The sequence below is a fragment of the Rahnella sp. RcJ3 genome (assembly GCF_009498575.1).
GTDB lineage: Bacteria > Pseudomonadota > Gammaproteobacteria > Enterobacterales > Enterobacteriaceae > Rahnella > Rahnella aceris.
Genome location: NZ_QSNX01000002.1, coordinates 113,256 through 228,598 on the forward strand (window position 1 = coordinate 113,256; position 115,343 = coordinate 228,598).

The window sequence follows — 115,343 nt, forward strand, 5'->3', positions numbered from 1 at the left end:
ATTGTTTCAATATCGACATTATCAATGACAAAAATAAACCCTGGCCAACGCCGGGGTTTATTATATATAAGCTTCTGAATTTATTTCCGGGAGCCATAACAGAAAAGCCAGTTGGATTATTTCACCCGTTGTTTTTTCTGTTATGAAATGGCCGTGCTCAGGCCGCGCAATGTCGGAGTGTTCGATGGACGCTTGCGCCATAATATGACGGCCGGGAAAGCACCGGCAAATTCCCTTTATCCTTTGGACTGGCTCTGCGTTGGCCGCCATCACTCACCCCAGTTACATACTGATGTATGCTCCCGGGGACGCGTTCTGTTGCCGCCTTCCTGCAACTCGAATTATTCGTGAATAAGCTTTGTGTTCAATCCCGATCCCAATCCAACCTCAATTGCTGCCTTTGCCGAAAAACAGGCAAAAAAAAGCCCGCACGCGGCGGGCAAAATAACAGGGTTCTACAGGGGTATTACACAGGGACATCACACAACATTTGATGGATTTAAGATATCAAACCTTGTGTATGGTTTTGTCATCGCCCGGTAAGGTTAATCCAGCAGATGTAAGCCTTATTTGTCCGCATAATGCGTAATCACCTGATCAATTTTGCTGTCCGCCAGCGCAATGCCCTTCTGTATCAGAGACTCAGAACCGATGCTTGCCAGCACGATAACCACGGCAACAATCATTAATCCTTTGTATGTCATGATGAATCCTTCCGCATAGCTTAATGAATGGCAGCATTATGCGACGATACGGCAAGTATCGCCACAGGAAGAGAAAGCAGAGGGAAAGGCGTTATGCGCCTAAATGGCCGACAGTGAAATACGTGACCAAACCAACGATCACCAGCAGCGCAATCGCAGAGGCAGTATAAAGAATGATGCGTTTAGGGCTGTAAAATGCCATGAAATGTCCTTATTTATCCGTCGTCGTTAACGCTGTTTACTCACAGAAGTTCCATCATCAGGGCCATCACATAACCGATCCCGACAGAGCCTCCTGCCATCATTAACCAAAAAGCAGTGGCCTTCATTTCACACTCCTTGTGCGGGACGAATTGTCCCAATCATTTGTTTCATGATGCAATTATAACAAACATATAATCCATATGGATAAATATGTGCTTTTATTTTAAGCAATGTGTCTGAGAAATCCCTTTCTGAACTGTGAAGCATCTCGCTAATCTGCCCAAAAGCAATGACGAAGCAGGGGAGATGATTGTGCTTATGCACATCGTTTAATGCATTGATAATATGCAGTAATAAGGCCAGTGAGTCCTTGCGGGTGATCAAAGCTTGGGCGACTGCACAATGGTAAATCCCGGTGTACACATCTTACTTAGTGTTGCAGTTGTTCATAATTTCAACGCTAAGGGAACACCATGAACGGTCATGAAAACAAAGCGGTACGCAGTGCAAACCGCAAATTCTTTGCCCGCACCATTCCGATGCTCATCCTGATGTTGATCATTAACCAAATCGACCGCACCAATGTCGGATTCATCAAGCATAGCCTGGAAACCGACGTAGGCATCAGCACGGCAGCGTTCGGTTTCGGTGCCGGGCTGTTCTTCGTCGGTTACGCGCTGTTTGAAATTCCCAGCAACATGCTGATGGACAAGTATGGCGCGCGTGTCTGGCTGACGCGCATCATGATCACCTGGGGTGCGGTGGTCTTTGCCATGGGCTTCGTCACCACACCGATGCAATTCTACGTGCTGCGGTTTCTGCTCGGTGTCGCTGAAGCCGGTTTCTTCCCGGGGATCCTGTTCTATTTCCGCAAATGGGTGCCGAATGTTTACCGCGGCCGTGCCACGGCTTTGATCCTCACCGGTTCAGCAGCCGCGTACTTGCTCTCCGGCCCGGTTACCGGTGGCCTGCTGGAATTGCATGACTTTATGGGATTGCCGGGCTGGCAGTGGGTGCTGTTTATCGAAGGTGCGCTGTCGGTGCTGGTAGGGATCGTGGCGGCATTCTTCCTGGTGTCGAAACCTGAAGAGGCAAAATGGCTGACTGCTGAAGAGAAACTTGCGCTGAGTAATGCGCTGAGCACGGAATCCAGTTCGCGTGATTTACATACGCAGGGGCAGTCGCGCTGGAAGCTGATCACTGACGGCAAAATGGCGTACCTGTGTTTCCTGTTCTTTGTGATGTGCATGACCGGTTACACGCTGGTGTTCTGGCAGCCGGAGATCATCGGCCGCATTCAGGGGCTTTCCCCCTTCCAGATCGGCATGCTGAATTCCGTTCCGTGGATTTGCGCCATTATCGCCATCAATATTCTTGGCCGCGTCAGCGACCGTTTCCGCGGCAGTCGCGAAACCATTCTGGCGCTGGCGTTGATTGTGGCTGCGATCGGCACCTGCCTGTGTACGGTCGGCAGTCCGTGGTTTGGTTTATTTGCGCTATGCGTGGTGTGTATCGGGACGAAATCCAGCGCGGTATTGTTCTGGCCGATCCCGCAAAGTCAGCTACCGTCATCCATCGTGGCGCCGGGGATTGCGCTGATCAATTCACTGGGCAATCTCGGCGGTTTCTTCGCACCGGCGGTGTTTGGTTATCTGCAACAAACCACCGGCAGCACCACTGCGGGTTTGTATATCCTCAGCGGAATTTCGGTTTTCGCCGCTATCACGCTGTTCTTCACCAAAACTCACCGCACGCCAACGCAACCTGAATATCACGCCCCGCAGGGAATGGAGCCAAAACGTCATGTCTGATACGCCTAAAATTGTCGAAATGCAGGTCATTCCGGTCGCCGGTTACGACAGCATGCTGCTGAACATTGCCGGTGCACATAACTGTTATTTCACCCGTATTTTGCTGGTGCTCAAAGACAGTGCCGGACATACCGGCGTGGGCGAAGCGCCCGCCACCGGCGTGGTGCTGAAGATCCTCAATGATGCCATCCCGCATATCGTCGGGCAGAAAATTGGCATCATGAATCAGCTGGTGAGCGATTTGCACAAACGGGATCTGGAGGAAAACCGTCAGCCGAAACCGGTGCTGCCGGGCTTCCGGCCGTGGGATCTCGAACGTCATCACAATGCCGTCGCGGTTCTGGAAACCGCACTGCTGGATCTGATGGGGCAGTTTCTCAATCAGCCGGTGGCGCAACTGCTCGGCCCCGGTAAACAGCGCGATGAAGTGCCGGTGCTCGGTTATCTGTTTTATATTGCCGACCGGCAGAAAACCGATCTGGATTATCAGCCAGGAAAGGCGCTGGCGGGGCAGCATCTGTGGTATCACCTGCGTCATCAGGAGGCCATGAGCCACGAAAAAGTGGTGCAACTGGCGGAAGCGGCACAGGATAAATACGGTTTTAAAGATTTCAAACTTAAAGGCGGCGTGCAGGCGGGTGAAGTCGAAATAGAAACGGTCAGGGCACTGAAAAAACGCTTCCCGCAGGCGCGTATTACTGTGGACCCGAATGCGTCCTGGTCGCTGGATCAGGCGATTTCTCTGTGCAAAAACATGCACGGGATTTTGTCTTACGTTGAAGATCCGTGCGGCGCGGAGCAGGGGTTTTCCGGACGTGAAACGCTGGCGGAATTTAAGCGCGCCACCGGATTACCGGTCGCGACCAATATGATTGCCAACGACTGGCGGCAGATGAGCCATGCGCTGCAACTGAATGCGATCGATATCCCGCTGGCTGATCCCCATTACTGGTCGATGCGCGGGGCGAATACCATCGGCACATTATGTAATGCGTGGGGGCTGACGCTTGGCTGTCATTCGAACAATCACTTTGATGTGTCGCTGGCGATGCTGGCGCATCTCGGGGCGGCCGCGCCCGGCGAGATCACGCCATTTGATACACACTGGATCTGGCAGGAGGGACAGCATCTGACCAAAAACCCGTTGCAGATTAAAGACGGTAAACTGGCGCTGAATGAACTGCCGGGGCTGGGCGTTGAACTGGATATGGATGCCGTCGGCATCGCCCATCAGCGTTACAACAACCTGCGGCACAAAGATCGCGATGATGCGATCGCCATGCAGTATCTGATCCGCGGCTGGGCGTTTGACGGCAAGCGCGCCACTTTGGTTCGCTGACGTCGGGCTGACTGGCGTGTGGTGACTTAAGCGAGTTTTATTTCAAATAATCGGTGCGGGCGTTCAGTTTGTTATGCGCGCTGGCATCGATAGTTGTGGAAGGTCTGGTGCTGCTTTCGCTGGCTTTACGGTTCAGTTCAGAAGCCACTTCCTGAGCGCTGGAAGGGTAAGCCTGAGCGAAACTGTTGAACGTGGTCATTGAGATCATCAGGCCAAAAAGAGCGAGGGTAATGCGTTTCATTTTGCAGGTGTCCGGTCTGTTCACATTTTGTCATAAGGGTACGTGATTCAGCGACCGATTTTATATGCTTTCTTCATAAGAAACGGGAGCTAATTGTGCTCCCGTTCATCATTTATGCTGCGCTCAGCTGCTGTGTTACACGTGCTGGAGCGTATTATGCGCTTCTTCTGACTTATTCGGTAAGCGAATTGTGGCAGAAAGAACCAATGACACAATCAATAATACAGTGATGATGCTGAAGGTCACTGCGAAGCCACCGAACAGGGAAGCCACCAGTGAGGCAAAGATGCTGCCGATACCGAAGCCCAGATACAGCAGGCCGTAGTTTTTGGTCATGTTGTTCAGGCCGAAGAAGTCGCTGACCAGTGAAGGGTAAACGGTGATGGTTCCACCGAAGCTGAAAGCGACGCAGGCCACGGAGAGGAAGAACATCATTTCGTTCATCTGGGTGAACAGCATCATGCTCATACCGGCCAGCGACACAATCTGCGCGATAGAGATAACGCGGATACGCTGCATTTTGTCAGACAACACACCCAACACCAGGCGGCCGCTCAGGTTAGCAATCGCAATCACGGTTACGGCGTTGGCGGCGGTCAGCGCATCCAGTTTAACCAGGCTTTGACCGATATCTTTCGCCACACCAATCACATACAAACCACTCATGCAGGCGGTCAGGAACATCAGCGCCAGCATCCAGTATTGCGGTGCACGAATGGCTTCGGCCAGGGTGAAATCACGGCTGTCGTTGCTGTTATCGTTCAGGGTGTTTTCCTCACGGGTGACGGCTGATGTTTCCTGTTTCGGCGCATCTTTCATCATCAGTGCGCCGGCAATCACCATCACCATCGCCACACCACCCCAGATCATGAAGGTGTTTTGCAAACCTTCCGTCGCCAGCAGATGACCGCAGACGAATTTGAATAACAGACTGCCCAGCCCGTAAGCACCGATTGAACAGGCTGAAATCATGCCTTTACGCTCAGGGAACCATTTCACGCAGTTGGTGAGGGTCAGCAGGTAACCGGCACCGTCCGCCAGACCGACCAGCACGCCGGCGCTGATGTACAGCATGATCACGTTATCGGAATGGGCGGTCAGCGCGAAACCGGCGGCCATCAGTAAACCGGCGGCGATGGTGACGGCACGCACACCAAACCGTTCCTGAAGTTTACCCGCAACGGAAGAGGCGAGAGCCAGACACAGACTCAGGATACCGAACGTCAGCGCAACGCGGCTGATCGGTTCGCCGAGTTTTTCGGACAACTGACCGTTAAAGAGACTCCAGGTATAAACGGAACCCAGTGCAAGCTGAGTAAGAATGGTACCGGCCAGTGTCAGCCAGCGGGTACGGTTGTCGTTCTGCATGCCAGATTTGTCACTCATAGTGGGTTCTCCCGAGCGAAGTAGATTCAATTAACTGTGGCTATGATAAGTCCGCGGAATGGATGCGGATGATTTGTGGAGTGAGATGCATGAGTTGCGGAATGAAATGCATCCATGACGGCATGAGTCGCCATTTTCTGGCTAAAATCAGCTCAAAATTGGACTTAAAACACCGCTGCAGGCCTTGCGGGGCGCGGGTTTTAGTTGATCTGGATCACTAATCTGTTATTTAGTTTTTTCAGGCAGGGCTACAAAGGTTTCGTTGTGTCATTGGCTGCATCAGAAAGATTCTGACCGGGGGAGTTTTAAACGATTAATTATTAATAAGGTGAAAAAAACGAGCCGTTTGAGCTCGTTTTTGTTTCTGCGTTCCGGCCTACAAGGCCCCGGTATTCAGCGCGGCATTAATCGCGGCCGCGACGCCGGTCGGGTTTTCCCACATCATCGAGTGACCGGCTTGCGGCACAATGGCGGTCTGAACGCCATGTTGCGGCAAAACGGCGACATCCGGTTCAGGCAGTGAAAACTCACCAAACAACACCGTCGCAGGCATTTCAAGCTGATAAAGCTGTTCGCGCCATGATACCGTTTCCCCCTTTACCAGCCCGACCGCCTGACGGTGGATGGCCAGCGGCGAGGCGATGCTCATACATCCTGCCCAGATGTGATTATTCCCGCGTACGGCGACATCAATCAGATGTGCATGGCCCTCGCGCAGATATGCTTCTTCTGAATACTGAGTCACCGCGCGGCTGAAGGTGCCGCCGCCGGCATCCAGATTTGGCTCGGCGACAATCAGGCGCTGGATCAGATCAGGGCGTTGCGCTGCCACCATAATGGCAATGCTGCCGCCCATGCTGTGACCGATTAAATTGACCTGTGGCACACCCAGGCTTTCCAGCCAGGCAATCACACAATCAGTATGCGCCCGGAGGCTGTAGCTGAAATCATCGGGTTTATCGCTGTAACCTGAACCGGCGAAATCCAGCAGCAGCGAGCGACGCGGGCGCAGGGAAGCATCTGTCGCCACCCGTGGAAAATCGCAGGAAGCTGCACAACCCAAGCCGTGTAAAAAGACCAGCGGCACACCCAGCCCTGGTAACTCGTGGAAACGTAACTGCATTTCCATACCGGGTACTTTGAACGATTTCATCTCAATCCTTTGTTAATCACTTAAGTGCAATCTGCGGATTATAGGCAGGATTTTTCTTAGCGGCAGTATAAAAAAGGGGTGAACACGCATCCGGGACTGGCGGCATCATCAATGATGGTGGATTCCCGTTAAGTCATTCAGCATGTGAATATTTTTTTTCCGGACTCTTTCTATCAGCCAGACAAGTGATAGCATGGAACCCTTGCTCACTTTATGGATTTATCTGATGGTCAGGTTAGGCAGTTTTGTGGCGGTTACCCTGGTGCTGGCGTCGTTTTCAGCATCTGCTGTCACTCAGTATCAATGTGTATTAACGCACCACACGCAGTCTGATGATGGCAACGATGTTTCTGAAGTCGTCAATAAAAACGCACAGGTCTATGATGCGGGTAATACGTTCAGCTTTTCTCCGGATGGCAGCAAAATGGTCACCAGCCCGGAACTGACGGACATCATCGGCAAAGACAATCAGCCCATGAAAGCCGGTGCACAAGATAACCTGATGTATATTCACGTAAAAGACAGTTTTGTTGTCGCCACGCAAACCGAAGGTTATGTTTACGGAGATTGCAAAGTGAATACCGCGAAGTAAAAATCCTGGCCACAGCATTTTCTGAATCCGGGCGTTACGTCTGTCCGCAACGCCCTGCAATAAATAGAAACACTCCTGCCAGTTCATTAGCACACTTCTTATAGTCGCCTGTTGCACGACGGGCTATCCTTGCGCACTTTTCCGGTCCCCACTTTTTTTCATTTTCGCCCGCTTCAAGAAGCAGACAAAAAAGGTATTTGCCCGCTTATGGCCTTACTTAACGACGAAATCCGCGACCATACTGCCGAGTCCGTCCTTTTCGTTCGTCGTGCCGTGATCGCATTTATGGTGGTGATCCTCCTGTCGTCTGCGCTGGTGTTTAACCTGTATCACCTGCAGGTGGGCATGCATGATTTTTATCAGACCCGCTCGAATCAGAATGACATCAAAATGCTGCCGATCGCGCCCAGTCGCGGGTTGATCATGGATCGCAACGGTGTCGTGCTGGCGCAAAATATCACCCTGTACCAGATTGAAGTCATCCCGGGAAAAGTGCCTGATCTCAACGCCACGCTGAATGCGCTGAAACCCATTGTCGATCTGACACAGGACGATCTGGACAGTTTTCACGATGCGATGATCCACGGACGTCGCTTTGCGCAGATCCCTCTGAAGCTGGCGCTGACGGATGTTGAAGTGGCGCGTTTTTCCGTCAATCAGTTTGATTTCCCCGGCGTCTCTATCAGCACCTATCAGCAGCGCCGTTATCCGTACGGTGCGGAACTGGCGCATGTTGTGGGTTATGTTTCGAAGATAAACGACAGAGATGCCAAACGCCTCGAGGCGGAGGGTATCGCTGAGAATTACGCGGCTGACCACGATATCGGTAAGCAGGGCGTTGAAAAATACTATGAAAACATTTTGCATGGCCGCACCGGATATCAGGAAGTCGAGGTCGATAACCACGGTCATGTGGTGCGTTTACTGAAAGAGGTTCCGCCGCAGGCCGGGCAAAATATCTATCTGACGCTTGATCTGGATTTGCAGCAGTACATCGAAAAAGTGCTGAAAGGGCAGCGTGCGGCAGTGGTGGTGATGGATCCGCGTGACGGCGGGATCAAAGCGATGGTCTCCAGCCCGAGCTATGATCCGAACCCGTTTGTGAACGGCATTTCCAGTAAGCAATACAGCGCGTTACTGAAGAACCCGGATCTGCCGCTGATCAACCGTGTGACCCAGGGGCTGTATCCGCCGGCCTCGACGGTGAAACCGTTTATGGCAACATCGGCGCTGTTTGAAGGGGTGATCACGCCACAAACCACGTTCTTTGGTGCGCCGACCTGGACGCTGCCGGGTACAGAACGGCATTACCGCGACTGGCTGAAAACCGGTCACGGCCTGCTGAATGTCACCAAAGCTATCGAAGAGTCCGCTGATACTTTCTTCTACCAGGTGGCCTATGAAATGGGCATCGATCGTATCCATACCTGGCTGAGTAAATTTGGTTACGGGCAATCGACCGGTATTGATCTGGATGAGCAATATAACGGTGTGCTGCCGAGTCGTGAATGGAAACTGAAGGTACATAAAAAGGGCTGGTATCAGGGCGATACGGTGTCTGTCGGTATCGGTCAGGGCTACTGGGTGGCGACGCCGATCCAGATGGTGCGGGCGCTGAGCGCACTGGTGAACAACGGTAAACTGGAAACGCCTCACCTGTTATATTCCGCCAAAAGCGGCAAAGTGATCACGCCGTATAAAATGCCGCCGACGCAGCAAATCGCTGACCCGAAATCGCCCATCTGGGGCATCGTGAAAAACGGGATGTTCGGGATGGCTAATCTCCCGAATGGTACCGGTTATAAACTTTTCCACACCGCGCCTTATCAGATTGCGGCAAAATCCGGAACATCACAGGTATTCAGTCTGCGCGAAAATCAGGTGTATAACGCCAAAATGACGCCGGTACGTTTGCGCGACCATATTTTCTATACTGCGTTTGCGCCTTATAAACACCCGACGGTGGTGATGGCGCTGATCATGGAAAATGGCGGCGGTGATGGTGTGGTGGCCGGGCCGACCGCGCGGGCGATCCTCGACCATATTTTCCTGCCGCCGCAGGCGGTGATGTGTGATCCGGCCAAAGCGGATAATCCGGCAGACTGCGAACAACCGGTGCCGGCGCCAAATTCACTCGGTTTCAGTGAGCATTGATCCGGGCGTGTGATCAGAGCATTTCAAAGGGCACGTTGTTGAGCCGGGCAACGTGTTTTCCAATCTCTTCCGTGGTCTTCATGTGACCAGCAGGGACTTTACTGTAGTCAGGAGACTGCCTCTTATCGGCGCCTAACACTCTCGTCACCCGGATGCTTTGAGTTGCGGGGAGCCCGTCATAGAGATTCAGACCCTGGCGGCCGATAATCAGTATTTCATTGTGGGTAAATTGATTACGGATCACTTTATCTTGCGTCATGAGAGCCGCGGGGGTCAAAAGTTGCTGATAGCCACCCTCGCATCTGAAGTCACCTACCCCTCTTCCGCTCTGAATGCACTCCACAAGTCCATAGGGCTGGAGCACCCGCCCTTGGGGGTTACATCCTTCCCGTCCGGCATGGTTCATAAACCACACGTCACGCGGGAATGTCCCGAGGATATTTTGTCGGGGGACGTCAAGAACCAGCGCGATGTTGTGATACATCCCTGTGTAACGAAAAGACTCTGTCGTGAATTTTTTAATATCGTTTAAATCAACCAATGATGTGCTGAAGACATCCCAACTATTAAACAGGGAGGCTGCGTCCTGACGGCAGAACGGGCTTTCTTGCAGTTCAAAGGTATGGACCAAAACATGGCGCTCAGGCAGTACGGCCCAGCTTTGCAGTATGGCTGCTTTTTGCAGATTCCGCGCTTTTATTCTATCGCCCCGCTTTTCCCGCTCAGCTAAATACATTGCATGCGGCGATAATGTCGGGGTTTTCTTTTTGAAAAATGGCATGATATCAATCCTGAAATAGTCAATATTTTATTAAGTCTGCTTTCATCGTTATGGTGTTACATCAGGCGGGATCCTGTACTTATCGAAATTCCTTCAAACTATTTCGTATTCTAATTCGTTGATTTCCGCCACTTTAGCGGCGACTGTTTCTGGTGAGCCTGCATAATAGTCATACATGCTGTTACTCTCTGTCGGTTCGGCAACGACTATTTTGCGCACCCGGATCCTTTGTGTTGCCGGCAGACCTGCATATAACTTAACTCCCGGGCGACCAATAATGAGTACCTCATTATGTGATTCGATAGAGCGTGTTTTTTTATCTTCTGACAGAAGCGACTGAGGTGTCAGCAGTCGTTGATATCCACCTTCACAATGGTAATCTTCTTTGCCTTCTCCCCGGAATATCGCCCGACTCAGGGCTGAAGCATCGATAATTCTTCCCGCTGCATAGTCATTTTCACGCCCGATATGATTAGGAAACCAGACGTCAGTCGGATGCGTCCCAAGAATATTTTGCACCGGGACATCCAGAATTAAGGCTGTGGTGCAATACATCCCGGTATAGCGTTTAATTTTGGTTAAGGGTTTAATATCTTTTAAGTCAACCAACGAGGTGCTGATAATATCCCAACTGCTTAAAATAGACTCTGCGCGGTGCTGGCAAAAAGGACTTTCTTCACCCTCAAAGGCATGAACCAGCAAATAGTTTTTCGGCAGGGAACGCCAACTGTTGAGTATTTTTTCCTTATCTCCAGATGAATATTTAATATCCTGCTTTTTAATAAAATGAATTCCTGATTTTTTATGTGAAAACATAATAATCTCGCGGGTAAATTTTAGGGGAATATGGTGAGGAATATAACATATGAGTTTTTTTTAATGACTTAATCACTTCTTAAGAATAATGATATTGCAGCTTCTCTTTAACGGGAGGTATAAGCGGCCGTGAAACCGGCAGATTTTTTCATTGCGTATATTTTCTGCGACGGAACGCCGTCATCCCCCTGCGAAACAGCGTGTGTCATAAAATGGCGACAATCACGTTATGTGCTGTCGTCATTTGGAGACATTTAAGATATTGATAATTAATCGTTTTAATTACTTCATCGAATACTGTTGGGTTTCGGCGACACTCCGGGTGTTTTTTAAACGGGTTATTGCGCGTCTTGCAGATGCCTGAAAACACATTTAAAATAAAAAACCTTTAAATTCATCTGCTTGATAATTAAACTTTAAAGTTGGCACGCATCCTGCTAGAATCGGGCAGTTGCTCATTCACCTGATTATGATTGGCTCACGCGAAAGCGTTGATATGCTCATAATGTCCGAATGACGCCAAAGAAACGGTGCCTATCGTTCACCCGACCGATAATCGTTGCGCAAGCACGTTATCAAACATCGAACGACACGTTGAGTGAGGCACCACCTCTTCCGGTTTGCAGAACATCCTCAGGATGTTCTGCAACACCAACCCCTCTGAAGTCTGCCTTTTTGTTTCCCAATCCTTTTACATATCCTCTCTGACACTGGCTGTTCAAACCGTTGTCCGCTAGCATGACGTTATCTGTGGTCAATGAGATGAATGCGTTGAAAAGAGGACGTTTATTCCCCGGCTCGTTACGTCAGCTGGTCTTAATGGCTTTCCTGCTGGTGATGCTGCCGTTGCTGGTGCTGGCCTATCAGGCCTATGACAGCCTGGATCAGCTCAGCCGGCAGGCGGCGCGTATCAACCGCACCACGCTGAGTGATGCGCGTCGCAGTGAATCGATGTCCGGCATCGCGCTGGAGATGGAGCGCAGCTACCGCCAGTATTGTGTCCTTGACGATCCGACCCTTTCCCGCCTTTATCAGAATCAGCACAAGCAATATGCCCAGTTGCTGGATGCCCATGCGTCTGTGCTGCCGGATTTACGCTATTACCAGACGTTGCGCACCTTACTGACTCAACTGACACAACCGGCCTGCCTGAATAACTCGCCGGATAAAGATTCCTCTGCACGGCTGGAAAATTTCTCGCGCACCAATGCTGAGATGGTTCAGGCGACACGGGAAGTGGTGTTTTCGCGCGGACAGCAACTCCAGCGCGCGATTGCCGAACGTGGTCAGTTCTTTGGCTGGCAGGCGCTGGTACTTTTTCTGCTCAGTGGCGCGCTGGTGGTGCTGTTCACCCGCATGATTATCGGGCCGGTGAAAGGTGTTGAACGAATGATCAACCGGCTGGGTGAAGGACGTAATCTGGGCGATGTGACCCGTTTTAAAGGGCCGCGGGAGATCCGCTCGCTGGTGCAGCGCATCGTCTGGCTGAGTGAACGTCTTGCCTGGCTGGAATCACAGCGCCACGAATTCCTGCGCCATATTTCTCATGAACTTAAAACCCCGCTCGCCAGTATGCGTGAAGGCACCGAACTGCTGGCAGATGAAGTGGCCGGGCCGCTGACGCCGGATCAAAAAGAGGTGGTGGCTATCCTCAATAGCAGCAGCCGTCACCTGCAAACGCTGATTGAACAACTGCTCGATTACAACCGCAAGCTGGCTGATGCGCCGACGCTGAGTGTGTTTGTCGATCTTAAAGCGCTGGTGGATGACGTCGTAACGGCTAACAGCCTGCCCGCCCGCGCCAAGAAAATCCGCAGTGAAGTGATGATCGGCGCACCCCGGTGTCTGGCGGAACCGACCTTACTGAGGCGGGTGCTGGATAATCTCTATTCCAATGCGGTGCACTACGGGGCTGAATCCGGTACTATTTGGGTCCGTAGCCGGCAGGAAAACGGACGGGTGATAATCGAGGTGGCGAACACCGGAATACCGATCCCGCAGGCCGAGCGCACGATGATTTTTGAACCTTTTTACCAGGGTAGCCAGCAGAGGAAAGGGGCTGTAAAAGGCAGCGGTCTGGGGTTGAGTATTGCTCAGGACTGTATTCGCCGCATGCATGGAGAGCTGCAACTGGTTGCCGTTGAGGATGCGGACGTCTGTTTTCGTATCGAATTGCCCCTGACGGCTGAGAAGAATGAATAATGATGAAATTTTCAGGCTGGCTGCATGTGCTGTTACGCTGCCGGGTAATCTTATTGAGCATACCGCTGGTGCTTGCAGGCTGCACGCCGCATTCCGCCAGTAACCCCTATTATCAGCAAGTTTCCGATCAGGTCGTGCCTGACAGCAAAGTGATCGACTTTCGCATTGCGCCCTGTGAAACCCTCTGGGCGCTGGATGACAGCGACGCGCTGACCAATTCGCTGTACTGGTTACGGGCGATGGACTGCGCTGACCGGATGAGTGATGCGCAGGCGCGTTACCAGGCGCAGCAGATCCCGGCCACAAGTTGGGAACAGGTGTTTAAACAAAGCATCCTGCTTGCCGGCGCGGATCCCGATCAGCAACAGCGTCGCGCATTGCTGGCGAAAGTGAGCGAGTACCGTGGCCAGATGCCGGGTTCGATTCGCCCGCTGGTGCAGTTATGGCGTGAACGTCAGAATTTGCAGGTGGTGCTGGGGGATGAAAAAGCCCGCAACGCCCGTCAGCAGGTGATGAATGAAGAAAAACTTCAGACGATGATCGCCGGACAGCAGGTGCTGGAAAACAATCTTGCGGATACGCGGCGTAAACTGGAAAACCTGACCGACATTGAGCGTCAGCTTTCCTCGCGTAAACAAATTCAGGGAGATTTGCCGGATAACGACGCCAGCGTACCTGCGAAAGCGACATCCGGTAAGCCGGTCAAACCTGCCGAAACCTATGCGCCGCCCGCTAAGGATCAGAACGCCAAATGACGATACGTAAAGCTGCCAGCTTATTGCTGGTTGATGACGATCCCAGCCTGTTAAAACTGTTGGGCATGCGCCTGACCAGCGAAGGTTTTCGCGTCACCACGGCGGAAAGCGGCGCTGAAGCGTTGCGTTTGCTGCATCGCGAACGTATTGATCTGGTGCTGAGCGATTTGCGCATGGATGAAATGGACGGCATGGCGCTTTTCGCCGAAATCCAGAAATTCCAGCCCGGCATGCCGGTGATCATTCTGACGGCACACGGTTCTATTCCCGATGCGGTCGCCGCCACCCAGCAGGGCGTATTTGGATTTCTCACCAAGCCGGTTGACCGCGATGCGCTGTATAAAGCTATCGATGAAGCGCTGGCGCAGTCCAGCCCGTCAGTCGATGAAAGCTGGCGCGAATCGATTGTCACCCGCAGCCCGATTATGTTGCGTCTGCTTGAACAGGCCAATATGGTCGCACAGTCTGATGTCAGCGTGCTGATTAACGGCCAAAGCGGCACCGGTAAAGAAGTGCTGGCGCAGGCCATTCACGGTGCCAGCCCGCGCGGCAAGAAAGCCTTTATTGCCATTAACTGTGGCGCATTGCCGGAACAGTTGCTGGAATCCGAATTATTCGGTCATGCCAAAGGGGCGTTTACTGGCGCGGTGAGCAGCCGTGAAGGTCTTTTCCAGGCAGCGACCGGCGGCACGTTATTCCTTGATGAAATCGGCGATATGCCCTTGTCGCTGCAGGTGAAATTGCTGCGCGTGTTGCAGGAACGCAAGGTGCGCCCGCTGGGCAGCAATCAGGATGTCGATGTGGATGTGCGCATTATTTCTGCGACGCACCGTGATTTGCCAAAAGCGATGGAGAAGGGTGAGTTTCGCGAAGACCTGTTTTATCGCCTCAATGTCGTCAGCCTGAAGCTGCCGACGTTGAGTGAAAGATCAGAAGACATTCCGCTGCTGGCCAATCATCTGCTGCGTGTTGCGGCGCAGCGACATAAACCTTTTGTGCGCAGTTTTTCGACGGATGCGCTGAAACGGCTGATGGCTGCCAGCTGGCCGGGCAATGTGCGCCAGTTAGTGAACGTCATCGAGCAATGTGTGGCGCTGACGTCTGCACCGGTGATCAGCGAAGCGCTGGTGCAACAGGCGCTGGAAGGTGAAAATACCGCGCTGCCAACGTTTGCCGATGCACGTAATCAGTTCGAGCTGAATTATCTGCGCAAGTTGCTGCAAATTACCAAAGGCAACGTGACGCAGGCAGCACGTATTGCCGGGCGTAACCGCACCGAGTTTTACAAGTTGCTGTCCCGTCATGAATTAGAAGCGACCGATTTTAAAGAGTAACGGGAATTTACTTTCAGAGGCTTGAGGTACATTCCTGCCGCTGAACTATGATACCTTTAGCGCCTTCGCATGCCTCCGGCATCCGAAACCAGATTGTGAACCATGCTGCCGCTCAGGAAGGCGGAGAGCAAACGAATGATTATAAGGGTCCGCCATGAAAAAGATTGATGCGATTATCAAGCCATTCAAACTCGACGATGTCCGTGAAGCACTGGCTGAAGTCGGGATTACCGGGATGACCGTGACCGAAGTGAAAGGCTTTGGCCGTCAGAAAGGTCACACAGAACTGTACCGTGGTGCGGAATACATGGTCGATTTCCTGCCAAAAGTGAAAATCGAAATTGTCGTGGCGGATGACATCGTGGATACCTGCGTGGAAACTATTATGACCACCGCGCAGACCGGTAAAATCGGCGACGGTAAAATCTTCGTGTTTGATGTGGCGCGGGTGGTGCGTATCCGTACCGGCGAGCAGGACGAAGAAGCGATTTAATGTTTCATCAGGGCGGGTAATACGATGTTACCGGCCCTGAGTTTTTCCTCTGTTATTCCCCGTTTCCTCCTTCCTGTCTTGTTATACCAATCTTTTTTTAACCACATCACTTCTCAACTCTTTGTTTATCCAGTTCTTAGCGGTTAATTCTGTTCATCAGCCCCCAAAGTTCCTCTCCGCCAATAACCACAAAAAATGCTATTTGTTAGTTTTGTGTGAAATTTGTGGGGTTTTTATTGTGACTTCATTGAAAAAGTGAGAGTAAAATCACGTTTGTTGTTATACCAGTTCAGATAACCTGTCAGATACGTTGTAATCACCCACTAAAACAATTCAGGGTGAAAGTATCAGGCGGCCGGAACTGGTGTGGATTGATCTCCGTTGATCGTGGTTTTCACACCCATTCAGAAGGCTTTGCAATGTCACAACCAGAAAAACCCATACGCATTTCCCGGCGCGTATTTTTAGGGGGCGCACTGGCGGCGCTTTCCGTTCCGTTGATGAATAAGCTGCTGCTCAGCCCGGTCTATGCCGCGCCGGTTGCCGGTTTGTCACAGGCAAAACAGGATTTCACCCAACTCTCGCTGTATCTGACCGGTCACGACCGGCTGGACCTGGCCCTTTCTGAACGTTATTACCAGACGATGTTAGCGCTGTATCCGGACTTCACCGCGCAGGTTCAGGCGTTGCAGGCGTTTATTACGGCGAATCACATTGATGCCGCTGAACTGCAAAAAGCGCTCGATGCACAGCAGCCCGCGCTGGCGAAATTGCCGCGCAGCATTCTTCAGGCGTGGTATCTCGGTGTGGTCGGCGATGGCAAACAGGCGGTTTGTCTGGCGTATGAAAATGCGCTGATGAATGTTGCGGTTCGCGATCACCTCAATCCGCCGAGTTATGCCTACGGCGCTTACGGCACCTGGGCAAAACAGCCTGTCTGAAAATAACGTTCAAAAAGGGTTAAACAATGAGTGAACAACTTTCCGCTGACGTCGTCGTCATCGGCTCGGGGATCTGCGGCTCGCTGGTCGCACAGCGTCTGGCAAAACAGGGCATCTCCGTCATTATTCTCGAATCCGGCCCGCGTATTGATCGCGGTACGCTGACTGAAAACTTCCGTAATTCGCCGCGCAAAAAAGACTTTATGTCGCCATATCCGTACTCGGACTGGTCACCGCATCCGGTATATAAACCGGAAGATAATGATTATCTGCAACAGCAGGGGCCGTATCCTTTCCCGGCGGAATACATCCGCATTATGGGCGGCACGACCTGGCACTGGGCGGCGCAGGCATGGCGTGTTCTGCCTAATGATATGAAGATTAAAACACTGTACGGCGTCGGGCGTGACTGGCCGTTGTCGTACGAAGAGCTGGAACCGTTTTATTACGAAGCCGAAGTGAAAATGGGCGTGTCCGGTGCGCCGAATAACGGTTCACCGCGCAGCCAGCCCTTCCCGATGGAACCGGTCGCTGAATCCTGGCTGCAACAGCGTTTCCGCGAGCGTCTGGCACCGGGCGGTTATGAGGTGATCGTTAACACCACCGCCCGTAACAGCCGTAACTATGACGGCCGTCCTGCCTGCTGTGGTAACAACAACTGCATGCCGATTTGCCCGATTGACGCGCAATATCACGGCGGCATCGCCGCGCAGGCGGCTGAAGCGGCGGGTGCAAAACTGATCACCAGCGCGGTGGTTTACCGTCTGGAGCATGATGAGAAAGGCCGTATTGTTGCCGCGCATTATTACGACCCGGATAAAGGCGAACATAAAGTTACGGCGAAAAACTTTGTGCTGGCGGCGAACGGCATCGAAAGTCCGAAACTGCTGCTGATCTCCGCCAGCGATAAATATCCTGACGGGCTGGCAAACAGTTCCGGCACCGTCGGGCGTCATCTGATGGATCACCCGAGTAACTCACTGACCTTCGAAACCGAAGAACCGTTGTGGGCGGGGCGCGGGCCAATGAGTCCGGCGTCTATCAACAGCCTGCGCGACGGCGATTTCCGTAAAGATTACGCCTCGTTCCGTATCGATATCGCCAACTCATCTCAGGTGCAGTCGGTAACGCAAGATCTGCTGGCGGAAGGCGTTTACGGCATCAGCCTGGATAACGAAATTCGTCGCCGTGCCTCGCACCAGACCAGCCTGAAAAACGTGATGGAGCAGTTGCCGAATTACGATAACCGCATCATTCTCAGCGACAAAAAAGACAAACTGGGTATCCCGAAACCGGCAGCGATTTACCACATGGACGATTATGTGCATCGCGGTATGGCGCGCGCAGTGAAGGAATATACCGAGATCGCCAGACTGATGGGCGGCACCAATTTGCGCTTCAGCAAGCCGGGCGTTTATGGCAACAACCAGCATATTACCGGCACGATGAGCATGGGGCATGACCCGAAAGATTCCGTGGTGGATGCGTTCGGACGTACTCATGACCATGAAAATCTGTTCATCACCAGTACCGGTGTCATGCCGACCTCGGCCACGGTCAATTCGACGCTGACCGCTGTCGCACTGGCGTTACGCACTGCTGATCATCTTGCCAAAACTGCGCTATAGGCTGACTGACATGACTCTGAATCGTTTAACTCAAAAACGTCTGACGGGCGCGTTGCTGGCCTTTGGCCTGAGCCTGACGGCGGGCACAGCTTATGCCGCGTTATCGCCGGAACAGGATGCGCTGATCAGGAAAGGCGAATATGTCGCGGTCGCCGGGGACTGCGTGGCCTGTCACTCCACCGAAGGCGGCAAACCGTTCGCCGGTGGCCTCGGACTGGCAACGCCATTGGGCACTATTTACTCGAGCAACATTACACCGTCTAAAAAAGACGGTATCGGCAATTACACGCTGGAGCAATTTGAACACGCGGTGCGTGATGGCGTGCGCGGTGATGGTGCGAATCTGTATCCGGCGATGCCGTACACCTCGTATGCCAAAATCAGCGATGACGACATGAAAGCGCTGTACGCCTACTTTATGCAGGGCGTGGAGCCGGTGGATGTGCCGTCAACGCCGACGGCGCTGCCGTTCCCGTTCAACGTGCGTTTGTCGATGGCAGGCTGGAATTTACTGTTCCTCGAAAAAGGCGCGTTTAAAGCCGATCCGTCGAAAAGCGATCAGGTCAACCGTGGCGCGTATCTCGGCGAGGCACTGGCGCACTGCAGCACCTGCCATACGCCGCGTAATGCGCTGATGGCCGAGCAGGGCGATAAAGCGCTGGGCGGCAGCAGTCTGGGCACCTGGTTCGCGCCGAACATTACGTCGGATGCGGTCAGCGGGATTGGCAACTGGAGCACCGGTGAGATCGCCGGTTACCTGAAAACCGGTCACGCGCCGGGTAAAGCGCAGGCGGCAGGGCCGATGGCGGAAGCGATCGACCATAGCCTCAGCCATCTGAGTGACAGCGATTTGCAGGCAATTGCCGTCTGGCTGAAACAGACCACGCCGGTCAGTCAGCAAGGGCAGGCGAGAGTCGCAGACCAGTTCGGATCACCGGCAAATTATGCCGATACTTTGCGTGGTGTTCCGCGTCCGGCTGATGCCGATAAAATGAGTGGCTGGCAGGTTTATGATGGCTATTGTGGCAGTTGCCATCAGCCCGACGGCCGTGGCAGCAAGGACGGTGGCCTGCCGTCGCTGATCAATAATACAGCGCTCGGGCACCTGAACAGCGACAACCTGGTGATGGCGATTCTGCATGGCGTGCAGCGCGGGCCGGAAAGCAAAGATGTCGCGATGCCAGCGTTTGAGCATTTACTGTCGGATACGCAGGTCGCTACGCTGAGCAATCAGTTGTTGCGGCAGTTTGGTAACGATCAGGCGAAAGTGACATCTGACCGCGTGAAAGAATTGCGTGCAGGTGGCAAACCTTCGCCGTTGCTTGAACTGGCGCACTGGGGCATGGGCATTGCGGGACTTGTGGTTATCCTGCTGATTGCGCTGTTCTTTGTACGTCGCCGACGTCGTCATTAATCTGTACTGAACAGCAATAAAAAAGGCTGACATTCTGTGTCAGCCTTTTCTTTTCGTGCAGGGATTAAAGGACTTTGTGCGGACCGAAACATTCGTAATGAATGTTGGCTTCGCTGATGTTCATCGCCAGCAGTTGTTTCGCTGCAAACTGCATAAAGCCGACCGGACCGCACAGGTAGAAATGCATCGCCGGATCGCTCAGCTGTGCGCTGACTTTGCTCAGATCCATCAGCCCTTCATACTGAAAATCTTCACCGGGTAAATCATTCGCCTGTGGCCGGTTATACCAGACATGGCTTTCCAGTTGCGGCAGGTTTTTCTGCGCGCTTGTCACTTCACCGGCAAATGCGTGCACGGCACCGTTTTCAGCCGCGTGCAGCCATTGTACCGGCGCATGATGTCCGCGTTCTGCCAGCGTATTGAGCATACCCAACATCGGCGTCTGACCAACACCTGCAGAAATCAGCGCCACCGGCGTGGTATCGCTGATATCCATAAAGAAATCACCGTGCGGGGCAGCAAGATGAATGATGTCGCCCGGCTGCGCAAAATTATGCAGGAAGTTGGATACGGCACCTTGCCCTTCGCGTTTTACCGCGATGCGGTAGGTTTTGCCGTTCGGTGCCTGGGTCAGGGAATACTGGCGGATTTCCTGATTTTCCAGTGAGGCATCGCGGATATATACCGCCAGATATTGCCCCGGCTGGAAGTCGGCCACCGGTTTACCGTCGACAGGTTCCAGCAGGAAAGAGGTAATCAGCTCACTCTGCGGTTGTTTTTCGGCGATGCGGAATTCACGCGTGCCGCGCCAGCCACCCGTTTTTTCTGCGCTGTCCTGATAAATCTCGGTTTCACGGTTAATAAACACATTCGCCAGCACGCCATAGGCTTTGCCCCATGCATCCAGCACTTCCTGACCCGGACTGAACATTTCATCCAGCGTTGCCAGCAGGTGAGCGCCGACAATATTGTATTGTTCAGGCTGGATGGTGAAGCTGGTGTGTTTTTGCGCGATGCGTTCCACTGCAGGCAGCAGCGCCGCCAGATTTTCAATATTAGCGGCATAAGCGCAGATGGCATCAAACAGCGCCTGACGCTGATCGCCGTTGCGCTGGTTGCTCATATTGAAGATGTCTTTCAGTTCGGGATTATGCGCAAACATACGGTCATAAAAGTGTGCGGTCAGTTTCGGACCGGTCGCAGCGAGCAAAGGAATAGTGGATTTAACGGTGGCGATAGTGGCTGAATCAAGCATGGTGAACACCTTGTCTGTGATGATTTTATTTAAACATGTATTTTAAATGCATCTTATATAAACCCACTATTTCTGTAAACACCCCCTAAAGGGGTAAGGGCTTTTCCCGACAGGGGCTGAGTCACAAAGCTGAAATTTGTACATGTTCAGGTGAATATTTATCCCTTGATTATGGACAGATGTTCGCAGATCAAAGCCTTGCTGTATCTGGAGCCAATCGTTTGCCTAAAAACCTCAAACTGACCCTATCCGAAGGCCGCTTAAACATTTACACTGTGGCGCAGAACCCGGAAGGGGCGTTTATTTTTAGTTTGTTGAGTCAGGAGATGCGGATGTTAAAGCGTGAAATGAACATTGCCGATTATGATGCTGAGCTGTGGGCAGCAATGGAAAAAGAAGTTGTTCGTCAGGAAGAACATATCGAGCTGATTGCGTCAGAAAACTATACCAGCCCGCGTGTCATGCAGGCTCAGGGTTCGCAACTGACCAACAAATATGCAGAAGGCTACCCGGGCAAACGTTATTACGGTGGCTGTGAGTACGTCGACATCGTTGAACAACTGGCTATCGACCGTGCAAAAGAATTGTTCGGTGCAGATTTTGCCAACGTTCAGCCGCACTCCGGCTCACAGGCAAACTTCGCGGTGTATACCGCACTGCTGCAACCGGGCGACACCATTCTGGGGATGAACCTTGGCCATGGCGGTCACCTGACGCACGGTTCACCGGTTAACCTTTCCGGTAAACTGTATAACGTGGTGCCTTATGGTATCGACGAAAGCGGCGACATCGATTACGAAGACGTGAAACGTCAGGCCGAACTGCACAAACCAAAAATGATCATCGGCGGCTTCTCTGCATTCTCCGGTATCGTTGACTGGGCAAAAATGCGTGAAATCGCCGACAGCGTTGGCGCTTACTTCTTCGTTGACATGGCACACGTTGCCGGTCTGATTGCTGCGGGCGTTTACCCGAACCCGGTTCCACACGCACACATCGTGACCACCACCACGCACAAAACGCTGGCTGGCCCACGCGGCGGTCTGATTCTGGCGAAAGGCGGCGACGAAGAGTTCTACAAAAAACTGAACTCTGCTGTCTTCCCGGGTGGTCAGGGCGGCCCGCTGATGCACGTGATTGCCGGTAAAGCGGTAGCACTGAAAGAAGCGATGGAACCTGAGTTCAAAGCTTACCAACAGCAGGTGGCTAAAAACGCACAGGCAATGGTGGCTGTAGTTCTGGAACGCGGCTACAAAGTGGTTTCCGGCGGTACGCACAACCACCTGTTCCTGATGGATCTGGTCGATAAGAATCTGACCGGTAAAGAAGCCGATGCCGCTCTGGGTCGCGCTAACATCACTGTGAACAAAAACAGCGTACCTAACGATCCGAAGAGCCCGTTTGTGACCTCTGGTGTGCGTATCGGTACCCCGGCTGTGACCCGTCGTGGTTTCAAAGAAGCTGAAGTGCGCGAACTGGCTGGCTGGATCTGTGACGTGCTGGACAACGTGAACGACGAAGCAACGATCGAACGCGTTAAACAGAAAGTTCTCGACATCTGTGCACGCTTCCCGGTTTACGCGTAATATTTGCGAAGCCGTTAAGCTGCTAAAACCCGCTACGGCGGGTTTTTTTATGGGCATGTATCAGAATTTGTGAGCTGGCAGACATTACGGGAGTATGAAAGCGTCTGCGGATTGCTAGCGATTGTGAGCTTTGTCAAAGTATTGGCCTCACACCGGAGGATTTATGGAATTGCGTTCCACGCGCTGGCTTGCACTCAGTTATTTCACCTATTTTTTCAGTTACGGTATTTTTCTTCCTTTCTGGGGCCTGTGGCTTAAAGGTGAGGGGATCTCCTCCGAAAGCATCGGCTTGTTGCTGGGTGCGGGTCTGGTCGCCCGTTTTCTTGGCACGTTAATCATTTCTCCGTCCATCAAAGACCCGTCTTACCTCATCACCGGTTTGCGTATTCTGGCGCTGCTTACGCTGGCGTTTGCCGTCGGGTTCTGGTTTGGCAACGGCTGGGCGTGGCTGATGATCAACATTGCCGGTTTCAGTCTGTTTTTCGGTCCGCTGGTGCCGCTGACCGATGCGCTGGCAGGCACGTTGCAACGCCAGATCAATATGGATTACGGCAAGGTGCGTGTCTGGGGCTCCATTGCCTTCGTGATTGGATCGGCGGTGACCGGCAAGCTGGTTGAGGTCTACGGTCATAAGGCGATTTTGTACACACTGACCGCAGGCGTGGCCGCGATGTTGCTCGGTATGTTGCTGCGCCCGAGCGTGAAGCCGGTGGGAGAGCCGCGTACCAGCGGTGCGCCGGGTATTTCGTGGAAAGCGTTGCTTGGCGAAAAACCAGTCTGGCGTTTCCTGTTATGTGTGACGCTGTTGCAGGGCGCCCATGCGGCGTATTACGGTTTCAGTGCAATTTACTGGCAGGACGTGGGCTATTCTTCCACGACCATCGGCTATTTGTGGTCGCTGGGCGTCGTGGCGGAAGTGCTGGTCTTTACCTTTAGCAAACAGCTTTTCAGCCGCTGGTCAGCGCGGGATCTGCTGCTGCTTTCGGCCGTGTGCGGTGTGGTGCGCTGGGGAATGATGGGTGCGTTTACCGCGTTGCCGTGGCTGATTGTGATGCAGATTCTGCACTGTGGCACGTTTACGGTTTGCCATCTGGCGGGCATGCGATTTATCGCTGCACGACCACGTGATCAGGTGATCCGCCTGCAATCGGTGTATTCCGCACTGGCGATGGGGGGCGGCGTGGCCGTGATGACCATGGTATCCGGTTTCCTGTTCGAACATCTGCATGCCGGATTGTTCTGGGTGATGGCGCTGCTGGCGGTGCCGGCGATTTTCCTGCGTCCGGTGGTTACGCCGTCAGCGCCGGTGACGTCAGCCCGTTAGGGGGCTTCGAGCAGCGAGCGGATACGTTTACGCTGCTCTTTGGCCAGCGGTAGTTGCGTGTGGATCACCAGCGGGTCGGCGTCGGTGCTGCGGGTGGCGTAAGGGGTGACAATCAGCGCTACGCCACTCGGCGCACCAAATTTATAGAAATCCGCCAGCGTCTGATATTTAATGTTCAGCGGCAGCAGCGTCGCTTCGCGAATTTGCTGCTCGACCGCTTCTTCCAGCTGCGGATTGTCGTGCGTCAGCAGCAAAATTTGTTTTTCCTGCAAGGCATTACCCTGCATCAGCCACGCGCCGAAAGTGATCGCCACCAGCCCGATTTCATCCTCAGAAAGCGTAATCAGATATTCGTGTTCGAAACCCTGCAACGCCTCGCGGGTGGTTCGCACCAGACGCGGATACATGCGGTTCACTTCTTCCTGCATCAGATTGTCGATGCCGATGCCAAAATGACAGCGTTCGATCGCCGGGCCCAGATGGGCGAAAAGCTGGCCGACCAGCCCTTCGTAACTGCTGAATTTCATCCCGGCGATATCCTGAAAACGCGCCACCATATTTTCAATTTCTAATAACAGCCGCTGATCTTCCGTCGAACCGGAACTCTGATAACTGTGGATTTTCAGCATACGTAACATCAGGGTGAAAAACTCACATTCGCACTCATCCAGCCGGCCGTTGCTGAGTTCCTGTAACTGAATAAACAGTTCGCGGGCGGCAGGATATTCGGGCTTTTCGCGCAGCCAGCGACGCTGTTGTTCGGTGAAGCGTAAGCCGGTCGGGCCATTGTTTTGCCACAGACAGTATTGCAGGCAGATGAGCATCAGCTGGCGGTCGTGTCCGCTCAGGGGTTTGGGTAATAACGCGCCGCAGTCTTCCAGCATCATGCCAAGAATGTCGGTGCGCAGAGCAGCCTTCGGGCAGGCCTGGCCTTCGAAGGCAATATGCAGCCAGGGAATAAAATGGCGGGAAACGAAGTCCGGTGAAATGCGCAATGTACGGCGCAAGCCCTGAAATAAACACAGCCTTTGAGCGAGCGTATCGCCCTGAATGCGGCATTCTTTTTCGCTGTACTGCAGCACATCAAGCTGGTGGATCCGCTGAATTTCGCAGGTCACTTCCGCCAGATCTTCCCACGTCATATCTAGCCCGACGCCGTTAATTTCGCTGATGATCTCCAGCTGAACCGCCGTCAGCGGCGCGTACAGCATCAGCAACACGTGGCAACGGCGTTGCGTAGCGGAAAGCGCAGGGGAGGGCTGTTTTTCTGGATTCATATCACCTGCCGAAAAGGTATCGCCTGAAATTATTAGTCAAGCATAGCAAAGCGAATGCCCGCAATAAGGCGCGGGGATTGGCTTTTACTCCGGCTTACAACTCAGATCACAGATATTTTTGACGACCGGTTAAATGCACAGCAAAATACTGTTACTTAGTAACAATATAATGGCGCCTGATATGGAAATGACGTTACACCAGGCCCGGAACCGGCCTTTCTCCCGTTACGCCAAATGGCTGGGCGTTGCGCTGTTCTGTCTGCCCGCAACGGTGCTGGCGCACCCGCACAGTTTTATTGATATGCAGACCACGCTGGTGGCGAATGAAACCTCGCTGACCGGGCTGAAAATGGTCTGGACGATGGATGAAATCACCTCGGCAGATTTGCTGTACGACGCACAGAACGCCAAACCGGGGTCTGATATCTGGAAGAAACTGGCGGCCGAAGTCATGGCGCGGGTGCTGAGCCAGCATTACTTCACGGATTTCTATCGCGACGGAAAACCGGTGAAATATCTGGATCTGCCCAGTGAATATCAGCTTTCCCGTAAGGGCGATCAGGCAGTGCTGGAATTCGTCCTGCCGCTGGCCAAACCGCAAGGGCTGGAAGGCAAACCGATGGAATTCTCCACTTTTGATCCTTCGTATTTTGTCGATATGACCTATAAAGACAAAACCGCGTTGCATCTGCCACCGGCGCTGGAAAAACGCTGTACGCTGGCGCTGTTTACGCCGAAACCGGATGCTTCGCTGCAAAATTATGCCCTGTCACTCGATAAGGCTGATGCCCCGCCGGAAGACATGGATCTTGGTCAGCAATTTGCTCAGAAGGTCACGCTGGAATGTCATTAATCTCCACGCCATCGAAAACCCTGTCCTGGCGCGATCTCTGGCCGCTGGCAGTATTTCTGTTGCTGCTGGCGGGCGGCGCTTCCCTGTTAATCCATTACTGGCCGCGTATTTTGCTCAGCAGCATTATCTGGCAGCGGGAGTTACATCAGGAACTGGCGGGTCTGCTGCGGCAGGTGAAAGAAAATCCGATGCAGGCGGGTATGACGCTGGCCGGTTTTAGCCTGATTTATGGCGTGATCCACGCCATCGGGCCGGGGCACGGCAAAATCGTTATCACCACCTATCTGGCGACGCATCCTTCGCGACTGAAAAACAGCCTGAAGCTGACCTTCGCGTCGGCGATTGTGCAGGGGCTGGTGGCAATATTATTGGTCAGTGTGGTGCTCGGCGTGCTGCAACTGTCTTCGCGTCAGCTGCATCAGAGCAGTTTCTGGATGGAGCGGGGCAGTTTCATTCTGGTGATGTTGCTGGGGTTGCTGTTGTGCTGGCGGGCGCTTAAACGGATGTGGCAAACCATCAACAGTTTGCGTCCGGTTCACGCCATGAAAATCCACAGCCTGTCGCCGATGGGCAATGAAACGCATGTCCACGACGAACATTGCGGTTGCGGCCATCAGCATGTGCCAAACGATCAGCAGCTTCAGGCGGGCGGAGATTTGCGCACGCAGGTGGCGATTGTGCTGGCGATGGGATTACGCCCGTGTTCCGGCGCGATCATGGTATTGCTGTTTTCCAAGGTGATTGGCGTCTACAACTGGGGCGTGATTTCAGCCATTACGATGGCTATCGGCACCTCGCTGACCGTCTCGCTGATTGGTGTGCTGGTGTTTTATAGCCGTGCGCTGGCAGTGAAACTAAGCGCAACCCGCACGCCTGCGGCGTGGCAGCGGATCACCTGGTCACTGCTGGCGCTGACCGGCGGAATTGTGCTGCTGGTGGCGGGCATTTTGCTCTTCAGCACCGGCGGCGGTGATGTTTCACCGATAACCGGCGGGCCATTCAGGGGATAACCTCCTGTACATAAACAACAGACATAAAAAAACGGACGCCCGAAAGGACGTCCGTTTTTTTTAACTGATACTCAGCGGAATTAACGCTTCAGCGCTTCGCTCAGTTCATCACGCATGGTCATCAGAATACCTTTAACGACGCGTGGGTTGCCGGCAACGATGTTGCCTGACGAGAAGTGGTTGTGGCCGCCAACAAAGTCAGTCACCACGCCGCCGGATTCACGAACCAGCAGTTCACCGCCAGCGAAATCCCAGGGCTTGAGGGCGATTTCGAAGAAACCGTCAACGCGGCCAGCGGCCACGTAGGCCAGATCCAGCGCAGCAGAACCGGTGCGGCGGAAGTCTGCACATTCGGTGAACAGTTTGCCAACCACATTCATGTAGCTGGTTGCGTGTTGTTTTGCTTTGAACGGGAAACCGGTCGCCAGAATGGTGCCGTCGAGATCTTTCGCGTTAGTACCGCGCAGACGGTAACCGTTCAACTGTGCGCCCTGACCACGGCTCGCGGTGAACAGTTCGTTACGCATTGGATCGTAAACTACCGCGACTTCAGTGCGGCCTTTGATGCGCACGGCGATAGAAACAGCGAAATGTGGGAAGCGTTTAACGAAGTTGGTGGTGCCATCCAGCGGGTCGATAATCCATTGTACGTCTTTGTCTTCGCCTTCCAGCTCGCCACACTCTTCACTGATGATGGTGTGTTTTGGATAGGATTTGCGAATAACATCGATAATCATGTGTTCTGCATCGCGGTCTACGTTGGTAACAAAATCGTTGGTACCTTTTTGTGTAGATTCTACAGAGTCTGGCGTTTCGTAATGTTTGGCAATCAGGTTACCGGCCTTGCGCGCAGCGCGCACGGCGATGGTGAGCATCGGATGCATGGATATCTTCCAACTAGGATGTTAAAGAACGGGAATACGGGAAACGGCGCGCAGTATAGCAGGGGTTCTGAAAATTAACTACCGTTGTGTTAGGCTGTTGTGATTTTCCGTCTGGCTAAGAGTTCCTATGCTGCCCAATATCCGCATTGTATTAGTAGAAACGTCCCACACTGGCAATATGGGCTCTACCGCCCGAGCTATGAAAACCATGGGTTTATCAAGCCTTTATCTGGTGAATCCGCTGGTAAAACCTGACTTTCAGGCAATCTCTTTGTCTGCCGGAGCCAGTGATGTCATCGGTAACGCGACAATTGTTGATACGCTTGATGAAGCGCTGGCTGGCTGTAGTCTGGTGATCGGCACCAGCGCACGTTCCCGCACACTGCCGTGGCCGATGCTTGAACCGCGCGAGTGCGGTGAGCACAGTGCGAAAGCCGCACAAACCGCGCCGGTGGCGCTGGTGTTTGGCCGTGAACGCGTCGGGCTGACCAACGAAGAACTGCAAAAATGTAACTATCACGTGTGTATTCCGGCAAACCCTGAATACAGCTCGCTGAATCTGGCGATGGCTGTGCAGATTATTGCCTATGAAGTACGCGTCGCACATCTGGCTTTACTGGAAGCAGCAAAACCGCAAATCGAATACGAAGAAACGCCGTATCCGCTGGTCGACGATCTCGAACGTTTTTATCAGCATCTGGAAAAAACCTTGCTGGAAACCGGCTTTATTCGGCAGGCACATCCGGGGCAGGTGATGAGCAAATTACGCCGTCTGTTTACCCGTGCACGACCTGAATCTCAGGAATTAAACATCCTGCGCGGTATCCTGACGTCGATTGAAAAGACTCATAGCAGCAAAGAATAAGTATCGGAATTTGATTATAAAACACCGGTTTGTGGCTTTTTATCAAAGGGTTGTCGATTATCAGTAAATGACAGAAATCGTGCGGTTCTGCCCGATCTGTAATACTTGAGTAAATTACTAGGTTAAATAGTTGACTGTTTTACTCGGGAATGGCAGACTCGTTTGCATGTTCCGCACTATTGAATTTCTAAGTCATTTAAACAGGTAACCATGCTATGAGACTGACATCCAAAGGCCGTTATGCCGTGACCGCTATGCTCGATGTTGCACTGCATTCCCAGGAAGGACCAGTACCACTGGCTGACATTTCTGAGCGTCAGGGTATTTCCCTTTCTTACCTGGAGCAGCTTTTCTCGCGCTTACGCAAAAATGGTCTGGTTGCCAGTGTTCGTGGTCCGGGCGGTGGTTATCTGTTAGGTAAAGATTCTGGTGATATCGCCGTTGGTGCCGTGATTACTGCCGTTGACGAATCTGTCGATGCGACCCGTTGCCAGGGTAAAGAAGGCTGCCAGAATGGCGAACGTTGCCTGACTCACACCTTATGGCGTGATCTGAGCGAACGCATCAGCGGCTTCCTGAACAATATTACGCTGGCAGAGCTGGTCAATAATCAGGAAATCCTGGAAGTGGCCGACCGTCAGAACGGTGAAATCCGTCGTCAGCCTGCTAATGGCCGACAAATCGAAACGATTAATGTGAACTTACGAGCGTAATTGCTTAGTCAGCATTGATAACTGATTTAAAAAGCCCGCGGAAATGCAGATTTCCGCGGGCTTTTGCTTTTATGACGTCAATTCTTACCGATTAGTGCCCGCAAAGCGTCATTTCCCTTTTAAGAATCTGTGAACCCGTTTTAAACTGGATGTCGTTTTTAATTCTATCGTTCGACGCCGAACGCGCAGTCCGGAGCTTACCTGCCATGAAATTACCTATTTATCTCGATTACTCTGCCACCACGCCGGTTGATCCGCGTGTTGCACAGAAAATGATGCAGTGTTTAACACTGGACGGTACTTTCGGTAATCCGGCTTCCCGTTCGCACCGTTTCGGCTGGCAGGCGGAAGAAGCAGTGGATGTGGCGCGTAACCAGATTGCTGAGCTGATCAATGCCGATCCGCGCGAAATCGTCTTCACGTCGGGCGCGACGGAATCGGACAATCTGGCGATTAAAGGCGCAGCCCATGCGCATCGCACGAAAGGTAATCACATTATTACCAGCCAGACGGAACACAAAGCGGTGTTGGACACCTGTGCGCAACTGGAAGCGGAAGGCTTCGAGGTGACGTATCTGGCTCCGCAGCCTGACGGTTATATTCCTCCGGCGGCGATTGAAGCGGCGCTGCGCCCGGATACCCTTCTGGTGTCCATCATGCAGGTAAATAATGAAATCGGTGTGGTGCAGGATATTGCGACTATCGGCGAACTGTGCCGCAGTCGTGGCATTCTTTTCCATGTCGATGCCACGCAAAGTGTGGGGAAAATCGCCATTGACCTGAGCGAACTGCCGGTTGATCTGATGTCATTTTCCGCGCACAAAATCTACGGCCCGAAAGGGATCGGGGCGCTGTACGTGAGCCGTAAACCGAAAGTGCGGATTGACGCGCAGATCCACGGCGGTGGCCATGAACGCGGCATGCGTTCCGGTACCTTGCCGGTGCACCAGATCGTCGGAATGGGCGAGGCGTATCGCATCGCCAAAGAGGAAATGATCGTTGAAGTCGCGCGACTGACCGAACTGCGCGATCGTTTATGGAAAGGCATTCAGCAACTCGATCAGGTGTTTCTCAACGGCGCACCAAAACATGCCGCGCCAAATATTCTCAACGTCAGTTTTGCCGGTGTTGAAGGGGAATCCCTGATCATGGCACTGAAAGATCTGGCGGTGTCATCAGGGTCGGCGTGTACGTCGGCCAGCCTTGAACCTTCTTACGTTCTCCGTGCGTTGGGATTAAGCGAAGAACTGGCGCACAGTTCCCTGCGTTTCTCTCTCGGACGCTGGACGACAGAAGAAGAAATTGATTATGCGATTGCGCTGGTGGTGAAATCTGTCCGCCGCCTGCGTGAGTTGCCACCTGTTTATACGAAATGAAGTGCCACCCGATGAAAGGGTGATTTGCCTGTCATTGAAAATGAATATTCATTGAAGATAAAAAACATCAGGAGTGCTGTTATGAGTTCCGAAGTCACGACCAATGAAGCAATGTCCGTATTCCTTTCTTCCCAGCCTGCTGATGCGCGCTGGGGCGAAAAAGCCACATTGAGCACCGATTCCGCCGGTATGACCATTCATTTGAATGGCGGCGATGTGCTGACGGTCATTGCCCGTGCCGCGCGTCGTATCGACGGTCAGGGTGTTAAAAATGTTAAACTGGCGGGTGAAGGCTGGGATCTCGAAAATAGCTGGGCATTCTGGCAAGGCTTCCGTGGCCCGAAAGGCACACGCAACGTTGAATGGGCAGAATTGTCCGAAGATGACGCGAACACGCTTAAAAAACGGCTGAAAATCATCGACTGGGTACGTAATACCATTAATACCCCGGCAGAGGATTTGTCCCCTGAACAACTGGCGACCCGCGCGGTTGATCTGATGTGTGAATTCGGTAATGAAAAAGTCAGCTACCGCATCACCAAAGGCGACGACCTGCGTCAGCAAAGTTATATGGGTATCCACACCGTAGGTCGCGGTTCTGACCGTCCGCCGGTATTACTGGCGCTGGATTACAACCCGGGTGGCGACGCAGATGCACCGGTTTACGCCTGTCTGGTCGGCAAAGGTATCACTTTTGATACCGGCGGCTACAGCCTGAAGCCAAGCGCGTCAATGGATTCCATGAAAGCGGATATGGGCGGCGCGGCCACGCTGACCGGCGCACTGGCGCTGGCAGCGGCGAACGGTCTGAATAAACGTGTGAAACTGTATCTGTGCTGCGCGGATAACATGGTCAGCGGCAATGCACTGAAACTGGGCGACATTATCCGCTACCGCAACGGTAAAACCGTTGAAGTGATGAACACCGACGCCGAAGGCCGTCTGGTGCTGGCTGATGGCCTGATCGACGCTTCTGCGCAAAAGCCTGAACTGATCATTGATGCGGCCACGCTGACCGGTGCGGCGAAAACTGCGCTGGGTAACGATTATCACGCACTGTTCAGCTTTGACGATGCACTGGCAGGCGAACTGCTGGAAAGCGCGAAAGCCGAACACGAACCGTTCTGGCGTCTGCCACTGGAAGAATTCCACCGTTCACATCTGCCGTCTAACTTTGCCGAGTTGAACAACATTGCCGGTCCTGCACACACTGCGGGCGCGAGCACTGCCGCTGCGTTCTTGTCTCATTTCGTCACTGACTATAAGAAAGGCTGGCTGCACATCGACTGTTCCGCAACATACCGCAAAAGCGCGGCGGATCAGTGGTCTGCCGGTGCGACGGGTCTGGGTGTGCGTACCGTCGCCAACCTGCTGTTAGCCAAGGCGAAGTAAGTTTTAGAAAGCAATGCATGCATGAAGCACAACGGGGCGCTTAACGGCGCCCCGTTTTATACCACTAGCGGAGTTAAGAACCATGAGTGTCCCACACGATCATCTCCCTGCCGGCGCGGCGGCGACCGACGGTGAAAACGAGCTGGAGCGCCTGCTCCGCCTGTCTGTCACCGCGCCTGCCTGGCGTCCGGCGTTTTATCAAACTTTGCTGGAGTCCACCGTGTTTGTGCTCGGTGATGCAGGGCAGGATGACGCTGAAAAGCAGGGCAGTGTGGCGATTACCGCAGGCAGTGAACTGAATGTTTTGCACTGGGAAAAACAGGACGGCAGCTCGATCATTCCTTTCTTTTCCTCTGTGGAGGTTCTGGAAAAAGCCAGTGCCGGCGAAAGCCCGGATGAGCAGGCGTTTGTCGCGCTGCCTGCCCGCGTGTTGTTTGAAATGACACAAGGGGAGGCGTTGTTTCTGAATCCGAAGTCGGAGTACGGCAAGGAATTCACCCCGAACGAGGTCACGCTGTTGCTGAGCAATGGCGGGTTAAATGCGCCGTCTGAGCTGGTGCTGGATAAAGAAAGTCAGCTGCTGATCGGCCAGCCGGAGGAGTATCCTTCCGCCATGATCGACGCGCTCACCACGCTTTTCACTCAGAAGAAACCGGTGCGCCGTGCATTTATGGCGCTGATCCACGATAAAGCCGTGGATGAACAGCCAAACCTGCTGATTGGCGTCGAAGCGGACGGTGATGAGCAGGAGATTGACGCGCTGATCCGCGAGGCAGGGAATGTGGCGAGTGAAACCTCTCCCGACGAGCGTCCGGTGGATTTCTGTATCGTTTCTGAAAAAGAGCGTGGCATCAGCCATTATCTGATCAGCCACACCCAGCCGTTCTATCAGCGCAAGTGGGGAAGCTGGTTGCGCAATATTATTCCTTCGTCAGGACAGGCATAAAAGTGAGAGGACACCAGGGGAAAGCACCGTTTTGCCCCTGTTTTGTTTGCGGGAAATAGGTGGTTTAGGTTCGATAGTGAATTAATCACACATTTTTTTAATTAAATGTTGTGATTCGGGTAGGCAATCGTAACTTCGCTCCCTATAATCACCGCCATTTTACGGCAGGTATAACATTAAATTAACCGGCCCTACCTATAAAAGTCAGACAGAGGTTTTTTCATGACTATCGAACGCACTTTTTCCATCATCAAGCCAAACTCCGTAGCTAACAACGACATCGGTGCTATCTACGCACGTTTCGAACGCGCTGGCTTCACCATCATCGCGTCTAAAATGCTGAAACTGACGAAAGAACAAGCTGAAGGCTTCTACGCAGAACACAAAGGCCGTCCGTTCTTCGACGGTCTGGTTGAGTTCATGACCTCTGGCCCGATCATGGTTCAGGTTCTGGAAGGTGAAAACGCGGTTCAGCGTAACCGTGACATCATGGGCGCCACTAACCCGGACAACGCACTGGCTGGCACACTGCGTGCAGACTTCGCGGATAGCTTCACTGCTAACGCGGTTCACGGTTCTGATGCTGTAGAATCTGCACAACGCGAAATCGCTTACTTCTTTACCGAAAGCGAAATCTGCCCGCGTTAAGATTTTTGAGTCACCGTTGCTGGAAGATAAGCCGCAAATTCACAAGAATTTTGTAACTGTACTTTCCAAACATGGCAACCGTGCCCTAAAATTTGTACAATGTTGCGCCCCGAATGAGCCAGCCTCTTCGGGGCGCAATTTTATTTGCAGGCCAGCCGTTACCTTTCGGGCCAGGCTCTGCACTTCCAATACGCCATAACGTGTAACAACGAGGCCATTTTCATCATGTTAGAATCCAACACGTCCGAGCCAATTTTGTCTGAAAATAACGCTGTTTCCGCAGAAGCCGTGAATACTGTCGTGCCTGCTGCCGCAAAAATTAACCTTCTTGACCTTAACCGCAAGCAAATGCGTGAGTTCTTCATCAACATGGGCGAAAAACCGTTCCGTGCTGATCAGGTCATGAAGTGGATGTATCACTACTGCAGCGATGATTTCGAGCAAATGACCGATATCAATAAGGCGCTGCGTGAAAAGCTGGCCCGCGTTGCAGAAATTCGTGCACCGGAAGTCGCGTCAGAACAACGTTCAACTGACGGCACCATCAAGTGGGCGATTCAGGTGGGCGGACAACTGGTTGAAACCGTGTATATCCCGGACGGCGACCGTGCGACGCTTTGCGTTTCCTCTCAGGTCGGCTGTGCACTGGAATGTACTTTCTGTTCCACGGCGCAACAGGGCTTTAACCGTAACCTGCGTGTGTCCGAAATTATCGGTCAGGTATGGCGTGCGGCAAAAATTATCGGTGCGGCGAAAGTGGCCGGTACGCGCCCCATCACCAACGTGGTGATGATGGGCATGGGCGAACCTTTGCTGAACCTCAATAACGTGGTTCCGGCCATGGAAATCATGCTCGACGATTTCGGTTTCGGTTTGTCAAAACGTCGCGTGACGCTTTCCACATCGGGTGTCGTCCCTGCGCTGGACAAGCTGGGCGATATGATTGATGTCGCGCTGGCGATTTCCCTGCACGCACCTAACGACGCCATTCGTGACGAAATTGTGCCGATCAACCGCAAGTACAATATCGATACCTTCCTGGCCGCTGTTGAGCGTTATATTAGCAAATCCAACGCCAATCAGGGCCGCGTTACCATCGAATACGTTATGCTGGATCACATCAATGATGGCACCGAGCATGCGCATGAACTGGCTGAGCGTCTGAAGAATACGCCATGCAAAATCAACCTGATCCCATGGAACCCGTTCCCGGGCGCGCCGTATGGCCGCAGCTCGAACAGCCGTATTGATCGTTTCTCTAAAGTGCTGATGGATTATGGCTTTACAGTTATCGTGCGCAAAACCCGTGGTGATGACATTGATGCCGCGTGTGGTCAGCTGGCCGGTGATGTTATCGACCGTACCAAACGTACGTTGAAGAAAAAAATGGCAGGCGAGCAACAGATTTCCGTAAAAGCCGTCTGATCCCAATGGGCTTCGCCACGGTGTTCCGTCGAAGCCCGCTGTTTTATTGTCGCTGGCAGGGTAAAGGGAATTAAGCATGGCAATGAAGGGCAGTGTGAAAATGCTGATCGCCGCAGGCATGACTGTGGCTTTACTGGCGGGATGTTCCAGTTCACCGAAAGAAACGCAACAGGCCAGCGGCGCAGCACAAACGCGTCTCGAACTTGGCATGGCGTACCTGAATCAGGGGAACATGGAGGCGGCCAGGCAGAATCTGCAGAAAGCCGTTGACGGTGCGCCGCAGGATTATCGGACACAGCTTGGCATGGCGCTTTACGAGCAAAAAAACGGCAATCAGAAAGCAGCGGAAAGCCGCTACCAGCAAGCGTTGCAGCTGGCGCCGCAAAATGGGACGGTCTTAAATAATTACGGTGCGTTTTTGTGTAGTTTAGGGCAGTATGTACCCGCACAACAGCAGTTTAGCGCCGCAGCTAATGCGCCTGATTACGGTCAGGTTGCTGACAGTCTGGAAAATGCAGGCTACTGTTTTCTGAAGGCCAATCAGAATGAGGAAGCGCGAGTGTTACTAAGCCGGGCATTGAAAGTGGATCCCGATAAAGGCGCACCCTTGCTGACTGAGGCAACCAAAGAATTTGGGGAAGGGAACCGCGCTCAGGCGAAACTATTACTGGATGTATATCAACATGTTCTGCCAGCCACTGCCGACAGCCTCATGTTACAAATTCGATTCGCTGCGTTAGCGGGCAACCCGGATAGCGTTCAACGCTACGGTAAGCAACTTGCGCGTAGTTATCCACAATCTAAACAGTACCAGCAGTTCTTAGCCAATGAATACTGAAGCCCCTCAAGAAAATAATGCAAAACTGACTACAGGCGAACGTCTGCGTCAGGCTCGTGAACAGTTAGGTCTTAGTCATCAGGCTGTTGCAGAACGCCTGTGTCTGAAAGTCTCAACTATTCGCCAAATCGAAGAAGAAACGACGCCGGCCGATCTTGCGCCGACTTTCCTGCGTGGTTACCTCCGTTCCTATGCAAAACTGGTTCATGTCCCGGAAGAAGAATTATTAGGTCTGATCGGTAAACAAGCGCCGATTAAAGTGCCTAAAGTGGCTTCAATGCAGGGATTCTCTCTCGGTAAGTCTCGCAAAAAACGCGATGGCTGGCTGATGGGCTTTACCTGGCTGGTGGTGTTTGTGGTGATTGGCCTGACCGGTGCATGGTGGTGGCAAAATCATCAGGCGCAACAGCAGGAAATCGCAACAATGGCCGATCAGTCATCAGCACAACTGAATCAGGATAACGGCCAGGGGCAAACTATTCCTCTGGGCGACAATGCGAATTCTGCACCGACAACAGAAGATACTTCTTCTGACCCGGCTCCTGCTGCAAACACAACACAGCCGCAGAATTCTATCCCGCTGAATACCGCACCGGGCGCAGCAGCAAGCAACGCACCGGCAGCATCAGGTACGCCAGCGGAGCAAGCGCCTGCCGCTGTTTCAACCAGTCAGCCTGCAACTGCTGAAAACGGTCTACCAACCGGTGATGCACAAACTGCGGCAGCAGGTGCGGATCCACAAGCGGTGACCTTTACCTTTAAAGCTGACTGCTGGTTCCAGATTGATGACGCATCAGGGAAAACCCTGTTCAGCGGCATGAAGAAAGGCGGAGAGACCTTCAGCGTGAAGGGCACTGCGCCGTATAAACTGAAAATCGGTGCGCCGGGGGCGGTGGATATCCAATTCCAGGGCAAGCCGGTTGATTTAAGTCGTTTTGTAAAATCAAGCCGTGTTGCGCGCCTGACCTTAGCTGCCGAGTAATCGGCAGTTTGTCAGACGATTGCAACGATGGAGAGTGAAGTAATGCATAACCAAGCACCCATTACCCGTCGCAAATCAACCCGGATTTATGTCGGCAAGGTGCCTGTAGGTGACGGAGCACCGATTGCGGTGCAATCGATGACCAACACTCGCACCACAGATGTCGCGGCGACAGTCGCACAGATCAAATCACTGGAACGCGTCGGTGTCGACATTGTTCGCGTTTCTGTGCCAACCATGGATGCGGCAGAAGCATTCAAACTTATCAAACAGCAGGTTAATGTCCCGCTGGTCGCTGATATTCATTTCGATTACCGCATCGCCCTGCAGGTTGCAGAATACGGCGTAGATTGCCTGCGTATTAATCCAGGTAACATCGGTAACGAATCCCGCATCCGCTCCGTGGTGGATTGCGCACGCGACAAAAATATTCCTATCCGTATCGGTGTGAACGGCGGCTCTCTGGAAAAAGATATTCAGGAAAAGTACGGCGAACCTACGCCGCAAGCGCTGCTGGAATCGGCGATGCGCCACGTTGATATTCTTGACCGTCTTAACTTCGACCAGTTCAAAGTCAGCGTAAAAGCCTCTGACGTTTTCCTGGCTGTTGAGTCCTACCGCCTGCTGGCTAAGCAAATTGTTCAGCCTCTGCATCTGGGAATTACCGAAGCCGGTGGCCTGCGTGCAGGTTCCGTTAAATCAGCCATTGGTCTGGGCCTGCTGCTCTCAGAAGGTATCGGCGACACGCTGCGTATTTCGCTGGCGGCTGATCCGGTTGAAGAAGTCAAAGTCGGATTCGATATCCTCAAATCACTGCGTATCCGTTCCCGTGGTATCAACTTTATTGCCTGTCCGACTTGTTCGCGTCAGGAGTTTGATGTCATCGGTACCGTGAATGCGCTGGAACAACGTCTGGAAGATATCATCACGCCAATGGACGTTTCGATCATTGGTTGTGTGGTTAACGGTCCGGGCGAAGCGCTGGTTTCTACCATGGGCGTCACCGGCGGTCATAACAAAAGCGGTTTCTATGAAGACGGTGTCCGTCAGAGAGAGCGTTTTGATAACAATGATATGATCGACCAGTTAGAAGCAAAAATTCGCGCCAAAGCGGCGATTATGGATGAGAGTAAACGTATCGTTATCAATCATCTTGAAAAGTAACATCGGTTGCAGGTGTCAGCGTACATCTGCATTATTATATTGAACCCGACTGGGGTAATGGCGTCTGTGCGTTGAACCACAAGCCACAAAGCCCCTATAATCGGGTTCATTTTTTATAAAACGATAGAGAACTGACGTGGCAAAGAATATCCAGGCCATTCGCGGCATGAACGACTACCTGCCAGAAGACACAGCCCTGTGGCAACGTATTGAAGGATCGTTGAAACAAGTGCTTGGCAGTTACGGCTACAGTGAAATCCGTATGCCGATTGTAGAGCAGACCCCATTGTTTAAACGCGCTATCGGTGAAGTGACTGATGTCGTGGAAAAAGAAATGTATACCTTTGAAGACCGCAACGGCGAAAGCCTGACGCTGCGTCCGGAAGGTACGGCGGGCTGCGTGCGCGCCGGTATTGAACATGGTCTGCTGTACAATCAGGAACAACGTCTGTGGTACATCGGTCCGATGTTCCGTTACGAACGCCCGCAAAAAGGTCGCTATCGTCAGTTCAATCAGTTGGGTGTAGAAGTCTTTGGTCTGCAAGGGCCGGACATTGATGCCGAATTAATTCTGCTGACCGCCCGCTGGTGGCGCGCGCTGGGGATTTCTGAGCACGTGGCGCTGGAACTGAACTCTATCGGTTCACTGGAAGCCCGCGCGGACTATCGTGATGCGCTGGTGGCTTTCCTTGAGCAACATAAAGACAAGCTGGATGAAGACTGTAAACGTCGCATGTACAGCAATCCGCTGCGTGTTCTGGACTCCAAAAATCCCGATATTCAGACGTTATTAAATGATGCACCGGAGCTGGGTGATTATCTTGATGAAGAATCAAGAGAACACTTTGCAGGTCTGTGTGAACTTTTAGAGCAGTCTGGTATCCCATATACGGTTAATCAGCGACTTGTGCGCGGTCTGGATTATTACAACCGCACCGTGTTCGAATGGGTAACCAGCAGCTTAGGCTCACAAGGGACTGTGTGTGCGGGTGGCCGCTACGACGGTCTGGTCGAACAACTGGGCGGTCGTGCAACACCGGGTGTCGGTTTCGCCATGGGGCTGGAACGTTTGGTATTACTGGTTCAGGCCGTAAACCCGGACTTCAAAGCACCGGCAACCGTCGACACCTACGTGATCTCATCCGGTGCTGGCACGCAAAGCGTGGCTATGCAACTGGCTGAAACACTGCGTGATGCGCTGCCTGAGCTGAAAGTTATGACTAACTACGGTGGCGGCAATTTCAAGAAACAGTTCGCCCGTGCTGATAAATGGGGTGCGCGTGTTGCCCTGGTACTAGGCGAAACTGAAGTCGCTAACCAGCAGGTCGTCGTAAAAGACCTGCAGAGTGGAACGCAAGAAACGCTGGCGCAAAGCGAAATCGTCGCGCGTCTGGCTTCGATGTTGGGTTAAGGAGAAGGACACTGTGGAAGTCTATACCACTGAGAATGAACAGGTTGATGCTGTACGTCGCTTCTTTGCCGAAAACGGTAAAGCGCTGGCCATCGGCGTTGTTCTGGGTATTGCAGCCCTGGGCGGCTGGCGTTTCTGGCAGAGTCACCAGGACTCTGCCCTGACGGAAGCTTCTGCGTCTTTCCAGCAAGCTAATCAGTCGCTGACCAGCAATAACGCGAAAGGCGTGGCTGATCTCGAAAAATTTGCTCAGAGCAATGACAATAATTACGGCGTATTTGCCGCCCTGCAACTGGCTGATCATTTTGTCGGAACCAGTGATTTCGCCAATGCTGAAAAGCAATTAGTGCAGGCGCAAGGTCAGGCCAAAGAAGATAATTTACGTTCGCTGGTGAACTTACGTCTGGCGCGTGTCCAGATGCAGCAAGGCAAATTTGATGATGCACTCAAAACGTTAGACGGCGTGAAGGGTGAAGGCTGGACGGCTATGCAACAAGGCATCCGTGGTGATGTTTTGCTTGCCAAAGGCGATGCAAAAGGTGCTCGTGAAGCCTACAGCAAAGGACTTGATTCTAAACCCTCTCAAACGCTGCAAACCGTGCTGCGTATGAAATTGAACAACTTAGCCAGCTAAGGGGAACCCCGATGCAATTGCGTAAAACACTCTTGGTAGGATGGGTTTCTGTTGCCCTGCTAAGTGGCTGTTCATTGTTTAACAGCGAAGAAGACGTGGTCAAAATGTCTCCTCTGCCAAAAGTTGAGAACCAATTCACACCGACGCAAGTGTGGAGCAAATCCGTAGGCGACGGCATTGGCGAATTCTACTCCAATCTGCGTCCGGCCTGGCAGGACAGCACCATTTTTGCGGCTGACCGTTTTGGTCTGGTTAAAGCACTCGACGCTGACAGTGGTAAAGAAAAATGGAGCGTCAACCTGTCTGAAAAGACCGGCTTCCTCTCCCGAAATATTTCTGCACAGCTGTCTGGCGGCCTGACAGTTTCAGGTGATCACGTTTACGTTGGCAGTGAAAAAGCTATCGTTTATGCATTGAACACCACTGATGGTAAAATCGCCTGGCAGACCAAAGTGGCGGGGGAAGCATTGTCCCGTCCGGTTGTCAGCGATGGTCTGGTTCTGGTTCACACCGGCAATGGTATGTTGCAGGGTCTGAATGAATCCGACGGTACCATTCAATGGACCGCTAACCTCGATATGCCAACGCTGTCTCTGCGTGGTGAATCAGCGCCTGCAGTAGCCTTTGGTGCTGCAATCGTCGGTGGTGATAATGGCCGCGTCAGTGCTGTACTGATGAAAGAAGGTCAGCTGATCTGGCAACAACGTATTTCTCAGACTACCGGTACGACTGAAATCGACCGTCTGAGCGATGTGGATACCACGCCGGTTATTGTTGATGGCGTTGTTTATACGCTGGCATACAATGGCAATCTGGTGGCGATGGATCTGCGTTCAGGTCAGATTATGTGGAAACGTGATGTTGGTTCTGTGAATGACATCATTGTCGACGCAGGCCATATCTATATGGTTGACCAGGATGACCGCGTGATGGCGCTCGATACTCAGGGTGGTGTCAGCGTGTGGCGCCAAAGTGAGTTGCTGCACCGTAACCTGACGGCACCGGTGCTGTATAATGGTTACATTGTGGTCGGCGATTCCGAAGGCTATCTGCACTGGATCAACACCACTGATGGTCGTTTTGTTGCTCAGCAGAAAGTCGACAGCGATGGCTTCCTGAGTGCGCCGATTGTGGCAAGCGACAAGCTGGTTGTGCAGGCGAAAGGTGGCGAGGTTTACTCCTTCACCCGCTAATACTGCGACCGGCATCTGGCCCTGAGGTCGGTTGACCCCGGGCTTTAAAACGGCTCCTGAATTGCTCAGGGGCCGTTTCGTATTCTGAAATCCGCGTAATCCCAAATGAGAGATTACGCTGTAACAAATTGAATTATAGTGGTTTGCAATGAAATTCAGCAGGCCAGCTATTTGCGTTTAGCACCACCTATAAAAACACTGAGGCTTCAAAATGATACCTGTCGTTGCGCTTGTTGGGCGCCCGAATGTGGGTAAATCCACTTTATTTAACCGTTTAACCAAGACGCGTGATGCGCTGGTGGCGGATTTCCCGGGGCTTACGCGTGACCGCAAGTATGGTCGTGCCGAAATTGAGGGTAATGAATTCATCATCGTGGATACCGGCGGTATTGACGGTACCGAAGATGGCGTTGAAACCCGCATGGCAGGGCAATCTCTGCTGGCTATCGAAGAAGCGGATATCGTGCTGTTCATGGTGGATGCGCGCGCGGGCCTGATGCCTGCCGATCAGGGCATTGCCCAGCATCTTCGCAGCCGTGAAAAAGCCACTTTCCTGGTCGCCAACAAAACTGACGGGCTGGATCCGGACAGCGCAACCGGTGATTTCTACTCACTCGGTTTGGGCGATGTGTATGCTATCGCGGCTTCACACGGCCGTGGCGTGACGCAACTGATCGAACACGTACTGATCCCGTTCGTGGGTGAAAAGCCGGAAGAAGTCGAACTGACCGAGGAAGAAGCTAACGCAGCTTACTGGGCCGAGCAGGAAGCCACCGGTGATGAAATCCCTGAAGACGAAGAAGATAATTTCGACCCGCAGTCTCTGCCAATCAAACTGGCTATCGTCGGACGTCCGAATGTAGGTAAGTCCACACTGACTAACCGTATTCTGGGCGAAGAGCGCGTCGTGGTTTACGACATGCCGGGCACGACCCGTGACAGTATTTATATCCCGATGGTGCGTGACGAGCGTGAATACGTTCTGATTGATACCGCCGGTGTGCGTAAGCGCGGCAAAGTGACTGAAACCGTGGAGAAATTCTCGGTAATCAAAACCCTGCAGGCGATTGAAGATGCCAACGTAGTGATGCTGGTTATCGATGCCCGCGAAGGCATTTCCGATCAGGATCTCTCGCTGTTAGGCTTTATCCTCAACAGCGGGCGCTCGCTGGTTATCGTGGTCAACAAGTGGGATGGCATGAGCGAAGAAGCGCGTGCTCAGGTTAAAGATCAGCTGGATCTGCGTCTTGGTTTCGTTGATTTTGCCCGCATTCACTTCATCTCTGCCCTGCACGGCAGCGGCGTTGGCAACCTGTTTGAGTCAGTAAACGAAGCGTACACCTGTGCAACCACGCGTGTGAGCACTTCCTTACTGACCCGTATCATGCAAATGGCGGCTGACGATCACCAGCCACCGCTGGTCAATGGTCGCCGCGTGAAACTGAAATATGCCCACGCCGGGGGTTATAACCCGCCAATCGTGGTGATTCACGGTAATCAGGTGAAAGACCTGGCTGATTCCTATAAACGCTATCTGATGAACTATTTCCGTCGTTCACTGAAAGTGATGGGAACGCCAATCCGCATTCAGTTCAAAGAAGGTGAGAACCCGTATGAAGGCAAGAAAAACTCGCTTTCTCCTCACCAGCAGCGCAAGCGCCGACGTCTGATGCAGCACCTGAAAAACAAATCCTAAACGAATGGGGTGCATGAAAATGTACCCCTTTTTTTCGTCTTAATTTCCCCGCAAGGAGCTGGCTGGATGTTCTGGCAGACCTGGAGTTTTGCGTTTGGCGTTACGGTTCCCAATTTATTGATCTTGCTGCTGGGCGTGTTTTTGCGCCGCACTGGCCTGATGGACGACAGTTTTAACGAGAAAGCCAGCCGGCTGGTGTTCAATATCGCCTTACCTTGCCTGCTTTTTTTCAGCGTGGCGCAAGGGCATGATTCCTCAGGCTCAAATCTGCCGCTCGCCATTTATGGTGGCCTTGGCACCGTCGCTTCATTTCTGTTGCTGGAACTGGTGGCGATAAAACTGGTGAAAGACCCGCGTGAGCGCGGTATTTTTGTGCAGGGAGGATTCCGCGCCAATACCGGCATCGCGGGTCTTGCTTATGCCTCGCTGGCCTTTGGCAGCGAAGGTATTGCGCTGGGGTCGATGTATCTGGCGGTCACAGTGATCCTCTTCAACGTGCTTTCCGTGATTACGCTAACCCGTAGCCTGAAAGGCGGGCAGGGGAATAGCATCGGGCTGAAGCCGATTCTGCGCGGCATTATCACCAATCCGCTGATTATTGGTCTGGTGCTCGGGCTGGCGTTTAAGTACAGCCATTTACCGATGCCAGCGACCATTGCCAGCACCGGTGAGTTTATTTCAGGGATGGCGCTGCCGCTGGCAATGTTATGTGCCGGTGCCAGTCTTGACGTGAAGGCGATGTTCCGCAGTTCTCACGTGGCAGCCTGGTCTTCCGCGTCACGTGTGATATTTGTGCCTGCGCTGATGACCTTCGGGGCATGGCTGTTTGGCTTTCGCGACGCGGCGCTCGGCGTTATATTTCTCTTTTCCTGCACACCGACCGCAGCGGGCAGCTACGTGATGACCCGTGCAATGGGCGGCAACGCGACGCTGGCGGCGAATATTATTGCCGTCACCACGCTCGGATCATTTTTCACTACCGCACTGGGTCTGTATTTACTGCGGACGCTGGGTGTTATTTAGAGGGATAGACGATGGATGCACTTTGTCCGGTTTGCAGCCAGCCGATGAGCTGGGTAAGTGGTCACTTTCATTGTGACGCCAGCCATGGCGACTATCAGCAAATCGCATTATGCCCGGATTGCCAGCAACCGTTGCAGGAGCTGAAAGCCTGCGGCGCGGTCGATTACTTCTGCCAAAACGGGCACGGGATGATTTCTAAAAAAAGGGTACGGTTTACGTATTCGCCTTATTCCGCAGAGTGATCGTCAGGGGGAGCCTGCTTCCATAAATTCACCAGTTCCTCGGGCGTTTCGGTTTCAGGAATAATCACCACCAGGCTGGCCGAATGCGCTTGCGAAGCATAGTAAATCTCCAGCCGGAAATAACGCTGGTCGCCATGACCGGCGTTTTCTTTTTCCTGAGCATAGGGCAGGGCTTTGTTGATGAGCTGGCAAATTTCCCGCCGCTTATCATCACTCATACCTGAAAGTTCGACCCGTCGCGGCCCGCTGAGTTTCGGGATAAACGCAATGCCGCCTTCGCGGTAAATCTCAATGACCGCATTACTTTCCAGCGAATCTAAAGGTTTCATTTACATCACTCCGACCTGCTCCCAGGCTTCACGAACCGCTTGTGCAACGGAAGCGTCAAAGCGTTTTTCCGCATGCTGAATCGTCAGTTGGGCGAACGTGACAAAGTCTGCATTTTTGGGCAGGGATTTATCACAAACCGTGTCATACCAGACGTAACCTGCACGTTCCCACGCGTTACCACCCAGTTTAGTCGCTGCCAGATAGAACGCGCGGTTAGGTATGCCTGAATTGATGTGCACACCGCCGTTGTCATCGCGGGTATTCACATAACCGTTCATGTCCGCCGGTTGCGGATCTTTACCCAGCAGCGGGTCATCGTAAGCGGTGCCGGGATGAGACATAGAACGCAGGCCGGAACCGTTAATGCCTTTCGCCAGCAAACCTTCACCAATAATCCAGTCGGCTTTATCGGCAGTTTGTTTCAGGTGGAATTGTTTCACCAGCGAACCAAACACATCCGACATCGATTCGTTCAGCGCGCCGGACTGGCCGTTATATTCCAGACCTGCTTCCGTTTCGGTGACACCGTGGGAAAGCTCGTGCCCGACAACGTCGATAGCAATCGTGAAGCGGTTAAAGATTTCGCCGTCACCGTCACCAAACACCATCTGCTGTCCGTTCCAGAAGGCATTCTGATAGCCTTTGTCATAATGCACCGTGCCGAGAAGCGCCAGCCCTTTGTTATCAAGGGAATTTCGCTGATAGGCCTGCCAGAAGAAATCATAGGTCACGCCAAGATAATCATAGGCTTCATCCACCGACACATCGCCGTTACTTGGCTGACCTTCCTTACGCACGGATTCCCCCGGTAGTCGGGTGGTATTTTTGGCGTCATAAATATCACGCTCAACCTGACCCGCTTTGGCTGTCACGATCTTCTGCGGTTTGGCGTAGGGCTGTGCCATCAGGGTATTCACATGTACCAGCGTCTGTCTGGCACATCTGCGCTGGGGCTCTGAACCGTGTTCAATAATACGGTTAAGCATGTAGGGCGGGATAACGCTGTTGTAACGCTTTGCTGAACTGTGATTCATCGTGAATCTCCTTATCAAGAGTCACCCGAAGGTGAAAACAAGGTGTTCTGACCGTCTGATACTGAAAGCCGGCTAATGAATAGTCATCACCGTCAGTATAGGACTGCTGAGCGTTAAGCCTGTTAAAGATGAGATTTATCTGTCCGGCTGCGGGTCATACAACGTATGTGAATGACAAATCACAGCGCGTCCGCTGGCTTTTCTGACCGATTCGCGCACCACCAGTTTTCCCTGCAACAGCTGCGTTGTGTGAGGCGCATCGGGGCGCAGCATGCGCCGTTGCAACAGGGAAATCGCTTCGGCACCGAGTTCATCGCGCGGCACATGCACCGCTGTCAGCGGCACATCGTGAATTTCTGCAAGATTGAATCCGTCAGTGCTGATAACGCTGATATCCCCGGGCACGGAAAAGCCGCGTTTAGCCAGCGCTGCTACCACGCCGGAAGCCATAAAATCGCCACCGGCCAGGATTGCGGTCGGCAGCGGCTGGCCGGGCGGCAAGGCATCCAGAAATTCCAGCAGCGCCTGTTCGCTTTCCTGGGCACCGAATCCTGAGGTATTCAGCAAATGCTGGCTGTCACTGAAAACCTGATGATGGCGCGTGAACGCCTGTTTAATCCCCGTGAGCCGAAGTTCCATCGTATGACGTCGCAGGCACTGCACGGTCACGATATGTGTGTGGCCCTGAGAAAAGAGATAGTCGCAGGCGAAATCGCCCATCGTCTGATGATCGGGGCTGACGCTGTCATGGCGCATATGCCGGTCATGGCAATTGACCAGCACGCAGGGCTTGCCCATGTCAGCGGCCAATTGATGAATGTGAGGATCGTCGATACCGACCAGTAATACGGCTTCGGTTTGCGGATCGGTCATTTTGGCGATGAACAGCGCAGCATCGGCGTTTTCTTCTTCCATCGCACAATAACGGACGCGCACTTCATGATGGGCGGTGGCAGCCAGAATGCCCTGGATCACCTTGTAGTAAAAAATATCGCTGCGCACATCAAAGGCGCGGGCGGGAGCGAAAATCAAAATGTTGTTGAGCATCAGCCTGCCGGTGGAAAGGCCATCGAGAACGCCCTGAGATTTGGCACACTCAAGCACGCTGTCGCGCGCCTTGCTGCTGGTGTTATTTTTTCCGGCTAAAACCCGTGAAACGGTACTGATCGACAACCCTGTCTGGTCGGCAATTTGCTGGATATTTAACTTTCCTTTCAAACTGTGATCTCCTTCAAAATCGTCCATGCAAAAATTTTCATATCAGAAGATGTGCTTCCCGTGAGCTTTTATCCTCCCTGACTTCCCCGTGCAGTTATAGCGTGAAAGCTTTTGCAAAAAATCACGTTTCCCTCACAAATCCGGCTGCCTACTCTGCAGAAGTACCTCACATGACACATCATCTGCGGCCAGGCCGACGGGTGGGAGAACGGACATGACAATTCAAATAAATACCGGGACAGCTGCGGTTGCAGGACGCAGAAAGATAAAGGCTTTACGCTGGTGGATGCTGGCGCTGTTTCTGCTCGGCGTGACGGTCAACTACGTCACCCGAAATTCTCTGGGGTTACTGGCGGCTGAACTGAAAACCAGCCTGAACATGACCACGGAACAATATTCTTACATCGTCGCGGCGTTTCAGGCGGCGTACACCATTTTCCAGCCGTTGTGCGGCTGGCTGATTGATGTAATTGGCCTGAAGCTGGGCTTTCTGATCTGCGCCTCAATCTGGGCGGTGGTTTGTATGCTGCATGCAGGGGCGGGCAGTTGGATCCAACTCGCCGTTCTGCGCTTCTTTATGGGCAGTGCCGAAGCGGCGGCGACTCCGGCCAACGCCAAAGCGATTTCCGACTGGTTCCCGCGTAAAGAGCGTCCGGTTGCCGCGGGCTGGGCAGGCGTAGGCTTCTCGATTGGTGCCATGCTGGCCCCGCCGATTATCCTGGTCGCGCACGTGTCATTTGGCTGGCGTGGTGCGTTCCTGTTCTGCGGCGTGCTGTCGATGCTGTGGGTTCTGCTGTGGTGGAAGTTCTACCATTCACCGGAAACGCATCCGAACCTGAGCAAAGATGAACTGGCGCTGATCCGTTCAGATAACGAGCCGCAACAAACGCGTCTGCCGTTTATCAAATCGCTGAAAATTGTCTGTAAAAACAAGAAATTCTACGGTATCGCCATTCCGGCATTTCTGGCTGAGCCTGCGTGGGCGGTGTTCAGTTTCTGGGTGCCGTTGTATCTCGCCAATGAACGTGGGATGGATTTAAAACACATTGTGATGTTTGCCTGGCTGCCGTTCCTGGCCGCCGACCTCGGCAGTATTGCCAGCGGCTATCTCACCACGTTGTACCGCAAAGTGTTTGGCTGCACCCGCATTAACTCCATCGTCGCCAGCTCCGTCACCGGCGCATTTATGATGCTGTCGCTGGCGCTGGTCGCCTTGACGCAAAGCCCGTATGCCGCCATCGCCCTGATTTCCATCGGCGGTTTCGGTCATCAGGTGATTTCCTGCATGCTGAGCGCCGTCGTGGTGGAGACATTCGATAAGAGCCAGGTGGCGACAGTTAACGGCATGCGCGGTTCTTCGGCGTGGATCGCCAGTTTCCTGTTTTCACTGCTGATCGGCGCCGTTGCCGACAAAATGGGTTTCAATCCGCTGTTTATCGCGATGGGTTTCTTTGATTTGATCGGCGCAGTCTTCCTGGTTGCTCTGATCGCTGAACGCCGCAATCCGGCAAAAAGGGAGAGTCTATGAAGACGTTAAAACACTGGGAGCTTGCCGGGCAGGATGAAGCAGGCGTGGATTTGCGGGTTGATGGTAAACATCTGTTTTCTCTGCGTGTGCTGGAACAGGGTTTAATCCGCGTATTCATCCAGCGAAACGGCGAGCTTGCGCTGGATCGTACCTGGAGTATCGCACCACAAAATGATGCACCATGGGAAGGGCGTGGCCGTCTGAGCAACGAAGGTTTTTCAGTGCCGGGCTATCAGCTCGAACAGGGCGACGATTGCCTGACACTGACCACTGAGGCGCTGCGCGTCACGGTGCATCAGCCGTTGTGGCTGGAGTGGGAATATAAAAATGAGGCCGGTGTCTGGCAGCCGCTGGTAAAAGATCGGAAAACCGGTGCATATATGCTCGGCGTGAAAAACGAAGCATCGGCGCACTATCAGCTGCGTGAGGCGCAGGATGGCGTGTACGGGCTGGGCGAGAAAGCCGGTGATCTCAACCGTAGCGGCCGCCGCTTTGAAATGCGTAATCTGGATGCGATGGGCTATAACGCCGCCAGCACCGATCCGCTGTATAAGCATATCCCGTTTACCCTGACGCGGCGCAATGGTGTCAGTTTTGGCGTTTTCTACGACAATCTCAGCAATGTCTGGCTTGATCTCGGCAATGAACTGGATAATTACCATCTGCCTTACCGTCGTTTCAGTGCCGAAGCGGGCGATCTGGATTACTACCTGTTTGTCGGCCCGACGTCACTCGACGTCACCAAAAAGCTGGTGCGCCTGACCGGTAAAACTACCTTTGGGCCGAAATGGAGTCTCGGTTACAGTGGCTCGACCATGTATTACACCGATGCGCCGGATGCCCAGCAACAGCTGATGAAATTCATCACGCTGTGCGAACAGCATGAAATTCCGTGTGATTCATTCCAGTTATCATCGGGTTACACCTCGATCGGCAACAAGCGCTACGTCTTTAACTGGAACTACGACAAAGTGCCTGAGCCGGAAGTGATGTCGAAAGCGTTTCTTGACGCTGGTATCCGTCTGGCGGCCAATATCAAACCTTGCCTGTTGCAGGATCACCCGCAATATGAACAGGTTGCTGAGCAGGGTTTATTTATCCGTGACAGCGAAAGCGACGTGCCGGAACGCTCAGTATTCTGGGATGACGAAGGTTCCCACCTCGATTTCACTCATCCGGCCGCTGTGCGCTGGTGGCAGAAAGGCGTGACACAACAGCTGCTTGAAAAAGGCATCGGCTCGACGTGGAATGACAACAACGAGTATGAAGTCTGGGACAGCGATGCGCGCTGCCACGGTTTCGGCAAATCCATCGCCATCAAACATATCCGTCCGGTGATGCCGCTGCTGATGATGCGTGCGTCGTTTGAAGCGCAGCAAAACTTTGCGCCGGAAATCCGGCCGTATCTGATTTCCCGCTCCGGCTGTTCCGGCATGCAGCGTTACGTGCAAACCTGGAGCGGTGATAACCGCACTAACTGGCAGACGCTGCGCTACAACACCCGCATGGGGATTGGTATGAGTTTATCCGGTTTGTATAACGTCGGGCACGACGTCGGCGGATTCTCAGGGGATAAGCCGGATGCCGAACTGTTTGTCCGCTGGGTGCAAAACGGCGTGATGCATCCACGTTTCACCATTCATTCCTGGAATGATGATCACACGGTGAATGAGCCGTGGATGTATCCGCAGGTGACGCCGCTTATTCGTGATGCCATCCGTCTGCGTTATCGCTTATTGCCTTATTTCTACACCTTGCTGTGGCAGGCTCATGCGGATGACGAGCCGATGCTGCGCCCGACATTCCTCGACCACGAGCACGACAAAAACACCTTCGCGGAAACCGATGACTTCCTGATGGGACGTGATTTGCTGGTCGCCAGCGTGGTGGATGAGGGGCAGCGTGAGCGTAATGTTTATCTGCCTGATAACGGAATGGGCTGGTGCGATTTCTATACCGGCGAATGGTTTGCGGGCGGGCAGACAATCACCCTCGACGCACCGCTGGACAGATTGCCGCTGCTGGTGCGCGCCGGTGCTGCATTGCCGCAATCTTGCCGTCTGGCGCATGTTGAGGCCAGTAAAGATATGCTGCGTGAATTGCATGTGTATCCGGCACCGGGTCAGGTGACATCGTCAGGCATGCTGTTTGAAGATGACGGCGAAAGCCATCGCTGGGAGCAGAATCATGCGCTGTGGCTGAACTGGGATATCGCCAGTGACGATCAGCGAATCAACATCACGCTGACGCAGCGCGGCGATTTCAAACCGGCGTGGAAAACCCTGAGCATTGTGCTGCCGCAAAGCGAACCGCGTGAAGTTTGGGTGAATGGCGTGAAGACAAATAACTATAATCTGTAAGCTTTTCAATCTCCTCCCCCTGCGAAGGGGGAGGATGGGGGAAACCTAACGCTTATTTAACCGCACGTTTACGCACCTTCTTCTCTACCACAATCGATTTCACTTCACTTTCAATCCAGCCATCGGCCAGACGTGTTTTCAGTGTATCGCCCGGTGCAGTCTGCGTGGTTTTCTTCAGCAACGCGCCTTGCGGCGTGGTCGTCACGCTATAGCCGCGGGCGAGTGTCGCCAGCGGACTGACGCCTTCCAGTTGCGTACAGGCAGTACCGAAACGCTGACGGCTTTCGGTCAGTTGCGATGACATCGCCTGTTGCAGCCGGTACTGAAGCTGCTGAACCCGCTGCTGGGCGCGGTGAATACGCGGCTGCGGTTGCTGTTGTGTGAGGCGTTGCTGCAAACGGTCGGTGCGGCGCAGCATCTGACGCAGCTGGTTTTGCATGGCTTCATCAAGACGACGGCGCAATTTGAACAGCGCCGTTTGCTGACGCGCCAGACGTAAATGCGGATGCTGCTGTTGCAGGCGGTGATTCAGACGCGTGAAGCGCTGCGTCAGTTGTGCGAGATAATAATCCATCGCCATTTCGAGGCGCTGCTGCTGCGACTGGATCTGGCGCAGCAATTCCAGCTGATTGCGGCTGATCAGTTCGGCAGCAGCAGATGGCGTCGGCGCACGTAAATCAGCAACAAAATCGGCAATCGTCACATCGGTTTCGTGGCCGACGGCGCTGACGATCGGAATGCGGCTGGCAAAAATCGCCCGTGCCACGCGCTCATCGTTAAAGCTCCATAAATCTTCCAGCGAACCGCCACCGCGCCCGACAATCAGGACATCGACTTCTTCCCGAGCGTTAGCCAGCTCAATGGCGCGGACGATTTGCCCCGGCGCATCCGCGCCCTGAACTGACGTCGGATAAATAATGACGGGTAACGACGGGTCGCGACGCTTTAAGACATTTAACACGTCATGCAGCGCGGCGCCGCTGGCGGAAGTAATCACACCCACGCATTTAGCAGGCGAGGGCAGCGGTTGTTTAAACTGTGCATCAAACAGACCTTCGGCGGCCAGTTGCTGTTTCAGCAGATCGAATTTTTGCTGCAATAAACCGTCGCCAGCTTCCTGCATACTTTCGGCAATCAGCTGATAATCGCCACGTGGCTCATACAGCGTAATGGTCGCGCGGACTAATACCTGCTGGCCATTTTGCGGGCGGAACGTTGTGCGGCGATTCGTGTTGCGGAACATGGCACATTTGACCTGAGCGCGGTCATCTTTGAGCGTAAAATACCAGTGGCCGGAGGACGGCTGAGAGAAGTTTGAAATCTCACCGGAGAGCCAGACCTGACCCATTTCGTTTTCCAGCAACTGTCGGACCGTCTGATTCAGGCGGCTTACGGTAAAAATAGGAGGCGAAGAAGGTAGCGACATGTGATCCAGATCAAATTCAAAAACAGAGACTTAATCGAACGATACTACATGCCCGCAAAAGGTAATCAAGAAGTTTTTGAAATAGTTCTGGTCGAAATGCCTACTCACCTGTATACTCCCGCTGCAATATTTTATCTTTTCCGCATCCACCTTGGTGAGATATTGCCCATGCTACGTATCGCAAAAGAAGCACTAACGTTCGACGACGTTCTCCTTGTTCCAGCCCACTCCACAGTTTTGCCTAATACTGCCGACCTCGGTACTCAACTGACCGCTAAAATCCGTCTGAATATCCCTATGCTGTCCGCAGCGATGGATACCGTGACTGAAGCGAATCTGGCGATTGCTCTGGCGCAGGAAGGCGGCCTCGGATTCATTCACAAGAACATGTCTATTGAGCGTCAGGCGGAAGAAGTCCGTCGCGTGAAGAAGCATGAAAGCGGCGTTGTTGCTGACCCTAAAACCGTCACGCCATCGACCACTTTGCGTCAGGTTAAAGAACTCACTGAAATTAACGGTTTTGCCGGTTATCCGGTCGTGACTGAAGAAAACGAACTGGTCGGTATTATTACCGGTCGTGACGTGCGCTTCGTGACCGATCTGGAACAGCCTGTCACTGCGGTCATGACGCCGAAAGAACGTCTGGTCACCGTCAAAGAAGGCGAAGCCCGCGAAGTCGTGCTGCAAAAAATGCACGAAAAACGCGTAGAGAAAGCGCTGGTGGTTGACGCGCAATTCCATCTGCTCGGTATGATCACCGTAAAAGACTTCCAGAAAGCCGAACGTAAACCGAATGCCTGTAAAGATGAGCAGGGCAGCCTGCGCGTCGGTGCAGCGGTTGGCGCAGGTGCGGGCAACGAAGAACGTATCGATGCGCTGGTTGCTGCCGGTGTTGACGTTCTGTTGATCGACTCTTCTCACGGCCATTCCGAAGGCGTTCTGGAACGTATCCGCGCAACCCGCGCGAAATACCCGGATCTGCAAATCATTGGCGGTAACGTTGCAACTGGCGCAGGTGCTCTGGCACTGGCGAAAGCAGGCGTGAGCGCGGTGAAAGTCGGTATCGGTCCTGGCTCCATCTGTACTACCCGTATCGTGACCGGCGTGGGTGTTCCGCAAATTACCGCCGTTTCTGACGCGGTTGAAGCGCTGGAAGGCACCGGTATTCCGGTTATCGCTGACGGCGGTATCCGCTTCTCCGGCGACATCGCAAAAGCTATCGCTGCCGGCGCAAGCTGTGTGATGGTCGGCGGGATGCTGGCGGGTACTGAAGAATCTCCGGGCGAAATCGAGCTGTATCAGGGCCGTTCATACAAATCTTACCGCGGCATGGGTTCTCTGGGCGCGATGTCCAAAGGCTCTTCAGACCGTTACTTCCAGACTGATAACGCTGCTGACAAACTGGTACCGGAAGGTATTGAAGGTCGTGTGGCGTATAAAGGCCGTCTGAAAGAGATCATCCACCAGCAAATGGGCGGTCTGCGCTCCTGTATGGGGCTGACCGGTTGTGCTACCATCGACGACCTGCGCACCAAGGCTGAGTTTGTCCGCATCAGCGGTGCCGGGATCCAGGAAAGCCACGTACATGACGTGACGATTACCAAAGAGTCACCGAACTACCGCATGGGATCCTGACCCTAAAGACAGCGAGCTAAAGGCTCGCTGTCTGCTTTTAAGATTGTTAGAAAATTTAACCTGTTGTTTTAACGCTTTTATTGCTTTCTGGAAAACGCCCCCTCATGAGCGAAAATATTCACAAGCACCGTATCCTGATCCTCGATTTCGGCTCCCAGTACACCCAACTTGTTGCGCGCCGCGTGCGTGAACTGGGTGTCTATTGCGAACTCTGGGCCTGGGACGTAACCGAAGCCCAAATCCGCGAATTCAATCCGAACGGGATCATCCTGTCCGGCGGCCCGGAAAGTACTACCGAGCATGACAGCCCGCGTGCACCAGACTATGTCTTCGAAGCCGGTGTACCGGTTCTGGGCGTCTGCTACGGCATGCAAACCATGGCGATGCAGTTAGGCGGCCATGTTGAAGGCTCTAACGAGCGCGAATTTGGTTATGCGCAGGTTGAAGTTCAGACTGAAAGCGCGCTGATCCGTGACATTCAGGATGCCCTGAGTGAGAACAACAAACCGTTGCTCGACGTCTGGATGAGCCACGGCGATAAAGTGACGGCCATCCCGTCTGATTTTGTGACCGTTGCCAGCACTGAGACTTGCCCGTTTGCCATTATGGCCAACGAAGAAAAACGCTTCTACGGTGTGCAGTTCCACCCGGAAGTGACGCATACCCGTCAGGGCCTGCGTATGCTCGAACGTTTCATCATGGATATCTGCGAGTGCGAAGCCCTGTGGACGCCGGCAAAAATCATTGAAGATGCCGTTGAACGTCTGCGTGTGCAGATTGGCGACGATCATGTGATCCTCGGCCTGTCCGGTGGCGTTGACTCTTCCGTGACCGCCATGTTGCTGCACCGCGCCATTGGCGACCGTCTGACTTGCGTATTCGTCGATAACGGTCTGCTGCGTCTTAACGAAGCAGATCAGGTGCTGGAAATGTTCGGTGACCGTTTCGGTCTGAACATCGTTCATGTCGCTGCGGAAGAGCGCTTCCTGTCTGCGCTGGCAGGCGTTGATGAACCTGAGGCCAAACGTAAAATCATCGGCCGCGTCTTTGTTGAAGTGTTCGATGAAGAAGCCTGCAAGCAGGATGAAGTGAAATGGCTGGCGCAGGGCACCATCTACCCTGACGTGATTGAATCCGCAGCCTCGGCCACCGGTAAAGCGCACGTGATCAAATCGCATCACAACGTGGGCGGTTTGCCGAAAGAAATGAAACTGGGTCTGGTTGAGCCGCTGAAAGAACTGTTCAAAGACGAAGTACGTAAAATCGGTCTGGAACTCGGCCTGCCGTATGACATGCTTTACCGTCACCCGTTCCCGGGCCCGGGTCTGGGCGTTCGCGTGCTGGGCGAAGTGAAGAAAGAGTACTGCGACCTGCTGCGTCGCGCCGATGCTATCTTCATCGAAGAACTGCATAAAGCCGACCTGTATAACAAGGTCAGCCAGGCCTTCACCGTCTTCCTGCCAGTCCGCTCCGTTGGTGTGATGGGCGATGGACGTAAATACGACTGGGTCGTTTCCCTGCGTGCAGTAGAAACCATCGATTTCATGACCGCGCACTGGGCACACCTGCCGTACGATTTCCTTGGCCGCTGCTCCAATCGCATCATCAACGAAGTCGACGGTATCTCCCGCGTTGTCTATGATATCTCGGGCAAACCACCGGCAACGATTGAGTGGGAATGATTTCGCGTCTGGCAACAGCCTGCACGTTAAAGCAATAAACACCTCTAAGCCCGCGTAACTGCGGGCTTTTTGATATCTGTCAGATATCAGACGGCTGTTTCAACCTTATCATGTGATTCTTTCCTGAGTTTATTCAACTGTACCTGTACTATCTTTAACCGGTGGTGCAAAACGATGCAGTGCTAATGGACGACGGATATCTATCGTAAAGGTAGTCGTACTCACTCTTATATTCAGGCCTTATAGTTTCTCTATGGAATCGAATCCTCACGCGCCGTTGGCCAGTTTTATTGATCTCATGATGGATGCTGTTTTTGCGGTTGATGCCCATGCCAATATCGTTTTTGCGAGTGCATCATGCGAACGTATCTTTGGCTATACGCCGAAAGAAATGATCGGCAAAAACATGTTTGACATGATGCTGCCTGAAGATCGGGAAATAACCCGAAACTCGGTGGTGGGGATCATGTCTGGCAATCCTCAGTTTCATTTTGAGAACCGTTACATTCATAAGAATGGACAAGTAGTCAACATCATGTGGACGGCACGCTGGTCACCGGCTGATCAATTGCGCATTGGGGTTGCCCGAGATATTACCGAACGCAAACGATCCGAATTGTTGCAGTCTGCGCTTTATTCTATTTCTGAAGCTGCACATACCGCCGAAGATTTACTCAAGTTATTCCAGCGCATTCATGAGATCGTCGGCACGCTGCTGCCCGTCGATAATTTCTCGGTGACGCTCTACGATGATGAAACCGGTAAACTTAGCTTCCCTTATCATGTGGATCAGTTTCTGCCGAGGCCAGACCCCTTTACCCTGATCCCAGGTACGTTCTACGCAGAGATTATTCATACCGGTCTGCCGCTGCTGCTCACACCTGAAACGATGGTTGCCCGCATGGAAGAATTGCGGGTCTCTTTTGGCATGAATCCATTCTGCTGGCTGGGTGTTCCGCTCAAGTCGCATAAGGGCACGATTGGCGTGCTTATGGTCAAAAGCTACCCAGGGGGTGTGTGCTACAACGAACAGGATCAGGAGTTGCTGCAGTTCGTTTCGACTCAAATTGCGACTGTCATTGAGCGTCAGCAAATGCAGGCTCGGCTGCAGTATATGGCGCAGTATGATCCACTGACCGACCTCCCGAACCGGGGTTTTTTACATGACCGCCTGAAAGTCGCGCTCTCAACAGCACGTCGGGAGCAAGGTCAGTTGTCGCTGTTGTACATTGATCTCGACAAATTTAAACAGGTTAACGATACGCTTGGCCATGGTATTGGGGATTTACTGCTGCAGGGGGCCGCTGCGCGCCTGAAGTTGTGTGTGCGCGAATCGGACACCGTCGCTCGTGTCGGCGGCGATGAGTTTGTGGTTTTGCTTCAGGGGGTTTCCTTACCCGCGTCTGCTCGGGTAGCAGAAAAAATCCGTGACGCTTTCAATCCTCCTTTTACCCTGGAAGGCCACAGTTTGACCATCACGCCCAGTATCGGAATCGCACTCTATCCGGAGCATGGTAACGATGAACGTCAGCTTCTCGAATATGCCGACAACGCCATGTATTTAGCCAAAAACGGCAAAGCGCATTGAGAAAATAGCGATCAAATGGGAATAAGTTTTAGAGACATCTGCTATTTAAAATCCACAAAACGCCAGTGTGATTAAATTATCCACTGGCATTTTTTATGCCTGAAATTCTCTCAGATCGTTATTTCAAATGCGCCGCAAACCCATTTTTCTCCGGCGCAATTTCCGGTTTCAATATCAGTGACGGAATAGCGTAATCGCCGCCATTCTGCTGGCGGAATGAAATGGGTGTCGCGCTTTCTAATGTATCCAGCCGGTGAGACATCTCCGCGCAAATTTGCGCATAGCGGGTTTCATCCATGCGTCCGGTGCGGTAGAACACCAGCGGCGGCAGTACGCTGAAGCCCGGATAGTGCAGGATGCCGTGATGGATCGGGAACAGCAGCTCGTCGATAGGGCCATTAATCCCACGCGCACTGTAATGCGGTTCCCAGCCACCGGTCGTGACCATCAGCATGGCGCGTTTACCGGCCATTTTGCCTTCTCCGTAACGGTCGCCCCAGTGCGTGTCGGAATGTTCACCGACGCCGTAAGCAAATCCGTAGGCATAAACGCGTTCCACCCAGCCTTTCATAATCGCGGGCATTGAAAACCACCATAGCGGGAACTGAAATATCACGGTATCAGCCCACTGTAATTTTTCCTGTTCGGCGGCAATGTCATGGCTTTGCGTGCCATTCTGGTAAGCGCGCTGTGAATCCTGCGAAGGTTGAAAAGGCCCTGGTGAAGGCTCGGTGTTATCTCCGGCATCCAGCGCGGCTTTCCATTGCATGGCATACAAATCCGATATCTGCACATTGTGCCCGGCGGCCTGCAAATGACTGACCGCAAAATCTTTCAGCGAGCCGTTCAGTGATTGTGATTCAGGGTGGGCATAGACGATCAATACATTCATGACGAATTCTCCGCTAAGTGGTAAACGCAGAGTAGGTTGTTGTCAGGTATAGTTGAAATGAATTGATCATATAGCAGGTATAGCGATGAGTAATTTCGGCCGTTTGGATCTCAATTTGTTGCTGACGCTGGATGTCCTGCTCGCCGAGCAAAACGTCACGCGTACGGCGCAACGCCGTAATCTTTCACAACCTTCAGTCAGCGTTCAGCTCGCGAAGTTGCGGGAATTTTTTGATGACCCTTTGCTGCTGCCGGGACCACGGGGGATGCGGCCGACCGCGCGTGCTGATGAATTACGTGAGCCGCTGCGACGGGCACTGGCCGCGCTGGAGCAGGCCGTGTCTGCGGGTGAAGTGTTTGACCCCTCGACGGCAAAGAATACCTGGAATCTGGGGGCGGCAGATTATGGCGAATCGACCATTGTGCTGCCCGCGTTACGGGCATTACGTAGAGCCGCACCTTCTGCACGGCTGGCTATTTTTGAAACGTCACCTGCGCGGATTATCCGCAAAATGGAGCAGGGTACGCTGGATCTCGCATTCCATACCGGCGAGGCGGTGATGAATGGCCTGCACAGCCGATTATTGTTTGCTGAACGTTATGTTTTGGTGAGCAGAAAAAGACATCCGCAGGTTAAAGGCGAGATATCGCGTTCAGCGTTTTGCGCACTGGAACATGTGATCGTTTCACCTGATGGTGGGGGTTTCTATGGCAATACCGACATCGCGCTGGCGGCCACTGGATTATCGCGCCGCGTCGTCATGTCAGTGCCGCATTTCCTGTTTGTCGTTCAGGTGCTGATGACCACTGATCTGGTGGCGATGTTGCCGGAACGTCTGGTACGTGGAAATCCTGCTTTGCAGGTTACTACACCGCCGCTGGATGTTTCGGGGTTCGAGATGTACATGGTCTGGCACGAGCGCGCTCATCGTGATCCTGCACATCAGTGGCTGCGTGAGTTTATCGCTGATTCAGTCTGAAAAAAGGCAGCCTTACGACTGCCTGTGTCTGACGGTGCGGAAAACCGGAACTTATTCGTTGAACAGCTTGGTATCATTCGCCAGGCTATCTACCACAACTTTTAAATCGTTGGCGGTAACTTTCTGTTTATCATTAGAAACTTGTTTACCGAATCCTTTACGCACGACTTTGATCACCGGTTTGCCAGTACTGGCGTCGATCAGCTCACCTTCGAAATACACTTCAGTGTCACGCGTGCGGTGGCCTGTCGCGGTTTGAGTTCCGGCAATAACCAGCGCGACCGGGACGACTTCATAGAACTGCAAACCTTCTGCCGACGTGTTCACACCGGTGATCGCACCTTTGAAAATCAATGTGCGCGGCCCTGCGTGATCTGTCAGTGGCAGGCGCTCTGCCAGTGCAGGTTTCATGCGGCTGTTGGCGTAATCCAGCACCCCCTGCAAGGTGGCTTTGTCGATCTGCGCCGTAGGCTGCGGTTCCGGGTAGAATTTAATCGGTTCGTATTTGATGTAAGAATAATTTTCTTTCTTAAACGAAGGATCGATCCAGCGCAGAACCGGATTTCCCCCAGCCGTTTTCACTTCCTTAAGGCCGGAATAATCGCCTAAAAAACCTGAGTATTTTTCCGTCTTGGTAATGTGGCTGGTACAACCGGCCAGGAACAGTGCGCCAGTCACTGCGGCGATCTGCATCAGTTTTATTGTTTTCATTCGTACCCTCGAAATATTTTAAGGAAGACCAAGTATGTATAGCACCGCTGCGGAATTTAACCTCTTAACGACAAAGAAAAATTGATATTCATCAGGATCGTGAAAATACGGTTCTGTGAGGTAATCATTTCTTCCTTAATTATTTTTTTGATGAATGAAACAAATAGTATTCACCTTTTGGACTGTCCCCCGTAGAGATGATGTTCCAGCCTTTTGACAGATAAAAAGCGACTGATTTTTTACTCTTTACTAAACATTTCAACGACCCCTGACGGGTAAACGTTTCTTCCGCAGCCTGAAGCAATGCTGAACCTGCGCCGGTTCCCTGATATTGCGGATCAACAAACAGGTTATGCAGGAAATTTTCCTGAGTGAAAATTGAGGCGAATCCCAGTAAATGTCCGTCACGTTCTGCCACCAGAATCGTCTCGCCGATCACTGCGCGGTCAAAATCTTCCAGCTGAAAATCGTCTTCCAGCCATGTCCAGGTATGCTTGCGTGAGGCCAGATACAACGTGCGTAAAAACGGGCGGTCTGCTTCTTCATAAGGACGGACAATAAGTGATGAGGACAAGTAAAACTCCTGAGGAAATTTTTCATCAACGTGTGTTGTTCATGTCTGTTTCCTGATACTGCCAGTGAAGCGGAGTGAGTTCAATTACGTTGGCTGATCGGTTTTTTTAACGCATTTCCTGATTGATCTTCTGACCTCCGCCGCCAATAATGTTCCCTTGACTCGGGGTGCCCGCTGCAAAGCAGGGCTGAGATTTTACCCGTATTACCTGATCTGGATTATGCCAGCGTAGGGAAGTCAGGTATCTCTCCTGATACCGCCTTCCTGAGTGCCGGTGGGGAGATTTATGAATACCCGACCTACCTTCTTGCCCGGCGCCTTAGCCGCCACTTCTCTGAAACGACTCCGCCTTTCAGCGCCGCTGGTTCACTGCCTGACCAACGACGTGGTGCAATCTTTTACCGCCAATGTCCTGCTGGCGCTGGGTGCATCTCCGGCGATGGTGGTTGATCCCGCCGAAGCGGCGCAATTTGGCGCCATTGCCGATGCCTTATTGGTGAACGTCGGCACGCTGACACATCCCCATGCCGATGCGATGCGGGCGGCTATTCACGCAGCCACTCAGGCCGGAAAGCCCTGGGTGCTGGATCCGGTTGCTGTCGGCGGTCTGAGCTGGCGTACAGAATTCTGTCGTGAAATCATCACACTTAAACCTGCCGCAATCCGCGGTAATGCCTCGGAAATCCTGGCTCTCAGCGGCCTCAGTGCGTCCGGGCGCGGCGTGGACAGCGGTGATGATTCCCTTTCTGCCTTACCTGCCGCACAGCAACTGGCGCGGGAGACCGGCGCGGTAGTGGCTGTGACGGGTGAAACCGATTACGTCACCGACGGGATGCGCAGTTGGGCGGTGGCTGGCGGACATCCGATGATGACCCGCGTGGTGGGTACCGGATGCGCATTATCTGCGGTGGTGGCGGCCTTTGTGGCTTTGCCGGGTGATCGCCTGGATAACGTGGCCGCCGCCTGCCGGGTGATGTCCTGTGCCGGCGAGCGCGCCTGTGCGGTCGTGAAGGGGCCGGGCAGTTTCACGCCTGAATACCTCGATAATCTGTATTTAATGGGCGAGGAATGGCTGAATGGCGAGGAAATACAATGAAACGTATTAATGCACTGACGATTGCAGGCACAGATCCGAGTGGCGGGGCGGGGATCCAGGCGGATTTGAAAACCTTCTCGGCGCTGGGTGCGTACGGCACCAGTGTGATCACCGCGCTGGTGGCGCAGAACACCCGTGGTGTGCAGTCGGTCTATAACATTGAGCCCGGTTTCGTTTCAGCGCAGCTCGATTCCGTACTGAGCGATGTGCGGATCGACAGTGCGAAAATCGGCATGCTGGCGAACAGTCAGATTGTGGAGGCGGTTGCGGAGCGACTCAGACATTATCAGCCGCCGTTTGTGGTGCTGGATACCGTGATGCTGGCGAAAAGTGGCGATCCGTTACTGCTGCCGGAGGCCGTGGATGCCGTGCGTCGTTTGCTGATCCCGCAGGCTTCCATTATTACGCCAAATCTGCCCGAAGCGGCGGCGTTACTGGACTGTGCGGTGGCGGCGAATGAAACCGAAATGCGTGAGCAGGGAGAAGCCTTACTGGCGATGGGATGTGGTGCCGTGCTGATGAAAGGGGGACATCTGAGTGATGAGGAAAGCCCTGACTGGTTGTTTGTGACCGGTTCCCGCGAGCGGTTTACTGCGCCGCGTGTGAATACCCGACATACCCATGGCACCGGTTGCACGCTGTCGGCCGCGCTGGCCGCGTTACGTCCGCGTCATCACAACTGGGCCGATACGGTACGCGAAGCCAAAGCCTATTTACAGCAGGCGCTGATGCAGGCCGACTCACTGGAAGTCGGCCACGGTATCGGGCCTGTGCATCATTTCCACCGCTGGTGGTAACCGCGGATTATGCCTGGTGCTGGGTTTCGCTCAGCGCCTGTTCAACCTGATGAAATTTCGTCAGCGCCTGTTGCAAATGAACGGCATCAAACGGGTTCAGCGGATAGAATTTTTCTTCTTTACGCGGGCGCAGCATGACGCGGATTTTAGTTGCTGACATCCGTTCAAACAGATAGCTGGCAATATCGTCGTTCTCCTCGTCCTGCCACGACAGCAGCAATGCCGCATGCTCACCGCTGCGGCGGCCAATAAATTGTCCGTGTGACCACAGCCCTTCAAATTCGCCATCCTTTTGCAGTTTTTTGCCACTGAACCACGGTGATTCAGCCAGCGTCAGGAGGGCTTGCGGCGTGATATCCGCATACAACTGGCGCCACTGCGGGCGGTTGTTATCCATCTGCCAGCAGGCCATGCCGAGATAATCGTTCAGTTCACGCCAGTCCTGTTCCAGTTTCTCCCTGAGTTCAGGATCCTGCACATGCATGAACTGTTGCAGGCCGGTCGCCTGATCACCCAGCTTGTTATAGGCAATAACGGTCATGGTGCGGGGCTTACGGCGGAATGTGACCCACAGCAGTACTTTGGGGATGCGGAAAGTGATGGCCTGAACGGTGAGTTTGTAACGGTTGCCACGTGACATCACCAGGCCGCTGGAAGTGCCCCGTTTGTCCTGATAATTTCTCACCAGTACCACGCTGTTCTGTCCCATCCAGCCCGTGACGTAATGTTCTTTTTCGCTTTCTGCCACGTCCAGATCGTGAACGATCTGGGTGATTTTCTCGTTATCGAGCTGGGAGAGGGACAGTGACTGATCGGCACTGTAGTAGCTTTTTTTCAGGGCGGCTGCGGCTGGCATAAAAGTATCCACGATATTGATGTGGTTTACAGCTTACACCAAGTTGTCATACAGATTTTAGGGATAACCCGCAAAATTTGATCGCTGTCGTTCACTGTTTGTGTATTACAACGTCCTTTTACTTACTCGGCATCAAACCAGTCACTGTTCTGTTCAGCAATCGGGGTAATGGTGGAAATCATTTCCTGCAAATGAATGCGGATAGCTTTTTCAGCGGCGTCCGGGTCATGCGCTTTCAGCCCGTCAAAAATCGCATAATGTTGTGCAATCAGATTTTCCGGCGGTGACACTTTACTGAGTGTCAAAAAGCGCACGCGATCCATTGTCGCTTTGATGTGCTCGACGGTTTCCCATGCCAGGCGGCAGTCGATGATCTGCGCAATCGTGCGGTGGAACTCATCATCCAGCAACAGGAATTCCTGCGTTTGCTGACTCTTTGCCGCCAGCGTCTGACGCTCAAGATTATGTTCGAGCAAGGCCAGATCTTTATCGGTGGCGACCATGGCTGCACGGCGTACCACGGCGGTTTCGACTGCTTCGCGAATGAAGCGTCCGTCGGCAACCCGCTTGGAGGAAATTTTCATTACATAGGTGCCGCGTTGCGGTAAAACCTGAACCAGCCCGGCTTCGGCCAGTTTGATAAAAGCTTCGCGAACCGGCTGGCGGGACACATTAAAGCGTGTGGAAATTTCTTTCTCCGACAGGAATGCCCCCGGCGCGATGGCACAGGTGACGATGTCCTGACGCAAGGTGCGATAAATCTGCTGATTAACCGGCACATTACTGAGAAATTCAAAGGAGTCTGTCATGGGCAAAAGTTGTCTTTAAAGTCGGGAAACGACAATACTAACATGAGTTTTCTGATGTTTTTGAGATTGTTAGCGCAAGCTTTCATCAAATTATTGGGAGTTTATATGCTCCCGGCAATACAGCTTTTTATAGGCCGCGGGTGTGATACCCAGCAGTTTACGAAATACCCGGCGAAAATACGCCACATCGTTAAACCCCGTCAGGCGTGCCACGTCCGCCACATTGCCGGTATTGGCCAGTAACAGCTTTTCTGCTGCAGCGACACGTTGTTTATGCAGCGCATCCGTCAGCGTCATCTGAAAGGTCAGGCGGAAAACCCGCCCGAGATAATCCGCGTTACAGTGCAGCCGCTGCGCCAGCTCAGAGGCCCCCAGTGGCAGATGAAACTGTGTGGTGATCAGCTGACGGGCTTTGTAGGCCAGCGCCACGCCGGGGCCGCCGGGTTCGATATTCTCCGGCCAGGCGCGCGAGACTTCCTCTAACAGCAAAATCAGGAACAGCTCAAGAGAATTACCGCCGCGTTCCTGTTCATATAAAAATAATCTGAACAGCGTTAACAGGGTTTCACTGTCCCTGACTTTACAATGCTGTGGAATATTTAGCTGTAAAGAGGGACTATTTTGCTGTGGTTTAATGATTGCTATATCTTCCACAATATCAAAATGCAGCCAGTAAAATTTTAAATCGGGATCAAAGGTTGTGACGCCTTTATGTTCCCTGCCGGGAAATAACAGTAAACTTTCTCCTGTATGCAAATCAAAACGCGTATTTTCTTCCTGTAAAGACAACGAGCCACGGACGACATAAATTAATTCGTGCGAACTCAGACGTCGGGTCGGATGTGTGCCAATTCCTCTGGAAATGAACAGGCCACCGTTTTGCACTTTAACCGGGTAATTTACGGAGAACGTAAGCATTTCAGGCATTTTAAGGCACTCATCAGGCAAGTTTTGCCTGACAGTAGCACAGGAAACGTGCACCACCAGCCGGGCATGAAGAGGTTTTGATCTGCTTCACAGATTCTGGATGTGAGTCGGAATTGTCCCGTTTAACTACTTTTCTCTCCTCTTGTTGGCATGAGAACCCTATGCCAGATTTATGGCGTACCTTATTTAATCTCAGGGCTGATACGAATAATTAGCCTTATTCATTGTGTTCCTACAGCTTATAAATAACGATATAAAAGCGAGGAAAGATAATGCCAACAGATTCAGTTAATACAGGTTCTGCACCGGTAAACGGTGAGGACAGAATACTTTCTGCTAATGCCAAACTTTCTGTCAGTGAAAAAATCGGTTATGGATTAGGTGATGCCGGTGGCACGATAATTACCTGTCTTATCACCAGTTTTCTGACATTCTTTTATACCGATGTTTTCGGGCTAACACCTGCGATTGTCGGTACGCTGTTTATTTCGCTGCGAGTGATTGACGCGATTTCCGATCCGCTGATGGGCATTCTGGCTGACCGCACGCAAAGCCGCTGGGGACGTTTTCGTCCCTGGCAGTTATGGATCGCGTTGCCTATTGGCGTGGTCGGATTTCTCACTTTTACGGTACCCGGCCTGAGTGGCGATGCCAAAATTGCCTACGCCTTCTTCACCTATTTCCTGCTCTCCGTGTCCTATACGGCAATCAACGTGCCGTACTGCGCGCTGATTAACACCATGACCACTGATCATCGCGAAGTGATGTCTTGTCAGTCGTGGCGCTTTGTACTGTGCGGCGTGGCGGGCTTTATGGTTTCCGTCGGGCTGCCGTGGCTGGTGCAGGTGTTGGGTAAAGGCAATGCGGCGGTGGGATATCAGCAGGGCGTAGGGTTGCTTTGCGCGGTTGCTGTGGTGATGTTCCTGTGGTGCTTCTTCACGGTACGCGAACGCCTGCCCCTTGCACTGCTCGGGCAATTCAGCGTTAAGGAACACATTCGCGGCATGCTGAAAAACGATCAGTTGCTGCTGGTTTTACTGATGTCTTTCCTGCTGATCAACGTGTTCAATCTGCGTGGCGGCGGCTACATGTATTTCATCACTTATGTGCTGAAAGGCGGGGCGGGCTACGCCTCTATGTTCTTCGGCATGGTAACGCTGGCATCCATTCTTGGCGCGGTGATCGTCAATCAGCTGACCAAATTTATCGACAGCGTGCGGCTGTATATGTTGACTAATCTGGTACTGGCGGTGTTTTCCCTGATGCTGTGGTTTGTCCCTGCCGGTGAACATTATCAGACGCTGTGGCTGGGTATCATCTTTGTACACTGTGTGATCCTCGGGTTCACCTTGCCTCTGCACTTTTCCATCATGGCGTTCGCCGACGATTACGGGCACTGGAAAAATGGTATCCGTTCCTCCGGCATGAACTTTGCCTTCAATTTGTTCTTTATCAAACTGGCCTGGGCATCAAGTGCCGGGATCATCAGCCTGGTCTTTATTCTGGTCTCTTATCAGGCTGGCGCAGAGCATCAGACTGCAGCGTCGCTCGGCGGGATCACTTTGCTGGAAACATTGTTGCCTGCGGCGATGCATCTGCTGCTGGCGGGAACGCTGATGTTTTGCAAACTCGATAACAAATTGCTGTCGCGGATGTCGCACGATTTGGCCGAAAAAATCTAATTTACTGTTTTTCAGGAGGTTGTATGCCGTTTTCTCCGGTTGATTCTTTAGAAGTGCCTTTGCAAAAAGTGAATGTTTCCGATGCGTTCTGGCTGGAATATCAGCGACTGGTAAAAGATGTGGTGGTGCCGTATCAGTGGAAAGCGCTCAACGATGACGTCGCCGACGCCGAACCAAGCCATGCGATTGAAAATTTCCGGATTGCCGCCGGGCAAAGTGATGGCGAGTTTTATGGCATGGTTTTTCAGGACAGCGACGTGGCTAAATGGCTGGAAGCGGTGGGGTATTTGCTGGCGAAAACGCCGGATCCTGCGCTGGAAGCAACGGCGGATCAGGTGATCGAGCTGGTCGGCGCGGTGCAGCAACCTGACGGCTATCTGAACACGTATTTCACCGTCAAAGAGCCGCAACAACGCTGGGCCAATCTGGCTGAATGTCACGAACTTTACTGCGCCGGACATCTGATTGAAGCGGGTGTGGCCTATGCGCAGGCGACCGGCAAAACCCGGTTACTCGAGATTGTCTGCAAACTGGCGGATCACATTGCAGACGTTTTCGGGCCGGGCGAACAGCAACTGCATGGCTATCCGGGGCATCCGGAAATTGAACTGGCGCTGATGCGTTTGTATGAACAAACCGCCGAAACGCGATATCTCGAACTGACCCGCTATTTTGTTGAACAGCGCGGCACACAGCCGCATTTCTACGATATCGAATATGAAAAACGTGGAAAAACCTCGCACTGGAATACTTACGATCCGGCGTGGATGGTGAAAGACAAAGCCTACAGTCAGGCGCATATACCGGTGGCTTTGCAGACAACGGCCATCGGGCACGCGGTGCGTTTTGTGTATCTGTATGCCGGTGTGGCGCATCTGGCGCGGTTGAGTCAGGATCAGGAAAAACGCGAGGTGTGCCAGCGATTGTGGGAAAACATGACCCAGCGGCAGATGTACATCACCGGTTCAATCGGCTCGCAAAGCAGCGGTGAGGCGTTTTCTTCCGACTATGATTTACCCAACGACACGGCTTACACCGAAACCTGCGCATCGATTGGCCTGATGATGTTCGCCAACCGTATGTTGCAGATGGATTCTGACAGCCGTTATGCCGATGTGATGGAACGTGCGCTTTATAACACTGTGCTGGCCGGTATGGCGCTCGACGGCAAACATTTCTTTTATGTGAATCCTCTGGAAGTGCATCCGAAAAGCATTCCGTTCAACCATATTTATGACCACGTAAAACCGGTGCGTCAGCGCTGGTTCGGCTGTGCCTGCTGTCCGCCGAATATTGCGCGTCTGCTGGCGTCGCTCGGCCATTATATCTATACCCAGCGTCCGGACGGTGTGGATATCAATCTGTATATCGGCAGTGATGTCGAAGCGACCATCGGCGGAAAGGCGTTGCGACTGAAACAGTCCGGCGGTTATCCGTGGGCAGAAGGCGTGCTGATTGAAATCGATACCGATCAGCCACTGGAAGCCACGCTGGCGCTGCGTTTACCTGACTGGTGCGCCAGTCCGCAGGTCACGCTCAATGGCAACCCGCTTGAACTGACCAGCCTGACGCAACGTGGATATTTGCGTTTGACGCAGGAATGGCAGAAAGGCGATCGCATTGAAATGATGCTGCCGATGCCGGTGATGCGGGTGAAAGGCAACGCGCTGTTGCGGCATGTCGCGGGGAAAGTGGCAGTGCAGCGCGGGCCGCTGGTGTATTGCCTTGAGCAGGCTGACAACGGCAGTGAACTGCATAACATCCGCCTGCCGGGTGATGCGCAATTCCGTCTGATTTCCGGCAGCGGATTGTTCGCCGGTAAAACCTTATTGCAGACACAGGGCGAACGCCGGACATCCGTTCAGGCCAGTCAGCAGCCACTGTATCGTTACAATCCGCCAGCGCAACAAACGGTACCGCAAACCATAACCTTTGTGCCGTACTTTACCTGGGCGAATCGTGGGGAAGGAGAGATGCGGGTTTGGGTGGACGAATAAAACCGTCATCCTTCAGCCTGTTTCACGCGTCTGATCCCGGATAACCCCTGGACCAGACGCGCTTTATCCACTTCGGTTAGCTGCGGCGCATGCAGCAGAATCATAATCTCTGATTTATCTTCCTCACTGAACCCGCCGGCCAACAGGCGCTGACTAATGGCGCTCAAAATTTGCTTATCCTGTGCAGAGATGGAGTCCCTGACCCTATCGAGGCTTTTCGGTTTGTCCCCCATATCGGGCTGCGATAACCAGTCAGCAAAATAGCGGTACTGGATAGCTTTGGCGACGTCCATCTGCGCCTGAATAAAAGGAAGCACCGAGTGCGGGTCAAGTCCTGCCTCTTCCGCTTCAGCCTGCGCGAGAGAGAGAACCTTCTTTTCACGCACCAAATCTTCGACCGGTAAATGATTTGCCGCTTTATAAGCCGCCACGTCTTTCATATCCACCATGCGTTCGTTCATCGCCGTTGTGAGAGAAGAGATCGCTGTGGCCGGCACCGATGCCGCATAAACTGAGCCCACCATAAATAACGAAGACAAAAACACCATGATATAAGCCATAACACCCTCAGTTGCGTCAGGAAGAATAAGGAATTTACTTTGCCATCAAAATAATACCGCAGTGTTACAAAGATTCATGCATTACGCCTGAAATGTGCTCTGACGGCTTTTGAGTGATGGGCAGTATGGCAAGCATGGCGTACCGGGTACAGATTGTGCAGATGGCGGAAAGGGCGCTTCTGGAATGAACGGCATCGCGTTAATGTAAGATTACAATCAGCAAATAGGGAAAAATGCCGCTCCCCTGTGGCAGGGAGCAGCATTGGTATTCAGAATATCAGTTGTGAGACAGAGTGGAGTCGGGCAGGTGTTTTGGCGGTTTAATCACGAAGAACACCAGCATTGCACCCAGTGCGGCGACGCCGCCAGCGAGAATAAAGGCACTGTCAAAACGTCCGGTGTTTTGCACAATGAAACCCGTCACGACCGGACCAATGATGCCCGAGACGCTGCCGACCAGATGAATAAATCCGCTGGTGCCGCCGACGCGGGATTTATGCACCACATCCTGAATAATCGCCCAGTAGATCGCACCGGTGGTATACAGGAAGAAAATAGACACTGACATCAGAATGACTGCCGGCACCACGCTGGTGACAATACCGGCGAGGGCGACACAAATAGCCGCGGCTAACAGGCTGACCACTAATATAATTTTACGCGACAATAACAAACGGCCGGTAATATTGAAAATCTTATCAGAAATATAACCGCCCAATGCCAGGCCGACAAAACCGACAATCCACGGAATAACCGTTGTCAGACTCATCTCTTTGATATTCAGGCCATGTGCCTGAACCAGGTAAGCCGGGAACCAGCTGAGGAAGAAAAATAAAATATAGTTGTAGCAGAAGAACGCAAATGCCGTAACCAGAATAATCGGCTGACGTAAATAATAGCCCAGACCATGTGCGGCCTGCGCCATATTCTCTTCTTCGCTTAAATGCTCGTTCTTCATTTCATCAACTAAACGCAATTCTTCCGGTGAAACGCGTTTACTTTTCAGCGGATTATCGGCAACGGTAAAGAACCACACGACCATCCAGACGATCCCGATACTGGCAATGACCATAAACGCCGGACGCCAGCCGAAGGAAATCGCCAGATACCCGACAATCGGCCCGGCCACTGCACCGCCGAGGGGAGAACCGGCGCTGAGCAAGCCCATCGCGGTTGCTGCCTGTTTCTTCGGGAACCAGCCGTTAATCATCTTATTTGCTGAGGCGCAGATCGGTCCTTCGGCCATGCCGAATAATACCCGTAAAATAAGCATGGAATAAAAACCGGTCGCGATAGCGGTCATGCCGCAAAATACTGACCATAAGCCGACGGCTAATCCCATTACCAGCGTCGGACCGAATTTATCCACGGCCAGGCCACCGATAAAGTTAAATATTGCGTAACCAAAGAAGAAACTGCCAAATATCATGCCGAATTGTTCGGGGTTAATGGTCAGTTCTTTTTCTATCATAGGCACAGTAATCGACAGCGCAACGCGGTCGAGGTAATTGATCATGTAAACCAAGAACAGCAAGAATACGATGATCCAGCGTAGGTTCTTAAACATAAATGTATGCTCCACTTGTAGGTGTCGTTTTAATAGTGTTGCGTTTTTATAGGTAGAATATGAGGTACGGGAGACGGGAAGATATTTGAAATCTTCCCGTCTTGTATAAAAATAATCAAAAAATCAGAATGTCAGTAAAACCTTGCAGCAGGAACGCTGATCTTTCTCAAACAGCGTTAATGCCGCTTCCACTTCGCTGGCGGGCATCCAGTGCGTCACCAGTTTTTCGGGTGCGATTTTTCCCTGCTCCATCCATTCAATCACCTGCGGGAACCGGTGACTGTTCAGGCGTGAAGAAAACAGTGAAATCTCTTTGCTGGTAATGCTTTGCTGCGTGACCAGGCTGGGCTCGCCGGAGAAACCCATCATACCGATACGTGCTGCCGGAGACGCCAGCAGAATAGCTTCCTGCAAAATCGCCGGATGGCAGGCGGCATCGACGATGAGCGTTGGTCGCACACCTTCAGCGGCCAGTTCATCAGCCACGCTGCGTTCGCTATTGTTGATGATCCAGTCTGCGCCGCTGGCCTGCGCCATCTGCAACCGTTCGTCGATACGGTCAGCGACAATTACTTTCTGCACACCATAAACGCCTTTCAGCACCTGAATCACCGTCAGCCCCATCGGGCCGGCGCCGTATATCAGCGCGGTATCCTGCGGTGTCGGTTGTAGAAACGCCGTGATATTGGCCGCGATAGTAAACGGCTCGACCATACTGGCGAGTTTGTCCGGGATTATTTCCGGCACCACATAAGCGTTTTTCGCTGGCGCACAGGCGTAATCACTGAAACCGCCGTCGCGGTGGACGCCGATAACCTGCAGTTCTGCACAGACATTCGGGCGGCCAATCGAGCACGGATAACAATGTCCACAGCTGACGACCGGATCGATAACCACGCGCTCGCCGATACGTTTGACGTCTACGCCTTCACCGACGCTGTCGATGTGGCCGAAAAACTCATGGCCGATTACCCGTGGATATTTCGCAAACGGATTGTGACCGTGATAAATATGAACATCTGAACCACAGATGCCCGCGTGACTGACCCGAACTCGTACCTCACCGGCGGCAGGTACCGGCAAAGCACGTTGCTCGATGACTAACTTTCCAGGTTTCTGAATAACGACACTGTTCATTTTTCGCTCCCTCACCAGTTCCACAAAGTGCCGTCTTCCAGACGGGCCACCGGCAGATACGCCGGTTCGTACGGATATTTCGCGGCCAGCTTTTCGTCAAACTCAATGCCCAGCCCCGGTTTTTCGCCCGGGTGCATGTAGCCGTTGTCGAACGTCCAGTTATGCGGGAAGACTTCCAGCATTTGCTCGGAATAACCCATGTATTCCTGCACGCCGAAGTTCGGCACCCACAGGTCGAAGTGCAGGGCTGCGGCCATACAAATCGGCGAAAGGTCAGAAGGGCCGTGGGAACCGGTACGCACCTGATGCAACGAAGCGAAATCAGCGATGCGGCGCATGCCGGTGATACCGCCAGCGTGCGTCAGTGTGGTGCGGATATAGTCGATAAGCTGTTCTTCGATAAGTTGCTTGCAATCCCAGATGCTGTTGAACACTTCGCCGACCGCAATGGGGGTCACTGTGTGCTGGCGGATCAAACGGAAGCATTCCTGATTCTCAGCGGGGGTCGGATCCTCCATCCAGAACAGGCGATATTCTTCGATGCTTTTGCCAAAGCGCGCTGCTTCGATGGGCGTCAGACGGTGGTGCATGTCGTGCAGCAGATGTTCGTCGAAACCGAATTTATCACGCACGGCTTCGAACAGTTTTGGCGTGAAATCGAGGTATTTTTCCGTCGACCACAACTGCTCTTCCGGCCAGTTACCTTTCGTCGCCGGTTCGTAGGCCAGACCTTTGCCTTTCGCCATGCCGTAAGTCGTTTTCATGCCCGGAACACCGCATTGTGCGCGGATCGCCTTGAAACCGAGCTCTTTATGTTTGGCGTAATCGTCGAGCACTTCATCAATGGAATGGCCGGTGGTGTGGCAGTAAACCATGACGCCGGTGCGGGATGCGCCGCCGAGCAACTGGTACAACGGCATGTTGGCGGCTTTGGCTTTGATGTCCCATAACGCCATGTCCACGGCAGAAATCGCCGACATAGTGACCGGACCGCGACGCCAGTAAGCGCCTTTGTAGAAAAACTGCCAGATGTCTTCAATCTGATGCGCATCACGGCCAATCAGTTGCGGACACACATGATCTTTCAGATATGACGCGACCGGTAACTCGCGACCGTTCAGCGTGGCATCACCAATGCCAGTCAGTCCGCTGTCAGTGGTGATTTTCAACGTAACAAAGTTGCGTCCCGGACAAGTGACAAAAACTTCAGCATTCACGATTTTCATCGGTTACGACCTTCTGCAGTAAAAGTAGGATGCATTTTCTGTGGTTATAAATACGCCTTATCCTAACTACCATACAAGTATGTTTATCGTTTTTTGCCGGAGAGGATCACACTTTGTGAGGGAAATGTTGCGGGGATTAAAAACAAAACGCCTGCTATTAACAGGCGTGATTTGACGTGAAAGAGCGGGAACTATTCCGCCAGCCGTACCACTTCATCCCATACGGCTTCATCGACCGGGATGCCCAAACGGTGGTTTTCTTCGCGGTTGGAAGCGGCAGTCTGGCCCGGATAACGGACATCGCGGCTGTTTTCTGCGGGGTCGGACTGATTCACATAGTCTGCAACGCTGTCGGCCATGCGTTCGGTGAATTCGGCACCACCGAGTTGTGTCGGGTCAAACACCATAAAAATCTGGCTGGCGCCGGTACAACTGCCTTTGCCTATTTTGTCGATCTCATTGGTGGGCGATCCGGCAGATAACAGCGCGGCCATAGCATCGAGCACAATTGCCAGGCCGGAGCCTTTCCAGTAACCCGTCGGTAAAATACGCATGGAGGCCTCGATTGGGCCAGGATCGTCTGTGAGATTCCCCTCTTTATCGTAGCCGCCGGGGAACGGCAGTTTTTCCTTTTTCAGCCGCGTGACCTGCAATTTACCGTAGGAATATTGTGACATCGCCATATCCAGCACGATCGGGCCTTTGGCCCGGGGCACGGCCATCACGAACGGGTTGTTGCCCACGCGGGGGTTTTTGCCGCCCCACGCAGGCATACAGGATTCAGTATTCGTCCAGCAAATCGCCGCCATGCCTTGTTTTGCCGCATGCCAGCCATAACTTCCGCCACGCATCCAGTGGCTGCTGTTTTTCAGTGCGACAATGCCGACGCCGTATTCTTTTGCCATCTCCGCCGCTTTTTCGACGGCAAACAGGGCGTTGGTAATGCCGATCCCGCGGTTACCGTTGTAGATGGCGATGGCGCCAAGGGATTTTTCCAGCTCTGGTTTGGCATGAATATCAATCCAGCCTTTTTTAACGTAATCGACAAAGCGCGCCACACGGTTCAGCCCATGGGATGAAATGCCGTCGCAACTGGACTCTGTGTGGATTCGTGCACAGGTATGTGCGCTTTCTTCATCCAGACCGGCTTTTTGCAGGGCGCGGAAGATGGTCTGTTGCATCATGCTGAATTCAATTCTTGGCATGGTTGGCTCCGGTTGAGAGATCATCAGGCGTCAGAGGGGATAATTCTTCTGTCTGGATAAGAATATTATTATCACCCCAACATTTTTCGTATGGCCAGCCGGTAAGTTGCTCGGCAACTAAACGGGCTTCTGGTGTAACATCGTATTTACTGCCGCCGGCTTTCAGCCGCTCAATTTCACTGACCAGCAACGCATGGTTATGTCGGGTGAGACGGAATTTCATTGAGCTGTATAACCCTACCAGCAGGAAAATGACGGAACCTGCGCCAAATACCAGCGTGATGCCGTAAACAGCTTCGACCGGTTGCGTTGCGCTTTTCGGTGTAAATCCGTAATGCTGTAATAACAGGCCAACTCCAAATAACGCCACCGCCTGAACGGCTTTGCGTACAAATGTCATTACCCCGGCGAATATCCCTTCGCGCCGTTTTCCGGTCAGCATTTCATCCACATCGGGAATAAAGCTGTAGATATTCCAGCAAACATAACTGGTACCCGAACGGCCAACGCCCATTAAAATGACGGAGAGATAAAGCAGCGCCATATTAAAAGGCAATTGTAATAAATGAATGGCTAAAAATAACCCGACACTGCCCAGCATAAATAGCTGTGCGATGCGGTAAGAAGCCCCGTTGCCTAATTTCATACACAGGATAATAAACAAGGCGACGCAGACAAACTGCACCAGAGTCATTAACGTCATGGCATTCGACGCGGTCACGGCGTTTTGCCCGAGGACAAAAATAATGTAGTAGGCCAGCACCGCACCGAGCACGTCGAGGGCGACATAACCGCCAAGATACATCCCGACATGCTGACGGAAGGTGCGGACTTTCATTGTCGAAATCAGTGATTTAAACAGATGTTTCATGTCACGGCGGAAAGAAAGTTTCGGCGCAGCGACATCAACCGGGATCGGACGCTCCCAGGTGTAGAAGTAAAGCATCAGGATCACCACGGCAAACAGCACGCCAAAAATCACCCCCATAATCAGAAACGATGACGATGAATCTTCACCGAGATAGGCAATGATCCGGCCGGGTAACCAGGCCGCTAATATCGCGGCACCGGTAGAGAAGAACATTCTGACGCCGGTCAGTTTGGTGCGCGTTTTAAAACTGGATGTCATTTCCGCTGCCAGTGTTTCATAAGGCACAATTGCCAGCGTATAAGCAGCATAGAATAGAATATAAGTGAAAAGGTAGTACCAGAATCCCATGCCGCTGACCCACATAATAATGTAGGTCACCATAATCAGCGGAGCACCAAATAAGAAGAAGAAACCGCGGCGGCCGTATTTTTTACCCAGCGGATTACGATAGAAATTATCCGTGACATACCCCATAAGCGGATCGAAAAAAGCATCCAGCAGACGTGCTGTCGCAATAACGGCACCGGCCTCTGCGGGGCTTAATCCTGCATAGGTAGTATAGAAAAACATTATCCACAGACCCAAAACCGCAAAACAACCGCCGCCGAAGAAATCTCCTCCGCCGTAAGCCAGCATATTTTTTACCGATATCGGTCTTTCTTTATCGTGATTAATCATACTACCCCTGCATTCCGTCACCGGATAAATAAGAGTCGTAAAAATAAATACGTCGTTTTTGCCCGCAAAAAATTCATGAATGAATTATTCAGCGACATCGGCAGATTAAAATTAGGTAATGCACTTCTACCATACAAGTATGTGAAGTGGGTTTTATCGGATGGGATCACAAAAATAAGGGCAGAATTCCTCTGTACTGCAAGATGGATCACAGTACAGAGAATGAACAATGAGAAGGGGTAATATCAGCCGAGCAGTTCGCATTGAGGGGGTAAGCGGCACTGAATGGCATCAGGCAACACTTCGATACGGAACTGTTTGCCGGTCAGCGGTTCGCCGTCGAGGTTGAAGGTCATGTCGTGCGGCGCGGTGATTTCGAGCCACGGCAGACTGGCAGAAAGGATGTTTTTATTTTCTTCATTGCTGAGCAGACTGCGCAGGAATGAAGGCAGCAGCTCTTCTGATGTCAGAAGGCGTAGCTGCAACAGGCCGTCGTTGATCAGCGCGTCCGGGCAAATTTGTTGCCCGCCACCGGCCTGTCGGCCGTTACCGATGCCGATAACCAGCGCATCGCCTTCCCACTGAAAATCAGGGCCTTTAATTTCGCAGCGGTCAGCTTTGAGCGTATCCAGGCGTAAAAGTCCGTGGATGAAATAGGAAACACCACCCAGAGCTGCTTTCAGTTTTTCCGGTGTTTCCGTAGTGATACGCGTCCCAAAGCCGCCGGTCGCCATGTTGATGAAGAAATGCTGGCTGTTGACGCATGCCAGATCAATATCGACGGCCCGGCCTTTTACCGCCAGTTGTAACGCCTGTTCAGGCGTAGGGGGAATACCGCAGGCGGTGGCGAAATCGTTCGCCGTCCCCAGTGGCACAATCCCCAGTACAGGTCTGACACCGTCAATTTGCGCCAGCGCACCTGCCACTTCGTTAATGGTGCCATCACCTCCACCGGCGATCACGGTTTCACAGCCCAGTTCTATGGCTTCAGCGACATAACGCGCCGCATCACCGTGTTCCCAGGTGACCCGTACTTCCAGCTTCACGCCTTCGGCACGCAGCGCGTTCACCGCTTCGCGCAGTTCTTCGATGGCTGCACCTTTTCCATTTAAAATCAGCAGTGCTGTGGTCATGTACGCTCCTTTTATCTATACATAACAACAATAGATGATTATGACCGTATTTGGCTATCGGATAAATCAGTGAAGCATTCTTTCTGGTATTAAATAATTGCAGTTAAAGTCATTCAATAAAACACTTATTTATCTGCAAATGATTTTTTATTTTGAGGGCGGAAAGAGGTTATTTGTTCACTGAATGGGAGAACAGAGAATTGCCCGAATACCAAAAGAAAAGCCAGCTCAAGGGAGATTGAGCTGGCCAAGGAGGTGGTTCCTGGTATAGTCCGGTGCTTTATTTTGCATTCGAAGTAAATTGCGAATGCATATTAACCAGTCACCCTAAAAATAGATGTGATCGAATTCTTGTTTTCGAAGAATTCCTTATTTTGAATGCGGATTCCGGGTGTCGGTTTCTTCCAGATTACGCAACAAAATAGCGAATTCCAGGCTGACATCTTCCGGCAACGCGACATATACGAAGTGGCCATTACCCGGCGCCACGTCGGTCGGCTGACCTTTTTTGTTGCGCAGCGCTTCCAGTGTGAACTGAACGTTACCCTGCGGCGTCATCATTTCCACACTGTCGCCGACGCTGAACTTATTTTTCACGTCGATTTCTGCCCAACCATCCTTACGGTTACCGGTGAATTCACCGACAAACTGCTGGCGGTCGCTGACGGAGAAACCGTATTCGTAGTTCTGTTGTGCGTCATGCGTATGACGGCGCAGGAAACCTTCGGTGTAACCGCGATGCGCCAGGCCTTCCAGCGTTGAAAGCAGAGTCGGGTCAAAAGGTTTTCCGGCGACTGCATCGTCAATGGCGCGGCGATAAACCTGTGCGGTGCGGGCGCAATAGTAGAAGGATTTGGTACGGCCTTCGATTTTAAGCGAGTGCACACCCATTTTGGTCAGGGTTTCCACGTGCTGTATCGCCCGCAGATCCTTGGAATTCATAATATAAGTGCCGTGTTCGTCTTCAAACGCACTCATATATTCGCCCGGACGCATCGCTTCTTCCAGCATAAAGACTCTATCCGTCGGCTGGCCGATGCCTAATGTCGGTTCGGCGGCTTCAACCTGTTGAACGGGGATTGGCTCGTACTGATGCACGATATTGCCGATGGCGTCTTCTTTGCCTTCCTGAACCTTATATTCCCAACGACAGGCGTTGGTGCAGGTTCCCTGATTGGGATCGCGTTTATTGATGTAACCGGAAAGCAGGCAGCGGCCTGAATACGCCATGCACAGTGCGCCGTGCACGAAGATTTCGATTTCCATGTCCGGCACCTGAGCGCGGATTTCAGCGATCTCTTCCAGCGACAATTCGCGGGATAAAATCACCCGCGTCAGCCCCATTTGTTTCCAGAATTTTACTGTCGCCCAGTTAACGGCGTTGGCCTGCACCGACAGGTGAATATCCATCTGCGGAAACGCTTCCCGCACCATCATGATAAGGCCAGGATCGGACATAATCAGGGCATCCGGCCCCATATCGATGACCGGCTGTAAATCACGGATAAAGGTTTTCAGCTTGGCGTTATGGGGTGCGATATTCACTACCACATAGAATTTTTTACCCAGAGCATGGGCTTCGTTGATGCCGGTCTCCAGATTCTGGTGGTTAAATTCGTTATTACGTACGCGCAGGCTGTAGCGCGGCTGACCGGCATAAACTGCATCGGCACCGTAAGCAAAAGCGTAACGCATGTTTTTCAGGGAGCCGGCAGGGGACAGCAGTTCCGGAACAAAAGAATCGCGGGTAAACATAGTCAATCTCAGTCTGATCACAAGTCAGGGCCGTCCCGGATGCGGGGCGACGAAAGGTCGGAATTGTAACGTCTGAGTTGATCAAAAGCAGCCAGTTCGTGTGGGTATTTGAGGTTTTACGGGGGCAGATCAATTTTTGCATCCTGAGGCTACAACAGGGAATGTGGCAGCCTCAGGACAATCAGGTCAGGCGGTTTGCTGGGTAAGATCACGGATATCGGTACTGGTACCGTTTTTCACGACCGACTGAACGCCTTTCTTCGATGCACTTTCCGTGGAGTACATTTCGCTCACGCCGATCACCTGATGATTTTTTGCTTTCAGCACAAAGTAGAACTGGCCGTCTTTCGAGGGTTTGACTTCGTACTGCGCTTCGTCAGGTGCGTTGGTTTGAACCGATGAAATGCCGTTTTCGGCCGAGGCTTTGCTGGCATACATTTCACTGGTGAGGATAATCTCTCCGTTCCCGGCCTTCAGGTTAAAGTGAAACTGTCCATTCTTCGCTTTTTTCAGATCATAGTGACCATTAGCCATAAAGGTAATCTCCATCAGAGGGGTTATTTTCCAGAGATAAGTGTAGTTAAAGGAAACTTTTTCGCGGAGACAGGAGAAATTTAAGGCATGAAATGTGAACTGGCCGACAGACTTTCAGCAACTTTACAAAACTCAATTGCCGGCCAGAAGCGCGTTAAACCAAATGGCAGGGCTCCGCTTCCCAGCGGTAACCGACGCCGTATACCGCGCGGATAAACGCCTTTTCGCCGTCCAGTGATTCGAGTTTGCGACGCAGATTTTTGATGTGGCTGTCGATGGTGCGATCGGTCACAACGCGGTAATCGTCGTAGAGATTATTGAGCAGCACTTCGCGGGTAAAAACGTAACCCGGTTTGACGGACAGGGTTTTCAGCAGGCGGAATTCCGCTGGCGTCAGCTCCAGTTCGTGCCCCTGGAATGTCGCCTGAAAGCGGGCTTCATCAATATGCAGACCGGTTTCTTTTGCCACGTGCTCATCCGGACGTACACAACGGCGCAGGATCACTTTCACGCGCGCGACCACTTCCCGCGGGCTGTACGGCTTGCAAATGTAATCATCGGCACCGATTTCCAGGCCAAGCAGGCGGTCGATCTCTTCGGTTTTGGCGGTCACCATCATGATCGGGACATCAGAGAACTGGCGGATATCGCGGCAAATCGACAGGCCACTGCTGCCCGGCAGCATCAGATCCAGAAGGATCAGCGCCGGTGGCTGATTTTTAACCAGCGTAATCACGTCGTGCCCGTCCGGTAACCATTGGGTGGCATAGCCGGCGGCTTCCAGGTAGTCGATCAGCAACTGGGCGAGTTTAGGTTCATCTTCCACGATCAGAATTTTCAACGGCGCAGGGCCGGACAGTACAGAGTCGTTCATTCAGTTTCTCAGGCCATGTGGAACAGAAAGGGGCAGGACGATGGTAATGCGCACGCCACCTGCCGGAGAGTGGCTGGCGCTGATTTGCCCGCCGTGGGCTTCGACGATATTCTGGCAAATCGCCAGACCTAACCCCGAGCCGCCGCTGGCGCGGTTACGCGAGCCTTCGGTACGGTAAAATCGTTCAAAAATACGGATCAGTTGTTCATCACTGATGCCCGGCGCGCTGTCCTGGAACATCAGATGCAGCGTTTTTTCGCGAATTTCTCCCAGAATTTCCAGGCCGCCATTTGGGTCAGTATAGCGCAGGCTGTTTTCCAGCAGATTGTTGATAAGTTGCGACAACCGCTGCGGGTCACCAAATACTTCGGCGCTTTCCGGCAGATGGCTGGTGAGCGTTAAATGTTTGTTGTGGAAACGATCGCGCGAACCGGCCTCTGCCAGTTGCACCAGATGTACCACATCAGTGTCGACTTTACGGTACGCCAGCGCACCGGCATCAGACAGCGAAAGCTGGTGCAGGTCATCGACCAGTTTGGTCAGAATCGATACTTCAGATTGCAGTGATTCCAGTGAACCGACTGTCATTTTTCGCACACCGTCCTGCATGGCTTCCAGCTCACCGCGCAATACCGCCAGCGGGGTGCGTAATTCGTGAGAAATATCCGCCATGAATGCCCGGCGCATTTGCTCGTTTTTCTCCAGCGTCATTGCCAGCTGGTTAAAGTCCTGCGCCAGTTTCCCCAGTTCGTCTTCACTGTCGACCTCCACGCGGGTGCTGAAATTCCCTGCGGCAAGCTGGTGGGTGCCATTCACCAGCCGTTTTACCGGCGCGAGCATTCCGCGGGATAAAACCCAGGTTACGGCGGCGGCCAGCAGTGCAGTAAATGCGACAATCATCCAACTGGTCCGGCTTTGCTGGCGCTCAAAGTTGATATCGGCATCGCGGGTCAGGCGCTCAGCAGGTGTGGAAATTACCGAACCGATGACGACGCCATCAACGGTCATCACGCGGCGCGGTCCCTGCAGATCGGGGGGAACAGGCTGATCGTAACCACCGATCCGGCGGTCGTGACTGTCGAGGATCCAGAATTTTGTCCGCCAGCCCTGCGGTGGCATTCTCGGGCTGCTGTTTTGTTCAAATGAGCGCATCAGCTGATAGATTAACCGGTCATTTGTTTCCAAAAATTCCCAGTTGCCATGCTGCTTGTACTGCTCCTGCAATGTGTCCGCCAGCAGCTCGACACGCTGTTCATTGCTTTGGCGGATGTAGTCAATAAAGCCCCGTTCGAAGCTCATCCGTACGCCCCAGTTCATGGTGATCAACACCAGCGCGCAGGTACAAAAGATGGCCATAAACAGCTTGGCAGTGATACCAGGTTTCATGATTTTCTCATCGGATCGGGGGAGCCGGCCTCAGCACGACGACGGCTAATGATGGCATTTTTCTGCGTGTCAGGCGGCACTTTGGAAAATACCCAGGCGGGCAGGGCAATCACCAGTGCCATTGACATGTAGCAATACAGGAAAGCGGTGTGCAGGGTGCTGCTGTCAGGCGTAATCGCTTGCTGATGTGCAAACAGGCCAATCAGCAACCCGGCGACGCTGACACCGAGGCTCATCGACAATTGCATGATCATCGACAGTAAGCTGTTGCCGCTGCTGGCAAGGCGCGGCGGCAAATCTTTGAGCGTAAGAGTATTCATCGACGAGAAGCGCAGGGAGTTCACCATTCCCTGGAAGAAAAGCACAATCGGGATCATCCACATGGCGCCATAAATCGCCACCAGCGGGAAGATAAGCGTAATCAGTGCCAGCAGCAAGGTGGCGCTGACCAGTGCAGAACGGTAACCCAGCTGATTTACCAGCCGGACCACCACGCGTTTCATCCCCATGCTGCCCAGCACCATCGGGATCATCATCAGCCCGGCGTGGAAGGGCGTAAAGCCCATCCCGAGTTGCAGAAAGACCGGCGTCATAAATGGCAACATGCCGCTGCCGATACGTCCCAGCAGGCTGCCGATCAGACCGATCTTAAAGGTTGGTGTATGGAACAGGCGCAGGGAAAACAGTGCCGAGAGATTGCCGCGCGCATGCATCCAGTAAATGCCCAGCGCGCCGCCACCGGCCACCACCAGCAATACGATTTCCAGCGCCGTCAGCCCCATGCTGCGGCTGCCTTCCAGTGCCAGCGTCAGCGTCGCCATACACACGGCCAGCATGACAAACCCGCTGATATCAAAGCGCCGGGTCTGCATTTTATAATTTGGCATGATCATTAATGTGGCGATGCAACCGGCCAGACCGACCGGCAGATTGATCAGAAAAATCCAGTGCCAGCTGGCATATTGCACCAGAAAACCACCCAGCGCCGGACCCAGTAACGGACCGACCTGACCGGGCAGTGTCACCATCGTCATTGCTGCCATGTATTCGCTGCGCGGGACAATTTTCAGCACCGTCAGCCGTCCGACCGGCACCATCATCGCGCCGCCGATCCCCTGAACTATGCGCGACATCACCAGTTCACGCAGGCTTTCCGATTGCGCGCACAGTAGCGAGCCGAGCGTGAACAGCACAATGGCTGAAAAGAATACCCACTTCACACCGACTTTATCCGCCAGCCAGCCGCTCGCCGGTAACATCACCGCAACCGTCAGCACATAAGCGACAATAACCGAATGCATGTGCAGCGGGTTTTCGCCCAGACTGCGGGCCATGGACGGCAGGGCAGTATTGACGATCGTGGTGTCGAGGGCCTGCATAAAGAAGCCAAAGGCGACGATCCACAATTGCCAGCGAACCGAAGGTGGCAGCGGCGTGGAAGGCGATAAGGTGTCAGTGTTTTCAGATTTCATGAGTCATCGCATCAGCACAATCATTTTTGTGGCATTTCAGGAGGGAATTCACCTGCAGACCGGCTCACAGTGTAGCCAGAATGTTTCAGCAGAAAATGGAGGAAATAAGGAGAGTCTTTCCCATTTTTTGACAATTCCTCTGACAATAAAGAATAGCTTTCAGCCTGACATTTTATATCAAAATGCTAAGGTTGACCTTTGACCATGAACCGTTCGCACGCAAAGTAAGTCTAATCTGAACTTATAAAGGGAGAGAATGATGAGCAAAAGAGAACTGGGTCGTTCAGGTATTCAGGTGCCGCTGTTAACCTTTGGTGGCAATGTATTTGGCTGGACCGTCGATCAGGCTGCCTCGTTTAACCTGCTGGATGCCTTGCTGGATCATAAACTGAATTTCATCGATACGGCAGATGTGTACTCGAGCTGGGTTGAAGGCAACAAAGGGGGAGAATCCGAAACCATCATCGGCAACTGGCTGAAAAAATCCGGTAAGCGTGACCAGATCATTCTCGCCACCAAAGTCGGTAAGCCGATGGGCGAAGGTAAAGTTGGTTTGTCGCCGCGCTATATTAAAGAAGCGGTAGAAGCCTCTCTGAAACGTCTGCAAACAGATTATATCGATTTGTATCAGTCACATGATGACGATGCGGATACACCGCTGGCTGAAACTATGGCGGCATTTGACGCGTTAATCAAAGAAGGGAAAGTGCGCGCCGTCGGGGCATCCAACTACAGTGCGCCGCGTCTGGCCGAAGCGCTGAAAGTCAGCCAGGAAAACGGGCTGGCACGTTATGAAACGCTGCAACCACAATATAATTTGTATGACCGCAAAGTGTATGAGGAAGCGCTGGAAAAAGTCGTGACAGATAATGGTCTGGGCGTCATCAACTTCTATGGCCTGGCCGCCGGCTTTCTGACCGGGAAATATCGAACCAAAGCCGATGCCGGTAAGAGTAAACGCGGCGAAAACGTGATTGCGCGTTGCCTGAATGAGCGCGGCCTGAAAGTATTGGCCGGACTGGATCAGGTGGCTGAGAAGCATGGCGCACAACCGGGACAGGTTGCACTGGCCTGGCAGATTGCCCGCCCGGGCATTACCTCACCGATCGTCAGTGCGACCTCCCTGCAACAGCTCAATGAACTGGCGCAGGCCGCAACCCTGAAACTCGATGATACCGATATCAGGACCTTAAATGACGCCAGTGCCTGGTAAACCCGGGTTCTGAGATATAAAAAAACCGCCTGATTCAGGCGGTTTGCGTTTATCTGCATCTTTAAATCTTAACGGAACAACGTTTGTGCCCAGCGCGCCAGACCGGCGGTGACCGAGCCAAAATCATTCCCTCCGACCAGCGGGATACCCGGTAACTGAGCCTGCAACGCAGCACGCAATAACGGTGAACGCGCACTGCCACCGGTCAGGTAAATTACATCCGGTTTAATTTCGCTGCTGGCAAGTGCCAGACTGACCTGCTCCTGAATACGTTCCAGTGGCTGAGAAATCGCTTCGCTCAGTTGTTGCTGGCTGATCGTTTCTGCCAGACCCGATTCAATGAAGTCCATTGCCGCCGTTACGCTTTCATGTTCAGACAGTGCAATCTTACTTTCTTCCGCTGCACGAACCAGACGGTAGCTCAGACGTTGTTGCTGAATTTTCAGCAGGCGTTTGATCAAATCAGGCTGTGCTGCATCGCGGATCAGATCACGCAACATGCGGCCATTCGCCACACTATAGAAATCCAGTTGCGCCGGAACGTCGTTGGTCGCGACGGCATTCCAGTAAGGCAGGGCCGGAATAGCGATACCTTTCTGGGTTTCACTGCCCATACCAAATTGTGGTGTCAGTTGCTTGAATGCGGTCATGATATCCAGATCATTACCGCCGACGCGGCAACCACTATGGCCGAGCAGGCTGTTCTGACGCTCTGCTTTATCACGCCATTGTGGCCCCATCAGCAGCACCGAGCAGTCGGTGGTACCGCCGCCGATATCGACAACCAAAACCGTTTTCTCTTCGGTCAGTGTGGCTTCGAAATCCAGACCTGCCGCCACCGGTTCAAACTGGAAAGCGATATCGCGGAAACCTGCGCGTTCAGCCGCACGCTGCAAAATCCCCTGCGCCTGGGCATTGGCCTCTTCACCCCCCATACCCTGAAAGTTAATCGGGCGGCCGATAACGGTCTGTTCAATACTTTCCTGCAAGACGGATTCAGCCTGGCGTTTGATGTGGAACATCATCGCGCAAACCAGATCTTCGAACAGAGCGATCTGTTGAGGTTTCAGGCCATTTGCGCCAAGGAACGATTTTGGCGAACGCACAAAGTACACTTCTTCCGGATCTTCCATATAGGTCGAAAGCGCCTGCAAACCGAAGTTTACGCTGTTGGCATTGACCGGAATATCTTCCTCGCGGTTAAAGCTGATACTGCGACGCAGCAGCGCCAGATTTTCATCACTGCCTGCCGGAACCTGTCCGTGACGGTTCAGCCATTCGCTGACCGCTTCACGTGTCGGCGCACAAAGCATGGAGGGTAAGTAAGGATCGTTATTTTCGAGCGCCAGAAGGTGAGCGTTATTGTCACGCATCACCGCAACGGAGCAATTCGCTGTACCGTAGTCAAATCCAATAAACATCATTGTTCCCCATGCCAAAGAAGGGACGGGACTTTACCGGAGAGAGCGAGATTCATCAAGTCAGATGGGCGGTACAATTCTGAGGAAGTCCCTCTCCTGGGACGGAGAGGGAACAAAGGGCGGAGAATTACTTCATTTCTATCACTTCAATAGCCCCTGTGCTTTCGCGACGACATTATCAGCGGTAAAGCCGAACTCTTTAAACAGTTGCTCTGCGGGTGCGGATTCCCCGAAGGTTGTCATGCCGACAATGGCACCGTTAAGGCCTACATACTTGTACCAGTAATCGGCGATACCGGCTTCAACAGCGACGCGTGCGGTCACCGTTTTCGGCAGAACAGACTCACGGTACGCTGCGTCCTGCTGATCGAAAACATCGGTGGACGGCATGGAAACCACGCGAACCCTGGTACCCAACGCGGTCAGTTTCTCTGCGGCTTCCACCGTGATGCCGACTTCAGAGCCGGTGGCAATCAGGATAACGTCCGGTGTGCCGTCAGAATCTTTCAGTACATAACCGCCGCGAGCTACGTTAGCCAGTTGCTCAGCCGTACGGGGCTGCTGAGTCAGGTTCTGGCGCGAGAAGATAAGTGCAGAAGGACCGTCAGTACGTTCGATGGCGTATTTCCAGGCGATAGCTGATTCTACCTGATCGCCCGGACGCCATGTGTTCATGTTTGGCGTCACACGCAGGCTGGCCATTTGTTCTACCGGCTGGTGCGTCGGGCCGTCTTCACCCAGACCGATAGAGTCATGGGTATACACGAACACGTTGCGGATTTTCATCAGTGCCGCCAGACGAACGGCGTTACGGGCATATTCCACGAACATCAGGAATGTCGCCGAATACGGCAGGAAACCGCCGTGCAGGGCGATACCGTTAGTGATGGCGGTCATGCCAAATTCACGGACACCGTAGTGAATGTAGTTACCCGCTTTATCGTCACCGATAGATTTTGAACCAGACCACATCGTCAGGTTACTTGGCGCAAGGTCCGCAGAACCGCCGAGGAATTCAGGCAGGATTTTACCGAAGGATTCCAGGGCGTTTTGCGAGGCTTTACGGCTGGCAATATTGGCCGGTTTCGCCTGCAATTCTTCGATGTATTTCTGCGTTTCGCTTTGCCAGTTAGCAGGCAGTTTGCCGCTCACACGGCGCTCAAATTCTGCGGCCAGTTGCGGATAGGCTTTTGCGTAAGCCGCAAATTTCTCGTTCCAGGCTTTCTCTTTCGCTTTACCGGCTTCTTTGGCATCCCACTGGGCGTAGATATCCTGCGGGATTTCGAAAGGCGGGGAGTTCCAGCCGATATGTTTACGGGTGGCTGCAACTTCATCATCGCCCAGCGCAGCGCCATGCGCGCCGTGGGTGCCGGCTTTGTTCGGTGAGCCGAATGCAATCACGGTTTTGCATAGCAACAGCGACGGTTTGTCGGTCACCTTGCGGGCTTCTTCGATGGCGGCTTTTACGGCGTCAGGATCATGCCCGTCAATACCGCGGATCACATGCCAGTGATAGGCTTCAAAGCGTTTGGCGGTGTCATCGGTGAACCAGCCTTCAACATGGCCGTCGATGGAGATACCGTTGTCATCATAAAACGCAATCAGCTTGCCGAGCTTCATGGTGCCGGCGAGTGAACAGGCTTCGTGTGAGATGCCTTCCATCATGCAGCCGTCGCCTAAAAAGGCGTAGGTGTAGTGGTTCACGATGTCGTGATTTTCACGGTTAAACTGAGCTGCAAGCGTGCGCTCGGCAATCGCGAAACCTACGGCGTTAGCGATACCCTGACCCAGCGGGCCGGTGGTGGTTTCGACGCCCGGTGTATAGCCGAATTCCGGGTGCCCAGGCGTTTTCGAATGCAACTGGCGGAAGTTTTCCAGCTCTTTCATTGGCAGATCGTAACCCGTCAGGTGCAGCAGGCTGTATTGCAGCATTGATCCGTGTCCGTTAGACATCAGGAAGCGGTCGCGATCGGCCCATTTCGGGTTGGTCGGGTTGTGATTCATGTAATCACGCCACAGCACTTCAGCGATATCCGCCATTCCCATTGGTGCGCCGGGATGGCCTGAGTTCGCTTTTTGAACGGCATCCATGCTCAGGGCACGGATCGCATTCGCAAGTTCTTTACGAGAGGGCATATTCACTCCATCTGTTTTTTTCAAAGCTAAAGTTCAGCGCTTAAATTGAGTTAAAACTAAAGTTGTGCTGACAGCATATCTTCGAGTTTTTTCTGATCGACGGCGAACTGGCGGATACCTTCGGCCAGTTTATCTACCGCCATCGCATCCTGATGATGTTCCCAGAGGAATTCAGCCTGAGTCAGCGGTGCAGGCTTTTTACCCGCCTGAGAGGACGGCTGCAGTTTGCGTTCAACCGGCGCGTCACTGGCTTTTAGCTCTTCCAGCAGGTTGGGAGAAAGGGTCAGGCGGTCACAGCCTGCCAGTGCCAGAATTTGTTCCACTTTGCGGAAACTGGCACCCATGATGACGGTCTCGTAACCGTGGGATTTGTAGTATTCGTAGATATCCCGGACAGATTTCACGCCCGGATCTTTTTCAACGTCGTAAGTGGCATTGGGCTCTTTGGCTTTGTACCAGTCGTAGATACGGCCAACGAAGGGAGAAATCAGGTAGACACCGGCTTCGGCGCAGGCGCGTGCCTGAGCAAAGGAGAACAGCAGGGTCAGGTTACAGTTGATGCCTTCTTTTTCCAGTTCTTTGGCGGCCTGAATGCCTTCCCACGTAGACGCCAGTTTGATCAGAATGCGCGATTTATCAATGCCATGATCCTGATATAAACCAATCAGTTTGCGGGCTTTTTCGATACACAAATCCCGGTTAAATGACAGGCGGGCATCCACTTCTGTCGAGACGCGCCCCGGTACACTTTTCAGAATTTCGGCCCCGATATTGACGGCCAGTTTATCTGTGGCATTGATCACCTGAGCTTCTTTGCTGCCGCCTTGCTTGCGGGCATAGTCCAGCGCGTCTTTAACCAGGTTTTGGTATTGTGGCAGGTCGGCTGCTTTGAGGATCAGCGAAGGATTGGTCGTCGCATCCTGAGGCTCGAAATGACGGATAGATTCAATGTCACCGCTGTCGGCAACGACGGTGGTGATTTTTTTTAGTGCGTCTAACTGGTTCATCTCTTAGCTCCTTGGCGAGAAAAAACGATACAGCAATAAGGTCGAACGACTCTCTTTCGTAGGGCTCCTACCCTGCATCATCCGGTTAACAAACTGAATGCGCTTTTTCTGATTACTGCAATGGGTCTCAACAATGGCGGCCCCTGTTGCCCGTCAAACTGAGCGTCTGGCGAGAAAAGCGCAAGGACAAACTTTAAGCTTAGTGCATTTTTACGAGACGTCTTCCATGAATGAAAAGTAATCAATGTAACCGCTAATTTTTGGTCGTGATCCGCGTTTAGTCGTGGCAGGGTTATCTATACTGGTCAGCGGGAAAACCAGATGCTGATATTTCCCCGTACCCTACAAAAACAAGAAAAGGATCCTGCAATGGACGAACAACTCAAGCAAAGTGCGCTCGATTTCCATGAGTTTCCGGTGCCCGGAAAAATTCAGGTTTCGCCCACCAAGCCTCTTGCGACACAACGTGATCTGGCGCTGGCCTATTCTCCGGGCGTTGCTGCCCCGTGTCTGGAGATCGCTAAAGATCCACTGGCGGCATACAAATACACCGCACGCGGCAATCTGGTGGCGGTGATTTCCAATGGTACTGCCGTTCTCGGACTGGGGAATATCGGTGCACTGGCAGGGAAACCGGTGATGGAAGGCAAGGGCGTATTGTTCAAAAAATTCGCCGGTATCGATGTTTTTGATATCGAAGTGGATGAGAACGATCCCGATAAACTGATCGATGTGATTGCCGCACTAGAGCCGACATTCGGTGGCATCAATCTTGAAGATATCAAAGCGCCGGAATGTTTCTACATTGAAAAAAAGCTTCGGGAACGCATGAAAATCCCGGTGTTTCATGACGATCAGCACGGCACCGCCATTATCTGTACTGCCGCAGTATTAAATGGTCTGCGCGTGGTTGGGAAAAGCATTTCCGATGTGCGGCTGGTCGTTTCCGGCGCAGGGGCTTCCGCCATCGCCTGCCTGAATTTGCTGGTGGCGCTGGGGCTGAAACGCCACAACATCACGGCCTGCGATTCCCGTGGTGTGATTTATCAGGGGCGTGAAGAAAATATGGCCGAAACCAAAGCGGCGTATGCCATTGCAGATAACGGCCAGCGTACGCTGGCCGATGCAATCCCGGATGCGGACATTTTCCTGGGCTGTTCCGGCCCCGGCGTGCTGACGCAGGAGATGGTGAAAACCATGGCCAAAGATCCGCTGATTCTGGCGCTGGCCAATCCGGAGCCGGAGATTTTACCGCCGCTGGCAAAAGCCGTCCGGCCGGATGCCATTATCTGCACCGGACGCTCGGATTACCCGAATCAGGTGAACAATGTGCTGTGTTTCCCGTTCATTTTCCGCGGCGCGCTGGATGTCGGGGCGACCACCATTAATGAAGAAATGAAACTGGCCTGCGTTCATGCTATCGCGGATCTGGCGATGGCCGAACAAAGTGATGTGGTGGCTTCCGCTTACGGTGAAGAAGAGCTGTCTTTCGGCCCCGAATATATTATTCCTAAGCCTTTTGACCCGCGTTTGATCGTGAAAATTGCGCCTGCGGTGGCGAAAGCTGCAATGGATTCCGGTGTGGCCATGCGCCCGATTGAGGATCTGGAAGCGTATACCGAAAAACTCGCCGAGTTCGTCTACAAAACCAATCTGTTCATGAAACCCATTTTCTCGCAGGCGAAGAAAGACGCTAAACGGGTGGTGATGGCAGAAGGAGAAGAGGAGCGCGTACTGCATGCCACGCAGGAGCTGATTTCCCTCGGGCTGGCGAAGCCAATTCTGGTCGGGCGTCCCAGTGTCATCGCTATGCGCATCAAAAAGCTCGGCCTGCAACTGGAAGCGGGACGGGACTTTGAAGTGGTGAACAACGAATCTGATCCGCGTTTTAATGAATACTGGCGTGAATATTATGAGCTGATGAAACGGCGCGGTGTATCGCAGGAGCAGGCGCGTCGGGCAGTGATCGGCAATCCGACACTGATTTCTGCCATCATGCTGCTGCGCGGAGAAGCCGATGCGATGATTTGCGGCACGGTTGGCACCTATCATGAGCATTACGATATCGTGGAGAATGTATTCGGGTTTCGCAAAGGTACACATGTTGCCGGGGCGATGAATGCGCTGTTGCTGCCGAGCGGCAACACTTTTATTGCGGATACCTACGTCAATGATGACCCGACGCCGGAACAACTGACGGAAATCACGCTGATGGCGGCAGAAACGGTGAGGCGGTTTGGCATTGAGCCGAAAGTTGCGCTGTTGTCGCATTCCAGTTTTGGTACATCAGACAGCCCGGCTGCGCTGAAAATGCGGCGTACGCTGGAGCTGATTAATGAGCGTGCTCCTGATCTGGAAATTGACGGTGAGATGCACGGCGACGCGGCGCTGGTCGAAAGCATCCGCCAGGACATCATGCCGGACAGCCCGCTGAAAGGTTCAGCAAATATCCTGATCATGCCGAACATGGAATCAGCGCGTATCAGTTACAACCTGCTGCGGGTGTCGTGTTCGGAAGGAGTGACCGTCGGACCGGTGCTGATGGGGGTGTCGAAACCGGTACATATCCTGACGCCAATTGCATCGGTCAGGCGAATAGTCAATATGGTGGCGCTGGCTGTCGTTGAAGCACAAACCGAGCCTTTATAAACACCTTATAGTGAAGAAAACGGGCCTCATAGCGAGGCCCGTTTTTCTCAATCGCTGGCTCAGTATTTTACTTCGCCGATACGCTCCAGCGCATCGACGATCAGATCCCAGAAACGCTGATGATCAAGTTTAACTGCCACTTGTGTATGGCAATCCGGCGGAGCTGGGACGCGGAAATCGGCTACTGTCATGCCCAGCGTTAAAGTGCCGGTCAGTTCGATATCCACCGGCACTTTTTGCACGGTCATTACGTTCGGATCAATCACGTAAGCCACAGCACAAGGATCATGAACCGGTGGAGAATCAAAGCCCTGACGGTCTTTGTAGCTCAGACCAAAGAACTCCAGCAACTCACCGACAAATTTAGCGGGCTGAGTACCCACAGCGGCAATGCGCGCGGCGACTTCTGGTGTCGCCAGCGCCTGATGGGTTAAATCCAGTCCGACCATGGTCAGCGGCCATTTTTCGTTGAACACGATATGCGCGGCTTCAGGGTCAATCTTGATATTGAATTCTGCGACCGCACTCCAGTTACCCACGTGATAACCGCCGCCCATCAGCACGACTTCCTTCACGCGTTCAGCAATGCGCGGTTCTTTGCGCACCGCCATGGCTATGTTGGTCAGCCCGCCGGTGGGTACCAGCGTGATAGTTTTCGGTGGATGAGACATGATCAAATCAATGATCAGATCGATGGCGTGAACAGGTTCAAGGGTGATGGCCGCCTCCGGCAGCACCGGACCATCCAGGCCGGACTCACCGTGGATTTCGTCAGCCACTTCAATCTGACGCACCAGCGGACGGGTTGCGCCCGCCGCAAACGGCACGCCGGTCAGATTAATAACACGCGCCACGGCAAGGGCATTGCGGGTGACTTTCTCCAGCGTTTGATTGCCGACGACCGTAGTAACGGCCAGCAACTCAATTTCCGGGTTACCGTGAGCCAGTAACATCGCGATAGCGTCGTCGTGCCCCGGATCGCAATCAAGGATGATCTTTTTGACCATTTTTTATTCCTTTAATTAATGTAGTGGTACGTCGGTTTCGTCAGCCAGATCGGATTATTTTTTAGCGTGTTGCAGCCACTTATCCAGTTCATTGGCAAATTGCTGGCGGTCGCGCTGATTAAGCGCGGGTGGTCCGCCGGTCTGTACGCCGCTGGCGCGCATGGTGTCCATGAAATCACGCATATTCAGACGTTCTTTAATGGTTTCAGTCGTGTAACGCTCGCCGCGTGGGTTGAGCGCAACACCACCTTTTTCAATCACTTCCGCTGCCAGCGGAATATCGGCGGTGATCACCAGATCGCCGGGTTCGGTGCGTTTCACAATTTCGTTATCCGCAACGTCGAAACCCGCTTCTACGCGTAAGGTGCGCAGGAATTTTGACGGCGGTGTGCGGATGATCTGGTTGGCAACCAGTGTCACCATCATGCCGGTGCGTTCCGCGGCGCGGAACAGCACTTCTTTAATGACGTTCGGACAGGCGTCTGCATCAACCCAGATTTGCATCAGTTTGGCGCTCCGTTTTCAGATAAGCCCTTTTCAGCCAGCCAGTCGCGAACTGGCAGGAAATCGCTGTAAAGCGCGGCCTCCGGGCTGCCTTTTTCAGGTTGATAGCCGTATTCCCAGCGCACCAGCGGCGGCATCGACATTAAAATGGATTCTGTACGGCCACCGGTTTGCAGACCAAACAGTGTTCCGCGATCCCACACCAGATTGAATTCGACGTAGCGGCCACGGCGGTAAAGCTGGAACTGGCGCTCGCGTTCGCCCCACGGCAGGGCTTTACGTTTTTCCACTATGGGCAGATAAGCGTCGGTAAAGCCGTTGCCCACGGCCTGCATAAAGCTGAAGCTGGTGTCGAAATCCGGCGAATTCAGGTCATCAAAGAATAAGCCGCCGATACCGCGTGCTTCGTTGCGGTGTTTGATAAAGAAGTAATCGTCGCACCACTTTTTGTATTTCGGGTACACATCATCGCCAAACGGCTGGCAAAGTTGTTGTGCTGTCAGGTGCCAGTGGCGGGCATCTTCTTCAAAACCGTAATAAGGCGTGAGGTCAAAGCCACCGCCAAACCACCAGACCGGTGCTTCGCCGGGCTTTTCCGCAATGAAAAAGCGTACGTTGGCGTGGCTGGTTGGCACATAAGGATTCAGCGGATGAATAACCAGTGAAACGCCCATCGCCTGAAAACTGCGACCAGCCAGTTCGGGGCGATGCGCGGTTGCTGAGGCAGGCAGGGTGGCACCGGCAACATGCGAGAAGTTTACCCCCGCCTGTTCAAACACTGCGCCATGGGTCAGCACCCGGCTCTGGCCGCCGCCACCTTCTTCCCGCACCCATTGATCTTCAGAGAACTGGCCGTTGCCATCAGCGGCGGCCAGTTGCTGGCAAATATGATCCTGGAGCTTAAGCAGGAAAGTTTTAACTTGCTGGATGTCGGGAATGGATTGGCTCACGGGCAAACTCGCAGACGTTGACTGAAAAGACATTCAGCGCTTTGCAGGCGCTGAATCAGAAAGAGGAAGTGATTATATACCCAAAATCAGCCTGGTCGCCCAGATGCGTCTGCTTTTGGTGGCGGAAGAACTTTACCGTGGCTTGCGTTCATTGGCATCGAAGTAACTGAAGAAATTCACAATACCCTGAGAAATCGCCTGTGCGATCTCGCGACGGAACGCCGTGGTGCTGAGCAACTGTTCTTCCTGATGATTGGTGATAAACGAAGTTTCCACCAGAATCGACGGGATCGACGGAGATTTCAGAACAGCAAACGCCGCCTGTTCGGTCTGCTGGCTGTGCAGATGGTGGATCGGGCGGATCCTGTCGAGCACGTGATGCCCTAATGTCAGACTGTTTTTGATGGTGTCGGTTTGCACCAGATCGAACAAAACCTGTTGCAGATAATTGTTGTCTTCTTTGGCATATTTCGCGCCCGCGACCAGATCGGCATCGTTTTCTTTTTTTGACATATACCGCGCCATTGTGCTGCTGGCACCGCGATTAGAGAGGGCGAAAACAGACGCGCCGGAAGCGGTGGGGCTGGTGTAACCATCGGCATGAATCGAGACAAACAAATCGGCCTGATGCTGATGCGCCAGTTCAACGCGCTGATAAAGCGGAATAAAGTGATCAGAGTCACGGGTCAGTTTAACTTCAATATGACTTTGTTTGCCGAGGAATTCCCGCACATAGTTGGCGATTTCCAGCACGACGTGTTTTTCTTCCGAGCCTTCATGACCGACCGCACCGGAATCGATGCCGCCATGGCCGGGGTCAATCATCACCAGTTTTTTTGCGCCTGGCGGTTTAGGGGCCGGGGCTGATTTGGTGATGTGTTCCTGCTGCGCAGCGCTGGCAGAGCGCGAACCGAATGCGGCAATCGCTAATCCCAGCCCGGACAACAATAGCTGGCGACGTGTGGCGGTGGCAGGCAAAGGCTGGAAATGCAGAAATTTGTTCAGAGGGTTTAACATCAGTCCGTTACCGTCAGAAAAGTGCAGAATGCTCTATGTTATAGAGTATCTTTTTTATAGTTTCGATCTGAGAACTATTACTTTTTATGAATATTGTGTCGTGAATGATGTCATGACCGAATAAATATCCGTTGCAGGAAAGGTGTCACGTTGTTTTATGTGAAGATTTTATCGTTCAAAATGGTTTGTAAAGTCCTCAATTTGTGATTTTGATGTTGCGTATCAAACAGATCACGCGATAATCATATAAACCCCTATCAACAGCGGCGAACAGTGATGGAAATTCGCGTATACCGTCAAGAAGATTTTGAAGAAGTACTGACCTTATGGGAGCGCTGCGATTTATTGCGCCCGTGGAATGATCCTGAGCTGGATATTGAACGTAAAATTAACCACAGCCCGGAGTTTTTCCTGGTGGCGGAAGTCGGTGGTGAAGTGGTAGGCACGCTGATGGGGGGGTATGACGGTCATCGTGGTTCGGCGAATTATCTGGGTGTGCATCCGGATTATCGCGGGCGTGGCATTGCCAATGCGCTGGTTAACCGTCTGGAGAAGAAGTTAATCGCCCGCGGCTGCCCGAAGATGAATTTAATGGTGCGTGCTGAAAACGATGCAGTGGTCAGTATGTATGAAAAACTGGGTTATGAAATTTCGGATACTCTTTTGCTTGGCAAACGTTTGATCGAAGATCAAGAGTACTGAAGCTGTTTCCTCAATAAAAAGCCCCGGCAAGTATGACTTTGCCGGGGCTTTTAGTTTTCTGATTTACTTAATCAATTTTACGCTTTTGACATCCACTTCCACAGAGTTCCAGTCTTTATCGACTTTACCTTCAATGCGGATTTTGTCCTTCGGCGACACGTTCTGTCCCTGCCAGCGTTTGCCGTCAATTTCGACATTGAGTGTGCCGGTATTGTCGCGGAAAATGTATTTATCGTGGTCGATACGCTGATCGATAAACCCTTCCAGCATAACCCACTGATCATCTTTCATGGTTTGCGCATCTTTTACTGTACTCAGCGCCGTGGTGCCAGTGAAACCGCCCTGTGCTGCTGGCTGGGTCTGCGACTCCTGGGCTGACGGGCCGTTAAAGCCACCGGTCTGTTGGGCAAATGCAGTCGCTGAACAAAGTGCAATCAGGGTTGCCAGAGTGATCTTCTTCATCATAATAGGTCGTCCTTAATTTAACGTTTCCGGGTACCGGCAACTATGACATCGTTTCGCATGTCTTGCCGTGCTGGAGACCATTAAAACAGACAGTTCTTAACAGTTTCTTAAGCGCATACCCGGCATACTTTAAATTGCAGATTATGAATTATTTTGGGTATGTCCTTGAGTGATGGTTAACTTTCACCTTATTTGCAGGAATGTTGTCCTTTTTATGAACCCGGATGATTATAACGACCACGGTATGTTGCGATTGCCGCTGTGGTTCTGGACTATTTTGATTTTGCAGGCGAGGACCTGGTTATTGTTTGTGATGGCCGGCGCATCGCGCCAGCAGGGGAGTGATCTGCTGGCGTTGTTTTATCCTGATCAGCAAAGTTTCTGGTCTGGCATGCTGCTCGGGTTGCCGCCCGCGCTGGTTTTTCTGCTTAGCGGCCGTCGCCATCTGTGGCCGCGTATCTGGCAGGCCGGTTACTGGTTACTCCTGGCAGGGATGTTTATCACTTTCGCATTGCAGGGGCTGGGGCTGTGGCAAAGCACAGATACGATTTCCGGCGTGGATATCGTGCTGGCCTTGCTGGATGCCGCCGCGCTGGCTTACTGGTTACTGAGCCGCCGTCTGCGCGCTTGTTTTGATGCCGCGCGGCGTCTGGCCTGATGCATATTCCATTCGAGGCTGAACTTTTTTACCAGAAAAGTACTCGAACTGGCGCTGAACAATAATGCGTAAATAAATAATAATTTCACTGCCGGTTTATCCGTCAGGCCGCACCGGCCAACGGGAACGGGGAGTATAGGAGTGTACCGAATGACTGTTCGCCTGCGGGTTCGCCCGATGTTACTGGTGCTGCCGCTGATCCTGACCGGCTGTTCGTCGATGTCATCTATGTCATGGCCGGGCGTGTCCTGGTCGGCCATGAATCCGCTTAACTGGTTTGGCAGCAGCCTGACGGTCAGCGACAAAGGGGTGGGTGATATTACGGCCAGCACCCCGCTGACAGAAACGGCCATTAAAGATGCGCTGGACGGCGACTATACCCTGCGCAGCGGTATGTCGATGAGCAACGGCAAAATGCTGAGCTTCTTCCAGGCGATGGACGGTAAAGACGTGAAGATGTCGATCAGCGGTGAGCCGAAAGGCAATGTCCAGCGCGTCGATGTTGTTGATACGAAAGTTGAAAGTGAATGGGGCGTTAAAATCGGTACGCCCTTCAGCGATCTCTACAGCAAGGCTTTCGATGTGTGCGTGAAGGGCGAAGGGGACGATGCTGAAAACGTCGAGTGTAAAGCGCCGCAAAGTGCTCACGTGACGTATGTGTTCAGCGGTATCTGGCATGGCCCGGATTCGCTGATGCCTTCGGATGATGCCCTGAAAGACTGGAAGGTCAGCAAAATTATCTGGCGTGCTAATCCTGCGCAGGCCGCTGCCGCGCAATAAACGGGTTTCTCCGCTTAAAAAGCCCTCAATGCCTTGCCTTCGCGCAAGGCATTTTTATTGACATCCGGTATGATATCGCCGGTCAAATTAACGAGGATGAGAAAATGACTCAGGTTCAGAGCGGCATTTTACCCGAACATTGCCGTTTCGCGATTTACATTGAAGCGAAAGCTCAGGGTGACCTGGATGCGCTCCGGCACGGCTGCCGTGCATTTTTGGCCGTACTGGAAGACATGCAGAAAAAATTTCCCACTGAACATCTTGGTGCGGTCGTGGCCTTTGGCAACGATGTATGGCGTGATTTATCCGGAAATCAGGGTGCCGCTGAGCTGAAGTCTTTCGAGCCGCTGGGTAAAGGTCTGGCACCGGCGACGCAGCGCGATATGTTGTTGCACATTCAGTCCCTGCGTCATGACGTGAACTTCGCGCTGGCACAGGCGGCATTGAAAGCCTTCGGCAGTTCAATCACTGTCGAAGAAGAAACCCACGGGTTCCGTGCGCTGGAAGAACGTGACCTCAGCGGTTTTATCGACGGAACTGAAAACCCGAAAGCTGAAGCCCGCGCTCAGGTGGCGATTATTCCTGAAGGCAGTGTTGATGCAGGCGGCAGTTACGTGATGGTTCAGCGCTGGAAACATAATCTGGTGCAATGGGAACGCTTCTCCGTGCAGCAGCAGGAAGATGTTATCGGGCGTACAAAAGAAACCGACGAAGAGCTGGATTCAGAAACTCGCCCGGACACTTCCCACGTCAGTCGTGTTGACCTGAAAGAAGACGGCAAAGGCCTGAAAATTCTGCGCCAGAGCCTGCCTTACGGTACGGCCAGCGGCGAGCACGGTTTGTATTTCATTAGCTATTGCGCCCGTTTGTGGAACATTGAGAAACAGCTGCTGAGCATGTTTGGCGATCTTGATGGCAAACGCGATGCCATGCTGCGCTTCACCCGTCCGGTGACCGGCAGTTATTATTTCGCCCCTTCACTGACCCGACTGTTAGCGCTTTAAGTTCTTCCGGCGCGTTCCGTCGCGGACGCGCCTGCTTCTTTCCTTTTTGTTATTCCCCCATCGCTTGTTAATGCCTTATAGCTTTTCATGCTTGAAAATCACCAAATGGTATATAAAACCGTTACAGCCTGACCCTCAGTTATAAATACACTGTGTGATATTGAGCGACATATATCAGCGTCGCATATCGGTTCACTCACCTAAGGCTAAGCATGAAAACACTCGGATTTACCGGCAATGTGCTGAAAAGTTCTGTGGCGGCATTGTTGCTGGCCAGCGGGGCGGCTTCGGCAACCGAATTGCTCAACAGCTCTTATGATGTGTCCCGTGAACTTTTTGCCGCGCTGAATCCGCCATTCCAGAAACAGTGGGCTGATCAAAATAATGGCGATAAACTCGATATTAAACAGTCGCATGCCGGTTCCTCCAAGCAAGCGCTGGCGATTTTGCAGGGCCTGAAAGCAGATGTGGTGACGTATAATCAGGTGACCGATGTGCAGATTTTGCATGACCGCGGCAACCTGATCCCGGCCAACTGGCAAAGCCGTCTGCCTAATAACAGTTCGCCATTCTATTCCACCATGGCCTTCCTGGTACGTAAGGGCAATCCAAAAAACATTCACAGCTGGGACGATTTAGCACGTCCGGGCGTGAGTCTGGTGTTCCCGAATCCAAAAACCTCCGGTAATGGTCGTTATACCTATCTCGGTGCCTGGGGCGCATTCAATCTGGAAGACAATAAAAACCAGACGCAGACCCGCGAAAAGATGGCGAGTTTCCTGAAAAACGTGCAGGTATTTGATACCGGCGGTCGTGGCGCAACCACCACATTTGTCGAACGTGGACTGGGCGATGTGTTGATCAGCTTTGAATCGGAAGTGAACAACATCCGTAAGCAGTACGGTGATGATAAATATGAAGTGATTGTTCCGAAGGTGGATATTCTGGCGGAGTTCCCGGTCGCCTGGGTGGACAAAAACGTTGAGAAAAATGGCACAGAGAAAGCTGCAAAAGATTATCTGAATTATTTGTGGAGCCCGCAGGCGCAGAAAATCATCACCAGTTTTAACTACCGCGTGTATGACAAAACGGCGATGGCGGCGGCGAAAGAGCAGTTCCCGGAGACCCAACTGTTCAAAGTTGAAGAGCAGTTCGGTGGCTGGCCACAAGTGATGGAAACCCATTTCAGTACCGGCGGTGAGCTGGATAAACTGTTAGAGCAAGGTCACAAGTAATGTTGTTGTCGAGCAAACGCGTATTACCCGGATTCACCCTGAGCCTCGGCAGCAGTTTGTTGTTCGTGTGCCTGGTGCTGTTGCTGCCGCTGAGTGCACTGGTGATGCAGTTGTCACAAATGACACTGGCACAATATTGGGATGTGATCACCAACGGTCAGGTGGTGGCGGCCTATAAAGTAACGCTGCTGGCGGCGGGCGTGGCGAGTATTTTTAACTGTTTCTTCGGCATGCTGATGGCGTGGATCCTGACCCGTTATGAATTCCCGGGTAAAAGTCTGATCGATGGTCTGATGGATTTGCCGTTTGCCCTGCCGACGGCAGTCGCCGGTTTAACGCTGGCAGGATTGTTTTCTACCACCGGTTTTTACGGTCAGTGGCTGGCGCATTTTGATATCAAAGTGGCGTACACCTGGCTTGGTATTGCGGTGGCGATGGCATTTACCAGCATCCCGTTTGTGGTGCGTACCGTGCAGCCGGTGCTGGAAGAATTAGGCCCGGAATATGAAGAAGCGGCTGAAACGCTGGGCGCTTCGCGCTGGCAGAGTTTTCGTCGCGTGGTGTTGCCGGAAGTGATGCCTTCCTTGCTGGCGGGTACGGCGTTGTCCTTCACCCGCAGCCTGGGCGAATTCGGCGCAGTGATTTTCATCGCCGGTAACATTGCCTGGAAAACCGAAGTGACCTCGCTGATGATTTTTATCCGCTTACAGGAGTTTGATTACCCGGCAGCCAGCGCTATTGCTTCGGTGATCCTCGCCGCATCGCTGCTGTTGCTGTTTGCGATTAACACTTTACAGAGCCGTTATGGCCGTCGTCTGGGAGGCCAGTAATGTCTGATATTCCGGCTTTTGCGGGCGAAAGACGTCAGCGTATTGACTGGGTGAAATGGTCATTGATCGGCACGGGGGTGCTGATTTGTATTCTGCTGCTGGTGATCCCGATGATCAGCATTTTTGTGCTGGCATTTTCCGACGGCATTGCAGCGGTGTGGAAGAACTTGTCGGACTCCGACATGTTGCATTCTATCTGGCTGACCGTGCTGATGGCGCTGATCACCGTGCCGGTGAACCTGATTTTCGGCACGTTGCTGGCCTGGCTGGTCGCGCGCTTTAATTTCCCGGGACGTCAGTTATTACTGACGCTGATCGACATCCCGTTTGCGGTTTCACCAGTAGTTGCCGGTTTACTGTATTTGCTGTTTTACGGCACCAACGGCCCGATTGGCGGCTGGCTGGATGCGCACAATATTCAGTTTATGTTCGCCTGGCCGGGCATGGTGATGGTGACAGTATTCGTCACCTGTCCGTTTGTCATCCGTGAGCTGGTGCCGGTGATGTTGAGTCAGGGCAGTCATGAAGATGAAGCCGCGGTGTTACTGGGTGCGTCCGGCTGGCAGATGTTCCGCCGCGTGACCCTGCCGAATATCCGCTGGGCATTACTGTATGGCGTGGTGCTGACCAACGCCCGCGCGATTGGGGAATTCGGGGCGGTATCGGTGGTGTCCGGTTCTATCCGTGGCGAAACCTACACGCTGCCATTACAAGTCGAATTACTGCATCAGGACTACAACACCGCAGGCGCGTTTACTGCCGCTGCGCTGTTAACCCTGATGGCAATTGTCACACTGTTTCTGAAAAGCGGCCTGCAATGGCGTCTGAAGCGCCACAACGACCGTCTTGAGCGGGAGGAAAGTCATGAGCATTGAAATTAACGGTATCAACAAATATTTTGGCCGCACTAAGGTGCTCAATGATATCTCGCTCGATATTGCTTCCGGAGAGATGGTGGCGTTGCTCGGGCCTTCCGGCTCAGGTAAAACCACGTTGCTGCGTATTATCGCCGGACTGGAAAATCAAAGCGCCGGACACCTGAGTTTTCACGGTAAAGACGTGACGCGCCTGCATGCCCGTGATCGTCAGGTCGGTTTCGTTTTCCAGCATTATGCGCTGTTCCGCCATATGACGGTGTTCGACAACATCGCGTTTGGCCTGACGGTGCTGCCGCGCCGTGAGCGTCCGAATGCTGAAGCCATCAAACAGAAAGTCACTAAATTGCTGGAGATGGTGCAACTTGGCCATCTGGCAAACCGTTATCCGGCACAGCTTTCCGGCGGTCAGAAACAGCGTGTGGCGCTGGCCCGTGCGCTGGCGGTTGAACCGCAAATTCTGCTGCTGGATGAACCTTTTGGCGCGCTGGACGCACAGGTGCGTAAAGAGCTGCGCCGCTGGCTGCGTCAGTTGCATGAAGAACTGAAATTCACCAGCGTGTTCGTGACTCACGATCAGGAAGAAGCGATGGAAGTCGCTGACCGCGTGGTGGTCATGAGCCAGGGTAATATCGAACAGGTCGGCGCCCCGCAGGAAATCTGGCGTGAACCGGCAACCCGTTTCGTGCTGGAATTCATGGGTGAAGTTAATAAAATTCATGGCGAAATCCGGGGATCTCAGCTGTACGTCGGTGCATATCACTGGCCGCTGGATAACCCGCCCCTGCATCAGGGTGTGGTCGATTTATTCCTGCGTCCCTGGGAAATGGAAATTACGCCGCACAGTACAGCACGCTGTCCGTTGCCGGTGAAGGTGCTGGAAGTCAGCCCGCGTGGCCATTTCTGGCAGCTTATCGTGCAGGCCGAGGGCTGGCACGACGAACCGCTTTCGGTTGTGCTTTCCGAAATCCACGGTAATAGCGCACCGCAGCGCGGCGATCGTTTCTATGTCGGCGGACTGAATGGCCGCCTGTATGCTGGCGACCAGCCGTTACAACCCGTTGCGTTAGCGAAGAGTGCCTGATATTTTTTAATCAGCATTTTTCTCAGGGCGGTCATCGGGCCGCCCTTTTTATCGCCTGATACCTGTTTATGTGTTTTTTATCAGTCAATATACCTTTTTAATATAAGGCAAGCCCGTGAGTACGCTCGAACATTACATCGGCAATACCCCTCTGGTGAGATTACAGCGTCTGACGCAGGGGCTGGACAGCGAGATTTGGGTCAAGCTGGAAGGCAATAACCCCGCCGGTTCGGTTAAAGATCGCGCCGCGCTGTTTATGATTGAGCAGGCGGAAAAACGGGGCGAAATTCATCCGGGGGATACGCTGATTGAAGCCACAAGCGGCAATACCGGCATTGCGCTGGCGATGATTGCGGCGCTGAAAGGCTACAGGCTTAAATTGCTGATGCCCGAAAATATGAGCCTTGAGCGTCAGGCATCAATGCGGGCGTATGGTGCTGAACTGTTGCTGGTCAGCCGCGCGCAGGGAATGGAAGGCGCACGTGATCTCGCTCTGGAAATGGAAAAACAGGGACTGGGGAAAGTGCTGGATCAGTTTAACAATCCTGACAATCCGCTCGCACATTTTACGACAACAGGCCCTGAAATCTGGCAGCAGACACACGGGCGCATCACCCATTTTGTCTCCAGCATGGGCACTACCGGCACGATAACCGGTGTCAGTCGTTATCTGCGCAGCCAGCATGCTGGCGTGAAAATTGTCGGGCTGCAACCGTCAGAAGGCAGCAGCATTCCAGGTATCCGCCGCTGGCCGGAAGAATATCTGCCGGGCATTTTCAATCCTGAACTGGTCGATGAAGTGATGGATATGGGGCAGGGCGAAGCAGAAGACACCATGCGGGCGCTGGCGCGTAGGGAAGGTATCTTCTGTGGCGTGAGTTCCGGGGGGGCGGTAGCGGGCGCTTTACGCGTCGCCAGAAATCATCCGGGTAGCGTGATTGTGGCGATTATTTGTGATCGTGGTGACCGTTATTTATCCACAGGTGTGTTTAATGTTTGATCCTATATTCATCTGTTGAATGTAAAATTAGAGTAAAAGCGGCTGCTAATGGCTGGCTTAGTGGTAAAAATGACCAAAATTTTAGCCAGGCGGAAATGAAGAATGAAAATTTTATTAGTCGATGACGATCTTGAATTAGGCACCATGCTCAGCGAATACCTGATCGCAGAAGGCTTTGATGCTTCTCTGGTGCTGACCGGTAAAGCGGGTGTGGAAGGTGCGATGTCTGGCGAATATACCGCAATGATCCTCGACATTATGCTGCCGGACATGAGCGGTATTGATGTATTGCGCCAGGTGCGTAAAAACAGCCGTCTGCCGATCATCATGCTGACCGCGAAGGGTGACAACATTGATCGTGTCATCGGTCTGGAAATGGGCGCAGATGATTACATGCCAAAGCCGTGCTATCCGCGCGAACTGGTGGCGCGTCTGCGTGCTGTGCTGCGTCGTGTGGAAGAGCAGCAGGAATCACACTCTGATAACTCCTCGGTCAACTATGGCGATCTGACGCTCAATCCGGCGACCCGCAGCAGTGAATGGCGCGGCGTGCCATTCGATCTGACGGCTTCTGAGTTCAACCTTCTGGAGTTACTGTTACGTTCTCCTGAACGCGTGGTATCGAAAGATGAGTTGTCGGAAAAAGGTCTCGGGCGTCCGCGCGAAGCTTATGACCGCAGTATTGATGTGCATATCAGTAACATCCGTCAGAAACTGGGGTCACTGGAAGGTGGCGATATTCTGACTATTGAAACGGTGCGCAGCATTGGCTATCGAATCCGCTAAACGACTGCGCGGCAGACTGTTCTGGAAAATACTGCTGGGATTCTGGTTTACTTTCGTGGCGATCACTCAGGGCCTCTGGGTGGTTTTTGCTTTCTACAATCCACATGAACCGCCGGAAAGCGGAATTGCCCGCCGGTTTGTGAAACTGCAAATTACCTCGGCTGTTTCCACGCTGCATTACGGCGGTCTGCCTGCTCTTAACGCCATGATGGCCGACTGGCCGCAAGATGACCGACAATTCTTCTCAGTGTCGCCGTCGTTGCTGCCTGCTAAAGGCAATACGATTAAGGATCTGGAACCCGGTAAAATTCCGCATGAAGTCGTGCAGTTTGTGCAGGGACCGGACGGGCAGGGTTACCGGCTGAAATATGATGTTGACGGGCTGATGCATGAATATCGCCCGAGACGTCACAGGGACTGGCTGAATATGCCGCCGCCACTGTTATGGCTGGGTGGACTGGGCGGTTTACTGTTCAGCGCCGTACTGGCATGGAACCTGACGCGGCCAATGTTGCAAATGCGTAAAGCCTTCGGACGGGTGGCGCAGGGGGATTTATCAGTCCGCCTGTTTACCAGCATGGGTAAGCGGCACGATGAGCTGTCTGAAGTGGCGCGTGATTTTGACTCTATGGCTGAACGCCTGCAGGTGCTGGTCAAAGCGCGTGAAGAGCTGTTGCACGATGTCTCGCATGAACTGCGTTCTCCGCTGGCACGTTTGCAACTGGCAATCGGTCTGGCGCGGCAGAATCCGTCGAATGTCGAAAGCTCCCTGAGTCGCATAGAACACGAAGCGGGCAGGCTGGATAAAATGATTGGCGAACTGCTGGCGTTGTCACGTACTGAAAGCAGTGAAATCCCTGATGAAGAGTATTTCGATCTCTACGGATTGGTGGAGGCGGTCGTTAATGATGCCCGCTATGAAGCGCAGTTGCCGGGGGTCGAAATCGCGATGTACCCCGGGTCTCCGGATAACATGGATTACACCGTGAAGGGTAATGCTGAGCTGATGCGTCGTGCGGTGGATAATGTGGTGCGTAATGCCCTGCGTTTTTCGGCTCGCGGCCAAACTATCAGTGTTTCACTGGCTCAGGTTGAACAGTATTTGCAAATTGAAGTGGCCGATCAGGGGCCGGGCGTGGAAGAAGATAAGCTGTCGAGTATCTTTGACCCGTTCGTGCGCGTGAAATCGCCGCTGTCAGGCAAAGGCTACGGCCTGGGGCTTGCGATCACCCGCAAAGTGATGTTGGCGCATGAGGGGAAAGTAGATGCCCGTAACGCGCAGCCTCATGGCCTGATCATCAGCCTTCAAGTCCCGCACTGGCAAATGTGAGGCAATAAAAAACGGCGCTGATTAGGCGCCGTTTTTTTACTTCTCGCTGAGCAAATTACTTCCTGATGCGGATGATTGGGGTTTCGCCCACAGTCACGCTACCAGTCAGTTTAATCAGCTCTTTGATCTCGTCCATGTTAGAGATGACAACCGGAGTCAAAGTAGACTTCGCTTTCTCTTCCAGCAGAGCCAGATCAAACTCGATAACCAAATCGCCTTTCTTAACACGTTGACCTTCTTCAGCGATGCGTTTGAAGCCTTCGCCTTTCAGTTCAACGGTGTCGATACCGAAGTGCACGAACAACTCAATGCCACTGTCGGATTCGATTGAGAAAGCATGGTTAGTTTCGAAGATTTTACCGATAGTGCCGTCAACCGGAGCAACCATTTTGTTGCCAGATGGTTTGATAGCAATACCGTCACCAACGATTTTCTCAGCGAAAACAACGTCTGGCACATCTTCAATGTTGACAATTTCACCAGAGATTGGCGCTACGATTTCAATAGTGCCAACGTCTTTTTTATCATCAGAAACCAATGATTTCAGTTTATCGAACAAACCCATGATCTTCTCCTAAGCATTAATTTGGGCAGCTTTACCAGCATCGCGCAATTAGCAGAGTGTTTTTTCTTCAATGAACTTGTTAACCAGGTTCATCAACTCTTGCGCCGTAGGTTGGGCCAGGGCCTGGTCTGCCAGCGCTTTCACATCTTCGAAGTTTGTATTGCGAATAATTTTCTTGATGCGTGGGATAGAGATAGCGCTCATGCTGAACTCATCTAACCCCATGCCCAATAGAAGAAGTGTAGCACGTTCGTCACCGGCTAGCTCGCCGCACATCCCTGTCCATTTACCGGCAGCATGAGATGCGTCAATAACTTGTTTAATTAAACCAAGTACAGACGGAGACATTGGGTTGTACAGATGAGAAATCAGCTCGTTACCGCGATCCACCGCCAAAGTATACTGGGTAAGATCGTTTGTACCAATACTGAAGAAATCGACTTCTTTCGCCAGGTGATGCGCAATCACAGCCGCTGCGGGTGTTTCCACCATCACGCCGACTTCGATAGTCTCATCGAATGCCTGGCCTTTTTCACGAAGCTGCACTTTCAGCATTTCGAGTTCTGCTTTCAGTTCACGCACTTCTTCAACAGAAATGATCATCGGGAACATGATGCGCAGTTTACCGAACGCAGAAGCACGCAGAATACCTTTCAGCTGATCGTGAAGAATTTCTTTGCGATCCAGACAGATACGGATTGCGCGCCAGCCCAGGAACGGGTTTTCTTCTTTCGGCAGGTTCATGTACGGCAGGTCTTTGTCACCGCCGATGTCCATGGTGCGTACGATAACTGCCTGTGACCCCATCGCTTCAGCAACGGCTTTATACGCCTGGAATTGCTCTTCTTCGGTAGGCAGACTGTCACGATCCATGAACAGGAATTCTGTACGATACAGGCCGACACCTTCAGCGCCATTGCGCTCTGCACCGGCGACGTCGCGCACGGTACCGATGTTGGCACAAACTTCAACCTGATGACCATCAAGCGTGATAGCCGGTAAGTCTTTCAGTTTAGTCAGTTCGTCTTTTTCAGTGATGTACTGGTTCTGAACGGCTTTCAGCTCGTCAATAACGTCTGCTGTCGGGTTGACATAGATTTTATTGTTAACAGCATCGAGGATCAGATAGTCATCATTTTTAACTTGTTTGGTCACATCGCTGGTACCCACGATAGCAGGCAGTTCCAGGGAGCGGGCCATGATTGAGGTGTGAGAAGTACGACCACCCAAATCAGTGATAAAGCCCAGAACCTTGTTCAGGTTCAGCTGCGCTGTTTCTGATGGCGTCAGATCGGTCGCAACCAGGATAACTTCGTCCTGGATGGAGCTCAGATCAACGATGGTCATGTTCAGAATGTTGCGCAGCAGGCGTTTACCGATGTCACGCACGTCAGCCGCACGTTCTTTCAGGTATTCGTCATCAAGCTCTTCCAGGGCTTTCGCCTGGCCTTCAATGACAGAGAAAGCTGCAGCGTCAGCAGAAGCGTGCTCGTCTTTGATGAGGGCTATGATTTCCTGTTCAAGCTCTTCGTCTTCCAACAACATGATGTGGCCTTCGAAGATGGCTTCTTTCTCTTCACCGAAGGTCTCACCGGCTTTGGTCTTGATCACTTCCAGTTGAGCAGACGCTTTCGCACGGCCCGTCAGGAAACGTTCAACTTCCTGATCAACGTGATCTGGAGAGATTTTTTTCCGGTTGATGACAATTTCATCTTCTTTCAACAGAAGTGCTTTGCCGAAAGCGATACCGGGAGATACTAAAATGCCTGAAATCATAACCCTACCTTTCTCTTGACTGGTTTAAACTTTATAAGAGCGGCTGTGTATTACTCGAGCTCTGCCATCAGTTTTACCAAGTGTTCAACGGCTTTCTGCTCGTCTTCACCTTCAGCTGAGAGGGTCACAACGGTACCTTGGGTCAGGCCCAGAGTTTGCAGTTTGAAAAGGCTTTTAGCACTGGCGCTTTTACCGTTTGAAGTCACGGTGATGTCAGAAGCGAAACCTTTAGCTTCTTTCACGAACTGTGCAGCAGGGCGAGTGTGCAGACCATTAGGAGCGGTAATAGTAACTTCTTGCTGGAACATTGTTGTTTCCCCAACTTATTAAAGTAATGTTGTGGAGCTAAAGTTTAGCTTATGGCCTTCACTTTAGCCTGTAGAGATTCGCGCCTGACTATGGTTCAGGGGCAGGTTCAGATGCAACAGAAAAGAGAAAATAACGCACTCAGCGATAAAACTCTTTGCCCTGGATCCAGGCTTTTTCTGTTATTCCTCCATTATGCCGTCTTTTCCCCTCGTGTAACAAATCAGTAAATCGATTCAGCGGGGAAGACTCGTGGAAGCGATTAATTTCGAGCATCGAAATAATTGTCCGGTTAAATACTAAACCTGGCGGGTAAAATCAATGACGAAGTGGTGTAAAGTTTGACGCAGGCCACAAAAAAGCACCCCTCGAGGTGCTTTTTTGGCCGCTTTTAAGGATGTGGCATTATTGTTGCAATTCTTTTTCAGTGAATAAATCTGCAAACAATGCGGTACTCAGATAGCGTTCACCGGAAGAAGGCAGAATAACCACAATCGTTTTATCTGCAAACTCCGGTTCTTTGGATAATTTCACCGCAGCTTCAACCGCCGCACCGGAAGAAATCCCGGCCAGAATGCCTTCTTCTTCCATCAGACGGCGTGCCATCTGAATGGATTCGTCGTTGGTGATTAGCGTGACACGATCCAGCAATGCCAGATCCAGGTTACCCGGAATAAAGCCTGCGCCGATACCCTGGATTTTATGCGGGCCCGGCTTCACTTCTTCACCGTTGAGCGTCTGGGTGATAACCGGGGAGTCTGTTGGCTCAACGGCCACCAGTTTCACGCTGCTTTTTTTACTTTTCAGATAACGGCCCGTTCCGGTGATAGTCCCGCCGGTACCCACGCCTGCAATCAGCACATCCACTGCGCCATCGGTATCTTCCCAGATTTCCGGGCCGGTGGTTTGCTCGTGGATAGCCGGGTTGGCCGGGTTGCTGAACTGCTGAAGAATAAGATAGCGCTGCGGATCACTGGCCTGAATTTCTTCGGCTTTGGCAATCGCCCCTTTCATACCTTTGGCGCCTTCGGTTAACACCAGATTGGCGCCGAGCGCTTTGAGCAGCTTACGGCGTTCAACGCTCATGGTTTCCGGCATAGTCAGTGTCAGCTTGTAACCGCGCGCAGCAGCCACATAGGCCAGTGCGATACCCGTGTTACCGCTGGTAGGTTCAACCAGTTCGATATCTTTGGTCAGAATGCCTTTCTTTTCAGCATCCCAGATCATGTTGGCACCGATACGGCATTTTACGCTGAAGCTCGGGTTACGTGACTCGACCTTAGCCAGAATTCGACCATTACCGATACGGTTCAGGCGAACCAGTGGCGTGTGGCCAATTGTTAATGAATTGTCTTCATAGATCTTGCTCATAACCCGTCCTTTAACTGTATGAAATATTCACGGTGTGAAGCTTTCAACACTATGAAATTAGTGGGAATCAGGAAAGCATACGCGAACCGCTTTCCCAGTGAAGTAAGGTTTTGGTATTTGCTATATCGATACGTTATTAAGAAATAAGTTTGAGGGAGAAAAGTCAAGCATAGCAGGCAGCCGCCCGCAGGCGGCTGTGAATAAAAAACGTTATTTGCGGCTGGAATTCACGTCGATACTATTGTTATAAACATCGCTTTTAACGTAAATATTGCGATAACGATCACACCACATGGCCGTCGCGCCGCACACGGCAACCGGCAGGATCACCAGATTCAGCAACGGGATCATCGTAAACAGGCTGACCAGCGAACCAAACTGCATGTTGTCGATTTTGTTGCTGCCGAGCGAACGGCGCATATCGGCAAAGCTGACTTTGTGGTTATCGAACGGATAATCGCAATATTGAATGACGACCATCCACGCGCTGAAGAAGAACCACAGCACCGGGGCCACGGTCTGGCCGATCACCGGAATAAAGTACAGCGCGAACAGCAGCAGGGCGCGCGGCAGGTAATACGCCAGTTTCTGCCATTCACGTTTCATGATACGCGGTAAATCTTTCATGATGTCCCAGATGCCGGTATCAGGCAGCGTTTTCCCTGTCAGGCGCGCTTCGAGTTGTTCGGCGAGCAATCCGCTGAAGGGGGCGGCTATCCAGTTGGCGAGGGTGCTGAAGAGATAGCTGAACACCAGCACGACAGAAAGCACCGCGACCGGCCAGATCAGATAATCCAGCCAGCTGAGCCACGACGGCACCTTGCTCATCATCGCCGGGATCCATTCACCCAGTTTGGTGAACAGCCACCAGAATGCGCCGCCCATCAACAGCACGTTGACGGCGAGGGGTAAAATCACAAAACGTCGTATCCCCGGCAAGGAAATGAGCGCCCAGCCTTGTTTGAAATAATGCACACCATTTTGTTGTCTGGTGCTGTGCGAGGAGGTCATAAACGAAATTTTCTCTCTGAGTTGAATGACATGGGCTATCATATCGGTATGATTTTCCACTGGCTAGCGGTGGATTGGCTGAAAAAACAGCAAAAAAAGGTGCAACTGCCCTATTTATTAGCAGAAAGTAGAGTCGAGACTTGCACTTATCTACGTGGGCAAATAGAGTTAATCATGTGAATGTTTGCCGTGGTGGCAATGTATTAGAACAACAGAGATAGCAATGATGCAGGATTTGCGTCTGATATTAATCGTTGTTGGCGCGATCGCCATAATAGCGTTGTTGTTACACGGTTTGTGGACCAGCCGTAAAGAACGCTCTTCGCTTTTCCGCGATCGTCCAGCTAAACGTGTGAAAAAAGAACGGGAACAATCTCCGTCCGAAGATTTTGTCGATGGAGTGGGGGAAGTGCGCGTGCGTCCTGCTTATCCTCAGGATGAACCGACTTTAGGTCAGTATGACGAGCCCGAACAGACTGCACCGCCACGTCAGCCGCAGGTTTCCCCTGCGCAGCCAGCGCCAGCATCTGTTGCTCGTCCTCAGCAACCGGCTCAGCCGCAGCAACATGCTGTGCAGGATGATCCCTTGCTGAGTGGTTATTCAGCTGCTGAACCCGTCACTGCACCGCGTCGCGAACCTGCCGCAGATTTTGCGCATCAGGAATACACGCCTGAAGCTAAACCGCACACACCGGTTCCGCCGCAGGAAATTCATGCTGATGCCGCGCCTGCTGCGAAAGCAGAACCTCAGGCTGCACCTTTTGCTCCTGCAGAAGAAGCACCGGCTGAGAAAGCGAAACTGAAAGAGACGGTTCTGGTATTGCACGTTGCCGCGCATCAGGGCGGTGTCATCGGTGGTGAAGTGTTGCTCAACAGCGTGCTTCAGGCCGGTTTCCAGTTTGGTGCCATGAATATTTTCCATCGTCACGTCAGCCCTGCGGGCAGCGGTCCGGTGTTGTTCAGTCTGGCAAATATGGTCAAACCGGGTTCCTTCGACCCTGACAATATGTCTGACTTCTCCACCCCAGGCGTTACGTTGTTTATGATGGTACCTTGCTACGGTGATGCGCATCAGAACTTCAAACTGTTGCTGCAGTCCGCCCAGCGTATTGCCGATGATGTCGGTGCGATGGTGCTTGACGATGAGCGTCGTATGATTACGCCGCAGAAGCTCGAAACGTACAAAGCGCGGATCCGCGAGGTCCTCGAGGCGATCGCCTGAGTCCGGCGTTCGTGAAACACCCACTTCCCTGACCCCCGCTTGCCGGGGGTTTTTTATCTCCACGGTGAGTCATGGCCACTATCGAAGAACAAATCAGTCAATTACGCACTCAGTTGCGCCATCACGAATATCAGTATCACGTTCTGGATGCACCGGAAGTGCCAGATGCCGAGTATGACCGCTTAATGCGCGAATTGCGCGAGCTGGAAACCGCGCATCCTGAGCTGGTCACCGCGGATTCCCCGACGCAGCGCGTGGGGGCGGCACCGCTTTCTGCATTTGAACAGGTCAGGCATCGGGTACCGATGTTATCGCTGGACAACGTATTTGATGAAGAAAGCTATCTGGCATTTTATAAACGCGTGCAGGATCGCCTGAAAACCGCTGAAGCACTGACGTTCTGCTGCGAGCTGAAACTTGATGGTCTGGCGGTGAGCCTGTTGTATGAAAATGGCGAACTGGTGCAGGCTGCCACGCGTGGCGATGGCACGACCGGTGAGAACATCACCGCGAACGTACGCACCATCCGCGCGATCCCTCTGCGTCTGCATGGCGACAACATTCCTGAGCGCCTTGAAGTGCGTGGTGAGGTGTTTATGCCACAAGCGGGCTTTGAAGCGATGAACGACGAAGCGCGTCGTACGGGAGGGAAAGTGTTCGCTAACCCGCGTAATGCCGCCGCCGGTTCGTTACGTCAGCTCGATCCGCGTATCACCGCCAAACGTCCGCTGACCTTCTTCTGCTACGGCGTTGGCCTGCTGGAAGGGGGTGAACTGCCGCGCAGCCACTTCGCCCGCCTGCAACAGTTTAAAGCCTGGGGTTTACCGGTCAGTGATCGCGTCCGCCTGTGTACCGGCAGCGAAGAAGTGCTGGCGTTTTACCGTCAGGTTGAAGCCGACCGTCCGTCACTGGGCTTTGATATTGACGGCGTGGTAGTGAAAATTGACTCGCTGGATATTCAGGAAACGCTGGGCTTTGTGGCACGTGCGCCGCGCTGGGCAACAGCCTTCAAATTCCCGGCGCAGGAACAAATCACGCTGGTGAAAGACGTCGAGTTTCAGGTAGGGCGTACTGGTGCGATCACGCCGGTCGCACGTCTGGAGCCGGTTCTGGTTGCGGGCGTGATGGTCAGCAATGCCACGCTGCATAACGCAGATGAAATCGAACGTCTTGGGCTGCGTATCGGCGATACCGTGATTGTCCGTCGTGCCGGAGATGTTATCCCGCAGGTGGTGGGCGTGGTGCTGGATGAGCGTCCTGAAGATGCCCGCGAAGTGGTTTTCCCGACGCATTGCCCGGTCTGTCATTCTGATGTTGAACGTGTCGAAGGCGAAGCCGTGGCGCGTTGTACGGCGGGTCTGATTTGTGGTGCACAGCGTAAAGAAGCGCTGAAGCATTTCGTCTCCCGCCGGGCGCTGGACGTTGACGGCATGGGCGACAAAATCATCGATCAGTTGGTCGAGAAAGAATATGTCAAAACGCCGGCAGATCTGTTCCGTCTGACGGCGGGCAAACTTACCGGTCTGGACCGCATGGGACCGAAATCGGCGCAGAACGTGGTCAGTGCGCTGGAAAAAGCCAAAGAAACCACGCTGGCGAGATTCCTGTATGCGCTGGGCATTCGTGAAGTGGGCGAAGCCACGGCGGCTAACCTTGCCGCGCATTACGGCTCGGTTGAGGCGCTTAAAGCGGCAGATATTGAATCGCTGAAAGGCGTTCAGGATGTGGGTGATGTAGTGGCGAAACACGTGGTGAATTTCCTGTCGGAAGAACATAACCAGCAGGTCATCGACGAGTTGTTAAGCCCTGAAATCAATATTCACTGGCCGGAAGTGCAGGTCATTGTACCGGAAGAAATCGACAGTCCGTTTGCCGGCAAAACTGTGGTGCTGACCGGTTCGCTGTCGATTCTTTCCCGCGATGACGCCAAAGACCGTCTGACTGCGCTGGGCGCGAAAGTCTCCGGCAGCGTGTCGAAGAAAACCGATCTGGTGATTGCCGGTGAAGCGGCGGGTTCCAAGCTGGCGAAAGCGCAGGAACTGGGCATTGAGGTGATCGACGAGGCGGAAATGATCCGTCTGCTGGGTGAATAAATCATGGAAAAAGAAGATCTGATCCAGATAGCCAATAGGGTGATGCCGTTCGGAAAATACGCCGGACGGGTGCTGATCGACTTGCCGGAAGAATATTTGCTGTGGTTCGCCCGCAAAGATGAATTTCCGCAAGGAAAACTGGGTGAACTGATGCAGCTGACGCTGACGATTAAAAGCGAAGGGCTGCAAAGCCTGATCAATCCGCTGCGCCGCAATGGTCCGGGACTGGACGGCACCGACGAGTAAACGCTGTTGAGAACGGGTCAACTCATAAAACAAAGGCGCTGAATTCAGCGCCTTTTTTCTGCCTGCTATTTAGCCAGCTTATTCAGTAACAGGCGCGTGTTTCAGCGCCGCTTCCTGTTGTTTTTTCTGATAACGTTTTGCCAGCACCGCGCAGGTCATCAACTGTACCTGATGAAAAATCATCAGCGGCAGCACCATCATGCCAATCGCGCTGACCGGGAACAGAATGTTCGCCATCGGAATACCGTTCGCCAGGCTTTTCTTCGAGCCGCAGAACACGATGGTAATTTCATCGGGTTTGCTAAAGCCCATCCAGCGCGCCATATAGGTATTGATCACCAGGATAAAGGCCAGCAGCACCAGACTGAACACCACGATAAACAGCAGTGAACCGATGCCGACCTGATGCCAGATCCCCTGCGTCACGGCTTCGCTGAAAGCGGAATACACCACCAGCAAAATCGATGTCTGGTCGGTTTTGCCGATCATTTTACGGTGACGTTCGACAAAGCCGCCAATCAGCGGACGGAGTAAATGCCCGGCGACAAACGGCACCAGCAGTTGCAGAACAATATGCCAGACCTGTTCTAAACCATTCCCCGTTTCCCCCTGCACATGCATCAACAGGCTGACCAGCAACGGCGAAACAAAAATCCCCAGCAGACTTGATGCGGAGGCGCTGCACACCGCTGCCGCTACGTTCCCGCCAGCCAGTGAGGTAAACGCAATCGCCGACTGCACCGTCGCAGGCAAAATACACAGATAGACAAAGCCGCTGTAAATTTGCGGACTGACGTCTACCGGATGCCACCACTGGAAAAGCAGCCCGAGGATCGGGAATAAAATGAAGGTACTGAACATCACCCACAAATGCAGACGCCAGTTATTGCTGCCCT

At 52.8% G+C, this 115,343-nt stretch carries 102 protein-coding genes and 1 riboswitch (1 of these 103 only partly in view); of the genes, 57 read left to right on the top strand and 45 right to left on the bottom strand.

Going from position 1 to position 115,343, the window contains the following annotated elements; translation table 11 throughout:
- Positions 1-566 precede the first annotated feature (566 nt).
- Positions 567-704: a hypothetical protein gene (locus DXU84_RS24985; RefSeq protein ID WP_013574337.1), complete on the bottom strand. Its 138-nt coding sequence runs from the start codon at positions 702-704 to the stop codon at positions 567-569.
- Between the two features lie 677 nt (positions 705-1,381).
- Here DXU84_RS24985 and DXU84_RS03170 point away from each other — a divergent pair.
- Together DXU84_RS03170 and DXU84_RS03175 are read left to right on the top strand one after the other, a co-directional pair.
- Positions 1,382-2,719 carry an MFS transporter gene (locus DXU84_RS03170; RefSeq protein WP_013574339.1) on the top strand — a complete coding sequence of 446 codons (1,338 nt, stop codon included), beginning with the start codon at positions 1,382-1,384 and terminating at the stop codon, positions 2,717-2,719.
- Positions 2,712-4,058, top strand: a complete 1,347-nt coding sequence (locus tag DXU84_RS03175) for an enolase C-terminal domain-like protein (protein ID WP_153374826.1) — start codon at positions 2,712-2,714, stop codon at positions 4,056-4,058. The genes DXU84_RS03170 and DXU84_RS03175 overlap by 8 nt, the downstream gene beginning before the upstream one ends.
- Before the next feature lie 37 nt (positions 4,059-4,095).
- Here the strand turns inward: DXU84_RS03175 and DXU84_RS03180 are convergent, their stop codons facing one another.
- The 3 genes from DXU84_RS03180 to DXU84_RS03190 all read right to left on the bottom strand — a co-directional run bounded on the left by DXU84_RS03180 (position 4,096) and on the right by DXU84_RS03190 (position 6,838).
- A complete protein-coding gene (locus tag DXU84_RS03180) occupies positions 4,096-4,299 on the bottom strand; it encodes a hypothetical protein (protein WP_013574341.1) in 204 nt (67 codons plus the stop codon).
- A 135-nt stretch (positions 4,300-4,434) separates the two neighbouring features.
- Positions 4,435-5,685 (bottom strand): OFA family MFS transporter, encoded by a 1,251-nt coding sequence (locus DXU84_RS03185; RefSeq protein ID WP_013574342.1) that lies wholly within the window; start codon positions 5,683-5,685, stop codon positions 4,435-4,437.
- Between the two features lie 376 nt (positions 5,686-6,061).
- Complete coding sequence (locus tag DXU84_RS03190; protein WP_153374828.1) at positions 6,062-6,838, bottom strand: alpha/beta fold hydrolase; 777 nt, start codon at positions 6,836-6,838, stop codon at positions 6,062-6,064.
- A 193-nt stretch (positions 6,839-7,031) separates the two neighbouring features.
- Here DXU84_RS03190 and DXU84_RS03195 point away from each other — a divergent pair, with 193 nt between their 5' ends.
- Both DXU84_RS03195 and mrdA read left to right on the top strand, forming a co-directional pair.
- Positions 7,032-7,430: a hypothetical protein gene (locus DXU84_RS03195; protein ID WP_015689469.1), complete on the top strand. Its 399-nt coding sequence runs from the start codon at positions 7,032-7,034 to the stop codon at positions 7,428-7,430.
- 207 nt (positions 7,431-7,637) lie between these two features.
- Positions 7,638-9,584, top strand: a complete 1,947-nt coding sequence (mrdA, locus tag DXU84_RS03200; RefSeq protein ID WP_013574345.1) for a penicillin-binding protein 2 — start codon at positions 7,638-7,640, stop codon at positions 9,582-9,584.
- A 13-nt stretch (positions 9,585-9,597) separates the two neighbouring features.
- Here the strand turns inward: mrdA and DXU84_RS03205 are convergent, their stop codons facing one another.
- Both DXU84_RS03205 and DXU84_RS03210 read right to left on the bottom strand, forming a co-directional pair.
- A complete protein-coding gene (locus DXU84_RS03205) occupies positions 9,598-10,365 on the bottom strand; it encodes a hypothetical protein (protein ID WP_013574346.1) in 768 nt (255 codons plus the stop codon).
- A 93-nt stretch (positions 10,366-10,458) separates the two neighbouring features.
- Entirely contained in the window at positions 10,459-11,181 is a 723-nt protein-coding gene (locus tag DXU84_RS03210; RefSeq protein WP_013574347.1) for a hypothetical protein, read from the bottom strand.
- 762 nt (positions 11,182-11,943) lie between these two features.
- On the opposite strand from DXU84_RS03210, the gene DXU84_RS03215 reads away from it, so the two are divergent.
- The 7 genes from DXU84_RS03215 to DXU84_RS03245 all read left to right on the top strand — a co-directional run bounded on the left by DXU84_RS03215 (position 11,944) and on the right by DXU84_RS03245 (position 19,948).
- Complete coding sequence (locus DXU84_RS03215) at positions 11,944-13,383, top strand: HAMP domain-containing sensor histidine kinase (RefSeq protein WP_112151350.1); 1,440 nt, start codon at positions 11,944-11,946, stop codon at positions 13,381-13,383.
- Complete coding sequence (gene qseG / locus DXU84_RS03220; protein ID WP_153374830.1) at positions 13,383-14,138, top strand: two-component system QseEF-associated lipoprotein QseG; 756 nt, start codon at positions 13,383-13,385, stop codon at positions 14,136-14,138. Before DXU84_RS03215 ends, qseG begins: the two co-directional genes overlap by 1 nt.
- The gene (gene glrR, locus DXU84_RS03225) at positions 14,135-15,472 is read left to right on the top strand and encodes a two-component system response regulator GlrR (protein ID WP_013574350.1); all 1,338 of its coding nucleotides are present in this window, start codon (positions 14,135-14,137) and stop codon (positions 15,470-15,472) included. Before qseG ends, glrR begins: the two co-directional genes overlap by 4 nt.
- 154 nt (positions 15,473-15,626) lie before the next feature.
- Complete coding sequence (glnB, locus tag DXU84_RS03230; protein WP_013574351.1) at positions 15,627-15,965, top strand: nitrogen regulatory protein P-II; 339 nt, start codon at positions 15,627-15,629, stop codon at positions 15,963-15,965.
- Between the two features lie 419 nt (positions 15,966-16,384).
- Positions 16,385-16,906 (top strand): sorbitol dehydrogenase family protein, encoded by a 522-nt coding sequence (locus DXU84_RS03235; protein WP_013574352.1) that lies wholly within the window; start codon positions 16,385-16,387, stop codon positions 16,904-16,906.
- 26 nt (positions 16,907-16,932) lie between these two features.
- Positions 16,933-18,534, top strand: coding sequence for a GMC family oxidoreductase (locus DXU84_RS03240; RefSeq protein ID WP_013574353.1), 1,602 nt, complete (start codon positions 16,933-16,935; stop codon positions 18,532-18,534).
- A 10-nt stretch (positions 18,535-18,544) separates the two neighbouring features.
- The gene (locus DXU84_RS03245) at positions 18,545-19,948 is read left to right on the top strand and encodes a cytochrome c (RefSeq protein WP_153374832.1); all 1,404 of its coding nucleotides are present in this window, start codon (positions 18,545-18,547) and stop codon (positions 19,946-19,948) included.
- 64 nt (positions 19,949-20,012) lie between these two features.
- On the opposite strand, the gene hmpA is transcribed toward DXU84_RS03245, so the two are convergent.
- Complete coding sequence (hmpA, locus tag DXU84_RS03250) at positions 20,013-21,203, bottom strand: NO-inducible flavohemoprotein (protein WP_153374834.1); 1,191 nt, start codon at positions 21,201-21,203, stop codon at positions 20,013-20,015.
- A gap of 332 nt (positions 21,204-21,535) precedes the next feature.
- Here hmpA and glyA point away from each other — a divergent pair, with 332 nt between their 5' ends.
- The gene (gene glyA, locus DXU84_RS03255) at positions 21,536-22,789 is read left to right on the top strand and encodes a serine hydroxymethyltransferase (protein WP_015689472.1); all 1,254 of its coding nucleotides are present in this window, start codon (positions 21,536-21,538) and stop codon (positions 22,787-22,789) included.
- A 163-nt stretch (positions 22,790-22,952) separates the two neighbouring features.
- Positions 22,953-24,113, top strand: coding sequence for a 3-phenylpropionate MFS transporter (locus DXU84_RS03260; RefSeq protein ID WP_013574357.1), 1,161 nt, complete (start codon positions 22,953-22,955; stop codon positions 24,111-24,113).
- Here DXU84_RS03260 and csiE read toward each other — a convergent pair.
- On the bottom strand, positions 24,110-25,390 hold the full coding sequence (gene csiE / locus DXU84_RS03265) for a stationary phase inducible protein CsiE (RefSeq protein ID WP_013574358.1): 1,281 nt from the start codon (positions 25,388-25,390) through the stop codon (positions 24,110-24,112). The genes DXU84_RS03260 and csiE overlap by 4 nt on opposite strands.
- A gap of 187 nt (positions 25,391-25,577) precedes the next feature.
- Here csiE and DXU84_RS03270 point away from each other — a divergent pair, with 187 nt between their 5' ends.
- Both DXU84_RS03270 and DXU84_RS03275 read left to right on the top strand, forming a co-directional pair.
- Positions 25,578-26,243 carry a DUF1007 family protein gene (locus DXU84_RS03270; protein ID WP_223509731.1) on the top strand — a complete coding sequence of 222 codons (666 nt, stop codon included), beginning with the start codon at positions 25,578-25,580 and terminating at the stop codon, positions 26,241-26,243.
- Positions 26,234-27,253 (top strand): nickel/cobalt transporter, encoded by a 1,020-nt coding sequence (locus DXU84_RS03275; RefSeq protein ID WP_126124668.1) that lies wholly within the window; start codon positions 26,234-26,236, stop codon positions 27,251-27,253. The genes DXU84_RS03270 and DXU84_RS03275 overlap by 10 nt, the downstream gene beginning before the upstream one ends.
- Before the next feature lie 80 nt (positions 27,254-27,333).
- On the opposite strand, the gene suhB is transcribed toward DXU84_RS03275, so the two are convergent.
- The gene (suhB, locus tag DXU84_RS03280; RefSeq protein ID WP_013574361.1) at positions 27,334-28,137 is read right to left on the bottom strand and encodes an inositol-1-monophosphatase; all 804 of its coding nucleotides are present in this window, start codon (positions 28,135-28,137) and stop codon (positions 27,334-27,336) included.
- Positions 28,138-28,264: 127 nt separating this feature from the next.
- Between suhB and trmJ the strand changes: the two genes are divergently transcribed.
- From trmJ to DXU84_RS03360, 16 genes are all read left to right on the top strand, one after another.
- A complete protein-coding gene (trmJ, locus tag DXU84_RS03285) occupies positions 28,265-29,002 on the top strand; it encodes a tRNA (cytosine(32)/uridine(32)-2'-O)-methyltransferase TrmJ (protein ID WP_153374836.1) in 738 nt (245 codons plus the stop codon).
- Positions 29,003-29,217: 215 nt separating this feature from the next.
- A complete protein-coding gene (gene iscR / locus DXU84_RS03290; protein WP_095923037.1) occupies positions 29,218-29,715 on the top strand; it encodes a Fe-S cluster assembly transcriptional regulator IscR in 498 nt (165 codons plus the stop codon).
- A 206-nt stretch (positions 29,716-29,921) separates the two neighbouring features.
- Positions 29,922-31,091: an IscS subfamily cysteine desulfurase gene (locus tag DXU84_RS03295; RefSeq protein ID WP_153374838.1), complete on the top strand. Its 1,170-nt coding sequence runs from the start codon at positions 29,922-29,924 to the stop codon at positions 31,089-31,091.
- Between the two features lie 81 nt (positions 31,092-31,172).
- Entirely contained in the window at positions 31,173-32,483 is a 1,311-nt protein-coding gene (gene pepB, locus DXU84_RS03300; RefSeq protein ID WP_013574365.1) for an aminopeptidase PepB, read from the top strand.
- An 82-nt stretch (positions 32,484-32,565) separates the two neighbouring features.
- Positions 32,566-33,429: an enhanced serine sensitivity protein SseB gene (gene sseB, locus DXU84_RS03305; protein ID WP_153374840.1), complete on the top strand. Its 864-nt coding sequence runs from the start codon at positions 32,566-32,568 to the stop codon at positions 33,427-33,429.
- Positions 33,430-33,651: 222 nt separating this feature from the next.
- The gene (gene ndk / locus DXU84_RS03310) at positions 33,652-34,077 is read left to right on the top strand and encodes a nucleoside-diphosphate kinase (protein WP_013574367.1); all 426 of its coding nucleotides are present in this window, start codon (positions 33,652-33,654) and stop codon (positions 34,075-34,077) included.
- 225 nt (positions 34,078-34,302) lie between these two features.
- Positions 34,303-35,502, top strand: a complete 1,200-nt coding sequence (locus DXU84_RS03315; protein WP_013574368.1) for a bifunctional tRNA (adenosine(37)-C2)-methyltransferase TrmG/ribosomal RNA large subunit methyltransferase RlmN — start codon at positions 34,303-34,305, stop codon at positions 35,500-35,502.
- 100 nt (positions 35,503-35,602) lie between these two features.
- Complete coding sequence (gene pilW, locus DXU84_RS03320) at positions 35,603-36,340, top strand: type IV pilus biogenesis/stability protein PilW (RefSeq protein ID WP_041673193.1); 738 nt, start codon at positions 35,603-35,605, stop codon at positions 36,338-36,340.
- A complete protein-coding gene (rodZ, locus tag DXU84_RS03325) occupies positions 36,330-37,322 on the top strand; it encodes a cytoskeleton protein RodZ (protein ID WP_013574370.1) in 993 nt (330 codons plus the stop codon). Before pilW ends, rodZ begins: the two co-directional genes overlap by 11 nt.
- 42 nt (positions 37,323-37,364) lie before the next feature.
- Positions 37,365-38,486, top strand: coding sequence for a flavodoxin-dependent (E)-4-hydroxy-3-methylbut-2-enyl-diphosphate synthase (ispG, locus tag DXU84_RS03330; RefSeq protein ID WP_013574371.1), 1,122 nt, complete (start codon positions 37,365-37,367; stop codon positions 38,484-38,486).
- Between the two features lie 136 nt (positions 38,487-38,622).
- Positions 38,623-39,897, top strand: a complete 1,275-nt coding sequence (hisS, locus tag DXU84_RS03335) for a histidine--tRNA ligase (RefSeq protein WP_119261344.1) — start codon at positions 38,623-38,625, stop codon at positions 39,895-39,897.
- A 13-nt stretch (positions 39,898-39,910) separates the two neighbouring features.
- Entirely contained in the window at positions 39,911-40,531 is a 621-nt protein-coding gene (locus tag DXU84_RS03340) for a YfgM family protein (protein ID WP_013574373.1), read from the top strand.
- An 11-nt stretch (positions 40,532-40,542) separates the two neighbouring features.
- Entirely contained in the window at positions 40,543-41,724 is a 1,182-nt protein-coding gene (bamB, locus tag DXU84_RS03345) for an outer membrane protein assembly factor BamB (RefSeq protein WP_013574374.1), read from the top strand.
- A gap of 211 nt (positions 41,725-41,935) precedes the next feature.
- On the top strand, positions 41,936-43,420 hold the full coding sequence (gene der / locus DXU84_RS03350) for a ribosome biogenesis GTPase Der (protein ID WP_013574375.1): 1,485 nt from the start codon (positions 41,936-41,938) through the stop codon (positions 43,418-43,420).
- A gap of 66 nt (positions 43,421-43,486) precedes the next feature.
- Positions 43,487-44,443 (top strand): AEC family transporter, encoded by a 957-nt coding sequence (locus DXU84_RS03355; RefSeq protein ID WP_013574376.1) that lies wholly within the window; start codon positions 43,487-43,489, stop codon positions 44,441-44,443.
- An 11-nt stretch (positions 44,444-44,454) separates the two neighbouring features.
- The gene (locus DXU84_RS03360) at positions 44,455-44,685 is read left to right on the top strand and encodes a zinc ribbon domain-containing protein (protein WP_013574377.1); all 231 of its coding nucleotides are present in this window, start codon (positions 44,455-44,457) and stop codon (positions 44,683-44,685) included.
- On the opposite strand, the gene DXU84_RS03365 is transcribed toward DXU84_RS03360, so the two are convergent.
- From DXU84_RS03365 to DXU84_RS03375, 3 genes are all read right to left on the bottom strand, one after another.
- On the bottom strand, positions 44,670-45,014 hold the full coding sequence (locus DXU84_RS03365) for a protealysin inhibitor emfourin (RefSeq protein WP_013574378.1): 345 nt from the start codon (positions 45,012-45,014) through the stop codon (positions 44,670-44,672). The genes DXU84_RS03360 and DXU84_RS03365 overlap by 16 nt on opposite strands.
- On the bottom strand, positions 45,015-46,049 hold the full coding sequence (locus DXU84_RS03370) for a M4 family metallopeptidase (protein ID WP_153374841.1): 1,035 nt from the start codon (positions 46,047-46,049) through the stop codon (positions 45,015-45,017).
- A 135-nt stretch (positions 46,050-46,184) separates the two neighbouring features.
- Positions 46,185-47,267 carry a LacI family DNA-binding transcriptional regulator gene (locus tag DXU84_RS03375; RefSeq protein ID WP_013574380.1) on the bottom strand — a complete coding sequence of 361 codons (1,083 nt, stop codon included), beginning with the start codon at positions 47,265-47,267 and terminating at the stop codon, positions 46,185-46,187.
- Positions 47,268-47,481: 214 nt separating this feature from the next.
- Here DXU84_RS03375 and DXU84_RS03380 point away from each other — a divergent pair, with 214 nt between their 5' ends.
- Together DXU84_RS03380 and DXU84_RS03385 are read left to right on the top strand one after the other, a co-directional pair.
- Positions 47,482-48,795 carry an MFS transporter gene (locus DXU84_RS03380; protein WP_013574381.1) on the top strand — a complete coding sequence of 438 codons (1,314 nt, stop codon included), beginning with the start codon at positions 47,482-47,484 and terminating at the stop codon, positions 48,793-48,795.
- Positions 48,792-51,155, top strand: a complete 2,364-nt coding sequence (locus DXU84_RS03385; RefSeq protein WP_153374843.1) for a TIM-barrel domain-containing protein — start codon at positions 48,792-48,794, stop codon at positions 51,153-51,155. Before DXU84_RS03380 ends, DXU84_RS03385 begins: the two co-directional genes overlap by 4 nt.
- A 52-nt stretch (positions 51,156-51,207) precedes the next feature.
- On the opposite strand, the gene xseA is transcribed toward DXU84_RS03385, so the two are convergent.
- The gene (gene xseA / locus DXU84_RS03390; RefSeq protein ID WP_013574383.1) at positions 51,208-52,581 is read right to left on the bottom strand and encodes an exodeoxyribonuclease VII large subunit; all 1,374 of its coding nucleotides are present in this window, start codon (positions 52,579-52,581) and stop codon (positions 51,208-51,210) included.
- Between the two features lie 168 nt (positions 52,582-52,749).
- Between xseA and guaB the strand changes: the two genes are divergently transcribed.
- The 3 genes from guaB (at position 52,750) to DXU84_RS03405 (ending at position 57,486) form a co-directional block, all read left to right on the top strand.
- The gene (gene guaB, locus DXU84_RS03395) at positions 52,750-54,216 is read left to right on the top strand and encodes an IMP dehydrogenase (RefSeq protein WP_015689478.1); all 1,467 of its coding nucleotides are present in this window, start codon (positions 52,750-52,752) and stop codon (positions 54,214-54,216) included.
- A 104-nt stretch (positions 54,217-54,320) separates the two neighbouring features.
- Positions 54,321-55,898, top strand: a complete 1,578-nt coding sequence (gene guaA / locus DXU84_RS03400; protein ID WP_013574385.1) for a glutamine-hydrolyzing GMP synthase — start codon at positions 54,321-54,323, stop codon at positions 55,896-55,898.
- Positions 55,899-56,151: 253 nt separating this feature from the next.
- The gene (locus DXU84_RS03405) at positions 56,152-57,486 is read left to right on the top strand and encodes a bifunctional diguanylate cyclase/phosphodiesterase (RefSeq protein WP_013574386.1); all 1,335 of its coding nucleotides are present in this window, start codon (positions 56,152-56,154) and stop codon (positions 57,484-57,486) included.
- A gap of 118 nt (positions 57,487-57,604) precedes the next feature.
- Here the strand turns inward: DXU84_RS03405 and DXU84_RS03410 are convergent, their stop codons facing one another.
- Complete coding sequence (locus tag DXU84_RS03410) at positions 57,605-58,378, bottom strand: NAD(P)H-dependent oxidoreductase (protein ID WP_013574387.1); 774 nt, start codon at positions 58,376-58,378, stop codon at positions 57,605-57,607.
- A gap of 85 nt (positions 58,379-58,463) precedes the next feature.
- Between DXU84_RS03410 and DXU84_RS03415 the strand changes: the two genes are divergently transcribed.
- Positions 58,464-59,357 (top strand): LysR family transcriptional regulator, encoded by an 894-nt coding sequence (locus DXU84_RS03415; protein ID WP_013574388.1) that lies wholly within the window; start codon positions 58,464-58,466, stop codon positions 59,355-59,357.
- Positions 59,358-59,408: 51 nt separating this feature from the next.
- On the opposite strand, the gene DXU84_RS03420 is transcribed toward DXU84_RS03415, so the two are convergent.
- On the bottom strand, positions 59,409-60,068 hold the full coding sequence (locus tag DXU84_RS03420) for a DUF3313 domain-containing protein (protein ID WP_037036392.1): 660 nt from the start codon (positions 60,066-60,068) through the stop codon (positions 59,409-59,411).
- A gap of 139 nt (positions 60,069-60,207) precedes the next feature.
- Positions 60,208-60,642, bottom strand: a complete 435-nt coding sequence (locus DXU84_RS03425) for a GNAT family N-acetyltransferase (RefSeq protein WP_013574390.1) — start codon at positions 60,640-60,642, stop codon at positions 60,208-60,210.
- A 153-nt stretch (positions 60,643-60,795) separates the two neighbouring features.
- Positions 60,796-60,894, top strand: a riboswitch (TPP riboswitch).
- Positions 60,895-60,928: 34 nt separating this feature from the next.
- Between DXU84_RS03425 and thiM the strand changes: the two genes are divergently transcribed.
- Together thiM and thiD are read left to right on the top strand one after the other, a co-directional pair.
- On the top strand, positions 60,929-61,738 hold the full coding sequence (gene thiM / locus DXU84_RS03430; RefSeq protein ID WP_015689479.1) for a hydroxyethylthiazole kinase: 810 nt from the start codon (positions 60,929-60,931) through the stop codon (positions 61,736-61,738).
- Complete coding sequence (gene thiD / locus DXU84_RS03435) at positions 61,735-62,535, top strand: bifunctional hydroxymethylpyrimidine kinase/phosphomethylpyrimidine kinase (RefSeq protein ID WP_015689480.1); 801 nt, start codon at positions 61,735-61,737, stop codon at positions 62,533-62,535. The genes thiM and thiD overlap by 4 nt, the downstream gene beginning before the upstream one ends.
- Before the next feature lie 7 nt (positions 62,536-62,542).
- On the opposite strand, the gene DXU84_RS03440 is transcribed toward thiD, so the two are convergent.
- The 3 genes from DXU84_RS03440 to DXU84_RS03450 all read right to left on the bottom strand — a co-directional run bounded on the left by DXU84_RS03440 (position 62,543) and on the right by DXU84_RS03450 (position 65,118).
- Positions 62,543-63,391, bottom strand: a complete 849-nt coding sequence (locus DXU84_RS03440; protein ID WP_119261351.1) for a hypothetical protein — start codon at positions 63,389-63,391, stop codon at positions 62,543-62,545.
- Between the two features lie 122 nt (positions 63,392-63,513).
- Positions 63,514-64,200: a GntR family transcriptional regulator gene (locus tag DXU84_RS03445; RefSeq protein ID WP_013574394.1), complete on the bottom strand. Its 687-nt coding sequence runs from the start codon at positions 64,198-64,200 to the stop codon at positions 63,514-63,516.
- A 90-nt stretch (positions 64,201-64,290) separates the two neighbouring features.
- Positions 64,291-65,118, bottom strand: a complete 828-nt coding sequence (locus tag DXU84_RS03450; RefSeq protein ID WP_199533867.1) for an AraC family transcriptional regulator — start codon at positions 65,116-65,118, stop codon at positions 64,291-64,293.
- A gap of 281 nt (positions 65,119-65,399) precedes the next feature.
- Between DXU84_RS03450 and DXU84_RS03455 the strand changes: the two genes are divergently transcribed.
- Together DXU84_RS03455 and DXU84_RS03460 are read left to right on the top strand one after the other, a co-directional pair.
- On the top strand, positions 65,400-66,809 hold the full coding sequence (locus tag DXU84_RS03455; RefSeq protein WP_153374845.1) for an MFS transporter: 1,410 nt from the start codon (positions 65,400-65,402) through the stop codon (positions 66,807-66,809).
- Between the two features lie 23 nt (positions 66,810-66,832).
- On the top strand, positions 66,833-68,806 hold the full coding sequence (locus tag DXU84_RS03460; protein WP_153374848.1) for a glycoside hydrolase family 127 protein: 1,974 nt from the start codon (positions 66,833-66,835) through the stop codon (positions 68,804-68,806).
- A gap of 5 nt (positions 68,807-68,811) precedes the next feature.
- Here the strand turns inward: DXU84_RS03460 and DXU84_RS03465 are convergent, their stop codons facing one another.
- From DXU84_RS03465 to mdtD, 12 genes are all read right to left on the bottom strand, one after another.
- Complete coding sequence (locus DXU84_RS03465) at positions 68,812-69,366, bottom strand: chorismate mutase (RefSeq protein ID WP_112151278.1); 555 nt, start codon at positions 69,364-69,366, stop codon at positions 68,812-68,814.
- A gap of 277 nt (positions 69,367-69,643) precedes the next feature.
- Positions 69,644-70,933: an MFS transporter gene (locus DXU84_RS03470; RefSeq protein WP_015689485.1), complete on the bottom strand. Its 1,290-nt coding sequence runs from the start codon at positions 70,931-70,933 to the stop codon at positions 69,644-69,646.
- Positions 70,934-71,056: 123 nt separating this feature from the next.
- Positions 71,057-72,070 (bottom strand): Zn-dependent oxidoreductase, encoded by a 1,014-nt coding sequence (locus DXU84_RS03475; protein WP_013574400.1) that lies wholly within the window; start codon positions 72,068-72,070, stop codon positions 71,057-71,059.
- An 11-nt stretch (positions 72,071-72,081) separates the two neighbouring features.
- Positions 72,082-73,296, bottom strand: a complete 1,215-nt coding sequence (gene manD, locus DXU84_RS03480; RefSeq protein ID WP_153374850.1) for a D-mannonate dehydratase ManD — start codon at positions 73,294-73,296, stop codon at positions 72,082-72,084.
- Between the two features lie 191 nt (positions 73,297-73,487).
- On the bottom strand, positions 73,488-74,501 hold the full coding sequence (gene yiaK / locus DXU84_RS03485) for a 3-dehydro-L-gulonate 2-dehydrogenase (RefSeq protein ID WP_153374852.1): 1,014 nt from the start codon (positions 74,499-74,501) through the stop codon (positions 73,488-73,490).
- Entirely contained in the window at positions 74,488-76,050 is a 1,563-nt protein-coding gene (locus tag DXU84_RS03490) for an MFS transporter (RefSeq protein ID WP_153374854.1), read from the bottom strand. Before DXU84_RS03490 ends, yiaK begins: the two co-directional genes overlap by 14 nt.
- Before the next feature lie 245 nt (positions 76,051-76,295).
- Positions 76,296-77,183: a lipid kinase YegS gene (gene yegS, locus DXU84_RS03495; protein ID WP_013574404.1), complete on the bottom strand. Its 888-nt coding sequence runs from the start codon at positions 77,181-77,183 to the stop codon at positions 76,296-76,298.
- A gap of 369 nt (positions 77,184-77,552) precedes the next feature.
- Positions 77,553-78,938 (bottom strand): tRNA 5-hydroxyuridine modification protein YegQ, encoded by a 1,386-nt coding sequence (gene yegQ, locus DXU84_RS03500; protein ID WP_013574405.1) that lies wholly within the window; start codon positions 78,936-78,938, stop codon positions 77,553-77,555.
- Positions 78,939-79,124: 186 nt separating this feature from the next.
- Positions 79,125-79,472 carry a YegP family protein gene (locus tag DXU84_RS03505; protein WP_013574406.1) on the bottom strand — a complete coding sequence of 116 codons (348 nt, stop codon included), beginning with the start codon at positions 79,470-79,472 and terminating at the stop codon, positions 79,125-79,127.
- A 154-nt stretch (positions 79,473-79,626) separates the two neighbouring features.
- The gene (baeR, locus tag DXU84_RS03510; RefSeq protein ID WP_037036367.1) at positions 79,627-80,346 is read right to left on the bottom strand and encodes a two-component system response regulator BaeR; all 720 of its coding nucleotides are present in this window, start codon (positions 80,344-80,346) and stop codon (positions 79,627-79,629) included.
- Complete coding sequence (gene baeS / locus DXU84_RS03515) at positions 80,347-81,732, bottom strand: two-component system sensor histidine kinase BaeS (protein WP_112151270.1); 1,386 nt, start codon at positions 81,730-81,732, stop codon at positions 80,347-80,349.
- Positions 81,729-83,204 carry a multidrug transporter subunit MdtD gene (gene mdtD, locus DXU84_RS03520; RefSeq protein ID WP_013574409.1) on the bottom strand — a complete coding sequence of 492 codons (1,476 nt, stop codon included), beginning with the start codon at positions 83,202-83,204 and terminating at the stop codon, positions 81,729-81,731. Before mdtD ends, baeS begins: the two co-directional genes overlap by 4 nt.
- A gap of 259 nt (positions 83,205-83,463) precedes the next feature.
- Between mdtD and DXU84_RS03525 the strand changes: the two genes are divergently transcribed.
- Positions 83,464-84,417, top strand: a complete 954-nt coding sequence (locus DXU84_RS03525; RefSeq protein ID WP_013574410.1) for an aldo/keto reductase — start codon at positions 83,464-83,466, stop codon at positions 84,415-84,417.
- A 68-nt stretch (positions 84,418-84,485) separates the two neighbouring features.
- Here DXU84_RS03525 and yegD read toward each other — a convergent pair whose 3' ends face one another.
- The 3 genes from yegD to tal form a co-directional block, all read right to left on the bottom strand.
- The gene (gene yegD, locus DXU84_RS03530; RefSeq protein WP_013574411.1) at positions 84,486-85,838 is read right to left on the bottom strand and encodes a molecular chaperone; all 1,353 of its coding nucleotides are present in this window, start codon (positions 85,836-85,838) and stop codon (positions 84,486-84,488) included.
- A 141-nt stretch (positions 85,839-85,979) separates the two neighbouring features.
- On the bottom strand, positions 85,980-87,974 hold the full coding sequence (gene tkt / locus DXU84_RS03535) for a transketolase (protein WP_112198397.1): 1,995 nt from the start codon (positions 87,972-87,974) through the stop codon (positions 85,980-85,982).
- A gap of 56 nt (positions 87,975-88,030) precedes the next feature.
- The gene (gene tal, locus DXU84_RS03540; RefSeq protein WP_112198398.1) at positions 88,031-88,981 is read right to left on the bottom strand and encodes a transaldolase; all 951 of its coding nucleotides are present in this window, start codon (positions 88,979-88,981) and stop codon (positions 88,031-88,033) included.
- Between the two features lie 369 nt (positions 88,982-89,350).
- Between tal and maeB the strand changes: the two genes are divergently transcribed.
- A complete protein-coding gene (gene maeB / locus DXU84_RS03545) occupies positions 89,351-91,630 on the top strand; it encodes an NADP-dependent oxaloacetate-decarboxylating malate dehydrogenase (protein WP_013574414.1) in 2,280 nt (759 codons plus the stop codon).
- Between the two features lie 59 nt (positions 91,631-91,689).
- On the opposite strand, the gene DXU84_RS03550 is transcribed toward maeB, so the two are convergent.
- From DXU84_RS03550 to amiA, 4 genes are all read right to left on the bottom strand, one after another.
- The gene (locus DXU84_RS03550; RefSeq protein WP_153374856.1) at positions 91,690-92,637 is read right to left on the bottom strand and encodes a nucleoside hydrolase; all 948 of its coding nucleotides are present in this window, start codon (positions 92,635-92,637) and stop codon (positions 91,690-91,692) included.
- A 54-nt stretch (positions 92,638-92,691) separates the two neighbouring features.
- Entirely contained in the window at positions 92,692-93,141 is a 450-nt protein-coding gene (locus DXU84_RS03555) for a YaiI/YqxD family protein (RefSeq protein ID WP_013574416.1), read from the bottom strand.
- Positions 93,141-94,124 (bottom strand): oxygen-dependent coproporphyrinogen oxidase, encoded by a 984-nt coding sequence (hemF, locus tag DXU84_RS03560; protein WP_153374857.1) that lies wholly within the window; start codon positions 94,122-94,124, stop codon positions 93,141-93,143. Before hemF ends, DXU84_RS03555 begins: the two co-directional genes overlap by 1 nt.
- A gap of 99 nt (positions 94,125-94,223) precedes the next feature.
- The gene (amiA, locus tag DXU84_RS03565; RefSeq protein ID WP_153374859.1) at positions 94,224-95,108 is read right to left on the bottom strand and encodes an N-acetylmuramoyl-L-alanine amidase AmiA; all 885 of its coding nucleotides are present in this window, start codon (positions 95,106-95,108) and stop codon (positions 94,224-94,226) included.
- A gap of 276 nt (positions 95,109-95,384) precedes the next feature.
- On the opposite strand from amiA, the gene DXU84_RS03570 reads away from it, so the two are divergent.
- Positions 95,385-95,810: a GNAT family acetyltransferase gene (locus tag DXU84_RS03570; protein ID WP_013574419.1), complete on the top strand. Its 426-nt coding sequence runs from the start codon at positions 95,385-95,387 to the stop codon at positions 95,808-95,810.
- Between the two features lie 63 nt (positions 95,811-95,873).
- On the opposite strand, the gene DXU84_RS03575 is transcribed toward DXU84_RS03570, so the two are convergent.
- Entirely contained in the window at positions 95,874-96,272 is a 399-nt protein-coding gene (locus DXU84_RS03575) for a YgiW/YdeI family stress tolerance OB fold protein (RefSeq protein ID WP_041673194.1), read from the bottom strand.
- A 217-nt stretch (positions 96,273-96,489) separates the two neighbouring features.
- Here DXU84_RS03575 and DXU84_RS03580 point away from each other — a divergent pair, with 217 nt between their 5' ends.
- The 10 genes from DXU84_RS03580 (at position 96,490) to DXU84_RS03625 (ending at position 105,857) form a co-directional block, all read left to right on the top strand.
- Positions 96,490-96,933, top strand: coding sequence for a DUF2919 domain-containing protein (locus DXU84_RS03580; RefSeq protein ID WP_013574421.1), 444 nt, complete (start codon positions 96,490-96,492; stop codon positions 96,931-96,933).
- Between the two features lie 150 nt (positions 96,934-97,083).
- Positions 97,084-97,713 (top strand): RpoE-regulated lipoprotein, encoded by a 630-nt coding sequence (locus tag DXU84_RS03585; RefSeq protein ID WP_183065307.1) that lies wholly within the window; start codon positions 97,084-97,086, stop codon positions 97,711-97,713.
- Positions 97,714-97,817: 104 nt separating this feature from the next.
- A complete protein-coding gene (locus DXU84_RS03590; protein ID WP_037036357.1) occupies positions 97,818-98,717 on the top strand; it encodes a Dyp-type peroxidase in 900 nt (299 codons plus the stop codon).
- 212 nt (positions 98,718-98,929) lie between these two features.
- Positions 98,930-99,952: a thiosulfate ABC transporter substrate-binding protein CysP gene (cysP, locus tag DXU84_RS03595; protein WP_112151264.1), complete on the top strand. Its 1,023-nt coding sequence runs from the start codon at positions 98,930-98,932 to the stop codon at positions 99,950-99,952.
- Positions 99,952-100,782, top strand: coding sequence for a sulfate/thiosulfate ABC transporter permease CysT (gene cysT, locus DXU84_RS03600; protein ID WP_013574425.1), 831 nt, complete (start codon positions 99,952-99,954; stop codon positions 100,780-100,782). Before cysP ends, cysT begins: the two co-directional genes overlap by 1 nt.
- Entirely contained in the window at positions 100,782-101,657 is an 876-nt protein-coding gene (cysW, locus tag DXU84_RS03605) for a sulfate/thiosulfate ABC transporter permease CysW (RefSeq protein ID WP_013574426.1), read from the top strand. The genes cysT and cysW overlap by 1 nt, the downstream gene beginning before the upstream one ends.
- Positions 101,647-102,741, top strand: coding sequence for a sulfate/thiosulfate ABC transporter ATP-binding protein CysA (cysA, locus tag DXU84_RS03610; RefSeq protein WP_013574427.1), 1,095 nt, complete (start codon positions 101,647-101,649; stop codon positions 102,739-102,741). The genes cysW and cysA overlap by 11 nt, the downstream gene beginning before the upstream one ends.
- A gap of 115 nt (positions 102,742-102,856) precedes the next feature.
- Positions 102,857-103,741 carry a cysteine synthase CysM gene (cysM, locus tag DXU84_RS03615; protein ID WP_013574428.1) on the top strand — a complete coding sequence of 295 codons (885 nt, stop codon included), beginning with the start codon at positions 102,857-102,859 and terminating at the stop codon, positions 103,739-103,741.
- A gap of 102 nt (positions 103,742-103,843) precedes the next feature.
- A complete protein-coding gene (locus DXU84_RS03620; RefSeq protein WP_013574429.1) occupies positions 103,844-104,527 on the top strand; it encodes a response regulator transcription factor in 684 nt (227 codons plus the stop codon).
- The gene (locus DXU84_RS03625; protein WP_013574430.1) at positions 104,508-105,857 is read left to right on the top strand and encodes an ATP-binding protein; all 1,350 of its coding nucleotides are present in this window, start codon (positions 104,508-104,510) and stop codon (positions 105,855-105,857) included. The genes DXU84_RS03620 and DXU84_RS03625 overlap by 20 nt, the downstream gene beginning before the upstream one ends.
- 55 nt (positions 105,858-105,912) lie before the next feature.
- Here the strand turns inward: DXU84_RS03625 and crr are convergent, their stop codons facing one another.
- The 5 genes from crr to cysZ all read right to left on the bottom strand — a co-directional run bounded on the left by crr (position 105,913) and on the right by cysZ (position 110,886).
- The gene (gene crr, locus DXU84_RS03630; RefSeq protein WP_013574431.1) at positions 105,913-106,422 is read right to left on the bottom strand and encodes a PTS glucose transporter subunit IIA; all 510 of its coding nucleotides are present in this window, start codon (positions 106,420-106,422) and stop codon (positions 105,913-105,915) included.
- Positions 106,423-106,470: 48 nt separating this feature from the next.
- Positions 106,471-108,198: a phosphoenolpyruvate-protein phosphotransferase PtsI gene (gene ptsI, locus DXU84_RS03635; protein WP_013574432.1), complete on the bottom strand. Its 1,728-nt coding sequence runs from the start codon at positions 108,196-108,198 to the stop codon at positions 106,471-106,473.
- Between the two features lie 50 nt (positions 108,199-108,248).
- Positions 108,249-108,506 carry a phosphocarrier protein Hpr gene (gene ptsH, locus DXU84_RS03640; protein ID WP_013574433.1) on the bottom strand — a complete coding sequence of 86 codons (258 nt, stop codon included), beginning with the start codon at positions 108,504-108,506 and terminating at the stop codon, positions 108,249-108,251.
- A 403-nt stretch (positions 108,507-108,909) separates the two neighbouring features.
- On the bottom strand, positions 108,910-109,875 hold the full coding sequence (gene cysK / locus DXU84_RS03645; protein WP_013574434.1) for a cysteine synthase A: 966 nt from the start codon (positions 109,873-109,875) through the stop codon (positions 108,910-108,912).
- 210 nt (positions 109,876-110,085) lie between these two features.
- Positions 110,086-110,886 carry a sulfate transporter CysZ gene (cysZ, locus tag DXU84_RS03650; protein ID WP_015689492.1) on the bottom strand — a complete coding sequence of 267 codons (801 nt, stop codon included), beginning with the start codon at positions 110,884-110,886 and terminating at the stop codon, positions 110,086-110,088.
- A gap of 223 nt (positions 110,887-111,109) precedes the next feature.
- On the opposite strand from cysZ, the gene zipA reads away from it, so the two are divergent.
- The 3 genes from zipA (at position 111,110) to DXU84_RS03665 (ending at position 114,447) form a co-directional block, all read left to right on the top strand.
- Entirely contained in the window at positions 111,110-112,108 is a 999-nt protein-coding gene (gene zipA / locus DXU84_RS03655; RefSeq protein ID WP_013574437.1) for a cell division protein ZipA, read from the top strand.
- A gap of 71 nt (positions 112,109-112,179) precedes the next feature.
- Positions 112,180-114,201 (top strand): NAD-dependent DNA ligase LigA, encoded by a 2,022-nt coding sequence (gene ligA, locus DXU84_RS03660; protein ID WP_015689494.1) that lies wholly within the window; start codon positions 112,180-112,182, stop codon positions 114,199-114,201.
- 3 nt (positions 114,202-114,204) lie between these two features.
- Positions 114,205-114,447, top strand: a complete 243-nt coding sequence (locus tag DXU84_RS03665) for a DUF3820 family protein (RefSeq protein ID WP_153374861.1) — start codon at positions 114,205-114,207, stop codon at positions 114,445-114,447.
- Positions 114,448-114,525: 78 nt separating this feature from the next.
- Here the strand turns inward: DXU84_RS03665 and DXU84_RS03670 are convergent, their stop codons facing one another.
- Positions 114,526-115,343: the 3' portion of a bile acid:sodium symporter family protein gene (locus DXU84_RS03670; protein ID WP_013574440.1), read on the bottom strand. Its footprint extends 172 nt past the window's final position; only the last 818 of its 990 coding nucleotides appear in the window; the start codon falls outside the window, past its right edge; the stop codon is at positions 114,526-114,528.

What these genes read in the sequence shown, in the direction of transcription:
- DXU84_RS24985 (WP_013574337.1), bottom strand. Translation starts at nt 704, where the DNA reads ATGACATACAAAGGATTAATGATTGTTGCCGTGGTTATCGTGCTGGCA.
- DXU84_RS03170 (WP_013574339.1), top strand. Translation starts at nt 1,382, where the DNA reads ATGAACGGTCATGAAAACAAAGCGGTACGCAGTGCAAACCGCAAATTC.
- DXU84_RS03175 (WP_153374826.1), top strand. Translation starts at nt 2,712, where the DNA reads ATGTCTGATACGCCTAAAATTGTCGAAATGCAGGTCATTCCGGTCGCC.
- DXU84_RS03180 (WP_013574341.1), bottom strand. Translation starts at nt 4,299, where the DNA reads ATGAAACGCATTACCCTCGCTCTTTTTGGCCTGATGATCTCAATGACC.
- DXU84_RS03185 (WP_013574342.1), bottom strand. Translation starts at nt 5,685, where the DNA reads ATGAGTGACAAATCTGGCATGCAGAACGACAACCGTACCCGCTGGCTG.
- DXU84_RS03190 (WP_153374828.1), bottom strand. Translation starts at nt 6,838, where the DNA reads ATGAAATCGTTCAAAGTACCCGGTATGGAAATGCAGTTACGTTTCCAC.
- DXU84_RS03195 (WP_015689469.1), top strand. Translation starts at nt 7,032, where the DNA reads ATGGAACCCTTGCTCACTTTATGGATTTATCTGATGGTCAGGTTAGGC.
- mrdA (WP_013574345.1), top strand. Translation starts at nt 7,638, where the DNA reads ATGGCCTTACTTAACGACGAAATCCGCGACCATACTGCCGAGTCCGTC.
- DXU84_RS03205 (WP_013574346.1), bottom strand. Translation starts at nt 10,365, where the DNA reads ATGCCATTTTTCAAAAAGAAAACCCCGACATTATCGCCGCATGCAATG.
- DXU84_RS03210 (WP_013574347.1), bottom strand. Translation starts at nt 11,181, where the DNA reads ATGTTTTCACATAAAAAATCAGGAATTCATTTTATTAAAAAGCAGGAT.
- DXU84_RS03215 (WP_112151350.1), top strand. Translation starts at nt 11,944, where the DNA reads ATGAATGCGTTGAAAAGAGGACGTTTATTCCCCGGCTCGTTACGTCAG.
- qseG (WP_153374830.1), top strand. Translation starts at nt 13,383, where the DNA reads ATGATGAAATTTTCAGGCTGGCTGCATGTGCTGTTACGCTGCCGGGTA.
- glrR (WP_013574350.1), top strand. Translation starts at nt 14,135, where the DNA reads ATGACGATACGTAAAGCTGCCAGCTTATTGCTGGTTGATGACGATCCC.
- glnB (WP_013574351.1), top strand. Translation starts at nt 15,627, where the DNA reads ATGAAAAAGATTGATGCGATTATCAAGCCATTCAAACTCGACGATGTC.
- DXU84_RS03235 (WP_013574352.1), top strand. Translation starts at nt 16,385, where the DNA reads ATGTCACAACCAGAAAAACCCATACGCATTTCCCGGCGCGTATTTTTA.
- DXU84_RS03240 (WP_013574353.1), top strand. Translation starts at nt 16,933, where the DNA reads ATGAGTGAACAACTTTCCGCTGACGTCGTCGTCATCGGCTCGGGGATC.
- DXU84_RS03245 (WP_153374832.1), top strand. Translation starts at nt 18,545, where the DNA reads ATGACTCTGAATCGTTTAACTCAAAAACGTCTGACGGGCGCGTTGCTG.
- hmpA (WP_153374834.1), bottom strand. Translation starts at nt 21,203, where the DNA reads ATGCTTGATTCAGCCACTATCGCCACCGTTAAATCCACTATTCCTTTG.
- glyA (WP_015689472.1), top strand. Translation starts at nt 21,536, where the DNA reads ATGTTAAAGCGTGAAATGAACATTGCCGATTATGATGCTGAGCTGTGG.
- DXU84_RS03260 (WP_013574357.1), top strand. Translation starts at nt 22,953, where the DNA reads ATGGAATTGCGTTCCACGCGCTGGCTTGCACTCAGTTATTTCACCTAT.
- csiE (WP_013574358.1), bottom strand. Translation starts at nt 25,390, where the DNA reads ATGAATCCAGAAAAACAGCCCTCCCCTGCGCTTTCCGCTACGCAACGC.
- DXU84_RS03270 (WP_223509731.1), top strand. Translation starts at nt 25,578, where the DNA reads ATGACGTTACACCAGGCCCGGAACCGGCCTTTCTCCCGTTACGCCAAA.
- DXU84_RS03275 (WP_126124668.1), top strand. Translation starts at nt 26,234, where the DNA reads ATGTCATTAATCTCCACGCCATCGAAAACCCTGTCCTGGCGCGATCTC.
- suhB (WP_013574361.1), bottom strand. Translation starts at nt 28,137, where the DNA reads ATGCATCCGATGCTCACCATCGCCGTGCGCGCTGCGCGCAAGGCCGGT.
- trmJ (WP_153374836.1), top strand. Translation starts at nt 28,265, where the DNA reads ATGCTGCCCAATATCCGCATTGTATTAGTAGAAACGTCCCACACTGGC.
- iscR (WP_095923037.1), top strand. Translation starts at nt 29,218, where the DNA reads ATGAGACTGACATCCAAAGGCCGTTATGCCGTGACCGCTATGCTCGAT.
- DXU84_RS03295 (WP_153374838.1), top strand. Translation starts at nt 29,922, where the DNA reads ATGAAATTACCTATTTATCTCGATTACTCTGCCACCACGCCGGTTGAT.
- pepB (WP_013574365.1), top strand. Translation starts at nt 31,173, where the DNA reads ATGAGTTCCGAAGTCACGACCAATGAAGCAATGTCCGTATTCCTTTCT.
- sseB (WP_153374840.1), top strand. Translation starts at nt 32,566, where the DNA reads ATGAGTGTCCCACACGATCATCTCCCTGCCGGCGCGGCGGCGACCGAC.
- ndk (WP_013574367.1), top strand. Translation starts at nt 33,652, where the DNA reads ATGACTATCGAACGCACTTTTTCCATCATCAAGCCAAACTCCGTAGCT.
- DXU84_RS03315 (WP_013574368.1), top strand. Translation starts at nt 34,303, where the DNA reads ATGTTAGAATCCAACACGTCCGAGCCAATTTTGTCTGAAAATAACGCT.
- pilW (WP_041673193.1), top strand. Translation starts at nt 35,603, where the DNA reads ATGCTGATCGCCGCAGGCATGACTGTGGCTTTACTGGCGGGATGTTCC.
- rodZ (WP_013574370.1), top strand. Translation starts at nt 36,330, where the DNA reads ATGAATACTGAAGCCCCTCAAGAAAATAATGCAAAACTGACTACAGGC.
- ispG (WP_013574371.1), top strand. Translation starts at nt 37,365, where the DNA reads ATGCATAACCAAGCACCCATTACCCGTCGCAAATCAACCCGGATTTAT.
- bamB (WP_013574374.1), top strand. Translation starts at nt 40,543, where the DNA reads ATGCAATTGCGTAAAACACTCTTGGTAGGATGGGTTTCTGTTGCCCTG.
- der (WP_013574375.1), top strand. Translation starts at nt 41,936, where the DNA reads ATGATACCTGTCGTTGCGCTTGTTGGGCGCCCGAATGTGGGTAAATCC.
- DXU84_RS03355 (WP_013574376.1), top strand. Translation starts at nt 43,487, where the DNA reads ATGTTCTGGCAGACCTGGAGTTTTGCGTTTGGCGTTACGGTTCCCAAT.
- DXU84_RS03360 (WP_013574377.1), top strand. Translation starts at nt 44,455, where the DNA reads ATGGATGCACTTTGTCCGGTTTGCAGCCAGCCGATGAGCTGGGTAAGT.
- DXU84_RS03365 (WP_013574378.1), bottom strand. Translation starts at nt 45,014, where the DNA reads ATGAAACCTTTAGATTCGCTGGAAAGTAATGCGGTCATTGAGATTTAC.
- DXU84_RS03370 (WP_153374841.1), bottom strand. Translation starts at nt 46,049, where the DNA reads ATGAATCACAGTTCAGCAAAGCGTTACAACAGCGTTATCCCGCCCTAC.
- DXU84_RS03380 (WP_013574381.1), top strand. Translation starts at nt 47,482, where the DNA reads ATGACAATTCAAATAAATACCGGGACAGCTGCGGTTGCAGGACGCAGA.
- DXU84_RS03385 (WP_153374843.1), top strand. Translation starts at nt 48,792, where the DNA reads ATGAAGACGTTAAAACACTGGGAGCTTGCCGGGCAGGATGAAGCAGGC.
- xseA (WP_013574383.1), bottom strand. Translation starts at nt 52,581, where the DNA reads ATGTCGCTACCTTCTTCGCCTCCTATTTTTACCGTAAGCCGCCTGAAT.
- guaB (WP_015689478.1), top strand. Translation starts at nt 52,750, where the DNA reads ATGCTACGTATCGCAAAAGAAGCACTAACGTTCGACGACGTTCTCCTT.
- guaA (WP_013574385.1), top strand. Translation starts at nt 54,321, where the DNA reads ATGAGCGAAAATATTCACAAGCACCGTATCCTGATCCTCGATTTCGGC.
- DXU84_RS03405 (WP_013574386.1), top strand. Translation starts at nt 56,152, where the DNA reads ATGGAATCGAATCCTCACGCGCCGTTGGCCAGTTTTATTGATCTCATG.
- DXU84_RS03410 (WP_013574387.1), bottom strand. Translation starts at nt 58,378, where the DNA reads ATGAATGTATTGATCGTCTATGCCCACCCTGAATCACAATCACTGAAC.
- DXU84_RS03415 (WP_013574388.1), top strand. Translation starts at nt 58,464, where the DNA reads ATGAGTAATTTCGGCCGTTTGGATCTCAATTTGTTGCTGACGCTGGAT.
- DXU84_RS03420 (WP_037036392.1), bottom strand. Translation starts at nt 60,068, where the DNA reads ATGAAAACAATAAAACTGATGCAGATCGCCGCAGTGACTGGCGCACTG.
- thiM (WP_015689479.1), top strand. Translation starts at nt 60,929, where the DNA reads ATGAATACCCGACCTACCTTCTTGCCCGGCGCCTTAGCCGCCACTTCT.
- thiD (WP_015689480.1), top strand. Translation starts at nt 61,735, where the DNA reads ATGAAACGTATTAATGCACTGACGATTGCAGGCACAGATCCGAGTGGC.
- DXU84_RS03440 (WP_119261351.1), bottom strand. Translation starts at nt 63,391, where the DNA reads ATGCCAGCCGCAGCCGCCCTGAAAAAAAGCTACTACAGTGCCGATCAG.
- DXU84_RS03445 (WP_013574394.1), bottom strand. Translation starts at nt 64,200, where the DNA reads ATGACAGACTCCTTTGAATTTCTCAGTAATGTGCCGGTTAATCAGCAG.
- DXU84_RS03450 (WP_199533867.1), bottom strand. Translation starts at nt 65,118, where the DNA reads ATGCTTACGTTCTCCGTAAATTACCCGGTTAAAGTGCAAAACGGTGGC.
- DXU84_RS03455 (WP_153374845.1), top strand. Translation starts at nt 65,400, where the DNA reads ATGCCAACAGATTCAGTTAATACAGGTTCTGCACCGGTAAACGGTGAG.
- DXU84_RS03460 (WP_153374848.1), top strand. Translation starts at nt 66,833, where the DNA reads ATGCCGTTTTCTCCGGTTGATTCTTTAGAAGTGCCTTTGCAAAAAGTG.
- DXU84_RS03465 (WP_112151278.1), bottom strand. Translation starts at nt 69,366, where the DNA reads ATGGCTTATATCATGGTGTTTTTGTCTTCGTTATTTATGGTGGGCTCA.
- DXU84_RS03470 (WP_015689485.1), bottom strand. Translation starts at nt 70,933, where the DNA reads ATGTTTAAGAACCTACGCTGGATCATCGTATTCTTGCTGTTCTTGGTT.
- DXU84_RS03475 (WP_013574400.1), bottom strand. Translation starts at nt 72,070, where the DNA reads ATGAACAGTGTCGTTATTCAGAAACCTGGAAAGTTAGTCATCGAGCAA.
- manD (WP_153374850.1), bottom strand. Translation starts at nt 73,296, where the DNA reads ATGAAAATCGTGAATGCTGAAGTTTTTGTCACTTGTCCGGGACGCAAC.
- yiaK (WP_153374852.1), bottom strand. Translation starts at nt 74,501, where the DNA reads ATGCCAAGAATTGAATTCAGCATGATGCAACAGACCATCTTCCGCGCC.
- DXU84_RS03490 (WP_153374854.1), bottom strand. Translation starts at nt 76,050, where the DNA reads ATGATTAATCACGATAAAGAAAGACCGATATCGGTAAAAAATATGCTG.
- yegS (WP_013574404.1), bottom strand. Translation starts at nt 77,183, where the DNA reads ATGACCACAGCACTGCTGATTTTAAATGGAAAAGGTGCAGCCATCGAA.
- yegQ (WP_013574405.1), bottom strand. Translation starts at nt 78,938, where the DNA reads ATGTTTACCCGCGATTCTTTTGTTCCGGAACTGCTGTCCCCTGCCGGC.
- DXU84_RS03505 (WP_013574406.1), bottom strand. Translation starts at nt 79,472, where the DNA reads ATGGCTAATGGTCACTATGATCTGAAAAAAGCGAAGAATGGACAGTTT.
- baeR (WP_037036367.1), bottom strand. Translation starts at nt 80,346, where the DNA reads ATGAACGACTCTGTACTGTCCGGCCCTGCGCCGTTGAAAATTCTGATC.
- baeS (WP_112151270.1), bottom strand. Translation starts at nt 81,732, where the DNA reads ATGAAACCTGGTATCACTGCCAAGCTGTTTATGGCCATCTTTTGTACC.
- mdtD (WP_013574409.1), bottom strand. Translation starts at nt 83,204, where the DNA reads ATGAAATCTGAAAACACTGACACCTTATCGCCTTCCACGCCGCTGCCA.
- DXU84_RS03525 (WP_013574410.1), top strand. Translation starts at nt 83,464, where the DNA reads ATGAGCAAAAGAGAACTGGGTCGTTCAGGTATTCAGGTGCCGCTGTTA.
- yegD (WP_013574411.1), bottom strand. Translation starts at nt 85,838, where the DNA reads ATGTTTATTGGATTTGACTACGGTACAGCGAATTGCTCCGTTGCGGTG.
- tkt (WP_112198397.1), bottom strand. Translation starts at nt 87,974, where the DNA reads ATGCCCTCTCGTAAAGAACTTGCGAATGCGATCCGTGCCCTGAGCATG.
- tal (WP_112198398.1), bottom strand. Translation starts at nt 88,981, where the DNA reads ATGAACCAGTTAGACGCACTAAAAAAAATCACCACCGTCGTTGCCGAC.
- maeB (WP_013574414.1), top strand. Translation starts at nt 89,351, where the DNA reads ATGGACGAACAACTCAAGCAAAGTGCGCTCGATTTCCATGAGTTTCCG.
- DXU84_RS03550 (WP_153374856.1), bottom strand. Translation starts at nt 92,637, where the DNA reads ATGGTCAAAAAGATCATCCTTGATTGCGATCCGGGGCACGACGACGCT.
- DXU84_RS03555 (WP_013574416.1), bottom strand. Translation starts at nt 93,141, where the DNA reads ATGCAAATCTGGGTTGATGCAGACGCCTGTCCGAACGTCATTAAAGAA.
- hemF (WP_153374857.1), bottom strand. Translation starts at nt 94,124, where the DNA reads ATGTCTTTTCAGTCAACGTCTGCGAGTTTGCCCGTGAGCCAATCCATT.
- amiA (WP_153374859.1), bottom strand. Translation starts at nt 95,108, where the DNA reads ATGTTAAACCCTCTGAACAAATTTCTGCATTTCCAGCCTTTGCCTGCC.
- DXU84_RS03570 (WP_013574419.1), top strand. Translation starts at nt 95,385, where the DNA reads ATGGAAATTCGCGTATACCGTCAAGAAGATTTTGAAGAAGTACTGACC.
- DXU84_RS03575 (WP_041673194.1), bottom strand. Translation starts at nt 96,272, where the DNA reads ATGAAGAAGATCACTCTGGCAACCCTGATTGCACTTTGTTCAGCGACT.
- DXU84_RS03580 (WP_013574421.1), top strand. Translation starts at nt 96,490, where the DNA reads ATGAACCCGGATGATTATAACGACCACGGTATGTTGCGATTGCCGCTG.
- DXU84_RS03585 (WP_183065307.1), top strand. Translation starts at nt 97,084, where the DNA reads ATGACTGTTCGCCTGCGGGTTCGCCCGATGTTACTGGTGCTGCCGCTG.
- DXU84_RS03590 (WP_037036357.1), top strand. Translation starts at nt 97,818, where the DNA reads ATGACTCAGGTTCAGAGCGGCATTTTACCCGAACATTGCCGTTTCGCG.
- cysP (WP_112151264.1), top strand. Translation starts at nt 98,930, where the DNA reads ATGAAAACACTCGGATTTACCGGCAATGTGCTGAAAAGTTCTGTGGCG.
- cysT (WP_013574425.1), top strand. Translation starts at nt 99,952, where the DNA reads ATGTTGTTGTCGAGCAAACGCGTATTACCCGGATTCACCCTGAGCCTC.
- cysW (WP_013574426.1), top strand. Translation starts at nt 100,782, where the DNA reads ATGTCTGATATTCCGGCTTTTGCGGGCGAAAGACGTCAGCGTATTGAC.
- cysA (WP_013574427.1), top strand. Translation starts at nt 101,647, where the DNA reads ATGAGCATTGAAATTAACGGTATCAACAAATATTTTGGCCGCACTAAG.
- DXU84_RS03620 (WP_013574429.1), top strand. Translation starts at nt 103,844, where the DNA reads ATGAAAATTTTATTAGTCGATGACGATCTTGAATTAGGCACCATGCTC.
- crr (WP_013574431.1), bottom strand. Translation starts at nt 106,422, where the DNA reads ATGGGTTTGTTCGATAAACTGAAATCATTGGTTTCTGATGATAAAAAA.
- ptsI (WP_013574432.1), bottom strand. Translation starts at nt 108,198, where the DNA reads ATGATTTCAGGCATTTTAGTATCTCCCGGTATCGCTTTCGGCAAAGCA.
- ptsH (WP_013574433.1), bottom strand. Translation starts at nt 108,506, where the DNA reads ATGTTCCAGCAAGAAGTTACTATTACCGCTCCTAATGGTCTGCACACT.
- cysK (WP_013574434.1), bottom strand. Translation starts at nt 109,875, where the DNA reads ATGAGCAAGATCTATGAAGACAATTCATTAACAATTGGCCACACGCCA.
- cysZ (WP_015689492.1), bottom strand. Translation starts at nt 110,886, where the DNA reads ATGACCTCCTCGCACAGCACCAGACAACAAAATGGTGTGCATTATTTC.
- zipA (WP_013574437.1), top strand. Translation starts at nt 111,110, where the DNA reads ATGATGCAGGATTTGCGTCTGATATTAATCGTTGTTGGCGCGATCGCC.
- ligA (WP_015689494.1), top strand. Translation starts at nt 112,180, where the DNA reads ATGGCCACTATCGAAGAACAAATCAGTCAATTACGCACTCAGTTGCGC.
- DXU84_RS03665 (WP_153374861.1), top strand. Translation starts at nt 114,205, where the DNA reads ATGGAAAAAGAAGATCTGATCCAGATAGCCAATAGGGTGATGCCGTTC.